This window comes from Trichormus sp. NMC-1 (assembly GCF_001858025.1).
Lineage (GTDB): Bacteria > Cyanobacteriota > Cyanobacteriia > Cyanobacteriales > Nostocaceae > Anabaena.
Window position 1 is genome coordinate 173,134 of the sequence record NZ_LZQD01000004.1, and the last position, 115,343, is coordinate 288,476.

Here is a 115,343-nt window from a genome sequence, read left to right on the forward strand (position 1 = left end):
CCCCCAGCCACACCCATTCCTGTAGATTTATCAGAATGGTTATTTGCAGGGCTATATGGCGGTTCTGGAGTCAACTTAGCCAAGTGTAAAACCGTAGATTTGGAAGTTCCCGCAGATTCAGAATTTGTCTTAGAAGGGACAATTACACCAGGGGAAGTTTTACCAGATGGCCCCTTTGGTGATCATATGGGTTATTACGGTGGTGTGGAAGATTCGCCGTTGGTGCGGTTTCAGTGTATGACACACCGCAAAGATCCAATTTATTTAACCACATTTAGCGGTCGTCCACCCAAAGAAGAAGCGATGATGGCGATCGCACTCAACCGCATCTATACCCCTATTTTACGACAACAAGTATCCGAAATAGTCGATTTCTTCCTACCAATGGAAGCATTGAGTTATAAAGCGGCGATTATTTCCATAGATAAAGCTTATCCCGGACAAGCAAGAAGAGCAGCCTTAGCTTTTTGGAGTGCATTACCCCAATTCACATATACCAAATTTGTCATCGTTGTTGATAAAGATATCAACATTCGTGATCCCCGTCAAGTCGTCTGGGCAATTAGTTCTAAAGTAGACCCTTCACGGGATGTATTCATATTACCAAATACCCCCTTTGACACCTTAGATTTTGCTAGTGAAAAACTCGGTTTAGGTGGTAGGATGGGAATTGATGCAACCACAAAAATTCCCCCAGAAACAGAACATGAATGGGGTGAACCATTAGAATCAGACGCTGATGTTTCCGCAATGGTAGAAAGACGTTGGGCTGAATATGGTTTAGGAGATTTAAAACTAGGAGAAGTTGATCCCAATTTGTTTGGTTATGATATGAAGTAATATCAATACTTACCCCTTCCTGAAAGGCCACGATGTACACATCTCTTTACCCAGAGGGAGTTTTCAGCCATAAGAAAGAACATAAGATGGAAAATCCAGGTCCCCTCTTCGCTTGCGGGGAGGGGCTAGGGGTGGGGTGTTATAGCTGGAGGAAAACGCTTTAATCTCAAATTAAGCCTAAAGAGTAAATCAAAGAAGGCAATGTCATATTAACATTAAAAAACTGGGGAACATAAACGGATATAAATTTCCCGATTTTTATCGGTAAACGCCCTTCTTCGTTAAAACTTACTGCTATTGACAACTACAAGCCATAGCAAAAACTTATAGACAATTTTATCATAGAGTTTCATTTACAAGTATCTACAATAAGTCTTACATGAAACAGATCAAGCTACCAAATCAGGGAGATAGGGTGCTATCTATTTACGCAAACCACATATTTTCATACAATAAGTCAAACAAAAGAACGCAGAACTATAATAAATGGATTGGATTACCCTGCTGCGATCGCTACAGTCTGACTTTCTGAAAAGGTTAAAATCTGGTTGTCTCCTTCACTGTGAAACCCCAGGTGAACATAGTGAATTAACTATTATATCTGGAGAAAGATTAAAAGCATTAAGAGATTTTTGTTGGTTGATGGCGGAAAAATATAAGCGGACTTCTCCAGTTCGTGACGTTTTTATTAACAACCTTAAAGGTAAATTAGGTGAAGAAGTAGTCAAAGAGCGTTTAGCAAATTTTATTACTGAAGTCGATTATGAAAAACGCTTCGGTGGTGATGGTAAAAGTGATTTTACACTCACTTCAGACTCTTCCATTGGTGTTGAAGTTAAATCTCGTCATGGTACTATTGATAAAGTAAGATGGTCAGTTGGTTCAGCAGAAGTAGAAAAAAATGCCGTTATCGTCTGCATTTTGATTCAAGAAGAGGTGAACGAAGCCCAATCTAAATATCACCTTTTTTTAGCTGGGTTTCTCCCTACCAAAATGATTAAATTGAAAACTGGAAAAATTTCCTTTGGCATCAATCAATTGTTATATGCTGGAGGTTTATGGTGCTATCTAGAACAATTGCAAGCTTCTACAAACCATAAAAATCAAATTCTTAAACCAACACCTCCGCTATCCCATCAGCAATTATTAGTTCCCAAAGTTTATCCAGAAATAGATAAACACTCTACACCAGATTTAACTATTTTTTATATCAAAACAGGTGATAATTTTTTAAAAAAAGGCGATTATGCAGCAGCAATTAATAACTACAATCAAGCCTTAAAAATCAAACCTCATGATGCTGATATTTATTACAAATTAGGATTAGTGTATTATCAATTAGGTGATTATCAAACAGCAATTATAGATTATACTCAGGCAATTAATATTAATATTAGTGAGGGCAAAGCTTACAATAAAAGAGGTTTAACATATTATCAAATCGGTAATTATCAAGCAGCAATTGAAGATTACACCCAAGCAATTAGAATTAACCCTGATATTGCCATTAATTACAAAAACCGTGCTGATGCTCGTTCTCAAATCGGTGATAATCAAGGAGCAATTGAAGATTACACCCAGGCAATTACAATTAATCCTCATTATGCCACTACTCACAAAAATAGAGGAATTGCTCGCTACCTTCTAGATAATCAGCAGAAATTAATTCATAATAAAATTGCTCCCGATGATGCCGTTGCTTATAAAAATAGAGGCAATACTCGTTCTGATTTAGGAGACTTTGAAGGGGCAATTGCAGATTACACTCAAGCAATCCAAATTAATTCTCATTATGTTGATGCTTATTATAACAGAGGTAATGCCCATTCAGATTTAGGAAACTATGAAGCGGCAATAGATGATTTTAGTCTAGTAATTAAAATTAATTATAATTATCCAGATGCTTATTATAATCGTGGTAATGCGCGATTGGGAATAGGAGAAAAGCAAGGTGCAATTGAGGATTTTCAGAAAGCAGCAGACTTATATTGGAAAGAAGGAAAGTTAGAAGAACATAAAGATACCCGTGCCAGAATTTTAGATTTAGAAATAGAAAAATCTTTAGATATTTTAAATTTCTGAAAAATAGTCACACTCTTAAGAAACACAGGTGACAGGTGACAGGTGATAGAAAGAAGGAAAGAGGTAATAGTTAGTTGTGTTTCTTTCTTATGTCGTGGGAGCGCAAACCGCGCCCCTCGGAGACTCATATCTTGCACCATCATCTTTGCCGCAAAATTAAAGTCGATAACCTCAGCTTGCCATTATTTCTTGCACTAGTACATAAGGTTCGACGATGAGGGCATTAAATCGCTTGCTGCGGTTGTAATTCCACTCTCCCACCTGATCTACTGTGGGTTTGGCAATCAATTGCTCACTTATCCATTGTTGCACAGAAGGAATATCATCACCTGCGATCGCAACTCCCACATCTAGTAAATCTAACCCATCTGCTACAACAATCACCGTATCCTTTTGTACATGGGGAATGAGCCAATCCCATTCTGCTTCATCCAGGTTTTGCTCTAATTCTGATCTTAAATCCGACATAATTCCCGACTTGTGCTAACTAATCTTAATTCTACATGATTTGTTAATTTGAGCAAAATAATTTGGTAGCGAACTGCAAAAATGGTATTTGCTATTTGATTCAAAAATGAAATTAACAAATAACAAATAACCGCTAAATTAGCTGTGTTACCTGCTTACAAAAAAACGGCTTTCATTTCCTTCCTAAAAGCGAGAATATGAAAGCCGATTAATATCAATTCACTTAATTAAAGCTACAAATGAATCTTTCCTTCTCCGCGTCTCCCCGTCTGTCCATTTGTATGAACTTTAAAGTAAAACAGTATTATGCCATCACCATACCGCCATCAACATTAAAGACTTGCCCAGTAATGTAGGCTGCGGCTGGATCGGCTGCTAGAAACCGCACCATGCCAGCAATTTCTTCTGGTTGACCAAAACGCCCTAGAGGGATGTATTGCAGGATGCCTTCGGCTTTGATATCGCTAGTCATATCGGTGGTGATGAACCCAGGGGCAACTGCGTTGACTGTGATTCCACGGGAAGCTAGTTCTTTAGCAACAGTTTTGGTAAAACCGATGACACCTGCTTTGGCTGCGCTGTAGTTCGCTTGTCCAGGATTGCCCATTTGTCCGGCAACGGAGGCAATGTTGATAATTCTGCCTGAACGTTGCTTCAGCATGATTTTACTGACAGCTTTGGTACATAAGAAAACACCAGTTAGATTTAGGTCTATGACTGCTTGCCAATCTTCTAGTTTCATCCGCAATAGTAGTGTATCGCGGGTAATGCCTGCATTATTGACCAAGATATCTACTCGGTTAAACTTATCTATAGTGCTATTCACTAGTGCATCTACTTGTTCTGCTTGAGAAACATCGGCTTGCAGGGCGATAGCTTCTCCTCCATCTGCTGTAATTTCGGCTACTAGGCTTTCAGCAGCAGCGCTAGAATTGGCATAGTTGACAACGACTTTTGCATTTTGGGATGCTAGTTGTAAAGCGATCGCTCTACCAATTCCTCTCGATGCTCCGGTAACAATTGCCACTTTATCTTTTAATAAAGTCATTTAATGCTCCTCAATCTTTTAAATACCGCGCTAATTATCTTATGGTGATTTGGGGAATATGTGATACCGTTTTACTTTAAGGTTGATACAAATGGATAGATGCGGAGATTCATTTGTAGTTTTAATTAAGTCTTGAGTTATTTAATATTTTCTGGGGCAAATTAGCGAATTTTGTCCAAATTAACAATTTTGCTAAAAAACCATTAAATTACACCGATCCTATATCGTAAGAATTACCATTAAAACAAACAATTAAAAATTGGTGTATGTCATGACAACGAAAAAGCAATTTAACAGCTTTGAAGAAATGCTATCTGGTTCTGATGTACCTGTGTTAGTAGATTTTTATGCTGACTGGTGTGGGCCCTGTCAGATGATGGTGCCAATTTTAGAACAAGTCAATGCTCAACTAAAAGACCGTTTGCGTATTGTCAAGATTGACACAGAAAAGTACACAGATTTGGCCACCCAGTATCGAATTGAGGCTTTACCAACCCTGGTATTGTTTAAGCAGGGTCAGCCAGTGCATCGGATTGAGGGTGTAGTGCAAGCACCACAGTTAGTCCAACATCTTAAAACCTTGATTTAACACTTTTCAGTTATCAGTGAACAGTAAATATACTGCTAACTGATAACTGGTTTAAGAGCGTCTTGCATTCAAGCAACACCATTCTTTTCTTTTCCACAGAGTAGCAACAATCCAGCCATTTTGCTCTAAGGCATCGGCAACGGCTTTAGATTGCTCCAGTAAAATCCCACTGAAAATACCCCAAGTAGTAGCTTTAGTGATAGCTTTCATTTCGGGTAGTAACTCAATAATCACATCAGCTAAAATATTGCAGACAATACCATCAACTGGTTGACTAATCAGTTTTGTCAAAATGTCTACACTCCCCAGGGCTGGGATCAAGCATTCTGGATTAATATCATTGAGGGCGCGATTGCTGATGGTTGATTGTACTGCTAAAGGATCATTATCGACTGCATAAGCTTTTTCTACTCCTAGTAGTAGTGCGCCAATAGAAAGAATACCGGAACCACAACCGATATCCGCAATTACTAGGGGTTCTTTTTGGTCAACCTTAGCAATAAAAGCTTCAGGAACTTCACTAAGACGCATTTCTAGCGATTCTAAACATAACTGGGTTGTGGCATGATTTCCTGTACCAAATGCCACACCTGGATCAAGACGAATTACCAAACGTTCTAATGAATCAGGTAGTGGTAGCCATGCGGGATTAATCAGGAAGCGATCGCCTATTTCCTGTGGTTGCCAATATTGTTTCCAGCTACTAGCCCAATCTTCCTCATCAATCAAATTCCAGTGCAGTAGCGGAGATGGTAATCCTATACATAAAGCATCTTGGCGCAACCATAGTGACAGTGCCGACAAATCCAGTAGCTGTGCTTGAAAGTGTGGCAAATAAGCCTTGACTAGTGAGGAATTGCCTTTGCTTTCACAAGCTGTACCACGACAGCCAAAAATATCCAGTCGCCAAAAGATAGAATCTTCTAGATCTGGATCACATAAAATTTTTAATTCCCACCACGTGTTTGCCATAGAATTTTAGATTTTAGATTTTAGATTTTAGATTGGTAATGGCTAATGGCTAATGGGTAATTGGAAAAAACAATTACTTGTTACCTGTTTTCAATCCAAAATCCAAAATCCAAAATCCAATATTAAAGTGTTACTGTATACGCATCTCGAATCCCAGGTACTTTGGTAATTTCATCCAAAATCCCATCGGGTAAGGGATCATCAATACTCAAAGCCATTACAGCATCACCACGGACAATTTTTCGCCCTACCTGCATACTGGCAATATTGACATTAAAGCTGCCAAGCAGGGAACCAAGTTTCCCGATAATTCCTGGCATATCGCGGTGTAGGGTAAACAGCATATATTTAGTAGGTGGAACGTTAATGGGGAAACCGTCAACGTCAGTCAGGTGGATTTCTTTATCACCTAACAAAGCACCAGTGACTGAATGAGTACCTAAAGTCCCTGTAGCTTCCAGATGTAGCGAACCAGCATAATCTCGCGCCGAGGCATCACGGGTTTCAATGACTCTAATGCCACGTTCTTTGGCTTCTATGCTGGCATTGACATAGTTTACCCGTTCCCGTAGGGCTTGATAAAGTAGTCCTTTTAGGGCTGCTACCACCAAAGGCTGACTCTTATTTGTTGCCAGTTCTCCTTGCAAGGTAACATTAAGTGTTTCCACCCGTCCACCAACTAGTTGTCCTACCAAGTTACCCAAGGTTTCGGCCAACTGCATATAGGGCTTGAGTTCTTCCAAGATATCGGGGCTGAGTCCGGGAATGTTAACGGCCGAACGGGCTGGTAGTCCTAAAAGCACATCCCGAATTTGTTCAGCTACATCTATGGCTACGTTTACTTGGGCTTCGCTGGTGGATGCACCTAAGTGGGGAGTGAGGATCAGGTCTTTTCCGAGCGATCGCAATTCTGATTCCCCTAGAGGTTCAGACTCGAACACATCTAAAGCTGCACCACCAATTTTACCCTCTTTAATTGCTGCTGCCAAAGCCGCTTCATCAATGATGCCACCACGAGCGCAATTGATAATTCTCGCAGTCGGTTTCATCTTCGCCAAAGTTGTGGCGTTGATTAAATGGGTAGTTTCTGGGGTTTTGGGGATGTGTAGTGTGATATAGTCCGCTTGCTGAAACAGCAAATCTAAATCCACCAACTGACAGCCAAGTTGTTCAGCCCGTTCTGTAGAAATAAAGGGATCATAAGCTAACAGTTTCATTCCCATAGCTCTAGCTACAGACGCAACATGAGAGCCAATTTTACCTAAGCCGACAACGCCGAGAGTTTTTTTGTATACTTCTGCACCTACAAAAGTTTTACGATCCCACTCACCGCGTTTGACTGAAGCATTTGCATCTGGGATATGACGAGATAAAGATAACATCATCGCCAGGGCGTGTTCAGCCGCAGCAATGGTGTTTCCTTCAGGAGAGTTAACAACTACAATACCTTTGCGGGTTGCAGCAGGAACATCGACATTATCTACACCCACACCAGCACGGCCAATAATTTTTAATTGTGTGCCAGCTTCAATAATTTCTTGAGTGACGCGGGTTCCAGAACGGATCATCAGCGCGTCATACTCACCAATAATTTCTATCAATTCTGCTGGTTTAAGACCTGTCTTGACATCAACCGTAGCAACTTGGGAAAGAATGTCAATACCAGCCTGGTCAATAGGATCGGAGACAAGAACCTTGGACATGATTACTTCATTTAAATTTACAGGTTTTGCGGCACAAGACTTTTAAGTTTAGTCTTTATCTGTGACAATTCTGCAAAAAAATTATGCGTGCCTATATCAAATGAGCTTTTATCGAAAAAATGCTCTTACACGGAAACGGGTAGCTTCCCAGGGTCTGAGTCCCCCACCCGCAATCCCCCTGTCTCTTCTTCAATCAGATCTGATCTTGATAGTATCAGAGCTTTTATCGAGTCAGCAGGGACTGTCAATACTGTTTTGGTTAGGTTTAAGTGTCGCTTAAACAGACATACAATTCTATAATTGTTGTGAGTGTTGGGGAAAGTAGTTATGTTAAATTTCAACCTGCCAAGGTACTTACCCTCTGCTGAAGAATTACCCGACTCTGATGAAACACCTGTGGATAACGAACTGCAAGAATTAATTCCAGGATTGCTGAAAGCGATACTGCTGACACTTTGGGCAGAACGCATGGACTGGTTTTTTGGAGTAAATATGGGTATTTATTATCACCCAGATGAACTACCGATTGTACCAGATGGGTTTCTTAGCTTGGGGGTAGAACGCTGTTACGATGAGGAACTACGCCCTAGTTATGTGTTGTGGGATGAAAACGTTGTCCCAATTTTGGTGCTAGAAGTAGTTTCCCCAAATTACCGTAAGGAATATAGCATTAAATTGGATGAATATGCCGCTTTAGGAGTGCTGTACTATGTGATTTATTCTTCCCGTCGTCGTCGCCAACCGAGGTTGGAAGTGCATAAATTAGTCAATGGTAAGTATGAGTTACAGGAAAGCAGTCCTGTTTGGCTACCAGAAATCGGTTTAGGAATTGGTTGTGAACGAGGCAATTATGGCGGGATAACGAGGGAATGGTTGTATTGGTATGACGAATCAGGAAGACGTTATCTGACACCCCAAGAACAGATTCACGAAGTACAAAACCACGTCATCAAGCTGGAGGATAAATTGCGTGAGTTAGGAATAGATCCAGAAAGTTTAAGGTGACACTCTTACGCTCCAGATGGGGACGCGGGGACACGGAGATGGGGAGATGGGGAGACGCGGAGAAATAATTATCTACTGCCTCCTGCCCCCTGCACCCTGCTTCCTACCCCCTGCTAGATTATGGAAATTGCCGATCGCGCACTTCCACAGCGTAGTCCTGGACGGCTTTGGTAATTGTTTCTCGTAGATTTGTATAAACTTTGGCAAAGGGTGGCTGCTTTTCTGAAAGTCCTAAAATATCAGCAGTCACTAAAACTTGCCCATCACAATCTGAACCTGCGCCAATGCCAATAGTGGGAATACGGAGTTTTTGAGTGATTTGTAATGCTAGATGGGCGGGGATATGTTCTAATACTATTGAAAATACACCAGCTTGTTCGAGAGCGATCGCTTGATTTAAAATTCTCTCCCCTGCTTCTGGGGTTTTTCCCTGTTGTCGCAAACCCAGTTGATGTACCGATTGGGGTGTCAAACCCACATGACCCATCACGGGAATACCAGCTTGTACCAACCGCTCTATAGTCTCGACCATTGCGGGATAACCACCCTCTAATTTTACAGCCTGCGCTCCAGTTTCTTTCAGCACCCGTCCGGCTGATTGCATTGCTTGTTGAATACTTTCTTGATAAGTCAAAAATGGTAAATCTACAACGACTAAAGCATTTTTCACACCACGACGCACAGCTTTAGCATGGTGTATCATTTCTTCTAAAGTAACTGGCAGAGTGGTTTCATAACCAAGCACGACTGCCAAAGAATCACCTACAAGGATTAAGTCTACACCAGTTGCGTCGAGGAGTTGAGCGATCGCATAATCCCAGGCAGTCAAAGCGACAATTGAACGTCCCTGCTGTTTCCATTGAATTAATTGCTGGGTAGTAACTGCCATAAATAATTTTAAATTTTAGATTTTAGATTTTAGATTGGGTAATGGGTAATGGGTAAGAGTTTTTTACCAATCACCAATTACCAACCCCTACTTTACAAACCGACCAAAACCGAAATGAGGTCGCGCCAGATCCATTGTAGGCATTAACCAAGCCAGTCCCTCGCTGGTTCCCACCCACAATTTATTGCCGATATCAGGTGCAAGGGTCAAAACCCGGCTAGAAGGAAGTCCAGCAACTCGATCTAACAAAGCTCCTGTATTTGGATTTAATCTTAACAACCCATTGGTAGTCCCAACCCAAACGCTACCATCTTGAGCAAAGCGAATTGAAGTCACATTTCTTCCCCGCAAAGGAGTTACAGACCTCAGCACAATCCCATTTTTAGGGTTAATTACTAACAAATTATTCGGCATTCCCGCCCAGATTAACCCTTCAGGACTGATAGCTAAAGTTTGCACAGTTGATCCTGGTAAACTGCCGATTCGCTTCATAATCAAACCACTAGCAGTATTTACCCGCACTAATCCATCCAAAGTCCCTACCCAAAGTTGACCCTCAGCATCTAGAGTCATAGCGTTGGCGCTAACACCAGGTAAATTTTTAACTGTTGTCATCACCAAACCTTGGTCAGGACTAATTAGAACTAAACCACTATCAGTTCCCGTCCACAAATAACCGCGTTTATCAATTAATAGCGATAATACCCGCTTAGAAGGTAGTAATAAATTTTGGGCTGTAATTTCATTAGTGCGGGGATCAACTCGTGTTAAACCTTCATAATTTCCCACCCACAAACGACCGACTTTATCTTGAGCTAAAGAACCAATAGCAATATTTGGTAAACTAATGCGAGCAATAATATTACCCGTATTCGGGTCAATGCGCGATAAACCTCGCCAAGAACCTACCCAAAGATTACCAGCAAAATCTCCTAGTAAGTTAGTAATACGATAATCAGTTTCTACTTCCCTTTCTAGCACTTCTCGCTCATTGGGTAAGGGATCTATTCGCTTTGGGGGTGGTGCGGCTGGATAAGTGGAGGTAGAATTGGGTTGATTGAGACTGGGATTTGTGTCTGTATTACTACTATTCTCAACCTTTTGGGCTGTAGCTGGTGTTACCATGCTTGGTAAAGCTATTAATCCCAGCAAGGCGGACATTATCAATAAATTAGTATGCTTGTGAGATAAAGTCACGGTGATATTCCTTTTGATAGAAGTATCCAATTAATAACTTAAAGTAACCTGAAAAGTCTTTGGTGTAGATAGGAAAAATAATAGACATCTCCAGAAAAGTAGAGACGTTCCATGGAACGTCTCTACAAGGGTTCTAGGAAACGCATATTTAATTTTCACTCCTATGTCTAATGGCTTAGGGATTTACACAGAAATATAATACCAGCTATTGTAAATTTGTACGCATACGGTTAAGTATGTCAGAAAGATACGTAGGGTGCGTTAGAGATAGTAAGTTGTAAATTTTCAGGATACAGCGGCTAGATGGGTTCTCTCTTAAGCTACCTTGAGTTGTGTCACTTGAACATCCTCCCACATATTAAATAAATCCCCTTGTCAATAGGGTTTGAGATGCGATAACCCTGGTAATTAATGGTTGATGGCGTTTTTATAAATTGAATTCGAGTTGTTGAAAATTAATTTTATCTTGATGTTGATTAATAGATTGAATAATGATACTTTCAATAAGTTGTAAATTTCCTTCACCAGAAACTTAACTAATTCCATAACCTTGTGGATCTATAATTATTAAGGTAGACCAAGCGCGAACAGTATACTCATCCCAAACTCGAAAACCAATATCCACTAAAACTGGATGTTCAATGTCATAGTGCAGAACGGCTTGACAAATATTTTCGATTTATTTTTCGTTGGCAAATTTAGCAGAGTGAACACCGATAATTGTCAGGCTATCTTGATATTTACATTCTAAATATTTCAGGTCTGGTAATATGTGTAAACAGTTGATACAACAGTATGTCCAAAAGTCTAAAATTATGACTCTACCTTTGAGTGATTTTAGCGATAAAGGTTTATCTGTATTCAGCCAAGGATAATTTTGTGGTAATTCTGGTGATCTAACACGGGGAATCATAGTATTTTAAGATTGTAGATTTTAGGTCAAAATCGGTTTTGATAGAACTGGAAAAAATCAATATAAATAATTTATCTCTTTGGGTACAACAAGCTAAAAACCAAGCTGTACAGGGACGAGTTATTGAACGTATTCCACCTTTAGCTATAGCTAACCCTAGCTGGTTTGCTGTTAATATCTGCTGTGAATCAGGTGCAAGTTACAGTTTAGGAGATACCGCTTGTGTATTTCCTTTAATGAGTCTAATTAAGCCATTCTCCCTATTATATCTGCTGGAATATTTCGGAGCAAAAAAGGTGTCAGAATGGGTTGGGTTTGAACCCTCAGCAGCACCTTTCAATTCTTTAGAACAGTTAATTGCTGATAATGGGTATCCACGCAATCCGATGATTAATAGTGGTGCTATTACCTTAGCTGATAAGTTACCAGGAAAGGATGGGAATACTCGCACGCAGTTATTCTGTCAATGGTTAAATCAATTAGCAGGGTGTCAATTGGAGTTAGATAAAGAGTTGCTGAGTTCAGTTCGCGCTACTCGTTCACCAGCAAATTTAGCGATCGCTCACCATCTTATCAAAACTGGACATATCCAAAATCTGGAAATTGCTCTTGACACTTACGAACAAATATGCTGTATTTCTGGAAATGTACAGGACTTAGCCTTATTAGGAAATTCATTAGCTTGTAATAGCAGTTCTATAAACTCAGAAAACCGCAACATCGTCAACACTGTGATGTTAACTTGTGGATTATATGAGGCTTCTGCTCGGTATGCCATTAAGATTGGTTTACCCATGAAATCGGGTATTGGTGGGGGTTTATTAGCAATAGTACCAAATCAGGGAGCTATCGCTTGCTACAGTCCTGCCTTGGATAGTATAGGCAATCCTGTGGCAGGACTGACATTTATTGAAGCTTTATCCTCAGAGTTGAAACTAAATATGAATCATTAACCGCAGACAAAAATTCAACGTTCAAAAGATTTTCAGACTCTTCTTACACAGCTATGGGAGGGTTTAGCTGTTTTTTGGAAGGTGTTGGTATGAATTTCGGCTGTAGTTCTGGTGCTGCAAATTTAATAGCAGGAGGTGTGGGTGTAATTTCAGGTTGAGGTTCCGGTATTTTGTCAACTTTGGGAATTGGTGTCGTTTGGATTTCGGGAACTAGTTGCGTTTCTATCTCCGGTTGAGGTTCCGGTATTTTGTCAACTTTGGGAATTGGTGTCGTTTGGATTTCGGGAACTAGTTGCGTTTCTATCTCCGGTTGAGGTTCCGGTATTTTGTCAACTTTGGGAATTGGTGTCGTTTGGATTTCGGGAACTAGTTGCGTTTCTATCTCCGGTTGAGGTTCCGGTATTTTGTCAACTTTGGGAATTGGTGTCGTTTGGATTTCGGGAACTAGTTGCGTTTCTATCTCCGGTTGAGGTTCCGGTATTTTGTCAACTTTGGGAATTGGTGTCGTTTGGATTTCGGGAACTAGTTGCGTTTCTATCTCCGGTTGAGGTTCCGGTATTTTGTCAACTTTGGGAATTGGTGTCGTTTGGATTTCGGGAACTAGTTGCGTTTCTATCTCCGGTTGAGGTTCCGGTATTTTGTCAACTTTGGGAATTGGTGTCGTTTGGATTTCGGGAACTAGTTGCGTTTCTATCTCCGGTTGAGGTTCCGGTATTTTGTCAACTTTGGGAATTGGTGTCGTTTGGATTTCGGGAACTAGTTGCGTTTCTATCTCCGGTTGAGGTTCCGGTATTTTGTCAACTTTGGGAATTGGTGTCGTTTGGATTTCGGGAACTAGTTGCGTTTCTATCTCCGGTTGAGGTTCCGGTATTTTGTCAACTTTGGGAATTGGTGTCGTTTGGATTTCGGGAATTTTAGGCGTATAATTCTGGTCTACGATACCCCGTACTTCATCAGCGGTTAGTTCTCCTCTGACAATTCTCGAAAGCGTGTCTTGACCGTTGGGTTGGTAGTTAATTAATCTGACTGTACTGTTAAAGGCATTTTTGACTGGGTTTCCCTGATTATCGAGAAATTCTAGTTTTACCCAAGATTTACCTGGCTTAAAGCCTTTAAGATATACTGTTTGCCAACGGTCAAGAACGAAATTTTCACCGTTAATCGTGCAGCGAATGCGCCAATTACTCATTGTGTCTTCCACATTATCTTCAGAAGCAATGTGTAAAGGCGCGTTAGTAAGATAAAAATCCAGCATAATCGGTTCTGCACCGTAACTGGCATTGGGACGACTGTAAGTTAATACCGGTAAATTAGGTTCAGGGTTGTTATCGTCAGTTTTAGTAAAAATGTGAAATGTTGTTTGGGCGTAAGCGCCCTCATTTTTAAAGCTTTCATACCAAGGACGAGAAGCAAATACACGTAAGGTATGACTACCTGGGGACAAGTTTGGCAAAATAAGAGGCTGACTGAGGTCGTAAACAGCTATATCAGGCTCATTATCAAGAATTAGGTTTAAATGAGGGCCTAATTGCCATTGTGGATCTTTGAATATTGGTAGATCCTTAACCTGTAAGCTGACTCTAACCGTATCGTCTTGTAAAACTTCATCCCCTTGCGGACTGAGAATTGTCACTTGTGGCTGATAACCTTCCAAGCTGGGGCGCAGTTCTTGGATAACATCTGGTGGGGTAGTTTCTGCAAATTGCCCAGAAATTGGGGATACTGGTGGCGCTTTTGTCCGATTGTCAATAGAGACTTCTTGACTTCCTGCCTTCTCAACACAACTGCATAAACTTAAGACCAACACCAATGTTATTAGCCATTTGAGGATCGGGAAACTCCTAGAGACGAGTTTCTCTAAAGCTATTTTACGCCTAGAGTTCATTTCTTTCGCCCTGTGATAGTCTTCAACGGTTAACAAATTATTGTGGCGCAAACTGTGCCTAGGGAACTATAGCCTAAAAGATCAAATTTGCTACCCTCAGTAGTACCTATAAGTTTTAAGAATTGTTATTCTTTGTAAATTAAATGGATAAGCTATTGACATTTTAACAATTTGTTTTACGTTAAAAGCCAGATAAGACAAGAAATCTGGCTATTTTTAATTATTGTTAAAATGTCTCTAACAAAGTACAAGTAGAGACTCTATAATTCAACAGAAACAACTATCCACACAGCGGGGTCATCGCGACTCCAGAAAACCTCTGGAATTGCGAGTAAACCTAACTATGTGGTATTCCTGAGTCCTCATTCCTTATTTAGAGAGGAGGTCGAATGACGATTAGTCCTCCGGAGCGAGAGGAAAAGAAAGCAAGAGTCATCGTTGACAATGATCCGGTACCTACCTCATTTCAAAAATGGGCGCAACCTGGACATTTCGACAGATCCTTAGCTAAAGGTCCAAAAACCACCACTTGGATTTGGAACCTGCACGCCCTCGCCCACGATTTTGACACTCATACAAGCGATCTAGAAGACATATCCCGCAAGATATTCGCCGCTCACTTTGGCCACCTGGCTGTAGTGACAATCTGGTTGAGCGGGATGTTATTCCATGGCGCTAAGTTCTCCAATTACGAAGCTTGGTTGAGCGATCCATTAGGCGTTAAGCCTAGCGCTCAAGTAGTGTGGCCTATTGTTGGACAAGACATTTTAAACGGTGATGTAGGCGGTGGCTTCCACGGCATTCAAATCACCTCTGGCTTGTTCCAAGTATGGCGAGGCTGGGGTATCACTAGCTCCTTCCAGTTATACGTAACTGCGATTGGTGGCTTGGTACTAGCAGGCTTGTTCCTATTTGCAGGTTGGTTCCATTACCACAAACGCGCTCCCAAACTGGAATGGTTCCAGAATGTGGAGTCAATGCTGAATCACCACTTATCAGTATTGCTAGGTTGTGGCTCCTTGGGATGGGCTGGTCACTTAATTCACGTCTCGGCACCAATCAACAAGCTATTGGATGCAGGCGTTGCCATTAAGGACATCCCCTTGCCCCATGAGTTCATTTTGAACAAAGATTTGTTGACAGAGTTGTATCCCAGCTTTGCCAGCGGTTTAACACCTTTCTTCACTTTGAACTGGGGAACTTATGCTGACATTCTGACCTTTAAAGGCGGTTTGAACCCCGTAACAGGCGGTTTGTGGATGACTGATATTTCTCATCACCACTTAGCGATCGCTGTACTGTTCATTATCGCTGGTCATATGTACCGCACCAACTGGGGTATCGGTCACAGCATCAAAGATATCCTAGAAAACCACAAAGGTCCTTTTACTGGCGAAGGTCACAAAGGTCTTTACGAAAACCTCACCACTTCTTGGCACGCTCAGTTGGCTACTAACCTAGCTTTCTTGGGTTCCTTGACAATCATCATCGCGCATCATATGTACGCGATGCCTCCCTATCCATACTTGGCAACTGATTACGCTACACAGTTGTGCATTTTCACTCACCATATTTGGATCGGTGGCTTCTTGATTGTGGGTGGTGCTGCTCACGCAGCGATATTCATGGTACGGGATTACGATCCCGTAGTTAACCAAAACAACGTGCTAGATCGGGTGATTCGTCACCGTGACGCTATCATCTCTCACCTGAACTGGGTATGTATTTTCCTTGGCTTCCACAGCTTTGGACTGTACATCCACAACGACACAATGCGTGCGTTGGGTCGTCCTCAAGATATGTTCTCCGACGCAGCAATTCAGTTGCAACCTGTGTTTGCTCAGTGGGTACAAAACCTGCACACACTAGCACCAGGCGGCACAGCACCCAATGCGTTAGCACCAGTTAGCTATGCTTTTGGTGGTGGTGTGTTGGCAGTAGGTGGAAAAGTCGCAATGATGCCCATAGCTTTGGGTACAGCAGACTTCTTGATTCACCACATTCACGCCTTCACCATTCACGTCACCGTTCTGATTCTGCTCAAAGGTGTACTGTACGCCCGCAGTTCTCGTCTGATTCCAGACAAGGCAAACTTGGGTTTCCGCTTCCCTTGCGACGGTCCTGGTCGTGGCGGTACCTGTCAAGTGTCTGGTTGGGATCACGTGTTCCTGGGACTGTTCTGGATGTACAACTCCCTGTCAATTGTGATTTTCCACTTCAGCTGGAAGATGCAATCTGATGTTTGGGGAACTGTAGACTCAGATGGTGTGGTAAATCACATCACTGGTGGCAACTTTGCTGAAAGTGCCATCACTATTAACGGCTGGTTGCGTGACTTCCTGTGGGCGCAAGCTACACAGGTAATCAACTCCTACGGAAGTGAATTTTCTGCTTATGGACTGATGTTCCTAGGCGCTCACTTTGTTTGGGCATTCAGCTTAATGTTCCTGTTCAGTGGTCGTGGCTACTGGCAAGAACTAATTGAGTCCATTGTTTGGGCGCACAATAAACTGAAAGTAGCACCAACAATTCAACCTCGCGCTTTGAGCATCACTCAAGGTCGGGCTGTAGGTGTAGCTCACTATCTATTAGGAGGAATTGCCACCACCTGGGCATTCTTCCACGCACACATCCTTTCAGTAGGGTAGTAATCAGTTGAATTTTGGATTTTGGATTTTAGATTTTAGATTTAGTCCAAAATCCAAAATCTAGAATCTAAAATTTTACTGATACCTGATGGCTAAAGGTCAGAGGACATATCAAAACCTATGGCAACAAAATTTCCAAAATTTAGCCAGGATCTCGCACAGGATCCGACTACTCGTCGGATTTGGTATGCGATCGCTACAGGCAACGACTTTGAAAGCCACGATGGCATGACGGAAGAAAATCTTTACCAAAAGATTTTCGCTACGCACTTCGGTCACTTGGCAATCATCTTCCTGTGGGCATCCAGCCTCCTGTTTCACGTAGCCTGGCAAGGTAACTTTGAACAGTGGATTAAAGATCCCCTTCACGTCCGTCCTATCGCTCACGCGATTTGGGACCCCCACTTCGGCTCGCCTGCGATTGAGGCTTTCACTCAAGCTGGCGCAAGCAACCCCGTAAACATTGCCTACTCTGGTGTTTACCACTGGTGGTACACAATCGGGATGCGGACAAACACAGAACTGTATACCGGTTCAGTTGGTCTTCTCCTATTGTCAGCAGTATTCTTGTTTGCAGGTTGGTTGCATTTGCAACCCAAGTTCCGTCCTAGTCTTTCTTGGTTCAAGAGTGCTGAACCCCGCCTGAACCACCACTTAGCTGGTTTGTTCGGTGTTAGCTCCTTGGCTTGGACTGGTCACTTGGTTCACGTTGCTATTCCTGAATCTCGTGGTATTCATGTAGGTTGGGATAACTTCTTAACTGTAGCTCCCCATCCAGAAGGTTTAACTCCCTTCTTCACTGGTAACTGGGGTGTTTACGCTCAGAACCCTGACACAGCCGGTCATCTGTTTGGTACTTCCACTGGTGCTGGTACAGCGATTCTCACCTTCTTGGGCGGTTTCCACCCCCAAACAGAATCCTTGTGGTTGACCGACATGGCTCACCACCACTTGGCGATCGCTGTAATCTTCATCATCGCCGGTCATATGTACCGCACTAACTTCGGAATTGGTCACAGCATCAAAGAAATGCTGAACTCCAAATCCGGTTTAGTTCCCGGTAGCAAGAGTGAAGGTCAGTTCAACCTGCCTCACCAAGGTCTGTACGACACCATCAATAACTCCCTGCACTTCCAACTGTCTTTGGCATTGGCAGCACTGGGAACTATTACTTCCTTGGTGGCGCAGCATATGTACGCCCTGCCTCCCTACGCATTCATTGCTAGGGACTACACAACACAGGCAGCATTGTACACACATCACCAGTACATCGCTGGTTTCTTGATGGTTGGTGCTTTTGCCCACGCTGCCATCTTCTGGGTACGTGATTACGACCCCGAACAAAACAAAGGCAACGTATTAGACCGGATTTTGCAGCACAAAGAAGCGATTATCTCCCACCTCAGCTGGGTATCTCTCTTCTTAGGCTTCCACACCTTGGGCTTGTACGTTCACAACGACGTAGTAGTTGCTTTCGGTACTCCTGAAAAGCAAATCTTGATTGAGCCAGTATTTGCTCAGTTCATTCAAGCTGCTCACGGTAAAGTACTATACGGTTTAGATACATTGCTATCTAACCCCGATAGCATCGCTTACACAGCCTACCCCAACTACGGTAACGTTTGGTTGTCTGGCTGGTTAGATGCCATTAACTCTGGTACTAACTCTCTCTTCTTAACAATCGGCCCTGGCGACTTCTTGGTACACCACGCGTTCGCTTTGGCTATTCACACCACCACCCTAGTACTTGTTAAAGGTGCTTTGGATGCTCGTGGTTCTAAGCTGATGCCCGATAAAAAGGACTTCGGCTATGCGTTCCCCTGCGACGGTCCCGGCCGTGGCGGTACTTGCGATATCTCCGCATGGGACGCTTTCTACCTGTCCATGTTCTGGATGTTGAATACCATTGGTTGGGTAACCTTCTACTGGCACTGGAAACATCTAGGTATTTGGCAAGGTAACGTTGCTCAGTTCAACGAAAACTCTACCTACTTGATGGGCTGGTTCCGTGACTACCTCTGGGCTAACTCTGCTCAGTTGATTAACGGTTACAACGCCTACGGCATGAACAACTTGTCTGTTTGGGCTTGGATGTTCCTCTTCGGACACCTGGTTTGGGCAACTGGTTTCATGTTCCTCATCTCTTGGAGAGGTTACTGGCAAGAGTTAATTGAAACCTTGGTTTGGGCGCATGAGCGTACTCCTCTAGCTAACTTGGTTCGCTGGAAAGATAAGCCCGTTGCTCTCTCCATTGTTCAAGCTCGTGTGGTTGGTTTAGCTCACTTCACCGTTGGCTACATCGTCACTTACGCGGCGTTCCTCATTGCCTCTACTGCTGGTAAGTTCGGTTGATCCTAACTACTAGTTTTAGGTAAGTTAAAAATCCCCTGCTGCAAGGTGGGGGATTTTTTTGTGGGTGGGATGCAGTATAGTTATAAACTTGTGATTTACCTCAATTAAAAAAATAATTGAGGTAATTTTTGTTGTGTTTATTGTTTACACAAATAATATAGCAATCCTATTTTTTATCTAAATTCCAGCGTATTGCAGGTAAATGATGTACAACATTGAAGAACAAAGCCTTATGCTAAGAGACTTTTAATCCTATTGCCTATTCCCTGTTGTATAAGTCACAGTCAAAATGTCCAATCAAGTTTGGTTATCACAGTTGCAGCAAAATCGAGCGATCGCAGTTATTCGCGCTCCTAAAATGGTATGGGGTGAAAAAATGGCTTCTTCTGTGGCTGCTGGAGGTATGCGTCTGATAGAAATTACCTGGAATAGCGATCGCGCTGCTGACTTAATCTTTCAACTCCGTACACAGTTACCGCACTGTCTGATTGGTACAGGAACGCTGTTTAATGTCCAACAGTTACAAGATGCGATCGCCGCTGGGGCGCAATTTCTCTTCACTCCCCACACTGACCCAGAAATGATCAAAGTTGCAGTCGCTAAAGATGTACCGATTATTCCTGGCGCACTCACACCTACGGAAATTGTTACCGCTTGGACTCAGGGCGCAAGTTGTGTCAAAGTCTTCCCTGTGCAATCAGTGGGTGGAACTAACTATATTCAAAGTTTACAAGCTCCCCTTGGTCATATTCCTCTAATTCCTACTGGGGGTGTAACGTTACAAAATGCTCAAGATTTTTTACAAGTTGGAGCAGTAGCTGTGGGTTTAAGTGGGGAATTATTCCCGAAAAAATGGGTATTAGAGGAAAATTGGCGGGCGATATCGGAGCAAGCTAAAAATCTCATGGCGACGTTAAATAGGTGTTAAATTTTCTTAAAGGCAACTGTAATAACTTGTAAGTGAGGCTAGACAATAGTAAAATAAGCTACTGAATAGCTGAAAAAAATCTTCAGGTTTAACTATGCTGCACGGATATAAAATTATTGATGCTGATTCCCATGTGATTGAGCCTCCGCAGATATGGGCTAAGTATCTAGCTCCTGAATTTAAGTACTTTGCACCCTCAGCAGACATGAAAATTCAAGGGGAAGACATTGCGAACAAGATATCTCCACAAATGCGAGACGCTGGCAATCAACAGATGAGGGAGGCTCACCCCCAGGCATATTTTCATCGCTACAATCCAGAATCTCACCTCCAAGCAATGGTGCAGATGGGGGTTGATATAGCCTTTATTTATCCAACTTACGGACAGTGGCTTTTTGCTATAGATAGTATGCCAGCAGAAGTCATGGGAGCTTTCACCCATGCCTACAACACATGGTTATACGAAGAATTTTGTAGCTATGCTCCAGACAGATTGAAAGGAGTGGGAGCAATTAATCTTCATGCACCAGAGCAAATGGTGTCAGAATTACATCGCATAGCCGATTTTGGCTGGAAATCAGTATTTTTACGCCCTAACCCCGTTAAAGGGAGACTCTTAAGTGATCCTGCCTATGAGCAATTTTGGACAAACTGCGAGGAGTTAGACATAGCAGTAGGAATTCATGAAGGCACTCATAGTCGCTTACCAACTACAGGCGCAGATAGATTTAATACTCGTTTTGCCCTACACGCTTGTTCCCATCCGATGGAACAGATGATGGCATTGTTAGCCTTAATTGAAGGAGGGGTGCTAGAGCGTCATCCTCAGCTAAGGGTAGGTTTTCTAGAGTCTGGTTGTGGCTGGCTTCCTTATTGGCTCTGGCGCATGGATGAAGAATATAAAAATTTACATTGGGAGGTTAGAAACCATGTAAGAATACCGCCATCGGAGTATTTTCGTCGTCAGTGTTTTGCTTCCGTTGACCCTTCCGAACCTTATTTCTCGCAAATTATCGAGTATATCGGTTCTGATAACTTAATCTTCGGCTCTGATTATCCTCAGATAAATCACAAACCGAACATCATGCAAACGCTTGTAGACCTTGAAGCACAGTTATCTCAAGAAACGTTGCAAAAGATTGTTTGGGATAATCCCAGACGTTTTTACGGTTTGGCTTAGAATCCTGAAAAAGCCCAGCCCTGGAAGATACAGCACTTTCCGTTTTTATGAGGTACAGTACCAGAAATTAACAAACCAATGCTTAAATATGGAGGATTAATTAAGTGTACCGCATTACATCGGGAAGTGCTGTAATAGTGGTTGTAGCAATTCCCATACCGACTATCCTTGTTAGCAGCGGTACAATAACACTACACTTAGTTTAATCAGCTTTAAGTAAGTTGTTTAAAGTAGGAGTGTGTTTATCATGACAAATCTTATTTATTCTCACTGGATGCGTCCTTTAAAAATGTTACTGGCAGGTGCAGTAGTTTCTGCTAGTATTTTGAGTCCTGTATCGAGTCAAGTTTGGGCAAATTCCGACAATAATAAAATTGCTACAGCTATTCAAACACTCAAACAATCGGATCAACGCTGGATTCAAATTAACCTGTCAAAGCAAAATTTAATTGCTTGGGAAGGTAGTAATCCTGTTTATGCAATCACCATTTCTTCCGGTAAGAAATCTACACCCACTCGCGTTGGAACTTTTCAGATTCAAACTAAGTTGAAAAAAACTCGGATGCGCGGTAGAGATTATGATGTTCCCAATGTTCCCCATACTATGTATTATCAAGGTGGTTATGCCATTCATGGAGCCTACTGGCATAAAAGATTTGGTACTCCTGTCAGTCATGGCTGTGTAAATCTTGCACCTAATCATGCTAAATGGGTATTTGATTGGGCTGATATAGGCACACCAGTAGTAATTCAGAAATAGGTAATTGGTAATAGGTAATTGGTAATAATCTCTTCCCTGTTACCTTCCCCCAGTCCCCAAATCACAAGAAACCAAAACAATTAAACACAATTAAACAGTTCGCTGTTCTCTAGGACAAGTAAGATAGAGAGAGGGTATTGAAAATCTCTGTCGTCTAGAATTTGGCGTAAATCCTGATGAATCCTGAGCGAACTGATAATTGCAAATCTTCAATCTAGAAAAGTTCGCCTGTACTAATTAGATAATTAAAAGGTAATTGGATTATGCCAAGCTGGATTCGCAGTGCTTTAATGCGTTCCTCTGGAACTTTTTGTACAAGTATAGTGTTGATGCTGTTGACTTTGCTCACTTGGTCATCACCAACTAATAACCCCAAAACTACTACAGCTAATGCTTATACAGTAAATAAAAGCATGACTGTATCTAAAAATCAGCAAATCTCTCTATCTCGCTGGATTGAAATTGATTTATCTGAGCAGAGATTACGGGCTTTTGAAGGTAAAAGAGTGGTGTATTCCTACCGAATTTCTACGGGAAAGAAACGAACTCCTACACCCGTTGGTAGATTTGCGATTAATTCCAAGTATCGCACTCACCGGATGCGTGGTAGCGGTTACGACATTCCTGATGTTCCTTACGCCATGTATTTTCATGGAGGTTATGCCATTCATGGTGCTTACTGGCATAATCGTTTTGGTACTCCAGTTAGTCATGGTTGCGTTAATTTGCCAGTTAGTCAAGCACGTAAGTTATACAATTGGGCTGGAACAGGAACAGTTGTAGTTGTGCGTCGGTAGATGATTTAATTTCCGTCACTTAGAAGAGGAGCAGCTTTTGATGCTTTGTTATAGTTCAATCACATACCATTTATTTGTGAGGCTGCGCCCAATTTTTTGACCCTTTGTTTTCTGTCTCCGTGTCGCCCCAGTTGCTGCCTCTTTCAGAGGAGCTATACGCTAACAAGTCGGGAAATTCCCCCAACGCACTGGCTTCTCTGTGTTTGGAGTGGTATGGCTATAGCTTGCGTGACGACGTAGGAGTCATACGCCTCCCGTCAGGGATAGGTTTATCTTTAAATCTCCAATATATTTAATTTGGTGCATCTTCATACAAAATTGTTATTAGATTTTGTGTTCATGAGTGGTATCTCCTGTTTTTTTTATGCTTTTTTACGCATCACAAGTAGATAGATGATATTACCTAAGTATTGCAGCAGAAGCTGAAAATGAGAACCTATCACACTAATAAAATCCTGTTAATCCAAAAGCAGCCTGCATTCTAAGTCACTTAATCCTTCAAATCGTTCAGCCATATTGTGATAGGCTCTTCTGATTTGAAAAGCAGATTATCAGATTTTTGCTATTGGTGGCATAGGTTTTAACGAGAATTTGCATGAATATACTGCTGTTTTAGGTCTGTGTACCTACATATATTCAAGGATGGCAGATTTGAAAAATTTCAGCTTTTTCACGCTTTCCCCAACCAAAATAACTTTGTATCTTTAGATCATGAAAGCAACGAAGAGGACACATAAAAACTCCTACTTAATATTGCGTCAGACAAATTACTCTCAAGCTCCGAAATACTCCAATCGGGAAGAACTGGGTTTTTCTTTTCCTGATATCAACCTCTGAAAAGTTGCAATTGAGTAACGTCAATTTCACGCGACCATATTAAAAAGTTGGTGAGTTTTACAACTCTAGTCTTGCTATCAAAACTAAAATTTTATTTTTTGGGAGAAGTTTACTATGTTACGTCGTTTTTCCTTAGCTTCTGCATTACTTGTTGCTGGTTCTATTGTTGCTTCCGTTGCTCCCGCAATTGCTGCTACTGCAAGTGCTGACCTTGATGTTTCAGGCACAGTTGTTGCTAACTGCACCATCTCTACAACTGCTATCGCCTTCGCAGGTTATGACCCAGTAACTGCTAATAAGACCAGTCCTTTGGATGTAACCGGAGCTGTAAAAACAACTTGTACTAAAGATGCTCCAGTTTCTATCACTTTAAATGATGGTCTAAATTATGATAGTGGTACTCGTCGCTTGAAAACTACAGTTGCAGGTAGCGACGCATTTTTGTCATACTCACTTTACCAAGATAGTGGTTATAGTACTGCTTGGGGTAGCACTACATCAACAGATTTAGACCTGACTGGAACAGGTTTAGAAGTTAATAGTACTGTTTATGGTAGATCTCCAGGTGGTCAAAACGCTTCCGTTGCTAATAATTACAGTGATACAGTAATAGCAACTGTTAATTTCTAACCATAAATGTTTCTAGTGCTGTTAGGATGATAGATGCAGAAAACTTTTCCTAATTTTAGCACTACCAAGCCTTACTTATGATGGTCAATTGTTTATGTTGGGCGGGTAATTCCGCCCGCATTTTCAATTAATCAACTAATTAGCAAAATTCGCTTTCTGCCAAAATAAAATTATGTTTTATTTCCACCAAAAAATAACTAGGTTCGTATTTTTGAGTTTACTAACTGGTCTAGGGCTAACTCAAGTGCAAAAAGCTTGGGGGAGTAACTTCCAAGTGAATCCTGTAAGAGTTTCTTTATCAGGAAAGGTTTCTAATCAAGTTCTGACTGTGCGTAATGATAGCAATGAAACTTTACGCTTTCAGCTAAAAACCTATACTTGGAGTCAAGACGCTAAAGGTGAAATGCAACTTACTGCTACAGAAGACATAGTTGCGTTTCCTGGGTTATTTTCCTTAAATCCTGGGGAAAAACGCAGCGTGCGTGTGGGAACTTTAGTTCCTGTAGGTGCAGTGGAAAAAACTTACCGTATTTTTGTTGAAGAACTGACACCACCAACAACACCTAAGAATAAAAATGAAATTCGCATTCTCACAAAATTAGGTATTCCGGTTTTTCTGCAACCTAGTCAACCAGTTGTAGATAGCAAGATTGAGAATGTAAATATCAACAATAGTCATCTATATTTTAACCTTAAAAATACTGGTAATACTCACTTTGTTGCTCAGAAAGTAAGAGTTCAAGGTTTAGATGGGACTGGTAAGAGTGTATTTGATCGCCAACGGGATGGTTGGTATATACTAGCTGGTGTATCTCAACCTTATGATCTGAAAATTCCTGCACAGGAATGTAGCAAAACTCAAACTTTAGTGCTGGAAGTAAAAACAAATAATAAATTCTTTGCAGAAAGACGTGAAATGCCTAAAAATGCTTGCACTGCATCAAAATAAACATCCAATTAACTAATTTGTAAAGTGAGTTAAATCTCATGGAGGTTAGACATTTATTAAATTTTCTCTGTATATTTTTTTTTAGTGCTACTCTTATATTTAGCCCCGCACTAGCAGTACAAGACCAAAAGGCAATATTAGAACTAACTGTTAACCAGATTGCCCAAGGAGAAGTTTTTGTTATCCTACGGGAAAAAGACATTCTAATTCGCCGTTTGGATCTAGAAAAAGTAGGCTTGAAAGGCTTTTCTGGAGTCCAGGAAACTATTAACAATGAACTTTATGTCTCTCTGGCTTCACTAACTTCTGGTGTTAACTATGATTTTGATGAGAAAGCGTTAACTCTGCGAATAACAGCCCAACCTGATTTACTAGGTACTACTTCTTTTAACTTAGGAAATAAGCCACCAACAAATATTGTTTATAGTAAAGACACTAGTGCTTTTCTCAATTATGCTTTCAATGTCCCTCTAGATGGGGAAAAGTTAAATAACTATACATTTTTTGGTGAATCTGGCTTAAGTGTGAATGGCAACTTACTCTACAGTAGCTTTTCACGGAAGACAGACGGTGATGTTGTGCGGGGCTTGACGAATTTTACTTTAGATCATCCCAATAACTTGAGTCGCTGGGTATTTGGAGATTCCTTTGCTAATACTGGTAATTTGGGAGGTTCACTCTTTCTCGGCGGCGTGAGTATATCTAGAGAATTTGGACTTAATCCCTATTTTATTCGGCAACCAACTTTTGGTTTATCTGGCGCGGTTATCACCCCTTCTACAGTCGAAGTTTTAGTTAATGGACAACGAGTAAGTCGGCAAGATTTACCTCCTGGTAAGTTTGAATTGAATAATTTAGTTTTGCCAGTTGGTAACGGGGCAACAAGGGTTGTAATTCGGGATGCTTTTGGTAAAGAACAAGTTATCAACTCACCATTTTATTTTTCGTCAGGGCTTCTCAAACCTGGGCTATCTGACTATAGTTTTAATTTTGGTTTTCGCAGAGATAATTTAGATTCTGATAGCTTTGATTACGGTTCTGCTGCTTTCTTGGGTCGATATACTCAAGGTATAACCGATTCCTTGACACTAGGCGGACGTTTGGAAGCATCTTCTAACTTAATTAGTGGTGGTTCTAGTCTCACAACTGCGCTTCCTTTTGGTGCTTTAGAACTATCTTTAGCTGCTAGTAACGAATCAGGAAATACAGGTACAGCAGCATCATTAACCTATAGTTATTCCGGTCGCAGAATCGGATTTGGTGGTGCTGTACGTCTATTCAGTGACCACTATGCTAACTTGAGTTTGAAAGCATCAAACGACAGGCCAAATTTAGAATACAACGCTTTTGTTTCTTCTACTCTCAGCCGTGATTTAAGTCTTGGTTTACAATACACTGCTGCTGATTATCGTGATAAAGGACATAGCGATCGCGTCTCTCTCTACAGTACAGTTAGATTGAGTAATCGGGCAAATTTATCTCTCAATGTTAGCCGTAGTTCTCAAGATTTACAGTCAACCAACGACGAAATATTTATTGGATTTAACTATAATCTGGGTAACACTAATGCCAGTTTAACTGAACAAATTAATAATCAAGGGCAACCTGTAACCACTGTATCTGTGCAAAAATCTCCTCCTATTGGGGAAGGTTTCGGCTACCGTCTTCAGTTAACTCCTAGTGAATCACAAATTCCAGGTAATGCCCGCCTCACTTATCGCGCTCCTGTTGGCATATATGAATTAAATTATGACCGCAACAATCAGGGAGAAAATGCTTTCAACTTGAATGCTACTGGTAGTATTGTCGCTATTGGAGACAGTATTTTCTTTGCCCGTCCTGTGACACAAAGCTTTGCTCTACTGCAAGTCCCTGGAGTTAGAGGAGTGCGTGGATATGTTAGTAATCAGGAAATGGGGCGGACTGATAAAAATGGGAATTTGTTAATACCAGACTTACTCCCTTACTATGGCAATAATGTCAAAATGCAAGATGAAGATATTCCTCTGAATTACAAAATTGGTGATAACAATCAAGTAATTGCTCCTCCCTTACGAGGTGGGGCAATTGTTCGTTTTCCGGTAGAACGTATTCAGAGTATAATCGGCACTATTTCTATAGAAGTAGCGGGGAAAAATGAACTTCCGGTTTACGGTCAATTAACTGTTAATGTGAATGGTAAAACATTAATCTCACCTCTTGGCAGTGAGGGCAATTTTTATTTAGAAAATATTTCTACTGGCAGCTATAAAGCCGTTGTGGAATATGAAAAAGGTATTTGTAATTTTGATTTAAATATTCCCCAGTCTGACCAACAAGTTGTTAATTTGGGCAGATTAAAATGTATATCTACTGAAAAATAAGAGGCAAGCCATGATGAATATGCAAAAATTATTATTAACATTAAAAATAACTTTAATTAGCACAATATTTAGTAATCCTGCTTTATGCCAATGTTCTATTAATGTTTCTAGCGTTAACTTTGGTGCTTATGATGTTTTTAATAATATATCTACAACTTCTACAGGTAGCATAAATTATGATTGCTCGTCAGCAAGTCCTGTGCCAACTTCAATTACCATTGACTTGAGCAAAGGTAATTCTTCTTCTTATAATCCACGCCAATTAAAAAGTATAGATGATTCACTTAATTATAATCTGTATCTAGATGCAGCAGGACAATTTATTTGGGGAGACGGTACAAATAGTCAAAACTACATCAATTCTGCTCTCACTGGTACTGTAACAATTTATGGCATTATTCCAGCTAGACAAAATGCGAAAGTAGGAACTTATACAGATTCAATTACAACTACAATTAATTTTTAGCAAGTATTTTTTGTAAGAGAAAGGCTGAAATTTCCGGAATCAAAGCCTAAATCCCAAAAAAATTTTCGGGTTTAATCTCTTTTAAGCCAGGTATGTATGCTCTAAACATCATGCCCGGCTAATTACTGGTAATCACTCTTTTCCTATTATTTATTGCCCATTTCCTACTTCAATCTTAATGCTTAACTCAATTTGGCTACTAGTTGATTTTCTAGCAGGGTATCATTCGTCAATAAATCTTCAACAGTAATTCTTAAAAAACGTTGTTCGTCTACTTGAAACTGGATTTTAATGCGATCGCTCCCTGGAAAGCCTGGGGGTGTGAGTTGGGCTATATTTCTCGCCCCTTCTTTATCGTTGAGGGGTTTAACTGTGGTTGTCAGACACTTAATATTGCGAGTAATTAAGCGATCACCATCAAAATAAACTTCTGTACTGCCGGTGTCTGCTCCCAATTCCCCCACAATTAACTCTATACTGGGTTGATTTTCCACGGAAGCGCCCAAAACTAATTCTACTGGTTGGGTCATCGGATAAGCTTGTCCTGCTTTGACAATTGGTTGCCAGCTGTGACGCTGGTTGCGACGATCCCAGTAACGTACACCATAACTGTGATAGAGATAGTCTTTGATTTCCATTCCTTGGGTGATTTGCAGCGCACCTTGAGCGATCGCTTCAAAGGGACGTTCAAACCGGATTTTTTCTGGCTCAAAATATTGGTTCACCCATGTTTGCACTGCGTGTAATTGCACAGAACCCCCAACTAACAACACTGCATTAATATGATCAAGTTCTATTCCTTGTCGTCTGGCTTGCTGCAACAGCGTCATCATTGCCTCATGTAATCTGTCAAAAAATCCGTTTTCTTTGAGGAGTTCTTCTAGTCCCTTGCGGTTAAGTTCCATTTCATAGCTTTCAAAAGTCTCATTATCAAAAAAGAATTCACTAGCTCTTTCTTGGGTAGATAGCTGAATCTTTAACCGTTCTGCCAGTCGAGTTGTTAGGGAATTAATCGGCAATCTTTGGGTTTTGGCAAAGTAATCAACTATCCAATTATCAATATCAGTTCCACCTAAATTTTGTCCAGCTTTTGCTAAGACACGGGCAGTTTTTACCTTTTGCTGAGAATCTTCAGCCAGAGATTTATTACCCCATTTGAGGAGAAATCCTACTGGTTTAATATTAGCTTGGGGATTTTTATCTAAACACACTAAAGATAAATCTAAAGTACCACCACCAAAATCAATTACTAACAAATTTTCTTGTTCTGCCAAACCATAACCTAAAGCTGCGGCTGTGGGTTCATCTAACATTCTCACTTGTTCAACAGGCAGTGCTTGACAAACCTTGCCTAACCAGTAACGATAAGCTTCAAAGCTATCTACAGGAACTGTTAAAACTAAAGAATCTAAACCACCTTCTGTGGGAGCTAATTCTGAAATTACCTTAGTTAAAAACCATGTTCCTACTTGTTCAAAAGTGATATTTTGTCCATCTAATTCGGGTAAGAAGCCTTGGATATTTGCCCCAATTCCCCGTTTGAAGCTGCGGAAAAATCTACTATCACTTTTGATATCTAAACCGCGATCGCGCACTTGTTGCCCAACTAAAATTTTAGCAGAAGTAGCATCTTCTACATAGACTAAGCTGGGAATCAGTGGGGGATTGAGATTTTGCTGAATTGATAAACCGGGTAAATTTATGGTTTCTGGCTGCTGGGTGACGGGATTCCAGCGGGCAATGACAGTGTTACTAGTTCCAAAATCGATAGCGATCGCCATATTTTATTTATTATTTCTTACCACCATGAACATACCTAAGTTCCGAAAGCGCACTTGCTGATCAGAAGTAATGCAAACCAGACCTAAATAAGGCACAGTGTTGGGTTGCTGCTGTGTAGGGACTTCTTGTAAATGGATATTGGTCATTAAATTTAACAATCTCTTCCTAGTATTTTTGCAGAAACTTTTGTGAGATTACATCTGTCAAGATGCTTACAGCTTACAGCTAAATCGGCGGTTAGAAACCGCATCTACACAGGCAAAACCCACCTGCGTGGGTTTAAAACCCTTGGTTTTTAATTAGTACGCGCAGGCGGACTTCCCTCCGGGAAGCCACTTCGTGTCCTGTTTGTATAGTAGCGACTTCCAGTCGTCAGGGCTGAAGTTGATGTAAATTCTCTAAAAATCCCAATATCTGCCCATGTCTACTTCTGCTCAAGGCATTCCCGGATTGCCAGATTTAACACATCCCCATGAGTTAGTACAATTTGGCACTCAATTACTCCAAGGTTCACTGCTGTTTGTATTTTTGATTGTAGCTTTAGGAGTAGCGATCGCACTAATAAGTTTTTCCCTCAGACGAAATACCAGCGAACAAGCGGTTTTCTTTGGGGAATGGGCGATTCGCTATTCTCAATTATTGCGGGGACTACAGCATTTAGCCCTAATTTTAGTTCTCTTAGTCACGGGATTTTTCCTCACTTCAACTTTAAGCAACCGTTACCACCACTGGGAACAAGCCAAAGTCTCACAAGTTGCCGAAACTGTTGTAGGTGATAAATTAGAACAAACCGCACCTCAAATCCGTTACATTGCTGAAGAACCATACACCTATACCACCCAAGTTGACGGCAAAATAGTCAAAGTCAATGATAAACAAAAAGTCACTCGTTATCTAACATTATCTAGCTCACAAATTCAAGTTAAAATTGACCAAAGTGTCAACGTTCAAAATCGTAGTTCTATTTATCTCACCGACTATACTGCTGATTACAAAGTTGTTAACCAACTGAGTGATATCAATAGTTTTTTCTTCGAAGCACCACCACCTTACGGTTCCTCACTTTTAACTAATTACAAAGTAGAACGGAACGGAACAAGATTAAAACAAACTAATCCCGGTGATTATGGTTTTCCCTTTCGTTTAGAACCAGGAAAAGAAACAACATTTAGAGTTAGTTATCAGGCACGAGGTGGCCCACGTTGGGTTTATAATGCAGCCAATCAAATACTTTCTAAATTCCGGCTCACAGCAACAGCCAATTTTAGTAATGCCGACTTTGCAAGTGGTATTGAACCTACTAATCAGAAAAAAATCGATGGTGACGGCACTCAATTTACTTGGATTTTTGATGATAATGTTTCTGTAAAAAATCCATTTGGTGTCTTTAGCAGTACCAAAGTGATTAAAAATACTGGCATTATTCCTAGATTATTAGTATTAGCGCCGACATTATTTTTGTGGTGGATATTACTACTGTACTTATCTCTACCAATGAGTTTAAAAAATGTTGCTATAGCCGGAGGTATTTTCTTTGCGTGTTTACTAACTTTAACTTACATGGCGCGGTTAATCAATGCCGAATTAGCTTGGATCATGATTTCATTTATATTACTAATTTTGACCTATGGTTTAGGTTCAAATCGTCATGCTTCCTTAGCTGCTATTATCTGTACTATTGCTGGAGCAATTTTACCTGTATTTGGATTATTGATACCCTGGAGTGGTTTAACTCTGAGCCTTGCCGGTTTACTTTCAGTTGCATGGTTAGCAGTACGTCATTGGTATGGTTGGGATAATAACCGACATCTTCCAATTTATAATTCAGAAATCTAATTCTTTTATATAAAATCTATGTCAAATTCAACTGTGAGATGGAAATTTTGGTGGCGGTGGGTATTAGCTACCACCATTGGCTTTTTTATTGGCTTTTTTTTAGGCTTGTTTTCAAGCTTACTCGCAATAAACTCTTCTTTATCTGGAATTTCAGGTTTTTGGGGTGGTGCATTGGGTGGTTTGTGTGTGGGTATTGCCCAAAAGTTAGTTTTACGCAAGAAAGTTTCTGCTAAATGGATATTAGCTACAACGTTCGGTTTCAGCATGGGTTGTGGGATAGGAGGGTTAATACTTGTGATTACTTCTAATGCCATTATGAGTCCAATTTTGGGCATAGCCAGTGGCATTATTTCTCTTAGTTTTGCCCAAGCGCTAGTTATGAAATGGCCGAGAGAAAAGACTCTTAACTGGCTTATTGCCACTACTATAGGTGTCATAGTAGGCGCTGGTATAGGTGCATTGGCCTGTATTCTGGCGGCTGTTACTGCTGAGAAGATATTTATAGGCGGTTTAGAGACACTGATTCCAATTTTGCTTTCGGCTACTGTGGCAGGTAGTATGGTGAGTGGATTCATCTACGGTGGCATTACTGGTTTATTTCTGATTAAATTATTGCCAAATCCTCAGACTATGGGTGTAGATACTGAAAGTTTGTAAGTTTTAAACAGGGTAATTCCAGATAATTCAGAATTATCTAAAATATGGTGGGATGCGATCGCTTTCTACCTGCTGATAAAAACCCCCAATGTATGTGGGGGTTTGAGAAGTGCTGAATTTTATTGAGGTGCTATTATGTTCCTGGACGAGAGCGAATATGATCGGGTATATGATAGCGATCGCCTAATATTTCCAACAAAGGCCCATTAACATCAAACTTCAGCATACTTATCGAGGCAACTAAAATATTTACCCGATGACGATAGCATCCTAAATCAATCCCTAGTAAACTACAAAGCATAATCCGAATGGTGGCTTTATGGGAAACTACTAAAACATTACCTTCCGGGTGTGTGTCTATAATTTCAGTCATCACAGGCATAGAACGGTTAGCAATTTCTACCGCAGTTTCTCCACCTAGTGGTGCATTCCAAGCCGGTTCTGACAACCATTTTATATAGTTTTCTGTGTAATTCTCTTGAACAAAAGATTTACTCTTGGTTTCCCATTCACCGTAACTACCTTCTCTGAGTCCTTCCCGCACCTGCATATCCATACCAATAGCATCGCAAAATGGCTTGGCAGTCGCAATTGTACGCTTCATCGGACTAACATAAACAGCTTCCCAGTTCAATTTTTTATAAACATCGGCAAAACTCTCTGCCATCTGCATTCCTTCTTTTGTCAACTCCGCATCAGTTGCACCGCAAAAATTACCACTTTGACTAAAAGTAGTTTCTCCATGTCGCAGTAAATATAAATTGAGTGTCATAGCTTGTATTGCAATGGGGATAAAAGAGTTTGTGCAAAAATAAAATATCTCAATCTCACAATCGAGTATGTGATACCAGGACAAAATAATTAACCAACAAAGTCAATTAATCACAAAATTTTCTCTCTGCGTCTGAAGCGTGAGAAAAAAAACGGGGTACTTCCAGAAAACCCAGAAATACCCCAACCTTAAAAACTGATTAACTACTATGCAAAAGCAGCAGTTCTCACATCATTATTGCCGAGAATTTCTTGCAATTCATCAGCATCTACGGTTTCTTTCTCAATCAGCATTTGGGCGATTTCATCCAAAATGTGGCGGTTATTCACCAACACTTCTTTAGCGCGAATATAAGCTGTATCGACTAATTTCCGAACTTCTTCATCAATTGCGGCTGCGGTTTCTTCTGAGAAGTCACGTTCAGACATGATATCTCGACCGAGGAACATATTACCTTGTTGACGACCTAAAGCCACAGGACCCAAGCGATCGCTCATCCCAAACCGAGTTATCATCTGTTTAGCAACTCGTGCTACCTGTTGCAAATCATTAGAAGCACCTGTGGTAACTTCATCTTCACCAAAGATAATCTCTTCAGCTAAACGACCACCTAAAGCCACAGCCATCTGATTTTCCAGATAAGCACGGCTATATAAACCAGTGTCCATGCGGTCTTCGCTAGGAGTAAACCAAGTCAAACCACCAGCACGACCACGGGGAATAATGCTAATCTTTTGTACAGGGTCATAGTCAGGCATCAAAGCCCCAACTAAAGCGTGACCGGCTTCGTGATATGCAACCAAGGTTTTGCGCTTTTCGCTCATTACCCGGTCTTTCTTCTCTGGTCCTGCTAACACCCGATCAATAGCATCATTAATTTCATCCATCGCAATTTCAGTTAAGTTGCGACGTGCTGCTAAAATTGCGGCTTCGTTTAACAAGTTCGATAAATCTGCACCTGTAAAACCAGGAGTACGACGAGCGATTTTATCCAAGTCCACATCTTTAGATAAGGTTTTACCCCGTGCGTGAACTTTGAGGATTTCGCTGCGTCCACCGTAGTCGGGACGGTCTACGACAACTTGACGGTCAAAACGACCGGGACGCAATAAAGCAGCATCCAGAACGTCAGGACGGTTGGTAGCAGCAATGATGATGATACCTGTGTTACCTTCAAAACCATCCATTTCGGTCAGTAACTGGTTGAGGGTTTGTTCCCGTTCATCGTTACCACCACCTAAACCAGCACCCCGTTGACGACCTACTGCGTCAATTTCATCAATGAAGACGATACAGGGAGCGTTGGTTTTAGCTTGTTCAAATAAATCGCGGACGCGGGAAGCACCCACACCAACGAACATTTCCACAAATTCGGACCCAGAGATTGAGAAGAAAGGTACACCAGCTTCCCCAGCTACAGCACGAGCGAGGAGGGTTTTACCTGTACCCGGAGGTCCAACTAAGAGTACACCTTTAGGAATTTTGGCACCAATGGCGGTAAAGCGGTCGGCGTTTTTCAGAAAGTCTACAACTTCGTTTAATTCCAATTTGGCTTGGTCAATACCAGCAACGTCACCAAATGTAACTTGGGTTTGTGGCTCCATTTGCACTCTGGCTTTAGATTTACCAAAGTTCATCGCTTGGCTACCGGGGCCACTTTGAGCGCGACGTAACAAGAAAAATAAACCAACTAAAAGCAATACAGGGAAAAATAAACTGCTGAGTGCCTTAAACAAAAATCCTTCGTCGGTTTGGGGTAATACCGCAATATCAACACCTTTAGCTGTCAGAGTATTGATTAAGTCTGGGTCGTTAACTAAGGTGACTCGCTTTTTATTAGGGTCGTATTTAGGCGTAACCATTGCTGTAGAACGGTCTGAACTAAGACTGACCTTTTCTACTTTGCCGCTTTCAACTTCTTGAATAAACTGACTGTAGCGCCATGTTTCTACTTGAGGGGGTTGGTTGTCAAAGAACGCAGTCCCTAAAGCAATTACAACTATAAAAAGTAGCGCATACAGCCCAGCATTTCTCCATTTTTTATTCACCGAGGTCTTTCCTCCTGATTTTTTTGTGCTTGCGCGTAACTTCTTCTAAAGAAGAGAGGGCATTATTAGAATTATGTTAACTTATCTTAACGTATACCAAAATGGTGTTCGTGTCATGGTAAAAATAATTCTTTGAGTTTTGAGAAACAATTGTGGTAAGGATTATATTGTAGCGACCCTGTCGGCTGTTGCACGGTATGGATGGGAATAATCTCTACAACACTATTAGTGTAGGCGATCGCTGCCAATCTTTTGACTAGCTGAGGTGTCCAAGGTTCCTGCTGTACAATGATTTGACGGTTTTTTAGTTCTTTGAGCAAATGCGATCGCTCTATTCCTGGTAAAATTCCCGCTTCTAAAGGTGGTGTCCACCAACAGCCTTCTCCCCACCCCCAAAGATTGCCAGTGCTGGTTTCTAGCCAATTTCCTTGAGAATTTACTAAAATCGCTTCTTCGGCTGTTACGGTTTGAACAATATTTTTTGCTAACCAAGCGCTCAAGTAATTGCCAGTTTTATGATCAGGAAGAGAACGAGCTAATTCTGGTTCAGCAAGGGCGCATAAAATACCATGATTTTGCTTTTCTGTCAAGTTAATGGGTAATAATCTGCCCATGATCCATTCTCTCCCATCGGGAAAGATAGTGATTCTGAGAACTGGAAAATGTTTCAACAGGATTTCTGCGCCTTTACGAACAAAATTCCAGTCTGGTTCTGTCCACCCAAAAGCGTGTAAACTAAATTTCAAGCGATCGTAGTGTGCTTGCCAATTAGTTAAACTACTATCAAGGCAATCACCATAAACCCGCAGTGTCGTAAAAACCGTTGCCCCATAAAGCAAACCTGGATCATTAATATCCAATTCCAACTTTTGGGATTCAATTAATTTTCCACAATACCAATACATAAATAGGGAACGGGGAAGAGGGGCAGGGGAGACGGAGACGCGGGGAAAATTAAGAATTCCCTGTTTACGAATTACGAATTACGAATTACGAATTACGAATTACGAATTACGAATTACGAATTACGAATTACGAATTACGAATTACGAATTACGAATTACGAATTACGAATTACGAATTACGAATTACGAATTACGAATTACGAATTACGAATTACGAATTACGAATTACGAATTACGAATTACGAATTACGAATTACGAATTACGAATTACGAATTACGAATTACGAATTACGAATTACGAATTACGAATTACGAATTACGAATTACGAATTACGAATTACGAATTACGAATTACGAATTACGAATTACGAATTACGAATTACGAATTACGAATTACGAATTACGAATTACGAATTACGAATTACGAATTACGAATTACGAATTACGAATTACGAATTACGAATTACGAATTACGAATTACGAATTACGAATTACGAATTACGAATTACGAATTACGAATTACGAATTACGAATTACGAATTACGAATTACGAATTACGAATTACGAATTACGAATTACGAATTACGAATTACGAATTACGAATTACGAATTACGAATTACGAATTACGAATTACGAATTACGAATTACGAATTACGAATTACGAATTACGAATTACGAATTACGAATTACGATAATCTTTTTCAGGGAGATTAATAACAGGGAATCCCTCAGCATTAATCACTACCTTACCTCCTAGATTTTCAATTTCTCTAATTGCTCTTTTGCGAGTTTTCTCATCCACATTATTTTGTAAAACCATTGTCCAACCAGCAATGCGGGCAAATTTACTATCAGGATTCTTACTCAAAAATTCAGCAGTTTTTGCTGATAGAAAAGCCACATTTTTACTTTCTTGATCAGTTTGAACATTTGCCCAATTAGCAGCTTGTAAAAAAGATTCCTTTGCAGCTTGGGATTTACCTAAAAATAATAACTCATCTGTTCCTTTATACCGCCATACATAATAAGATTTATTCGGTACGGTAGGAGATAGAAATTTTAAACCATTCTCTATTAAACCAATAGTCTTCTCTGGCATACCAGCATATAGAGAAGTACTGATAGAAAGACCCAAATAAGCTGCTAAAAATCTTGGATCTCGTCCTAGTATAACTTCAAAATATTCTGGACTCAAGCTATAACCTGTTTTGTTTCTTACTTCATTATCCCCAAAATATTGCAAAAAATCGATATATGTCCAATCAGCAATCACGTTTTTATAACTAAAGCTAGGGAAGTTTTCGAGTAAATTAAGCCGTAAATTTTCTTTTTCTTGGTTTTTTTGTAAGCTTTCTAAAGATGTATTTTCTTTACTAATTAACAATTTTTGCAATCTAGGTAATTGACTTAAGCTAATTCCTAAGATACACAAACAGGCTACCAAAGGTGTAGTAATATCTTCACGAGATATAAACATACTCTTTCTGAGTTTTTCAGACAATTTACATCATTGTATATAATACACTTTCTGTTAAATTCCTAATTTTTGATTTTACATACAACAGATTTCAGGTTGCAGGAGGTACAAAATTTAAGGACAAAGCCTTATGCTAAGAGACTTTCAACCCTGTTCCCTATTCCCTATTCCCTGCTGTAATTGCCAACATTGTTGTGCTATAGCCCAATCTTCTTGAGTATGTATAACTAATACTCGCACAGCAGAATCTGATGTAGCAATATCAGCATCAATTGGCTGCTGCTGATTTTTGACAGCATCTATTTTCAATCCCAAAAATTCCCAAGCAGTACAAGCCTCTTGACGAATTCCTGGAGATTTTTCTCCCACCCCACCAGTGAAAACTAAAGCATCTAAACCTCCCAAACTAGCCAGCATAGAACCGATACCAGCCTGTAAGCGATGTACGTATATATCCCAGGCTAATTGGGCGCGTTCATTACCTTGCTGCCTTGCGGCTATTACTTCCCGTAAATCATTAGAAACCCCCGAAATTCCTCGTAATCCAGAAGCTTTATTTAAAACATAATCCAGCCTTTCTGCTGAGTAATCACATTGACGCAATAGATAAATTAGAATCCCTGGATCAATTGAGCCACAACGACTACCCATCATTAAGCCATCAAGAGGCGTAAAACCCATAGTTGTATCAATGCTGCGACCATTTTTAACCGCCGCTAAAGAGCAACCATTACCTAAATGACAGGTTATTAACCGCAGTTCGTTTAAATCTCGACCCAGGATTTGTGCTGCACGAGTAGAACAGTATTGGTGACTGATACCATGAAACCCGTAGCGTCGGATACCTTGTTCTACCCATTCATAGGGGCCAGGATAAATGGCGGCGGCATCAGGTAAAGTACTATGGAAGCTAGTATCAAATACTGCAACTTGGGTAACATCTCCTAAGCTTTGTTCAATGGCTTCTATGCCCTCCACAGCGGCTGGATTATGGGCTGGAGCAAGGGTAGAAAGACGAGCGATGGCGTTTTTCACATCTTCTGTAATTACCACACTTTGGCGGTAGTCTTTTCCACCATGTACTACCCGATGTCCAACTACATCGATTTCTGACAACTGACTTACCACCTTAGTCGCACCGTGAGTGAGAGTATGGAGTAGATAGGCAAAATGTGCGCTTTGGGAGTCACCCTCGATATATTCTTGTAGCACTGCACCCGTTGCTGTTTTTACCTCTATTTCTGCTCCACTTTTGTCTTGAATCCAGTTTATTTTCCCTTCCCAAAGAGGTTGTGGTGCTTGGTTGAGGACAGTCGCATCTGTAATTTTATACAGACAAACTTTTTGGCTACTTGATCCGGCATTTAGTACTAATATATTCATAATTGCTTACTTGGAAATGTTCGGTGCAAATTTCAGATAAGTTCCACCCAATCCTTCTACAATACTGCGTGTGTTAGCATCCATCATTTTTTGATATGTTTCTCCATCACTACCAGGTTCACCAAGTCCATCTATATAAAGTTGTCTGGGAAAAAGTTTCACATTAGCTTCTTTGGCTATAGGTTCAAGCAAATTGGAGTTGGTTTTTGTGTCTGCAAAAATTGTTATGACTTTAGATTTTTGAATATAGTTAGCCATATTTTTAACTTTGGTATTTGTTAAATTCTCTTCATCGCTAATATCTAGCCAACTTCCTTTATAGGGAAAACCATAAGCTTTGACATAATAGATTATTGCTTGATGGGTGGTCAGTATTTTGCGATTTTTTGGGGGAATACTGGCCAGTCTAGATTTAATCCAGCTATTTAGTTGGTTTAATTCTTTGGTAAGTTTTTTACTATTGCTGCTATAGGCTTTGGCATTTTTAGGGGAAATTTTACCTAAATTGCTATTAATTACCTCTACTATCTGGATAGTATTCTTTGTATTGTGCCAAATATGTGGTTCTGTGAATTCTTGACCATTATTTCGTAATTTTTGTGGCTGTGGTACAGCAAGTTGGGCAACAGCTATTTTTCGCGTTCGGTTTTGTTTTGCTGTAATGATTTTGATTAAACCTGGTTCAAAATTATAGCCATGATATAAAATCAGATTAGCCTGTTCAATGGCTTGTCTATCTTCTGGAGTGGGTTGATAAAAGCGGGGATCTAAACCAGGAGGAATCAAGCAGGTAAGGTTAATGCTTGTCCCGGCAATTTGTTTAGTTAAATCACAAATTACGCTAGTAGTCGCTACAACTTGGGGAAGATTTCTGTTAATGCTGTTGGTTTGATTAGTGCGGGTGTATACTGTATTTATAGTTTGATTTCCACACCCGGCAAATCCAAGTGCAAGAGTAAAAAAACCAGCATTTAATAATTTATTTAATAGTATGTTTTTCGACTTTTTCAACATCCTCTAATTATCCTGACAACTCACATATCTCAAATGAATAAAGGCACAGCATCACTGTGCCTTATAAATTTTCATAACTGCTAACTTTATTAAAAACTAGCAGAGGGCAACTTGCCTTGTAACATCTGAAATTTAGCCTGAACACAAGTAGAGCAACCGCAACCTAATTGATCAATAATTGGATTGGTTACTAAACCAAAATTTGGTGCTGTTAGTTCAATATTGTTGTGTGCAGATGGTGTAGCTAGAGTGATGACTCCGTTTCTACTCAATGCATGGGCTGGATTAGCTATCAGTAGCAGAGATGCCAGAAAGACTGGACAAGCAAGCAAAATCAGTTTGGCTATGTTCATAGTTCACACTTAGAGGCCGCTGCTGATACAGCATAGCCAATTATTAGTCATTAGTCAGTAGTTTTAGACCAAATAAGTAGTTCCCCTTGTTCCCCACCTGCGGCTAATAAGGGTGGGGAAACCCCACCCCTACTGGGATGCCAAGCTAGGGTAGAAAATCCTGCTCTGACACCTGCGATAATTTGGGATACTTCTGTGGCTTGGTTCCACAAACACAGCCAACCATCTGCTGCTGCGGAAGCGAGAAGAAAACTTTGGGGTGCGAATGCGATCGCATTAATTATATCCACATGATTAGTCAATATGCGCGATTCCCACCCCAATGACTCATCCTCTGATTTTTCCCAAACTACTACACCCTCAACACTGGAAGAAGCTAAAAGCGGCGCACCAGCGGCTGGAGTGGCTTCTGACCAAGCTAATTGGCGAATTTTACCCGGAAAGCCTCGCATTAGCCAAGGATCGGGATTTCCCCATTCCAACACGGTGACACTACGATCCATATTGCCAGAAGCTAAGTATTTGCCATCAGGCGACCAAGCCATTGCTACACTCACTGTAGTCGTAGCTAAAATATAAGGTTCTTCATCCCAATCTTGAGTATTCCAAATTTTTACTCCCTGATAGCCGCTAATGGCTAAATATTGCCCATCTTTACGCCAATCAATCCCTAAAATTGATGAGTTTTCAAAATTCAGCGTGACAACAATTTCTTCTGCGTCCGCATCCCATACTTGGACGCAGCGCCCTAAACTAAAAGCTAGTTGGTTATTTGTATGATTCCAAGCTAATTTATCAACCCAAGCAGGGGCGTTTTCTAAAGTGGTAATTAATTGATTTTCTCTCCAGATTTTTACTTTTCCATCTTGTCCACCGACGGCTAAATATTTGCTATCGGCAGAAAATGCCACGCAATCTACTGATTTACCTGTGGCAGTTTGTAAGGTTGTGATTTCGCTATTTTCCCAAATTACAACTTCTCCAGCAGCGGAAGTTGCAGCTAGTTTTTCTCCTTGGTTTGACCAAGTTAAAGATGTGACATAATCTGCAAGCTGACCTGAATAGTAGGCTGTAAATTCTTGATGTTTACTAGTTGTGAAGTTCATGTGTAAATATGATGGGCAATATTATTTTTTTACTAATCGCAGAGAAAAGAAAATGGCGTTGTTGATTTAGGATATGAGTTTCTCATTTTTATTCACCAACGCCTAGTTTTACGTTTTATTTCTCATACCTCGATTTGCACCTGAGAATATGATTTATTGAACCGCGTATCCCTTACGGGACCGTAAGGAAAGACGCGAAGATCGCGTTCGCGTTCGCGTTAGCGTTGCGTAGCAAAGGAAGAAGGAAGAAGAATATTTGGATTTACACCAGACAGGCTAGAAAATCTTGTTTTAGTTTAGCTTCATCAAGATTACGACCGATAAATACAAGTTCATTTTTTCGGGTTTCGCTGGCTTTCCAAGGTCTATCTGGTTTACCATCAAATATCATGTGTACTCCCTGGAAAACAAAGCGATCATCTTCTCCTGCAATGTTTAAAATGCCTTTCATGCGAAAGATATCTATTCCTTGAGTACGTAATAATTCACTTAACCATTCATTTAATTTTTGTCCGTCTATTGCGCCTTTTTCTACCAAAGCTACAGAATAAACGCTTTCATCATGTACGTGAGCATCTTCACCTAGGAAGTTGGGGTCAATTTCTAAAGCCCGGTCTAAATCAAAGGCTTTTACACCTAATAATGCATCCATTCCTAATTCTGAGTTTTGGGTGCGGTGGATTTTAGCGATCGCATTCATCGACCGAATTCGCTTTTCTAGTTCTTCTAAATTTTCTGGGGTGACTAAATCGGTTTTATTCAATAAAATTACATCAGCAAATGCAATTTGTTCTTGGGCTTCGTCTGCTTCCCAATGTTGCCAAATATGCTTGGCATCGACAACTGTAACTACTGCATCTAGTGACAATTGACTCTGCATATCTTCATCTACAAAAAATGTCTGAATTACAGGTGCAGGGTCGGCTAATCCTGTGGTTTCAATTACTAAATGGTCAAATTTATCCCGGCGTTTCATCAAATTGCCGATGATGCGAATTAAGTCACCGCGAACTGTACAACAAATACAGCCGTTGTTCATTTCAAAGATTTCTTCATCTGCATCAATAACTAGTTGATTATCAATGCCTACTTCCCCAAATTCATTGACGATGACAGCAACTTTTTTACCGTGTTCGTAAGTCAGAATGTGATTGAGTAGAGTAGTTTTACCTGCTCCTAAATAGCCAGTTAAAACGGTTACAGGTACGGTTGTGAATGTTTCTGAAGCCATCATAATCTTAAACCAAATTTGATGAGGTGTTGATAATCATTATCTATTTAACATATCTTTGTTAAAAATGGTAATATTGCCTCAAAAACCACTGCTGGGTATTCTTCATGCAGTCCCAAAGAACCAGGAACGATAACGCTGCTAACTCCTGGTAAAGCCGCCAATGCGTCCATTTCTTGCCGTGACTTGGGGGGGCTGGATTCGCCAATTACCGCCATTAGTGGGGCAGATAAGGACTGCACTAGGGACAGAAACTCTGTTTGACTATGAATAGTATCTATATTGCCGGTGACAAAGGCCGCAGAAGCAAATCTGGCGTTTGGTTGTTGAGTACTTTGCCATTTTTCGGTGATGAAACTGGGTGTAAGTTTCGCTGTATCGGTGAAGACATGGCGGCTGTACATCCAACTTAAGAAAGATGGGGTAGTGTTAAGTTTATAGAGTGCTTGACCGAGAATCGGCGATCGCACTAATCCCCTCACCATAGCAGCTATATTTGCATTTGCACCCATTGTCGGTAGAGGCCCACGCCAAGTTGGTGCTACCAAAACAATCCGCGAAAAAGCATTTGGCTGTTTAAAGGCTAGTTGCAGCACATAACCAGCAGCATGACCAGCCGCAACTACAATAATTGGGATATTAAACACAGATTTCACGAAATCTGCCAAAAATTGCTGATATATTGCCGGGTTGTAATCTAATTTTAGTCGGGAAGATTCCCCAAAACCTGGCCAGTCTAAAGCGGTAACTTGAAAATGGGAAGCGAGTAATTTAGCAAGTTCTCCCATTTCTCCCCTTGTAGAAACACTACTAAATGCGGGAAGTAATAAAAGCGGAGAACCTAGTCCAAGAGTTTCATAAATCACCTGCAATTGTTGATTTTCCCAATTCCAGAGAAATTCTTGAACTTGACCACCAAATACACCAGCAGGTTTTGTCAATAAATTGGTAGACATTTTGATTTAATTAGTCATTAGTCATTAGTCATTGGTCATTCCTCCGCATCTCCCCATCTCCGCGTCACCGTGTCCCCGCGTCCCTAATTTTCTAATTTACATTCCAAAGCTTTTTTTTGCATGGTTTTGAAAATGTTGTAAAAACCGTTAGCGCGGGAAGGTGTCAAGCTAACATTTAAACCAGTAGCTTGAATAAAATCAGGAGTTAATTGGACGATTTGTGTTGGTGCTAGTCCATTCAATCCTTCTATTAATAGCGCTACTAATCCCTTCGTTAGCTGGGAATCAGAATCTCCCTGAAAAACCACTTTCCCATCATCGAGTGATGCTGTCACATATACCTGTGAGACGCAACCAGGAACTTTGTTTTCGGGTAATTTATCAGCTTCGGGAAACTCTGGCAATTTCTGAGCATACCAAATTAACTGTTCATAACGTCGCTTCGGTTCAGCAGCACGTTGGAAGCGTTGGACGATTTTAGCTAAAGCAGGTGGCAAGGAATCAAGACTTGAGGACATAATAAATTCAGGAAATAATTCAGTCTCATCTTGAGTTTAAATTATCTGGAGAGCGATCGCTCGTATTGAGTTTAGCGGCTCATTGTATTCTCAATCAAAAAGAGATAATTCATTTGGTAATTGTATTGCTGATGACCAAATGGCATCCGTAGAGTGATTGTTTATATTAAGTATTGGCAACAACTGTTAAATATTGCTGCAAAAATCGGCTTTTTGTTGATTTTTACGATGAATTTTGAAGATTATATTCTCAATGATTCAATAATCTCAGGAGAAAACCAGATGTTGACCTTTAGCTTACTCGCTATTGTACCCACAACCCTAGAATGGACTCCCAACGTTGGTATCATCATGATTCTCGCCAACATTTTAGCGATCGCTATCGGCAAGTTTACAATCAAGTATCCTAACGCAGAACCTGCTTTACCTGCACCCAATTTCTTTGGTGGTTTTGGTTTACCTGCTGTATTAGCAACCACCTCCTTTGGTCATATCTTAGGTGCAGGCATCATCTTAGGACTCCACAACATCGGCAAAATCTAAGCTTGAGTCCCAACTTTGCTTGTATTAAATCGATTTATTGTTTATTTTTCCAGCTAAGAGCCAGAAAACCTAATTTCTGGCTTTTTCTCTTTGACCAGGAATTTTAGATTTTAGATTTTAGATTTTAGATTAAAAAAAATTTGGTATAGGTTCCCCGTCCTTGAGGACGGCAAAATCATAAATCCCAAATCCAAAATTTTCAAGCTCTACACTTGAGGGTGGAGTCAATCCAAAATCCAAAATCGTCAATCCAAAATCGAGTGACTCATGCCTCCTGTAAGACGGGAGCATCCCAACAACAGATATTCACAGTTACTTGCCTATCATCTGTATTTTTTGATGAAGTTCAATTATGCATAAATACGGTTTTTCAAACTACACGGCTAAAGGTGCCGTACCATGTAACTGACGCACAGCATTGAGACAAACTAGGCAATCACAGCCAAATAACTTAATTGCCTCATTACTTTCTGCATCAGTGAATTCTAGTTCATCTGCCTGATTTTGACCAGGTTGAACTTGCGCCAATTCCATATTTGGTTTAACCGTCGTAGGAGTAACATTATCCCCCTGTATACATACCTGACGCACACTTGCTGAACGGGGAGAACGGACACAAGAAAGATGAGTAGCAACAGGGGTAACTGTTTGATTAGCATGGGCTGGTCTAGCCATCATCACCATAGATAGCATAGACGTAAACAAGACAGGACTAGAAAGCAAGGCCAAGATAAATTTTCTGTTCATTTCTGGAAAAAAGTTTATGGCTAGAAAAACAAACCAACCATCTTTTCAGACCAGTTGATTGTCAATCAGTCTATCTTATCCAAATTAGCTAAAAATAGCTGAGTTAATTCAATATCATCCATACAGTATTTCTATCTTGGCTTCTGGCTGGGAAACAAAACCAAAAATTACCCAGCAGAAATTACCTTAGTTGAAACCTGAAAACCTTTCCCAACTCCGTAACGTACAGTCTTAAATTCTACAAAATTTGTCTCTGGATTATAAACAGTATAAATCGCTTCTCCTGGATTTCTGCCCACATTACCCACACCTATCACTTGACGCGGAGAAATTTCTACAGTTTCAGGAGTAGGGGAACTATCCAAAGTTGTCACACCTGTAGTAATAGAACCGGCTTCTAGCTGATATCTAAAAGCTAAACCAGAACGACCGCAGAATAAATTATTTGCTTGCATACGTCCCAAACGGTCAAGCATTTGGATAGGAGGCGTTTCTGGCGTTAGTGCTTCATCAATTGCTACCGTTGAACCGTGAATTAATAAACAATCAAGTTCAAAAAAACCAAAATCTAAATTTCGCAACCATTGCACAGTCGGACGAGAAACCGAATCCCAAAGTAACTTAACAGTATCTCCCCCATACTTAGCCATTAACTCTGTCGGTTCCCCAGTTCCAGCCACACCGTGGAGAATAAAACATTGTTCTTCCCACCAACCCTTACAAACTAAAGGTTCCAACTCCCCGCGCTTTGGGTTCCGTACTCTTGTCACCAACTTCTCAGAATCTTGATTTGGCCCCACCAAATCGCCCAAAATATATAAAGCCTCAACATCCCGCAGACGCTTAACATCAGCCATTACAGCCTCATAAGCCGCCAAATTACCCTCAATTCCACTCAAAATCGCCCATTTAGTCATTTTCTTATTTTTCTGCGCTCTCTGCGCCGCTGCGGTTGGAATAGACTTTTTCCATCATTCCAGATATCATCTGCCTTTATCTACGGTTAATGGCTTCTTATTTGAACTTTTGCAAACAGTCTCAATCTCTGACTTGAAAATAAGACCCCACCCCTAACCCCTCCCCGCTGTTTCGTGGAGGGGAATAAGAAGTTTTTTTTCATGTGTTCTGGTGTACGTAGTTCATGATGGCTACTTAGTACAAACATGAGTTGCATCATCAGCCCTTTCAGCATATTCCAAACCTTGAGACAAACGCCAAGCAAAAATAGCAGGTAAACCCTTCTCAATAATTGCGGCACAGGTTTTTTGATAATTGTAAGCAACTTCCCGCAGCTTCACATCTTGATTATCGGTGTCATAAATTACATAAGTTGCATTAGGTCTTCCATGTCGAGGTTCTCCCACAGAACCGACATTAATAATCCGTTTCAAGTTAGCTGTAAAATTGATTTCCCTTGCTTCTGTACCTTCACCTTGAACACGCACTTGCAAACTTCCTGCATCCAAATTACGGACATAAGGGACATGAGTATGTCCACAAAAAAGTACATCTGCATCTGTGGAAAGTACTCGCTCCAATGCTGCAAAAGCGTCAAGTTCTGGTAACAAGTATTCATGGTTGCTGTGAGGACTACCGTGAACAAAAGCTAAATTTTCCTCACGCAAACTATGGGGTAATTGGGCTAAAAATTCTCTATTTTCGGGTTTTATTTGTTGATTTGTCCATTCATGAGCTATTTTACCCCTGTTTTCAGCTAATAAAGAAGGATAACTGCAATCGCAAGCATTTAAACCTTCTACAATATCTTCATCCCAACAACCAGAACAAGTAGGAATATCCAGAGAACGAATTTGTGTCACTACCTCATTTGGATAGGGGCCATATCCGACTAAATCTCCCAGACAAAAGATTTTTTCCACTTTTTGGTAATCTATATCTGATAAAACTGCATCCAAAGCTTCAGAGTTGCCATGAATACAAGACATAATTGCTATTTTCACTGAGTTATCTCTCCTTCTGATAAAATCTCTTTGACCTGTTCTTGGTATTGTTTAATGCCAATGTCTGACAAATAACAATCTTGCAAAGTTTGTTTAATTGCTGACTCGTCTAAATTTTTACCCCATACTTCTATACCACTAAAGCGCTCTGGTCTGCCTTCTAAATGACGTGGAATATCCAATTCCAGAAAATCGGTTGTGGGGATACCCGCAACAAAATCACCGTAAATTGACCGACCATCGGCTACATCAAAGATGCCTTTAGCACGGGTAACTTGACCATAAGCATGATGAGTAATTTCATACCAAAAGTCATGTAAACTGTCTTCATCAATAACTTGACCACTGCTGGGAACGCGCCAAAGTTGACTTGGGGAAATACTGATATCAATATTTGCACCTTTGATAATTTTTTCTGCCCAATTATGATATTCAGAATCTTTGAGGTGTGGTGGTAAAATGGCTATAGCAATATAGGGTACATCGTTTAATATTTGCTGAATTGCAGTTAATTCCAAATAAAACCCCAGTTCAATATAGGCTAGTTTGGCGGTTTCTAGCTGGGTGTAAAATTCGATTTCTTGACCATCTCCAAAGACTTTTACTTCTGGGAATTCCGCAGCTAGGCGCGTTTGGTCTATGGGAACCTTGCCATTTCCAGGACTATAATAGATTACATTGTCCAGGGAAGCGGTATTTTGCAACTTTTGGCAAATCCAAGTAGTTTTCCCACAGCCAGCAGGTCCAGCAACCACTGTGATAATTGGTATATTCATATTTTAATGATAATCATTATTGTGTATTTTGCCAAGTTAAGTTGGGTACTCTAAAGTTTACTTCTATACGTTTACCAGAAATGCCAAGATAGATTTAGATAATTTATGATCAGCGTTCTTTAAAATAAAGACGATATAAATTACAAAGTGATTGCACCTCATTTCCTTTAAATTCAATTAAACCCAAACTACGTAATTTAAAGGCTTGTGCAGACTCTATTTTAATAGGAACATCACTGTTAATTACTTGTTGCATTGCTGTTTTTAACAACTTATCTTTTTCAAGTTCTAAAACATAGAAGCGTAAAAAGTCTCTATATAATCCTTGTTCAGTGGGAGCAATTTTCAGAAATTGTTCTAAACTTAAATTACCTTTAGCAATTTCATCAAGCGCAGTTGTTAATAAATAAGGATGGCCATCAATCATTTCTCTTAATTGGTTTATTTCTGTATCTGACCAATTTAAACTAAGTAGATGAACTAATTCTTTTACTTGTGTGGCATTAAATTCTTCTATTTCGACAGATAAACCGACATTAAAGGGAGATTGATTGACATTTAGAGCTACATAAACTTCTTGAGAATGAGCAATTACTAAACGTAATTTTTGCCAAATATCTTCTGTTTTTGCGTTTTCGTGCCAAGCTCGTAATAAAGCGGAAAATTGTTGAGTACTCTCCAGCTTTCACCGCTTGATATAAATCTTCATCAGCTTTGCGTGTGACGTAGGTGGGTGCATGAGGAGGAAGACTACCACCGAATTGATATTGATAATTCTGGGAATCTAAAAAGGATGTCATCTTATGCTATTTGGGGTTATTTTGTCAATCCTTAAGGGCTAATTATAATCTAGCTTCGCCAATAGAATCTTTTCAGAGAGAATTTTTAGATGTAATAATCAGTTAAAATTTACTATATGTAGTAAAACTTAATTTTTCAAAAAAAAATGTTGAAAAAATTATTACCTGCTCTATTCCTAGTGATTAAGAAAAGAGTTGGCAAATCCCTATGATCTTGTTTTTCAGTAAGATGTTCAGCCGTTGGGTGGCGGCTGGTGTCAAGCTCCGTACTTCCACCTATGAACTTACAAAAAACAATCTGCGGATTCAGGGAATCATACTGTTTGTTATCATCAACATCATTTGGGGAACAACCTTTCCACTTATTGAAAAAACAGTCAGCAGCCTTTCATCAAGTGTATTAATTGCTATGCGATTTGGTGTGGCAGCATTATTCTTCAGTGGCAACTTGCGTGGTCTAAACAGGCTGATATTACGCGATGGTTTACTACTGGGAATCGTATTCTTTGCCTATCTAGCAGTTGAAACAGTCGCTCTAGAGAGTATTCATGCCAACCGGGCAGCATTTATTGTCAGCCTGAGTGCAATCTTAGTACCTTTACTAGGTTTGTTTTTTGGTCGGCGCTTACCGTTGAAAACTTTCCTATCTGCTGGACTTGCCGTTATTGGAATCGGCGTGATGTTTTGGGGAGGGGGAGTATTAGGAATTGGCGATTTGTTAATGTTAGGTGATGCCTTTATTTATGCAGGTTATACTCTCCTACTAGAACAAATAGCACCCCGCTACCCATCGTTATCACTTACTAGCGTCCAATTGTGTGTCGTTGCAGTTATGGGCGCAATCTGGAGTAACACAAACTTAGTTAAAGAGTTTGAGGTTATCAATGAGAACTGGGGCGTGATTCTTTACCTGGGGTTGGTAGCAACTGCCATGATTATCTGGCTTCAGACATTAGCTCAACGATGGATTCGGGCTGAAGAAGCAGCTTTACTCTACACACTTGAACCAATATTCTCAGCGATATTCTCGTTTTGGATACTTGGCGAACAGCTGGGATTAAGCGGTTTCATTGGCGCGGCTTTTGTTTTATCTGCAATAGTTCTCAGCCAAAACTCTCAAGATTCCGAGCCGGATATGCCGGATATACAGATTGATGTCAGTGAATCAACATCTGCTTTGCTGGTTGTCGCGGAGGTTAATCGTATAAAATCAAACAGCTTGGAATCTGAAATTCTCTCATAGGACTAGTCCCGCCTTCTCAGAATTAAAAACGGAGACGGTTGTTGGGACTGGGGCAAGATGTAAAATGACTAAAAACCCATTTCTGGAAATATGACAAATCAATCTACTATCCCAGTCATTGTCAATGGTGCAGCTGGCAAAATGGGACGTGAAGTAATCAAAGCAGTGGCTCAAGCACCGGATCTGATTTTAATGGGCGCGCTCGATACCTCACCGGCACATCAGGGCAAGGATGCAGGGGAATTGGCAGGTTTAAGTGAACCTTTAGAAGTGCCAATTACCAATCAATTAGAGCCGATGTTAGGCTATGTGGCGGGTGAAAGACAGATGGCTCCTGGAGTGATGGTAGATTTTACCCATCCAGATTCAGTTTATAATAATATTCGCAGTGCGATCGCTTACGGTATTCGTCCGGTGGTCGGAACCACAGGTTTAAGTCCTGAACAAATTCAAGATTTGACAGATTTTGCGGAAAAAGCCAGTACAGGTTGCTTGCTGATTCCTAATTTCTCCATTGGCATGGTATTGCTACAACAAGCCGCAGTTACAGCTTCTAAATATTTTGATCATGTAGAAATTATTGAACTTCATCATAACCAAAAAGCAGATGCTCCTAGTGGTACAGCTATTCAAACAGCCCAACTTTTAGCCGAATTTGGTAAAACCTTTAACCCACCTCAAGTAGAAGAAACTGAGAAGATACCTGGAGCCAGAGGTTCTCTTGCTGATGAAGGGATTAGAATTCATAGTATCCGCTTACCAGGACTGATTGCCCATCAAGAAGTCATTTTTGGCGCTGCGGGTCAAATTTACAGCTTACGCCATGATACAAGCGATCGCGCCTGCTATATGCCCGGAGTCTTACTGGCAATTCGCAAAGTAAACGGGCTAAAGTCTTTAGTATATGGATTAGAAAAAATACTTTAAAGAAGGAGTCAGGAGAAATAAAGAACAAAGAAGTTGACTCATCACTCAGCACTCGGTACTCATCACTTGGTACTCATCACTCAGCACTCACTACTCATGCTTGTTCCCCTGACGCGCCAAAAATTTGAACAAATCATCCCCTTCATTGCCACTGGTTCCCAGTACAAATACTACTGGGGAAAGTTCAGCAATTTTTTGCAGCGGCTGTTAATTTCTGTAGTTACTGTAGTTGTAATTTTACTGGTTCAAATCCTTTTCAAGCTGGATTTTGGGTTGATTTTGGTATTCGGGGTATTTGGCGCTTTTTTTTGGCTGTGGTATCCAGTCCTTCAAGCTAGTCTACGCAATGCGAAATGCCGCCGTTTCAAGTACAGCGGCTTTTTTCGTGGACGAGTCATAGATTGGTGGATTACAGATAAGTTGACTGGTAAACAAGAAACCGTCAACAATAAAGGCGAGTTGGTAATAATTGAAAACCGCGAAAAACGAATTAACTTAGAATTGGGCGATGACACCGGATTTATTGTTGAATTTGATGCACCATTGCGTCCTGCCCACAAAGCGATCGCTCGTGGTCAAATAGCAGAAATGGTAGTCATGTCAAATAGCCCAGATTTAGGCAGCATCGAAGAATTTAGCAATATTTACATTCCCAATCGCAACTTATGGATCAGTGACTATCCATTAGTGCGACAGGATTTCTTCAATGAAGTCAGTCTCCGCTTACGTGAAGGACAACAAAAAAGACCACGCCGTCGCCCTCCACAAGGGCAAGGAGACAGAAGAGCAGAGAAACAGCGAGATCGAGAAGACGATGATAGATATTAATACTCTCCAGCAGCCCCTGCACCCTGCCTCCTGCCTTCAATTTCCCCCATTCCGATCTTGGCCATAGGCTTGCCATGCTAAATCAACCAAGCCATCAACAATTGCAGCTGCCACAACTGCATTACCTTTGCGACTGTCAATAGTAATATAAGGTACTAAAGATTCTTGTAAACGTTCTTTAACATCATCTACGTTGACAAATCCCACGGGGGTAGCAATTATCAACGCAGGTCGAATTTCTTCAGTTTCAATTAAATCTACAAGTGCAGTTAATGCGGTTTGCGCTTGACCAACCACAAAGATACCCTCTGGGTACCGCTTGGCAAGGGTTTCAATTCCCCAAGCAGCACGAGTCCTTTCTTTTTGTGGGCGTGTCAGAGCTTCCATGCTGCAATACACCGGATTAGCAAAAGTGTTTTGAATGTCGTAAGCAATACCGACCTGTACCATTGGCACATCTACTACAATAGTGGTGCGTGCTGCTAGTGCTGCTGCTCCTGATTGTAAAGCGTGTTCCGAAAACCGGATCAACGACTTGTACTCAAAATCAGACGTGGCGTATATTACTCGCCGGACTATCTCATACTCTGCTGGTGAAAAGACATGATCGCCAATTTCACTATCAATGATTGCCAAGCTTTGAGCATCAGTTACGTGCCATTCCATTGCTGTTAAGCTTCTCACATATCAGCTTTCAGCTTATCATCAGAAGGCAGGAAGAAGGTTATTCTCACCTGTCAAGAGTCAAGAGTCACCTGTTCCCTTCTTCTTAACTCAAGACTCGGTACTGGAAGAAGGACGACTAAAAACTGGAGATAAATAGGCAACTAAAACACCCATCAGAAAAGCGGTGATATTACGAACTAGAGGCAGCCAATCGCTTGTACGAGTAACTACTGGTCCAATACCGAAGGCAATAAATAAAATTCCCCATAATGGTGAGAAAATTAAAGCCCATTGCCAAGCAAAAACTTGTTTATCATTGCGAGGTTGAGCCGCAAAGCCACAAATCACCCCACCTATAGCGGAAGTAATGAGGGTAAGTATCCACTGTTCCCTTGGTAGACCAGGAACGACGTTACAACCACCTTTAAGTAAACAACCTTTAACTGAATCTAAGGCTTGTAGGATGGCTTGGTCTTCCCCTTGTTCGCGCACAAAGTACAAGTTGCCAAAACGGGTTTGCAGTTCAATCCAGAAAGTCCTGGGTAAAAATTCATAAACTGCGTCACCAACACTAAAACTGAGGATATTACCGCCACGAGAGTCAGCAACCAAGAGAATACTTTTGTCATCTAAACCCCAATATTTGATGACTGCTCTACCTGGAGTGCGGTCATACTGGGTTAATACTCGCAATTTCCAGCCCGTATCAGTTTCAAATTGTTCTAGTTCTCTGACCAATTTTTCTTCTTGGGGGTCAGGGAGCGATTTAGCTAAATCTACAACTGGGGTGAATATGGCAGGTAGTAGGTCAGGATTTTCGTAAGCTAGGGCTGATGGAGATTGCATTGCCCAAATTGACCCAGAAAAACAAAAGACTGCAATGAATACTAAAACTCGTCGCCAAAAACAAAGCTGCATGGAATTTTTTTATATAAGTATTAACGGGTGGGAATGAAAACGTTGTGTTAAAAAAGTACGGGAAAAGTGATACTTCTTTACACTTGTTTACTTTACTCTAATCTTAGTCATTAGTCATTAGTCATTAGTCATTGGTGATTGGGTTATTAATCTCCCCCCTGTTCCCTGTCACCTATTCGTCATCTAAATCGCTGTCCCAATTAGCAGTTTCACCATAACCATGATTGATGCGATAGGTTTCTGGTTGTGTGCGCTGATTTTGTAGCCTCGCTGCTTCTGGCTCTGGCAAAGTTAGCGGTGGTTTCTCATTTATGGGCAAGCGTTCGGCGTTTCGTCTCACAGGTTTTTTGCGCGTGAAAGTTTTCCACGCAGTTTTAACGCCAACTAAGACACTACGTGTAGTAACTTGAATATTCGCTGCTTGTTTTTTGGCGCTATCTAAGCTTTGATCTACTTGTTTAACGACTTGACTAGCACTTTTGACACCTTCACTAACATCGTCAGTTAAATCTGTTATTTCTAAACTAGTATTGCGGATGGCGTTGAGAGTGGGTGGTAACTCCCGTGAGAGAGTATCAAAGAATTTTTCAGCACTGCGAGCAGCGCGTGCTAATTCCTGCAAAGCCGGTATAGCCGCCACTAAAACAGTAGTTAGACTAGCAGCGACTAAGAGAATGGAAAGTCCCAGCCAAAACAGAGGATCAATCACAGTTATGCTATTTATGAGCTTTCTAGATGCTGGGTGAGAGAATCTGGATTTTCGGGATCAGCAGGTTTTTGCCGTTGTAGGGCTTGGTTTTCGCGCTGTGTAGCATCTACCCCAGCAGCGATCGCATCCCGCAGTCTCTCTAAAGTATCATCCCAGTTTCGCAAGGCGCTGGCAGAAAGACGATCTGCCTGGATTTGGACACTTGTTGATATATCTTCTGCCAATTCTGGTAAAGCATCAGCAGATTTTTTCAAAAGTTTACGTGTTTCGCGCCCTGTGCGTGGAGCAACAAGCAAGCTGGTTAAAGCACCGATAGTCGCTCCTAGCATCAAACCGCCAATAAATACTCCAGAACGGTTATTAGACATCTTAATTATTTTTCTCTTTAATACCCATTCTAGGTGGGTTTTCTCCTCTGGCAAGACCCTATATTCCAAAAAGATTGCTGCCAAATTTTTCTGCCCAGTAAAATGAGATTGAGAATTTGCCGCACTTGTTGGATTTGCAGTTCTAAGCTTTGATTGATTTGGCGCAGGTGATAAATCTGCTGTTGTCCTGTATATATACTTCGCGGTGCTGTATGTAAAGTTGCATGGATAGAGCGTTCATAGTCGATTAACTTATCAGTTACTTTTGCCAAGTTCTGTCTTATTTGCCATATTTGACGAGCTAGATACAGTAGGCTCACAGAGATAATGATATTAATCAGGACAACTACAATTACCATTTTTTACATTTATTTTCCGCTATGTGATTCATTCACCTGCAAATCGCTGTATTTTTGAATACATCTAAACCTTCTTCGCAACCTGAAAAGCTGAAATATATTTAATCTTAAGACTTCCCTCATAATGCTGCTCAATCTTTGACCGCAACCCAGTAAATAAAGCATTTCTCATTGGCGCTTCTAACTTTAAATATGGTGATAGTGTACCCAAAAGCAGTAAATAATGATCAACGCTATAAGTGACTTCACACACAACACGATCAGAAACTAAATCTTTAAATAAACCGGAATCAAGGACTTTTTGTCCGAAAGATGTGACTATTTTTTCTTGAGTTATTATATCTTCATATCTTGCTGAAGATGGAGCATAAATTTGATAAACATCATGCAAATTTTGGTATACATCATAATCAGGTTGAGGTGTCATATTCCACAACAAAATTAAATAACCATCATTCTGTAAAGCATCGGCGACTTTTGCATAAGCTGTTTCAGGACTAATCCAATGAAAAGATGTCGCTGCTAAAACAGCATTAAATTTTCCTGGTGCTAATTTCCATTCTTCAAAAGTTGTTTGTTGAATCTCTACATTTGGATATGCTGCACAGTTTTCTCTGGCCAATTTACAAGCTTCTTGACTTGGTTCTAAACAAATCATGGAAAACCCCAATTTAGCATAAGATACAGTTGCATTTCCTGGCCCACATCCTAATTCAAGAATCCTACCTTCAGGAGTAAGTTTAGCTACTTCTACAGTATTATTAATAATTTCTTGGGGATAACGTGGTCTTACCTTGTTGTAAGCATCTGCTACGGGAGAATACCAGTTTTTTTTCAGTTCTAAGTCTTGGGGATATAAATTTTGTAGTGGTTCTAATTCTTTCATGAATCTGCGTCTCCGACAGAAGAAGGAAAGTAAACAAGGAAGAAGATAGCTATACTAAAAACGGTTGGAAACTTTGCTTTTTAATGCTAACCTAATTATCCCTGATGGCAGATAATTCTTTTTTTAGCTTCTGCCTTCAGCAAGACTACCTTTCTTCGGTTAGTGATTTTCTGGAAGGCCAGTTTATTTTATAGTCAATAAAAATTTTCTCAACTCTTCTGGTGCTAGAGGCCGGCTAAAAAAATAGCCCTGAATGACATTACAATTATTTTGTCTAAGCCAACATAGTTCACCTTCTGTTTCTACTCCTTCAGCAATAATTTTTATGTTGAGACTATTTGCTATTTGAATAATAGATTTGACAATTACTTGTTTACTGTCTATTTTGTCGATATTAGTAATAAAATAACGATCTATTTTCAGGTGATTAAAAGAAAACTCTTGTAGATATTTTAAAGATGAGTATCCTGTGCCAAAATCATCAATAGATATTTGAATATTATAATCGTATAACTCATTTAGTTTGTGCTTTACTGCTTCAACATCTTCAATAAATACACTTTCAGTTAATTCTAATTCTAAAAACTTAGGTGCCAGGCTTGTTTCTGCAATAATATCAATAACTCTCTGGCTGAAATCTGGGTTGGCAAACTGACAAGCAGATATATTTACTGCTATATTAAAATCACCCAATTTCTCTGATTGGAATACAGCGAGTTGATGACAAGCTGTTTTTAATATCCAATCTCCCAAGGGGATAATAAGACCTGATTTTTCGGCAATGGGAATAAATTCTGCGGGAGAAATAAAGCCATGTTCTGGATGCTGCCAACGAATCAATGCTTCTACACAAACAACCTTACCAGTTGTGATATTGATCTGAGGTTGATAGTAAAGCTGAAATTCATTTCGTGCTAGAGCGTAGTTTAAATCAGTTGCTAAAATAATTTTTCTAAAAACGGTCTTTAATATCTCTGGACTGGAGAAATGATAAAAACTGGTATCTTGTTGTTTATAATGTTCTAAAGCAACTTCAGCATTAGTCAGTAATTCATTTAGTTGAAGACCATCATCAGGATAACAAGTAATCCCAATTTTAGTTGTCAGAGCAATTTCTTGATTATTAAAAAATAAAGGTTGTGATAGATTGTCTAAAATTTTTTGAGCAATATCAGCAGCAACCTTAATGTCTGGAGTTGACTTTAACAAAATCACTAATTGATCTGTTTGCAAATAGGCAATTAAGTCTATGGAATGATTTTGCAACTGCACATCATTTAATCTTGTAGCGACAGCTTTTAGTAATAATTGCCTTAAGCTAGATTCAAAAAATAATTTTGTCCGGTGAAGAATATTTATGTCAATAAGTAACAAAGGCAGAATTTGACGGTCATTGTAAGCTTGAAGACGAGTTTGATTGAAATGTTCTTCTAACAAAAATTGATTAGGTAAACCAGTTAAGCTGTCATGACGAGCTAAATGCATGAGTTTAGCTTCCATTTGCTGAACCTGATTTAGATAATATTCGCTAAATATTTCCCTTTTTTTGAGTTGTGTCGTAATCGCTTGGAGAAGTTCCTCGGCATTAAATGGCTTGGTTAAGTAATCATCAGCACCTAGACTCATTGCTTGACGCAGATCAGAATGCTCATCTTTAGCAGTTAGGAAAATAAAAGGAATGATTGCAGTGACTGGATCTTGACGTAAGATTTCAATCAAACGATAGCCATCTAAATAAGGCATCATGATATCACACATAATCAGCAGCGGATGATGCTCTTTAATCATGTTTAGTCCCACCAATCCATCTTCAGCCGTAATCGTGGAAAAACCAGCCAAATCGAGAATTTGCTGAATAAGCTCTCGCATGAGAGGATCATCTTCAATTATCAAAATGTTATTCATTAGGTTTAGGTAAAACTCTAGTAAAAACAAGAAATTAATCTTGATGTTTCAGTATAGGCAATATCTGAAGGTGATGCTACGTGATAAATAGCAACTAGATACATATATTTAATATCTTCATTTATACGGTATATACGGTTATTTTTACTATTAAAGTGCCGATATTATAAGCATTTTTACTTAAACATTCGCCTAACTGAGGTATGTAAGTATGAAACCTAACGGCAAGCTACACCAGCAACAGTCAACCAAAACCATGCAGAAACTAATTTCCTGGTTTTGAGATTAGAAAAGTTACACTCAGAACGATAGCGAGAAACAAACTTTATACAGCAGAATTCAGGAGTCAGTAGAGACGTTTCGACGAAACGTCTGTACAGGAGTCAGGAGTAAAACAGGCGAATGTGTCTAGGCTTCAATTTTGATTCTGTACCGTATGGCTACGCCACGCAAGCTATCGGCTGACGCTCACGGCGAAGCCTCATTGATCTGCAATCTGCTGTATCCTCATGACTAGTAGATAACAGCGGAAATAAACTAACTATTTCCTATCCTAGAAAAGCTTATGCGGTATTCATTTTGAATTGTGAATTCAAGGCAGTACTAGGATTAAAAATAAGGTAGATCCAAAATCCAAAATATTGATATGACATCAACATTACCCGAACCCCCTGCAAACGAATCAACCAAATGGGAAGAAGAACTTGACAGTGCTATTTTCACCTTTGAAGACATTCAAGCTGAACTCAATTATAAACAGGCCAAAACCGCACTGCGAAATTTAGTCAATAATCTTGACCTCACCTCCCAAGAAAAATCTGGCTTGGAAGCAGAAATTACAGATTTAGAAACCATGTTGGGCAAATTAGACAGCATGGTGGTGCAGATTGCGGCCTTTGGTATGGTGGGACGTGGAAAGTCTTCTTTACTCAATGCTTTAGTCGGACAATCAGTATTTGAAACAGGACCATTACACGGTGTCACCCGTACAGAACAAAAGGTTAATTGGACTATTACCGAAGAAATAATTGGTGAAACTGAACGGGCTTTACGAGTTACTTTACGTAGCAATAATCAATCCCAAGTAGAATTAATTGATACTCCGGGATTAGATGAAGTCGATGGTGAAACCCGCGCTGCGTTAGCTGAACAGATAGCAAAACAAGCAGATTTGATTCTTTTTGTTATTACTGCGGATATGACAAAAATGGAACATGAGGCACTTTCTCAGTTGCGGGAAGCTGGTAAACCCATAATTTTGGTATTTAATAAAGTTGATCAATATCCTGAAGCTGACAGAATGGCAATTTACCAAAAAATCCGGGACGACAGGGTGAGAGAGTTAGTTTCACCGGATGAAATTGTTATGTCTGCGGCTTCACCATTGCTAAAAACTGCGGTGCGTCGTGCCGATGGTAGCAGAGGTATACAGTTGCGTCAAGGTAATGCTCAAGTTGATGAACTAAAACTGAAAATTTTAGAGATTCTGCAACGGGAAGGAAAAGCTTTGGTGGCGCTGAATACGATGCTTTATGCTGATAATGTAAATGAGCAAGTGTTACAGCGCAAACTGATGATTCGGGAACAGAACGCGAATGAGTTGATTTGGAAAGCTGTGATGACTAAGGCTATTGCGATCGCTCTCAATCCTGTTACTGTAGTTGATATCCTCAGTGCTGTAATTATTGATATCTCCTTAATTTTAGGCTTATCTAAACTTTACGGTATCCCGATGACAGAAACTGGTGCTGTGAAATTACTCCAAAAAATCGCCCTGAGTATGGGTGGTATCGGTGCTAGTGAACTGTTAGCAAATTTAGGTTTAAGTGGCTTAAAAACTTTACTGGGTATTTCTGCAACCGCAACAGCAGGTGTAGCTTTCGCTCCTTATCTATCTGTAGCAATTACCCAAGCTGGAGTAGCTGGTGTTTCTTCTTATGGTATTGGACAAGTGACTAAAGCTTATTTAGCGAATGGCGCTACTTGGGGGCCTGAGGGTCCTAGAGCGGTAGTTAGCCAAATTTTATCAACTTTAGATGAAACTTCGATTTTGAACCGCATTAAAGATGAATTGCTGACTAAAGTTAAACTCAGAAAAAAACTATGAAATCTCCCCAAATTATCGAACAATCAATTCAAATTAAGGCTTCAGCCTCAATAGTAGAGCGCTGCTTCACCGATTTAACTCTTATGCACCGCTGGCTTAACCCTGTTCTCCGTTGCGAACCTGTGGGGGAAAAGTGGAGTACAGATATCGGTAGTCACAGCCGTTTTATTATTCAAATTCCTGGACTCAAACCGACTTTAAACACAGTAGTTATAGAACGAGAACCAGGTTTGGTAGTCTGGGGATTCGAGGGATTTTTCCAAGGAAGCGATCGCTGGGAATGTCAACCTGTCGCCAATGGTACAATCTTAATTAACCGCTTCCAGTTCCAGATTCCTAACCCGTTGGTAAGTTGGGGTTTCAATACCTTCGCAGCAACTTGGACAAAAGCAGATATGGAAGCCCAACTGCGTCGTCTTCAACGCATTGCAGAAGAACTGGGTAATTCGTAATTCGTAATTCGTAATTCGTAATTCGTAATTCGTAATTCGTAATTCGTAATTCGTAATTCGTAATTCGTAATTCGTAATTCGTAATTCGTAATTCGTAATTCGTAATTCGTAATTCGTAATTCGTAATTCGTAATTCGTAATTCGTAATTCGTAATTCGTAATTCGTAATTCGTAATTCGTAATTCGTAATTCGTAATTCGTAATTCGTAATTCGTAATTCGTAATTCGTAATTCGTAATTCGTAATTCGTAATTCGTAATTCGTAATTCGTAATTCGTAATTCGTAATTCGTAATTCGTAATTCGTAATTCGTAATTCGTAATTCGTAATTCGTAATTCGTAATTCGTAATTCGTAATTCGTAATTCGTAATTCGTAATTCGTAATTCGTAATTCGTAATTCGTAATTCGTAATTCGTAATTCGTAATTCGTAATTCGTAATTCGTAATTCGTAATTCGTAATTCGTAATTCGTAATTCGTAATTCGTAATTCGTAATTCGTAATTCGTAATTCGTAATTCGTAATTCGTAATTCGTAATTCGTAATTCGTAATTCGTAATTCGTAATTCGTAATTCGTAATTCGTAATTCGTAATTCGTAATTCGTAATTCGTAATTCGTAATTCGTAATTCGTAATTCGTAATTCGTAATTCATAATAGTGCCTACGGCAGGCTACCGCCAACGTAATTCGTAATTCGTAATTTGGAATTTATTTAACTGCTTTTTCCCAATTTACCCAGTAATTGACGAATTACAACTGCATCATCAGCTTCAGGAACCTTGGCTAAATAACTTTGTAAGTCTTCTATGGCTTGGGTAAATTGACCAAGTTGATAGTACAGCAAACCTCTGTCTCTTAATTCTAAAGTTACATCGGGAAACAACAATAAAATTCGCTCAACTGTGGCTAGAGTTCTGGGTAAATCTTGCTGTTTCAGGTAAATATATTTTAAATTTGTGAGTATTCTTGTCAATAACTGACGTTTGCTCACTGCTGCTAAAAATTCAGGTTTTAGCATCACCGATTGCTGATAAATTTGTGAAAGCCGCTCTTGGCAATCTTGTGCAAACATTATCTCACCCTGATTAAACGCATCCACAAAAATCTCTATATCTGGTATATCTGGACGGATGAGGAAATGTCCAGGCATTCCCACCCCCACCATTGGGAAATCAATGCGTTTTGCTACTTCCAGGTAAACCAATGCTAAAGTGATGGGAATCCCTGTTTTGCGTTCGATTACATCATTGAAAAAGCTATTACGAGGATCGTAGTAATCTATTTTATTACCACTAAAACCCAAATCTTCGTATAAATACTCATTAATACTTTGAATCATCCGCAGCGGATAGCGGGAAGATGGTAAGCGTTCCTCTAACTCAATCGCCATTGTATCAAGGGCGTTGAGATATTCTTCAGTATCAATATCTGGATATTCTTCTTGGGCAATATACAAAGCTGCCTTTGCCAAGTTGATACACTCGTCAGGTTGTTGAATCTCTTGGTAAAAATACTGACGTGCTGACGAGAAATTCATAAGTAATAAAGATGAAGCGGCTGGGGGAAATGTAAACGGCTTTTTGAACCTACTCCTATTTTAGGGTATTTAGAGGATTTAGAAATGTATATTCTCTTGTTCCTTCGTTCCCAGTTTCCAGACTGAGAAAGCTGTTCTGGAGATTCTACCTCCTTTCATCATAAAGGCAAAACCTCTGGATATGCGTTCCTACTCAGAACTAAAGAAGTTACTGATACTCCAGTGCATAAAAAATGGTATTTTTACCAATTTCGCAAAAACTTCATCAAAACTTTATATATCGGCATAAGTTAAATATACTACTTTATGTGTTGGAAAGGCTTACGGTATAAGTGTTTAACGCTACCCTCCCTCCCCGAAAATAGTCGCTTTATCTCTACGTAAATTTTCTGTAAAGTTACTGAAAACCGCTTTACAGGAATTAGAAAGCCCTATTATTATCAGTGGAATTGCAGGAAACAAATAATAAATCAGCCAAATACTTTAATTTTTATGTCAAAATCCCAAATTCTCTTTTAAGACACAAGGTTGGGTTGACAAGAAATATTAATTTAATATTTTTTCCCTCAAACTGATATGGGGGTTTAGCAATGCTAAATTACTTATATTTATTTTATGATGGTTCTTCCTTATCAATTTTATCATAACAAATCTAAAATCCGTTGTCAACCCACATATTCTCTTTTTGTTTTGTGCTTTTTTCTGGGAGTAATTTATTTTGCAGTTCCAGGATTTTCACAAAATTGGGGATCTGTTCTTAAGAATGAATTTAAGGCGAAGGTGGGGGCGTTCAGTGCTAACCTAAAAGATGACATTGCTTGATCTCAGGTCGTTTACGACCCACTCTCAAAAATAGCTTCAATCATTTAGGCGCAGCATGGTCACCACCGCAGAAAAAACAAACATCGGTTACATTACCCAAATCATCGGTCCAGTTGTAGACGTTAAATTTCCCGGTGGGAAATTGCCTCAAATCTACAACGCTTTGACCATCACAGGCACGAACGAAGCTGGACAACACATCAACCTCACCGTTGAAGTACAGCAATTGCTAGGCGACAACCAAGTACGGGCTGTGGCTATGAGTACCACAGACGGCTTAGTACGTGGTTTAGAAGCCGTTGATACCGGCGCTCCGATCACTGTACCCGTTGGTAAAGCCACTTTGGGACGGATTTTCAACGTTTTGGGCGAACCTGTAGACAACCAGGGTCCCGTAAATGCTGAAGCAACTCTACCTATCCACCGTCCTGCTCCCAAATTCACAGACTTGGAAACCAATCCTTCTGTGTTTGAAACAGGGATTAAAGTTGTTGACTTGCTGACTCCCTACAGACGCGGTGGTAAAATCGGTCTGTTCGGCGGTGCGGGTGTTGGTAAAACCGTAATCATGATGGAGTTGATCAACAACATCGCTACCCAGCACGGTGGCGTGTCTGTGTTTGCAGGTGTAGGTGAACGCACACGTGAAGGTAATGACCTCTACAACGAAATGATGGAATCTGGGGTTATCAACAAAGATAATCTTAACGAATCCAAGATTGCTCTAGTTTATGGTCAAATGAACGAGCCACCCGGAGCAAGAATGCGGGTTGGTTTGTCTGGTTTGACAATGGCTGAGTATTTCCGTGATGTCAATAAGCAAGACGTATTGCTGTTTGTTGACAACATCTTCCGGTTTGTACAAGCTGGTTCTGAAGTATCTGCACTATTGGGTCGGATGCCTTCTGCGGTAGGATATCAGCCTACTCTGGGTACAGACGTGGGTGCATTGCAAGAACGGATTACTTCTACAACCGAAGGTTCTATTACTTCTATTCAAGCTGTATATGTACCTGCGGATGACTTGACAGACCCCGCACCTGCAACTACATTTGCTCACTTGGATGGGACAACAGTATTGTCTCGTGGTTTAGCATCTAAGGGTATTTATCCAGCGGTTGATCCTCTGGGTTCTACTTCTACCATGCTTCAACCAGACATCGTTGGTGGTGATCACTACGATACTGCACGGGCTGTACAATCAACTCTGCAACGTTACAAAGAACTACAAGACATCATCGCCATTCTCGGTTTAGATGAATTGTCTGAAGAAGACCGTCTCATTGTGGCACGGGCGCGGAAAGTTGAGCGTTTCTTGTCTCAGCCTTTCTTCGTAGCTGAAGTATTTACCGGTTCTCCTGGTAAGTATGTGAAGTTGGAAGACACGATTAAAGGGTTCAAGCAAATTCTGTCTGGTGAATTGGATGCTTTACCTGAGCAAGCTTTCTACTTGGTAGGCGATATCAACGAAGCGATCGCTAAAGCAGAAAAGCTGAAAGGTTAATAGAGGGAACAGGGAACAGGGAACAGGGAACAGTAAATACTGTCACCTGTCACCTGAACCCTATTACTAAGTAGAAACTAAAGAATATGACCCTGACTGTTCGTGTAATTGCTCCAGATAAAACAGTTTGGGATGCCCAAGCTGAAGAAGTAGTTTTGCCTAGTACTACTGGTCAATTAGGTATTTTGAGTGGACACGCGCCGCTGTTATCTGCCTTAGATATAGGTGTAATGCGGGTTCGCGCTAACAAAAATCAAGATTGGCAAGCGATCGCACTTTTGGGCGGTTTTGCCGAAGTTGATGAAGACGAAGTGACTATCTTAGTCAACGGTGCTGAACGTGGTGACAAAATCAACCAGGAAGAAGCCCGTACCGCTTACAACCAAGCACAAACTCTTCTAAATCAAGTACCCGCAGGCGACCGTCAAGCACAAATCCAAGCAACTAAAGTCTTTAAACGCGCTCGCGCTCGTTTTCAAGCCGCTGGCGGTTTGCTATAAAACAAATCTCACACTTTCAAATTGTGAGTGTGGGCTTTTGTCCAGTCTGTAGGGGTAAACCGCAATGCTATTTACCCCTACTGTATTTAAAGAATATTTCTGGCTTGTATAGCAGGTGACAGGTGACCTTTTTTTAATTGGAGCGTTCGCGCAGCGTCTCGTAGAGAAGCGACTTGACAGTCTGAAGAGTCCTTTGGTATCTAGGTTTTATAATCAGTTGGTGTTCTAACCGCCCTGTCTGTTGCTCTATAACGTCTAAATTAACCGAAAACTGCTGTAATCGGAATTTCAATCATAAATTCTGAGCCTCCTTCAGGAACAGCTTGGTACATCAAACTACCTTTGTGAATTTCAGTGATAATTTGGTGGCTAGTAAATAAGCCTAATCCAACACCTTTAGCAACTAATTTAGTAGTAAAAAATGGCTCAAATAGACGATCTTTATCTTCTTCAGTAATTCCGATCCCATTGTCTTTAATACTGATGATTGCTTTATTTTTCTGGGTAATATGTGTATGAATCCAAATTATGGGTTTGAATGAACTATCAGTATCTGAATTTACTTTTAAATGCAGTGCATCAATAGCATTTAGGACAAGATTAGTTAACACTTGATTAAATAAATTTGTATAGCCCATAAATTCTGGTAAATCTTCATAGTTCTTGAAAATTTCCACGCTAACTAAACCATTTTTTAATTCCAGTTGATAGCGTAGAGTCATGAGAACGCTATCAATACTTTCATGAACATTAAAAGGTTGGATACCTGACTTATCAAGACGAGAGAAAATATGTAGAGCATGAACAACTGCACGAATTCGTTCTGCTCCAGTGCGAATAGAATTCATTACTTTTGTAAAATCTGGAGTCAGAAATTCTAGTTCAATTTCTTCGATAAAATTTTTAATTTCGGGATTTGGATCTGGAAATGCTTTTTGATAAAGTTGAATAAGGCTAATTAGCTTTTCACTATATTCAGATGCAGGATTAAGATTACAAAGAATAAAACTGAGGGGGTTGTTAATTTCATGAGAAATTCCGGCAGCAATGCGACTTGCATTAAGTAGCTTTTCTTTTTGGACAAGTTCAGATTGAGCATTTTGTAATGCTAGTAGGGTATTTTCTAATTTATCATTACGAGCTTCTAGCTCTTTCTGTAAGTGTTGAAGCTTTAACTGAGTTTGAACTCTCACTAAAACCTCCTCTAAGTGAAATGGTTTAGTAATATAGTCAATACCTCCAACTTGAAATGCTCGAATCTTATCAGTAATATCATTACCAGCGCTTAAAAAAATAATGGGAATTGATTTATTTTTTGGGTCATGTTTTAAAAATTCGCATACTTCATAACCCCCCATTTCTGGCATATTAATGTCTAAAAGTATCAAATCTGGCGGCAGTACCTGAACAGCCATTAATGCAGCTTGTCCATTGATTGCTTTGCGAACTTGATAATTATGTTTTGATAAAAAATCAGCTAAAAATCTAATATTCTCAAGTTTGTCATCAACAATCAGAATATCCGCTATAAATACATTTTTTTGTAAACACATATTGATTATTAAAAAAAACAGGTTGGAATTTTTAAGAAATGACGGACAAACCGGATTTCTATAATAAGGGCAAAACTTTTATTATTCAATTGCTTTTTGCAGTTCCTTTATCTGGGCTTTGAGAAAATCAATTGTTTTTTGAGCCGTGATAATAGTTAATTGATGTTTAACCCGTGCCAACACCTCCTCGATATACAATGGCTTGGTAATGTAGTCTGCACCACCAACTTGAAAAGCCTTTCCCTTATCGATCACATCTTCTGATGCACTTAAGAAAATGATGGGAATCTGGGCAGTTTTAGGGTTTGATTTCAGATATTCACAAACCTCATAGCCATTCATTTCTGGCATTCTGATATCTAATAAAATCAAACTGGGTGGAGATGCTTCAACTGCTGTCAGCGCCATTGAGCCACTGATTGCTTTGCGGGTTTGGTATCCATTTTGCTCTAAAATAGTAGAGAGGAGACGAATATTTTCAAAAAAATCATCAACAATCAAAATATTTATCGGGGTAGTTGGTAAGATAAATGTGTCTGGGTTACTTTGATTATTCATAAATTTACCTTACATATGTTCTTGTATTGGTTGAGTCAATATCATAATTTGCTTGAACTGATAAGTTGAAATCAATTTAGTTAAAGCTGCGATTAGTAACGTGTGTTCAGGAGGAATTTGAGTAATGAGCTTAAGACTATTAACATCATTACCTTGGGCAGATGCGAAGTATAATTGGTCAATCCATTCTCCTGGCATAATATCTAAAGCAGCCCGATCAAGAATAAAATTATCTGGCTTATTTAGTAAGTTAGGAGTAAATTTATTCACTGAATTAGGTGTATACAAATATTGTATTTGTAGATGCTGGGAAATAGTTTCCAGGATTTCTTCCCAGTGGAACGGTTTGCTGACAAAATCATCACAGCCAGCGGACAAACTTTCCTCTCGCTGTTCTGTAAAAGCACTGGCAGTGAGAGCAATAATTTTTGTAGGAGTTTGCATTTGGTTTAACTCTTGCTCCCTAATCCGAATTTGTCGAGTAGCTTCATAACCATCGAGGATAGGCATCTGCATATCCATAAAAATCAGGTGAGGTTGCCATTGCTGCCAGAGTGCGATCGCAATTTGCCCATTTTCAGCTTCTTGTACTTTAAAACCTAACCTGATCAAAATTTTGCCCAGTAGCAATCTGTTAGTAGAATTATCTTCAACAATCAGAATTCGATAGTTATGTCCAGGTTCAATACTAACTGTATGATCAACGGGGAAAGATTTGGAACTAGGCATTGGTTGAGCGAAACTAGCCTGAATGTGAAATGTGAAACAACTACCTTTACCCAACTCGCTACAAACAGTAATTTCACCACCCATTAATTGTACAAACTTCTGACTAATCCGCAACCCTAAACCTGTTCCTTCTTTAGATTTCTGTCCGGCTCGTGTTTGTTGAAAGGCCTGAAATAAATCACCAATTTCTTCTGGAGCAATACCAAGTCCTGTATCTTCAACAGCAAAAAAGAGGGAGTGCTGAGTAGTCAGTAATTCGGTATCACCCTCTGATAACTGCCGATTTCTAATTCGCAGAGTTACGCTTCCTTGCTCTGTAAACTTGATAGCATTACCTAACAAGTTAATTAGTACCTGACGGAGTTTGTTTTCATCAGCTTTGATATAATTAGGGACATCAACATCACAGTCAAAACTCAGTTCTAAACCTTTCGATTCTGCTTTTAGTTGCAACATAGCTTCCAAACTAGTCAGCAATTGGTACAGATCAAACTCTGTTTCATAAAGTGTGGTTCGTCCCGCTTCAATTTTTGACATTTCCAGGACATCATTAATTAATCCCAGCAAATGTTCACCACTGTTGTTAATTATTTCGATATACCGTTGATGATCAAAAGTTAAAGATTGGTCTTGTTGCATTAACTGAGTAAAACCGAGAATAGCATTAAGTGGAGTACGCAATTCATGGCTCATATTAGCTAGAAACTCACTTTTAGCCCGGTTAGCAGCGTCTGCGGCTTCTTTAGCTCGTTTGAGTTCTTCTGCTTGTTGTTGCGTTTGAGCAAATAGTTCTGCTTGTTGTACAGCCACTCCCAGTTGATTGCCAATTTGGGTAATAATTCCGATTTCTGATTCTTGCCACTGTCGGGGGTTGCCATTTTGATAAACTGCTAACAAACCCCAGAGTTTTTTACCGCAAAAAATGGGTGTGATGATGTAAGCTCGTGCTTGTAACTCTTCGAGAAGATGAAGATAACAGGGATTGAATCCGGCTGTGTAAATATCCGTGACACAGCAATAACTATTTTTTTGACGATAAATACCGCCTTCATTCTCCTGTAAATAAGTATCACGATTCAAAACCTCGGAACTGCTGAGTTGAGTTGTGATACAATTGCTATCTTCAACAGCAACTTGGGTGAGTTGGGGATCATTTGCCCGTAAGGGAAGCAATCTATTCCAAGACTCCGCGACAGACTCAGAAACGAATTCCCCACTCCAGTCTGGTTTAAAGCGGTAAATCAGAACGCGATCGCACTTAACAGTTTGGCGTAATTCAGTCGTGGTGACATTGAAAATCGATTCCAGGTTTAGGGTTTGACGCATTCGCAGAATTACGCCGTTAATTGCCTTTTCTCTTTCTGCCATTTCTCTCATGGCAGTTTCTGCTGTGCTTCTTTCCCTAACTTCGACTTCTAAGGCGTTATTGGCGGCCACAAGTTCAGCAGTGCGTTCTTGCACCCGGAATTCTAGTTCTTGATAAGCTTGGTGTTTCTCTTCCTCTGCCCATTTGCGTTGTAGTTCAGCAGAAGCCCGTGCTGCAAAAACCTTGAGAAGGTCTTTATGGCGATCGTTTGCTATAAAGGGTTTGACATCAACGATACACAGGTTGCCAATTACATTTTGATTGATATCGACTAATGGAACGCCTAGGTAGCTTTCGGCATTTAACCTTTCAATCAGTGCATTACCGGGGAATATCTCTTGCAAGCCACTAGGATAGGCACACAGCATATTTTTTTGAACTACATTCTTGCAAGGAGTGTTAATCAGTTCATATTCAAAATTTTCTGCTATATGATCTACATTCCAAACATTAATACTCCGCAGCTTTTGTAAGGAGTTATCAACTGTTTCAAACACTATGGCGTAGGCAACATCGATTGCTGTGGCTAGGTTTTCGACTAAAGCGGGAAAAAATTCCTCTCCAGTTACAGAAGCAGTACCGGATACAATCATTTGCAGAGTTTCTTCGGTGCGTTGCCGTTCTGTTATTTGCTTTTGTAACTCTCTATTGATAGCTTCTAGTTGTTCTGGTGTTCGCAATGCCAAAAATTCTGGTAGGAGTTCCACCAGTTGTAACGCTGTATAACAAGAAACTAAAGCAGTGAAGGCGCGTTCAATGGCAGAAATCCAGTAGTAGGGATACCAAAGTGTTAAAATATCCAAGAGATGCCCCGTCCCACAGAGGATAATAAATGCCCCAAATAAGATAAAGACTTTGGAAAAAGGCATATCACTTCGTTTGCGGACAAAGTAGATTAGCATTGCTGGAATAGAAAAATAAGCGATCGCAATTAGCGCGTCACTAACTACATACAAACCTACTAGGGGAGTTTGCCAGAGATAGCAATGCCCATGCGGCATATAGGCACGGGACAATAAAATATTTTCCAAGAATTCCAATATTGCTGACATAATTTAGCCTTGCTGTCCTAAACCTAAAAAGTCATGGTAAATAACAGAAATTAGGGAGGATAGGGGATGGGATTTTTTTTAGTAGCAAGAATGTTTAAATTTTTACTGTTTTAAATTGTTACAGAATCAAATCTAAAAAACCAGCACCGATGGAACTTTAAGCTGGTAATTTAATAATCGGCACAGGAATTTTATTTTTCAGAAAAGAAAGATTAATACAATCAGCTACTAATCTAGGTGGTCACTCGATTTTAGATTTTGGATTTATGATTTTGGATTGACTCCACCAAACAAGTGTAGAGCTTGAAAATTTTGGATTTGGGATTTACGTTAGCGAAGCGTACACAGCGCAGCGAGTATTTTTCCGTCAGTAGAGGACGGGGAACCTATACCAAATTTTTTTTAATCTAAAATCTAAAATCTAAAATCTAAAATTCCTGGTCAATTTCCCCCAATTTCTTGTGTTATTCAAAAATTGTCTTCTTCAAAGCAAACTCCTGAAAGTTTTTAACATCAGGTACAGCAATTAACAGATAAGTGATGGGATGTTAACATTGATGAATTAATTAGCACACTGTCAGGTCATTCCTGGTCGGTAGTGGCTGTAGCCTTTAGTCCTGATGGTGAAACGCTGATAAGTGGCAGTTAGGATAAAACAATCAAAATTTGGCTCCTTAGCACAAAAAAAGAAATTGCTAGTCTTGCAGGTCATACAGACTAAATATCCAGCGTTGCCATCAACCATGATGGAGTATTGATTGCCAGTGGCAGCAAAGACCAGACAATCAAATTGTGGCACAGGGGACTGGGGACTGGGGACTGGGGACTGGTGATTGGTGATAATTTTACTTAATTACCCATTACCAACCACCAATTACCCATTATCAACTTAAAATAATCAGGCGCTACCAGTGAAGGCAACTTCTGGAAATTTCAACTGCGCTTCTGCCATTGGACGGTTTCTGCCTTCCTCTTGCCAGTAGTTAATCACTTCTGTGGCTTTGTTTAGCAACTCCACGCGATCAACATCTGTAATCCAGTGTTTGGATTCTAACTCTTTTTTTAGCTCTTCCCAGGCATCATTTCTGGGCCAGAAAAAGTATTTGGTCAAAGGACTGGTTCCTTTACCAACAACCTGATCGACTGCTAGAGCGACGTTCTCATCTAACCAGAGAATTTTTAAAATGAACTTGGTCAATTACACCTCCCGGAAAAATCCGGCTATTACATTACTAAAGTTAGCGATACTTGCGGCGGGCTACACCGACGCTTATTTTAACGCAAACTCTGACCAATTGACCAATGAGAATTTATGATGAAGATTCCAGTTTGTAGTTGCTTCCATGACCAAACAAACAAACACAATAGTCGTTTTTGATATAGATGGGGTCATCCGCGATGTCGGAGGCTCATATCGTCGCGCTTTAGCAGACACCGTAGAGCATTTTACCGACCAGGCTTATCGTCCCACACCTGTAGACATCGATAACCTGAAATCAGAAGGGATTTGGAATAACGATTGGGAAGCCTCCCAAGAATTTATTTACCGTTACTTAGAAACCCAAGGACAAAACCGCGCTCAACTGCAATTAGATTATGAAATCATCGTTACCTATTTTCAAACTCGTTACCGAGGCACAGATTCAGAAAATTGGAACGGGTATATTTGTAACGAACCTTTATTAGCACAGCCTAGTTATTTTCAACAACTAACCCAATCTGGTATTTGTTGGGGATTTTTCAGTGGTGCTACGCGCGGTTCTGCTACCTATGTCTTAGAAAAACGCTTAGGTTTACAGTCTCCTGTCTTGATAGCAATGGAAGACGCACCTGGTAAACCTGATCCTACAGGACTTTTTGCCACCATTAGCGTATTAGAAAATGGACTTGATCAAAAACCAACTGTTGTCTATGTCGGTGATACGGTAGCAGATATGTACACCGTCGAAAAAGCGCGGAATTTAGATAATTCTCGCACTTGGCTGGCTGTGGGAGTTTTACCTCCTCATGTACAGGAAACTGCACCACGTCGTGATGCTTATGCGGAGACACTAATTCAAGCAGGGGCAAATATAGTATTGAGTAATGTACAGGAATTGACTTTCAAGCAGATTAAGGAATTGCAAAGAAAATAAATGTTCTAAGATTAATTTCTAAGATGAATCAAGTAACAGGTGCATACAGTAGAATTCAGGAGTTAGGAGAAAGAGAGGACACGGGGAAAGAGGAAAACTCACCACGGGTTAAAAGCCTTGCTACCGCTCTAATCACAGCCATAGACGCAGGGCTTTACACCACTTAGCACCAAAGCGGAGTTAGGAGTAAAATCCCCTTTATCTTTGATTTTTGGTTGAAATTGTCTACTTCGTGCAATCTGCTGTAAATCATTTGCTCTGAATTATTGGGAGAAGAATAAAATGTCTGCATTTAAATTGCCTCAAGGCCCTGAAACTCACCCTTGGATACAGACTTTCCAATGGTTAAAAAATCCTTTGGGATATATGGAAGAATGTGCTAAACAGTACGGTGATATTTTTACTTTAAGAATTGGCCCAGTTTTTAAGCCGCAAGTATTCATTAGCAATCCTCAAGCAATTCAACAAATTTTTACCACTGACCCAAAACACTTAGGCTCTGGTGCGCCAATAGGTATTGCATTGGTAGGAAAACAATCCCTACTGGGACTAGAAGGCAAGCCACACCAACGCCAACGCAAGTTATTGACTCCCCCTTTACATGGGGAAAAAATACTGGCTTACGGGCATCTAATACGGGAAATTACTGAAAAAGTTACAGATAAATGGCAAATTGGACAACCAATTTCAGTGTTGTCTTCCATGCAAGAAATTTCTTTTGAAGTGATTTTAAAAGCTGTATTTGGTTTACAGGAAGGTTCACGTTATGACCAACTTAAGGAATTACTGTTAAAAATCCTCAATCCTGAGCAACCTTTTATCAGAGGAATTATTTTATTATTCCCATTATTGCAAAGAGATTTAGGCGCGTGGAGTCCGTGGAGTAAATTCTTACGCTTAAAAGAGCAAATCGACGAACTCATTTATGCGGAAATAAAGGAACGTCAAGAGAAACCAGATCCATCTCGCACTGATATTTTGTCTTTAATGATGGCTACCAAGGATGAACAAGGTCAACCCATGACTGATGTTGAGTTACGGGATGAGTTGATTACTTTGTTAGTAGCTGGTCATGAAACTACCGCAAATTCTTTAACATGGGCGTTTTACTGGATTCATCATACGCCACAGGTGCGAGAAAAATTATTGCAAGAATTGGATAACTTGGGTGAACAGCCAGATGCTAATGAGATTTTCAAATTACCCTATTTAAATGCTATTTGTTCAGAAACATTGCGTTTGTACCCAGTGGTAATGTTGGTTTTAAATAGATTTCTTAAATCGCCGTTGGAGGTAATGGGTTATAATTTAGAACCTGGAACTGTGGTGATTCCTTGTATTTATTTAACCCATCATCGAGAAGATTTATATCCTGATTCTAAGCAGTTTAAACCCGAACGTTTTTTAGAACGTCAATTTAGCACTTCTGAATTTTTACCTTTTGGTGGTGGAAATCGTCGCTGTATTGGGATGGCTTTTGCTATGTTTGAGATGAAGTTGGTTTTAGCAACTGTCTTGTCTCAATGGCAGATGGAATTGGCTGATACTAAACCTTTACAACCAGTGCGAAAGAGTACTTTATTGGTTCCCGGTGAGGGTTTCAAGATGGTTGTAAGAGGGAAACGTCTGCAAAATCAGCCGGTTCTGCAAACCAGTGTTAGTTAAGGTTTTTAAGGTGCGTTAGCGTAGCTGACTGGATGCGCCTATAAAAGAAATCGCGATAGCTGCGCCATAGGTAATTAATTGCCTATGGCGGATCGCTTGCATTCCTACTTTCTCAACCGAAAGCGTACTGGCATTCTATCAGATGGATAAATCAAAAGGTTCTGCTGCAACTGTTCCACAGATGAACGACCATTAACCAATTCCCAATCAAAGTAGCGCAACAGTAGCGCCAGCATCACCGTTGCTTCCAGCATTGACAGATGCTCACCCAAGCAACGGTGAGAACCTGAGCCAAAGTCTATCATTGGCAGTTGACTAATTTCCTTGCTTTTGTCTAACCAACGCTCTGGTAGAAATTCATCAGGACGAGAATAGATTTCTGGATCTCTTCCAGCCGCAAGCATTGACCAGAATATTTTCGTACCACGAGGAATCACCTGACCCTCAATGACAACTTCTCGTTGAGCTTCCAATGAAGATGAGCCGGAAGCGATAGAATAAAGGCGCAAAGTTTCTTTGAAAATAGCGCTGATATAACTCAATTCCTTGAAGCTTTCTATATTAATAGTGCCTTGACTTTGCCAAACTTGATCAACTACGGCCCGTGCTTGTTGAAAAACCCTAGGATTTAAGGATAACTCTGCTACCGTAAAAGATAAAGAATGGGCTGTTGTATCAGTACCAGCTATTAATAATTCAATAGCTTCTCCTATCAGTGATTCTCGATTATAGTTTGGTTCTTTAGCAGCTATTTTTACCAACATTGATTCCTGGAACAAAGAACTTACCTGTTTTAAATCGGGTTTGTTTTGTTCTCTCATTTGCAAAGCTAAGTCTACACGAGGAGCCAGAAATTCTTCTAAATATCGTCTTGCTGCCCAATAATTTTGTGAATTTTTAGTTGGTAGATATTTCCTCCATCTCTGCTCGCCAGTAATAACTATCCTTAAAAACCGATAACCTAAAATAGACATCGCTTCGTACACCTTAGCAACATCAAGGGGTGGTCCTTCAGGACTAACGGTTTTTTTATCCACAGGAATACCCAGCACTAAAGAGGAAATCACCCTCATTGTCAATTCTACAAACAGAGGATCTACCTGCACTTCCTTTGATGGCGGGGCTTCCTGAATTTTCTCAATTACTTGTTCACAGGCTTGGCTAATAATATCAACATATTTGGAGAGACTACTAGAACTAAATTCAGGATTCCAAGCTTTGCGTCGCCACTGCCACTCGCTGCCATTTTGACCCAAAAGAATTGGTCCACCCATATCGTTCCAAGCTTTACTTAATTGCTTGGATCTAACTAAGCTACCATCTCTCATGCCATTGATAATGGTGTCTTCGATCACTTTTGGCTGACTCAAAACAACAACGGGTTGACCAGCCCAATAAACATACATCGGGCCTAGTTGCTGGCTCCAATCAAATAATAATTGGAAGAATTTCTTTTTTTTTACTGCTGCTAATACTTGAGGAATATTTCCTAACAGCCAATGTCTGGGAGGAGAAGGAAGAGACTCTAGATATTTGTAACTGTTCTTTCGTTTCCACCAGCGCCACCCAAGTATTCCCGCTGTGCTAGAAACGCCTAAAACTGTGACCAAATTTAGAGATGAGGAAGACAAAGCAATCTGAGCAGCAATTTCTTGGAACATAAATTTCCCTTGAATAAAAGCTTTATTGGAATTCTAAACCTGATGCTTGCGCCTTGGGTTGAGCATCAGGAACCCCAATTAAAGTAACACGATGTCCAGGCTGTTGTAATTCTTTCCCCAAGACCAACATTGTATTCTAATGTCCGGTAGCCATTAATGAGTCATAATCGGATTTTATGGTTAATTAGAATGATGTATACCAGAAAACAGCCTCATAAAGTGAAAACATAAATATTTCCGTTTCAAAGTGCTTGCTTCAATTTTAAAAACTTATGTTTAATTCTCAAAAACCTCACGATACTAAAGATAAGTACCACTTCTTCAAGAATAAGGATCTTGTCAATTATGCCTCTAATTAGTCTGATTGCAGCCATTTCCGAAAATCGGATTTTAGCCGACTCAACAAAGGAACATATTCATGTGGGTATTCCTTGGAATATTCCCAGTGATGAACGTCATTTTCAAAAAATTACCTGGCGACATCCTGTGATTATGGGACGCAAAACCTATACTACTTTCTATCAACCGCTGCCAAATCGCACAAATATCATTGTTACGAGAGATGCTAATTTTAAAGCTCCTGGATGTGTTGTTTTTCATTCACTGCAAGAGGCAATTGAATGGGCAAAAATGAGCGAAACAGAAGAGATCTTTATTGCTGGTGGCGGACAAATTTATACTGAGGCAATCAAATTTGCTGATAAGCTTTATTTGACAATTGTGGAAGGTAATTTTGTTGGAGATATTTACTTTCCTGAGTTTGCAAATTTTGGCAAAGTAACCAAAGAACAGCATTCGCAGGAAAATGGCTTTCAGTTTAAGTTTGTGGAAATTGAAAGGTGCGTTAATGAGGTAACGCCACCTACGATCATGGGATAATTTATTTTTGGGAATTCCCTTACTGTAATTTCAAGAACTTATCCAACGCTGCTACCATACTGGGAGGCCAACGGCGGATATTTTTCACCCAGTTTATATCTTTGTAGCGGGTATCGAGTCCATAAGCTGCTACCCAGTTGCTTTCTGCTTCCCCTTTTTGTCCACTTACCCAATAAGCGCCTGTTAAAGCGGCACGCATATCGGCAAATCGGGGATATTTACGGACGATATTTCGCATTTCTCGGATGGCTTTGTCTGTTTGATTGGTTTCATATAAAGCCAGGGCATAATTAGCTCTAGCAAAGGCAAAATTAGGGGAGATGGCTGAGGCTTTTTGAAAATCTGCGATCGCATCTTCCCATTTTCCCAATCCTGTTTTGGCGTTACCTCGATTGTTGTAAGCCATGGCATCATTAGGATCTAGTTCTAAAACATGATTATAATCTGCGATCGCATCTTCCCATTTTCCCAAACCTTCCAAGGCTGTCCCCCGATTTAAATAAGGGTCTGTTACATTGGGCGCTAATTCTACAGCTTTGTTATAATCTGTCAATGCTGTTTCTAACTTATTTTGACTGACACGAGAATTACCGCGATTACTCCATGCTCCAGCATTAGTGGGAAATTTTTCAATAATTTCTGTCCAATAAGCTTCCGCAGTCACAAAATCACCTTTCTCAGTAGCTGCAAATGCCTTAGTTGCTAATTCATCTCCTGCTTGTAACTGTTCGTCGGTGATAGGTTGTGATTCTGCAAATACAGGTGTACTCCAGCCGAACACCAGTAACAAACTCAGAAAAATACTAATTAATTTAATCATCTAACTCTCTGTGATGTGCAACAGAATTAATGATAAAGCAATCTTCAATTATTAGTGAATAACAAAATACCCAACTTCTCTAAAAAGGTGCAAGTTCTGTGAGAACTAATTGTTGAAAGCACATCCGTTGCTTGGTTCAATGCAGCACAGTAAAAATTGAATATTTTTGTAGTAATTGTAAATATCTAAAAATTGGGGCATCTACAGCAAAAATAATCTGTAAAGTTTACGAGTGAAAACCAAAGTAATCTGGAAGAAGAAGAAACTAAACTTCTAAAATGTAAAGACATTTCCTGAAAAATCTTTACATTTTAGATTTGGTGAATTTTGAATTATTTACACGCCTTCTACCAAAGCACTATACTCATCTGCCGTCAAAGAATCTTCAAAAACTTCTCCTGGGTCATTAACACGCAGTTTCAGGAACCAGCCTTCACCATAGGGGTCATCTGCTACTTGTTCAGGAGAGTCAATCAATTCCTGATTGCGTTCTATTACTGTACCAGAAATTGGTGAATTCAGTGTTTCAACGGCTTTTACTGACTCAATAGTACCAAAGGTATCTCCCTTAGAAACAGCATCACCAATTTCTAGTAGGTCTAAAAATACAATATCACCCAATTGTTCTACAGCAAACTCAGTAATACCAATGGTGGCGATTTCGCCATCTAACCGTGCATATTCATGAGAATCTAGATATCGCAAATCCTGCGGATATTCCAAAGACATAATACTTCCTCTTCCACATTAAAAAATTAGTGTTACCACAGTAACCTAAAATACATTATTCCTCAAAAACAGCAAAGGTTATCAGTTAGTGAGACGATTTTTTGAGCGATAAAATGGACGTTTCACAACTACTATAGGATAAGCTTTACCGCGAATTTCCACTTCTAGTTGCTGTTTGACAGTTGCTAACTGGGTGGGAACGTAAGCTAAGGCTATGGGATAGCCTAGTGTGGGTGAGAGAGTACCACTAGATACTTCTCCTACTACTTGCCCTGATGATAATACTGGGTAGCCGTGACGGGCGATGTTGCGGGCTTGGGTTTGTAAACCTACAAGTTTACGCTGCACTCCCTCAGTTTTTTGCTGTTCTAAAACAGTACGCCCAATAAAATTGCCTTTGGTATCTAAATGGACTAACCATCCCAAACCAGCTTCTAAGGGTGTGGTGGTATCGTCGATATCTTGCCCATAAAGCGCCATTGCTGCTTCGAGACGGAGGGTATCTCGACAACCAAGCCCACAGGGTACGATACCAATATTATATAGACTTTGCCACAATTTTATCCCTACTTCAGGATCGACCATGACTTCAAAGCCATCTTCACCTGTGTAGCCTGTGCGGGCTAGGAATGCAGGTTCTCCAAAGATGGTTGTTTCTAAATGCCCAAAGGCTTTAATTGGAGATAAGTCCGCTGTCACTAAAGATTGAAGTTGCTTAGTAGCTGTTGGCCCCTGAACTGCAATTAAGACTTTATCCCGTGAGAGGTCTTGAAATTCAATTGTATCAGTATCCAGATGTTTCAAGATCCAGCTTTTGTCTTTATCAGTAGTTGAGGCATTGACGATAATTACTAACTTTTCAATACCAGTGTTATCTATACCTTGGTAGTAAATAATGATATCGTCAATAATTCCGCCTTGGGGATTTAACAATACTGTGTATTGTGCTTGGCCTGATTGCAGACGACTCAAATCTGAGGGAACTAAATTTTGCAGCTGAGAGATCAGGTTTTTCCCTTGGAGGGTAAATTTGCCCATGTGGGAAATATCGAACATCCCAGCGGTGTTTCTGACAGCTTGGTGTTCTTGGGTAATACCGCTATATTGTACGGGCATTTCCCAGCCACCAAAGCTAGTAAAGCGGGCTTTGAGTTCTACACCCGTTGAATATAAAGGGGTTCGCGCTAGAGATTGGGTGATACTTTCTTGATTAGTCACAGGTAGTTAGTTCTGCGTGCGATTGCACCTCAACATCTATCTATCCTACGAGATGGTTTCTAATTTAGCAGACTTTCTCCACTCCTTCCTTAGTACTGTTTAATAATTAATAGTGCAATTGTTGAGATTTATTAAGTAAAGATGATGAAGTATTGGCAAATATTCGCCGGTTTTGTTTTAGCTGTGGTGCTGTTTGTGTTTCCCCTCTCAGCACAAGCCGCAAGTTCTTCTAGTGTTACTGGTTCTCTGATTAACAAGGGAGACGCTGGAAAGGACTATTCTGGTCAAAGTTTAGTCGGGACTGAGTTTACTAGTGTGAAGTTAGAGAATACTAACTTTAGCAATGCTGATTTACGGGGTGCGGTGTTTAACGGTGCGTTGTTAGAGGGTGTAAATCTGCATGGAGTCGATTTTAGTCAAGGTATTGCTTATCTATCAAGGTTCAAAAACTCTAATTTTAGTGATGCGGTATTTACAGATGCGATGATGCTACGTTCAACTTTTGATGATATTGATATCACTGGTGCTGATTTCAGCAATGCCATTTTAGACATGACACAGGTGAAAAAACTCTGTACAAAAGCCAGTGGTGTCAACTCTAAAACTGGTGTAGACACTCGTGAGTCTTTAGGATGTAAATAGAATTCCATGCTTTTAAGTTTCCCCTCCGCGAACAGTGGGGAGGGGAAATATTGGATACACTAATTAATTGTTTCTCTAAGAGGATGTTTTAAAAGTATTAGGCGAATATAATTCGCTACTACACAAACGAAGTCCACCTATTCCTTCGGAACGCTACGCTAACGTGGACTAACCAAAAATTAGGGGTTTCAAACCCACGTAGGTGGGTTTTGTCTGTGTAGCCGCGTTCGCGTAGCGTGCCGGAGGCATCTTTCTAATCGCTGAGGCTAGTATTAATTTAGACTTTGCAAACATCCTCTAATGGAGCTAAGGGGAATCGAACCCCTGACCTCTTGAATGCCATTCAAGCGCTCTACCAACTGAGCTATAACCCCGTTAATTGCACTCTTTATAATGCCTTAATGATTAGTATTTTGTCAAGTCTTTATTGATTAAATGTGAAATTTTATTTATCATCCTCAGCACTGGTTAAGAAACTTGCAGCAAATAGCTCATACAATGCCCCATGAGAAAATACACTACTAACATAGCCGCAGCCGCTACGGCAACTAATGTACCAGCCAACATTAAAGAAAATTCTTTGTGTTCAACAGCCTTTTCCATGAGGTGTAGCGACCAGGCTACCAGCGCTACATCAAAAATTAAAATAGGAATCAACATATTTCTTAATATTACTTCATACTTGTAAATTTATATTAACACTCTTTTGGTAAACTGTGTCTAACCTGGGGTAGATGTGGTTGATTCCTATTAGTTTTCTGATTAAGATAATCTTACGGAAACAGAGCGATCGCGTAAATAATGTTTGATTTGGGCGACGCTTAATTGGCCAAAATGTAACAGAGATGCCAATAATGCTGCTTCGGCTTGACCTGCTGTCAAAGCCTCATGGATGTGTTCACAATTGCCAGCACCACCAGAAGCAATAACGGGAACTTCTACAGCTTGAGCGATCGCTCGCGTTAAGTCCAGGTCATAACCGGCTTGAGTGCCATCGGCATCCATACTCGTAACCAACAATTCACCTGCCCCCCGTTTTACAACTTCCTGCGCCCACAGTAAGGCATCTTTACCCGTATTTTCTCGGCCACCACGAACGTACACATCCCAACCAGGATTAGTGGGGTCAACTCTGCGCCTAGCATCAATAGCAACAACTATGCATTGATTACCAAAGCGATCGCTGGCACGATTGATCAAATCTGGGTTGCGGACTGCCGCAGAATTAATACTAACCTTGTCAGCACCTGCTCGTAACAAACCTTTAACATTTTCTAAGGTTTGGATACCACCACCCACAGTTAAGGGAATAAAGACCTGTTCAGCAGTTCGGTAAACTACATCAATAATCGTATCCCGGTCTTCATGAGTCGCCGTAATATCCAGAAACACTAACTCATCAGCACCAGCTTCGTTATAAACCTTGGCCAGTTCTACGGGATCACCGGCATCCTTAAGATCAATAAAGTTAACTCCTTTAACAACCCGTCCCGCCTTGACATCCAAGCAAGGTAAAATTCTTTTAGATAACATAATGACTTTCGTTCTCCAGGTAATTGCCGGAATTTAAATTCTAAATTGCCTTGCGTATTTCTAACCGAAAATTTTTGAGCCGATACGATATGAGGAAGTAATGGTTCCCATCTCCTATCGAAAATCCAAAATCTCAAATCCCCAATAGCTGAATTATGGCGATCATCTCCTCGAAAAAAAGCGGACAAGAACCCAACGGACAACCAAAGCAGCAGCGGGAGTCAGCAAAAGCACGTTCTGGGCAAAATCAGGCCCCTTCAGAAGAGAATCTTTTGCTCTCAGAAGCAGCTATTGATGAAGAAGGGAAGCAAGAAGAGAGTATTCGACCCCAGCGATTTGCTGATTACATTGGCCAAAAAGACTTAAAAGATGTTTTAGATATTGCCATTAAAGCTGCTAAGTCTAGGGCTGAAGTACTGGATCACCTATTGCTATATGGTCCGCCAGGATTGGGTAAAACCACAATGGCGATGATTTTAGCATCAGAAATGGGGGTAAATTGCAAAATTACCAGCGCCCCTGCTTTAGAACGTCCACGGGATATAGTCGGGTTACTGGTGAATCTTAAAGCCGGAGATGTGCTGTTTATCGATGAAATTCATCGGCTTTCGCGGATGACAGAAGAAATTCTCTATCCAGCAATGGAAGATTATCGCTTAGATATTACTGTCGGCAAGGGTTCTGGCGCTAGGATTAGAAGTATACCTCTGGTTAAGTTTACTTTGGTGGGAGCAACAACCCGTGTCGGTGCGCTAACATCACCTTTGCGCGATCGCTTTGGCTTAATTCAAAAACTGCGATTTTATGAAGTTGACGAACTCAGTCAAATTGTCCTCCGCACTGCTGAGTTATTACAAACTCCGGTCAATTTAGATGGTGCTAACGAAATTGCCAAACGTTCACGAGGAACTCCCAGAATCGCGAATAGATTACTGAAACGAGTACGTGATTATGCTGAAGTTAAATTATCAGGAGAAATTACAGAAACCGTTGCATCTGAAGCATTGCAACTATTTCAAGTAGACCCTTGTGGTTTAGATTGGACAGATAGAAAAATGTTAACTGTAATCATTGAAAACTTTAATGGTGGTCCAGTAGGATTAGAAACCATTGCTGCTGCGACTGGAGAAGACACCCAAACTATTGAAGAAGTTTATGAACCATATTTAATGCAAATTGGCTATTTAAGCCGTACTCCTCGCGGTAGAGTCGCCACAACAGCAGCATATAAGCACATGGGATTTAAACCGCCTAATGAGCAATTATCACTACTGTGAGCGGAGACGGGGAGATGCGGGGACAGGGGGACGCGGGGAGGTTTGTCAGCACAAGAAAACCCTTTTTTCCCCCTCATCCCTGCAAGATCGCATTCCTATCAAAAATTAAAAAGGTGTTGGTATCAAACTAACATTCTTTACTGGATTGAGTTCAGCAATGGGAGCATCAGCGAATTCTTCTAAACCAAACAGGGATAGAAGTTGATTCCAATCTTGCTTATGAACAGAGCGCTGTTCAGCCAGTTGAGTGACTGTTTCATGCCAGATTTTATTTTCAGCGTAGGGAACATACTGGTCTTTGGCTGGAACTTGCTTTAGTTGCGCCACTAGTTTAGAGTCTGCTTCAACTCGTTTGATCCAACCATCAACAGAGACTCTGCTTTGTGTACCCTTCTCACTCACACAAGTAACGTTGAAGTACCAACGATATCTTTGCCCAACTAGCAAAGGTTTTTCAGTTGCTGGTAGACTAAAACGGACAATACCTTTCTTTTCAGGTAGGGTGAGCTTGATCGGTTTTTTTAACACAGACTTTTTCTGTTCATCAAGCAATCTAAATGTGGCTGTAGAAGACTGGGAACTACTACCAAAAGGTATATACAACAACAAGTCAGGATATTCTTTGGTAGTTGTACCCTCGTTGCTTTCTGGGACTAAAGCCATCAAGGGTGGACTATATTGCTGGGAGCATTTTGAGTCATTCCCCCCAGATCGTGTTGCTCCAGCGCGTGAGCGTCCAGAAGCAGCACCTCCAGGTCTTTTATTATTAAACAAAGCGCCAAAGCGGTCAAGAAGTGACTCTGCTTGCACCTGTGGAGTAAAAATAGGAGTCAGCAAAGTTCCAGAAAATACAGATGTCAATGTGCAGATTAAAAGAGTCTGCCGTAAAAGAGATAATTTTTTGTGTTTCATAGTTAATAACCTTTGGATTTGTTTAAGCATGACGTAGGCGATAAGTTAAATAAACTACGCCAGCACCAGTAGCAATTAATGTTAGGGCTGGCGGAATTAGGGGAATCCAGCCGCTTTGATAGAGAAAAATAACATAGCAAACTGTATAAATACAGGCAACGGAACCGACTACAGCTATGGCTATATGTGACGTGCGGTTAAGTCGCCAACAGACGACACCACCTACAACAGCCCAGCTAAACATCCACAGTGTTTCGTAGCCTGTAGACCACCACCAAATCAGTGGGCGATTATCTAAGGTGGCACTGAGAATTTGACTAATCATCTGCCCATGTAAGGTTATACCTGCTACATCTCCATAGGGTGTATTCCAGTAATCAGCTTGTCGAGCTTGCCTATCTGTAAAACCAATGAGGATAATCCGATTTTTGATTTTTTCAGCCAAAACTTTGTTTTCGAGGACATCTAAAATATTGACTCTGGGAGCAAAATTATTAGGGTCACTCTGATGGACACGATATTTGAGCATCGTTTGATAGCCGTGTAACTGCTCACCCGTACTCTGATAACCGCTACCTTTGCCTAGAAGTTGGGGAATTAAAGTTTTACCAAACTGCATATCCTGCACATATTCTTTAGTCTTGATATCTTGGGGAGAAAGATACTGCTGACCCTGTGCTTCTAGATAACGGCGGGTAATTACTAAGCTGAATGCTTCCTGTGAGTTGCAATATTTAGGATCTGGCTCTTGCATCAGGTAGTGACGACGGACGAAACGACCACCTTTAGCATCATCATCTACTAAATCACCGTATCCAACTCTGGCTAATGGCACTTCTGGAGGACTCTTAAAACCAGGAATTTCTTCATTGCGCTCATTTTTATAACTATTTTTACAAAGGGCGATAAAGTTATTAGTTTGCTGTAATCGTTGCTTGAGGCTACCTTCGGCAGGATAATTGCGAATAAAATCTAAGCCAATCACACCAGCTTGGGATTTGGATAGAACTTGGAGCAAATCGTCCAAAACTGGATCAGCGATGGAACCACTACCACCTCGATATTTAGGGATTTCGTTTAATTTGTCCAGGCTTGCGGGGTCAACATCGACCATGAGAAACCGCTCGTCTTGGGGTTCATTGGGACGTAATCGCATTAATTGGTCATAGGTTGCCAATTCTAATGATTGGGTGAGTCCCAGAAACCGAGCGATGAAGATGAAAATGGTGGCAGCAAAACTAGTCAATAAGACACTGCGGAGTTTAATTTTGCGATAGGGAAGAGCGCGACTAGCAGCCAGATATTCTAATTGGAGGTTGGTGGGGGAAGGTTCTTTCTGTTGAGATTGCTTTAGCCATGCTTCTGAGGCTGCCAAATCTTTACCCCGCAGCAAAAAGCTATCGTCACGTTTCTGCTGTTCCCATTCCTTGGCTCTTAATAAAAGCCGGGTGTGCGATCGCACATAATCTGGGTCTGTGTCTAAGGTTCTGGTGAGTTCTCCAAAGTTAGTCAGAAAGTCTCCACCATGCTTACGGAAATCAATCCACTGCACTTTGGCTAATCCAGGATGAAGAGTCGCAGAATCAACTTCTCGATGCAAAACGGTAACAATCCGTTTATTCAAGTTCATTGCATATTCCACCTCCGTAGCACAGTAAGATGAGTTGAGTGAGTTGGGGGAAATAATGAATAGGTAATTATTAGCACTTTCAATTCCTTGGTAAATTTCTTGCTCAAAGTTAGTACCAGAGGCGATGCTTTCCTGGTCAAACCAAGTCGTTTTGTTTTGAATTTGCAGTGTATCGTTAAGCTTGCGGGCAAATTCTGAATCAGCACGGGAGTAGGAAATAAATACATCTAAAACCGCATTTGGTGGCAGCTTGAGACTTTCAGCAATATATTCTTCTTGGATAGGTAGAGAGGGATGTTGGGTTTTTTGTTTAGCTACCTTTAACCATGCTTCTGCATTACGAAGATTGTGTCCTCGTAACAGAACGTTGGGATTACGCTTTTGCCGTTCCCACTTAAGTGCTTTTGCCAATAAAGTTTTATGCTGTTCGTAGTAAGCAGCATCCTGATGCAGGACATTAATTAGCTTATCAGTACAGGCAGATCCTTTCCCAGTTTGGTCTGTAAAGTCGATAAACTGTAAGGTACGTAGTTCAACAGGAATCTGCTCTGGGTCTACTGTTTCAATCAACAGGGGAATAATTCGCTTTTTTACAGATAAAGCATGGGAAATCTCCATCTGGCAATATGCTGATTGCAAAGATGCCGCAGACATAAGAAAAACCACATTATCTGCTTCCTCAATGCCTCGATAAATTGCTTCTTCAAAATCTGTACCTGATTGAATGTCTGTTTTATTTGTCCAGACGGTGAAGCTGTCTCGCATTAAGATTTGGGCAATCTTCTCCATGAACTCCCGTTCTTTTTCTGAGTAGGAGAGAAACACCTGAGTCATCAAGTTGTTGGCATTCTTGGTACTCTGACAAATGAACGCACAATGTAAATCTGTTGGTTCACAGGGCGGTTGTTCATTTTTGAACTTAATTTTCAGCCAGTTTTCTGCTTTGGCGCGTTCATCGCCAATTAACAGGTAAGGTGACTGTTGTTGCTCCCGTTCCCACTCTAAGGCTTTGGCTAAAAGGTAGGTGTGTTGACGCACATATTCTTGATGACGAGCAAGTAAATCTACGAGTCCCGCAAAGGATTGCTCAAAGTCATCTATACCTTCACGGAAATATACCCAGTTAATTTTGCCAATAGCTGGGTGCATATTGGGGAAACTGGAATGCAATCCCTTGGCTTTGTAAGTTTCCCACTCGCTGGCTTCTTTGCCAGGATGACGTTGCTGCCAAATTTCTTCCGTAATTTCCTCTACGTGCAGTATGGGAATAATACGTTTATTGCGCTTGATTGCTAAGTCGATTTCCTTACCACAGTAGGGTGAGTTAATCGAGTGCGGGGCAATGATAAAGAGAAAATTATCTGAAGTTTCTATCCCATCATCGATTTGCTTCTGGAAATCAACACCCAGAGGAATATCATTTTGGTCAAACCAAATTTCTAGTTTTTGTTCTCTGAGTCTATTATGGAGTTTAGTAGCAAAGGCTTTGCTATCTGCTCTGCCATAGGAAATAAATGCATCCTGAAAGCCTTTCATTTAACGTCTGAGTGGTAAAAATACTGATTATGTTATATCTATTGTCTAATATAGAGCGTATAGACACTTAAGTCAAAGAAAAGATGGACTACACACAATATGTTCTGGAGTCTATGAGTATCATTTACTACGCAAGTTTTTAATATAGCCATTCCCACATTGGGGAGATACATCTGCATATTGAAAATCCCTCTAGTATTTTACACTGGGGGGATTTCGTTGTTAGCCGAGTTAATAGGGTTGTAGATACATTACAAAGTAATTGTGCAAATCTGGTGGAGTGATTAGAGAAAACCACTACAAAATACAAGCCGATTTAACCCAATCGGTGGGGGTTGGTTTCAAAAACCCCTCAAGGAGGACTCCACACGCATTTCTAATCATGACGAGGCATACATCTACTTTCTTCCCTATTCCCTATTCCCTGTTCTCTGCCTAAATAAGTAGATTTACAAATCAAATCGGATTGCTATATTTTACTTATGTTAACAATTTATCGATTCTTAGAGGTTTTATGAAATACTACGTAATTTATGATGGACAGTGTAATCTTTGTGTTAATTCAGTGCGTTTATTAGAAACTATTGACCAGGGAAAACTATTTAATTATGTTCCCATGCAAGATGAGCAAACATTAGCTAAATGGGGAATTACTGCCCAAGATTGTGAGCAAGGAATGATTTTAATTGATGATAATCTTTCACAACGTTGGCAGGGTAGCAACGCAATTGAAGAAATTGGACGTTTGTTACCTACTGCGGGTTTTGTAGATATTTATCGTGGTTTACCTGGTATGAAATGGCTGGGGGATAAATTCTATGAACAAATCCGCGATAATCGTTATACTCTATTCGGTAAACGTGATACTTATGAATCTGTTTATTGTGTTGATGGTAGTTGTAACGCGGGAAATAAACAACAGCAACTTTAATAGGTAGAATCAAAGGGATATTGCCTACCCATTGATCAATTCATCTGATGCTCCCGTGTTAATTTGCCATTTGCCTGTTCTTTCATCCATTGAAAAGAAACCAAATTGAGTAAAAGACCAATCATAAATAAAAAAATCATCAAAGCGATTTGATACCAAGCGATAGGTTTTACCAACAAATCAGCAACTAGATGGAAAAAATTCATCACTGAATAGAAAACTGTAACGCCAAACTGAAGCTTTCGATAACGGTTTGAGTCGCTGAAGAGAGTAGCAATCATCATCATCATAGGCACAGCAAAAAATCCCAGCATTAACCACATAATCCAGGCAATACTTGCTGTTCCATGAGTGTCAGAAGTAGCAATGTTTTGGTTGTGAAACAGTGGCATTAAACCAAGCTGGGTATGAAACAGAATGCCTAGCAAAAAGACTGTCCACAGTATGATGATTTTCTGGCGATGATTCACAGCCATAGTTATCCTGCTCTTATGTTCAGAGGCTTTTGCTTTTCTCCATCATAGAGAAACAAGTTGAGGTAGTTGATTTAATCACCGCTTTTACCAAACTGCTGCAACAATTCTTGACATATAAATTCTTTGACCAGGAATTTTAGATTAAAAAAAATTTGGTACAAGCCCCCACTGATTGCAATTTTTAATTAATAATTTTTAATTTTTAATTTTTAATTGGAGCGTTCGCGCAGCGTCTCGTAGAGAAGTGACTTGACACTCTCAGGGTTAAAGCCAACTACCTACGAGGACGTAGGGGCCCCAATAACGAGGATGTTCGTAGTTTTGATTTTTTAGTAAAGCCATCTGTGCCAAACGAAGTGCTTCGGCTCTGTTGACGTTGAATTTTCCTAAGTACTGATAAAATTCTTTGGTGAATTCCATACCTGCTTCATCGTCTAAATCCCATAAACTAGCGATCGCACTACTAGCTCCTGCTTGTACTGTGGTTCCGGCAATACCCATCACTTCTTGGTCATTGCCTGTAGCAGTTTGACAAGCACTCAGAAATAACAGTTCAATGCTATGAATGGGGCTTTGCCTTTGAGTACGGAATAATTTATCAAAATCATCTATCTTCAACTTACCATCGGCAGTTACCACAAAGGTATTCTCTCGGTCAGCACCAAAATAACCGTGAGTGGCTAAATGTACAATATCAAATTGAGCAGCATTGAGTTCTTTGTTGAAGTTTTGAGTAGTAAATTCTCCTTCAGAAATTGTGGAGATGGCTATACCTGTCTTTTTAATTTCTTCTACTTCTTTGGCAACATTTTCTAATCGAGAAAAGCCAGGAACGCTCTGGGGTGGCTCAGTCAAACTAGCTGCTAAGACCTTGATTTCTGAACGTTTTAACGGAATTGGGTCACGCACTTGTAAACCTAAAGCTAAGGAGACAGCATATTTCTCTACGAGGTATTTCTCTCCATCGTAGAGGGTGGCCATAGGGATTTTTCGTAAAGAACCATCTAAGACAAAAATCAGAGTTTTGATCTGGCTTTGCTCTAACAGTTTTTGCACTGGTTGAATTAGCCAATTGTAGACCTTTTGACCATCCTGTTTTACTTCCTCATAAGTACCAGTGTCTTGGAGATTGCTATAAAATTGGTTCAAAGTATCCTCAATTTCTGTTTTGGATAACTCAATGGGAGGATAGTGATACAAGTCTTGATTATTGGGCTGCTTGAGGATTACTTCTAAGCGATCGTCCAAAATAATGGAATAGATAACTGCGGCTGTTTGGTCTTTAGAGTCGATTACTTTGTCTAGTTGTAACTTGTTGTCTTGACAAGCTTGTTGCAAAAAGTTCTGCAATTGTGCTACTTGTAGTGTTTCTAATACCTGACGGGCTTGTTGGAGGTTATTTTGACTTGGTTGGGGGAACTGTAGCAGTAAATCTACTAAGCGACGATATACAGGCTCGACACTTTCCCGAAATGAATACTGCACATCTGCACTACTAGCAATTAAATCTCCCCGAAGACTTTGCAGAGTCTTGAATGCTTCAGTATATGTAGCGATCGCACCATTAATATCTCCTTGTTGATAGCATTTGCTTTTACCTTGACAAAGAATACGTCCTATTTGCCATTGCCAACGGTAGGTGATATCTTGGGCTTGAATCGACTGTGATAAATTCAGGGCTTTTTGAGTTAGGTCTTGAGCGATTGCCCACTGTTGTGTTAATTCATAGATATGTCCTAGATTACCCAAAACAAAAGATTGCGATCGCACATCTTGAATTTGTTCTGCTTGCTGACGAGCTACAGCTAATATCTGAGCAATCGTTTGTAAATTTCCGGGTATTTGCCTTTTTTCATTTAATTTTATCAAACTTTGAGCAAAGTTAACTTGAGCATATATCCCCGCACGACCAAGAGATAATTGAGAAATTAGATTTTTGATTTGGGGATAAAGTAATTCAGCTTCTGTGAATTTTTCTATTTCTATCAACAGTCGCAACCGATTAATTTTTGCTCTAATTTGAATTTGGATTGGAGTTTGATTAACTTCTACTTTCTGGTAAAAATCAATTGCTGCTAATTTTTTTTCTGTTGCTTCTTGAATATTTCTTTGGGCAGTTTTTACATTTGCTTCAGCACTGGCAATATTACCTAAACTCAGATAAGCCGTAGCAATAGTTTCTGGTGATTGTAGTTTTTGGGCTATTTTGAGACTTTCTTCTAATTTTAATTTTGCTTCTTTCAAATTACCTAATACACGGAGAGCGCCGCCTAAATTACGAAGATTAATAGCTTTAGTCAGTGAATCTGGTTGATTTTGCAAGGTTGCTGCTAACTTTTGGAAAGTAGAATTTGCCCTTCGATATAATCCTAAATTCTGTAATGCTTGACCCTGGTTAATGCCCATCAGAATTGCTTGATTATTATCTCCTAATTTTTGATAAACAGATTCGGCTTGTTGCCAAGATAACACTGCATCTTCTGCCTTACCCTGTGCCAATTGCAGACTACCTTTAACATCCCAAGCTTGCGCCCAAGTAGGTAAATATTGTGAGGAATCGGGAGTTTTTTGGAGAATATTTATAGCTTGGTCAATGGTTTTATTAGCCTGTTCAATTTCTCCAGTTTGCTGATAATTCAGAGATAAATTAATTAAAACGACTGCTTTTCCTACTTGATCTCCATTATTTTGATAAATTTCTAAAGCTTGTTTTAACAGAGTTGTTGATTCTACAAATCTGCCTTCTGTATATAGAATTTTTGCCTGGCTTTCCTGGCTATTAATGACTTGCTCAGGAGTATTTTTAGCGATTACTGGTGAAGTAAATATACAAATTATAACTATGATTAAAGCTAAAATTCCATAGCGGAAGAGACGTGGCAATGGTAATAAAAAACGGAAGATGAATAAGTTCATTTTTAATTTATGGATTATAGGTAATAGAAAAATATAAACCGTTTTCTTGCCATGTTTCCTTTTGGGAATTATTTGATGTTAAAGGAATACCCCAATCTAAACGGGCATTAAATTTACTACCCTGTCGCCATATTAGCCCCATACCTGTACCTAATAAAGTGTTAGGATTAGGATTTACGCCACCATTATTCCAGCCAGTTCCTACATCAAAAAAAGGTGCTATTTGTAAAAGTCCTTGTACTTGAGGAATTCGCAAAATTGGTAATCTTATTTCTGTAGATGCGAAGAAACCATTATCTGTTAATAAACTATCTTGACGATATCCACGCAAAGTTTTTTGTCCACCAAGACCAAATTGTTCTAGTCCCAAAAGCTGCTTATTTGCTAATTGCAAATCTGTTTGCATTAAAAATATGGTATCTGGGGCTAATTGACGCAGCCATTGTCCTTGTCCTCTCCAGCTAAAAAAGCGACTATCTGGTTCATTATTATTAATAGTGGCATCGAAAATACCCAATCCTAAACTAAATTGAGAACGGGCTGTTAAAACTTGTTGACTACTACGTTGACTCCATTCTTTAAAAAATCGTAGTGCAGAAATCTTCGTTTTACCATTGTTATCTGCACCAATTCCTAGGGGAAATCCGCCGATGTTGTCAATTCCCAAAAATGTTTGACTCATTTGCCGGCTGGCTGTTAGTCCTAAAGCCAATTCTTGGTTAGGAGTTTGCACCAGTGGTTGACGAAAAGTTAACTCATAAAAGCGGGACTGAGAGGTAATATCTAAGGTATTAAAAGGGCGTTCTATGACACTATTTCCAGTTGCACCATAGTTAAAAATTACTTTACCGTTGCGGGCATTGACTGGCAAACTATAACTAATATCTATGCCGTTACTACCATCTGTATTGGTATAACCGATATTGAAACCGTCTCCCATTCCTAACAAGTTGGCTTCATTGATATTAATGCGCCGTCGGAAACTCCCGACACTAGGACTGCGTTCATTATCTAGGGAAAGTTGAGTATGCAGAGAATCGGCTTCAGTAACTTTAACTTCTAAAATATTTGTGCCTGGACGGATGCCAGCTTGTAAATCCGCAGATATATTTTTAATTAGCGGGTCGAGTTGTAATAGTTGCAATCCTACCAAGAGGCGATTGAGTGAAAATGGTTTACCAGCAGCTAGGGAAAGGCGATCGCTAATATAGCTCTGATTGAGGCGACTTGTACCTGTAACATTAATCTTCTCTAAACTCCCTTCTACCAACTGCACCACCACTACTCCAGCTTTGATAGTTTGAGGGGGAATAATTGCCCCAGAGGTGATATAGCCTTTATTTTCATATAGTTTCGTGATCTCTGAACGGACTTGCAGCAGTTCCGTAAAGGTAATTTGACGTTGCGTAAAGGCAGCAGTTATTTTCGTCAGTTCTTCAGCACTAAAGACCGTATTTCCCATAAACTCAAACCGTTCTACTACCAATGTTGTAGATAGTGTATCTGGAGTAATTCCGGGCTGAGTGGGCGTTAGAAATGGAATTGGCAACAATTGGTCTGGATGTGGTAATACTGGCAGCGGTTGGGCTTCTGGCAGAGTTTGTCTCGAAGGTGGTTTAGCTTCTGGAGGTATTTGGGCTAATAAAGGTTCTGGATGGAAACCAGGAATAATTATCGTCAGTAGTGCGAACATCTCGCGCCAATAGACAAATACACGAGGTTTTTTTGTTATTTCTAGAGTTTTTTGCCTAGATGCTACACGGCGACAATTCATAATTTATTTTCCTTTTCAGCAACCCCACATAATTTGCTAGACAACCCAGACTGAAAATCAGTAGAAATTACAGGTTGAGCAATTAAATCTATATCACCATTAGCATTACGTACCATACCCTGAGCTTCTACTAAAGGAGCCGTAGCGGGTTTTATCTGTATGGGTAATATCCCCCTATCACCTTTTTGTCTTGTTACCCACTTTGCTGGTAATGCCCCAACAGTCAAAGCATCATCGGGACTGGGTGGTATTCCTCCGCGTCCAGTCACGACAAATTCATTTTGACTCTGAGCAACATTACTGTGATTAGAATTACAACCTTGAGCAATTAATCTCGATGGGTCTATTAAGTTTATCGGTATTGCTACGAGTCCTTGACTAGGATCAATACTTAAAGTTTGAATGACTACATTACCATCTGTACCAACATCGGAACTAGCACTAATATCATTAGTCCCATTACTACGAATTCCTTGCAATTGGTCTGTATTCAATCTTCCTCTTGTTTCCAATCCTAGCACCCGAATGGCACTAATATTAATCTTGCCACCATTACCACTAAAGGCATTGGCAATAATATCGCTGTTTTCTGTGGGGACGGCAATTACATAACCATTTTTAGCATTTATACTGATTTTGCCACCATTACCGATATTATTTTCTGACCCTGCTGTGCTGGAAATTTGACTATTTCGACGCAGAAGTAAATTCTGTGTAGTGATCTCTATGTCACCACCATTACCACTGGCATTTTTGGCGGTGATAGATGCGTTGTCTAGTTTGAGGAAATTAGTTTCCAGAGTCATAGTCCCCGCAGAACTACTTTGATCGGTGTTTTGGTTATTAACTTCTATGAGCGCCCTGCTACTTAAATTAATGTTGGGGCTAGTGATGTGAATCTCGCCTGCCTTTCCTTTGCCATTTTGTCTCACCGAACTGGAAATGCGCCCTAGTGTTTGTAATGTCAGAGCATCTTTCGCTTTAATTGTGATATTACCGGCATTACCTATACTCAGGCTACTTGCAGATACCCGTCCTTCATTTATAGCCGTAAGATTATCAGTCTTAACTGTGATATTTCCCCCATTTCCTTGGCCATTTTCCCTGACAACACTGATAATTCGTCCCCCCTTACTTAACTCAATTTGTTTTGCATCAACTATGACATCACCTGCATTGCCTTCTCCATAGGTATCCACAGACAAGACAGCATTATCCTTAATTATTAGCTTATCTGTTTTCAGAGTAATACTTCCTGACTCTTTTGGGGAACTCAATTTGCCCCCTTGCTGAATTACAGTAAAAATGCCTGTATTATTGCTGATGTCTTGATTGGGAAGACCCTGTAGTAGAATGTTATCTGCTTGAATAAAAATGTCACCTACGTCGTTGCCTGTTCCTGCCATACTCGCATCAATACGAGCGCCATCAATAAGAGAAAGGCTACCAGTTTTGATGTTTATGCTACCACCATCCCCTTTGCCGCCAGCGATGACAGCATTAGAAATCAATCCTTGACTTTTCAGGGAAATATCGGTAGCTGTAATGTCTATGATACCGCCATTACCCACTGCTTTTTCCGCTACTGCATTGAGTAAAAAGCCAGTATCAAAGGAGGCTGTATCACTGGCTTTTATGATAATATTCCCTGCATTTCCTTGACCAGAGGTACTAGCGCTGATTTGAGCATAATTAGTGACAAAGAGGTTGCGGGTTTTGATGTTTACATTTCCGCCCTTACCCACTGCTCCTTCTCGCACTTCATTTAATAGACCAAATTCATCATTGATGCTAAGACCCTTAAAGGAGACTGTATCATTGGCTTCTATAAGAATATCTCCTGCATTTCCTTTTCCATAAGTGCTGCTATTAATTACAGCGCCGTTGGTGACAGAGAGATTATGGGTTGTGATTTTCACATTTCCGCCGTTACCCACTGCTTTTTCTGCTACTGTATTGAACAGTCCGCTTGGTTTTAATTCTCCATTTTGTATACCAGCACCATCAAATGAAATCGTATCACTGGCTTCTATAAGAATATCTCCTGCATTTCCTTTTCCATAAGTGGTGTTATTAATATAACCACCATTAGTGACAGAGAGATTGCGGGTTGTAATTTTGATAGTTCCCACGTTGCCAATCTTTCCAGCAATCCTTGTTTCGACAATACCCCCATTTAAAGAAATCATATCCTTTGCTTCTAAGGTTAAATCTCCACGTGCTTTTAATTTTCCCTGTAACTTGAGATTTCTAGCACTGAGAGTTAAATCTTTTCCTACTGATAAATTCCCTTCACTGCTAATATTTCCCGGTTGCGAACCAAACTGCACCCCGGAAGGTACACTCATTGTCAATAATGGCATTTGGGGATTAGTGGCACTAAACTTACTCCCATCAGAAAATGTAAAACTATTAGCTGTAGTTGTGAAAAATGCACCTTGGATATCTAACTGGGCATTTTTACCAAAAATAATTCCTTTGGGATTGAGTAAATACAGATTTGCAGTTCCATTTACTCCCAAGGTTCCCAAAATATTAGAAACGTTATTACCAGTGACGCGACTGAAGATGTTAGCTATACCTGTGGGGTTGGAAAAATATACTCGTTGCCCATTGTTGACGTTAAATTCTGAAAAGCTGTGAAAGAGGCTGCTTCCCCGTTGTGCGCCACCTGTTATTAAATCCGCAGAACTGCCTTTAATGTTTCCTGTAGTCTGACGGGAGTTTTCAGTTCCCAAGCTGGCATCAGGTATAATTTGTGCCAAAGCAGCATAACTACTAAGCGTATTTGCTATAACTATTGAGGTTATTGTTCCCTTTGCTATGAATAACCCAGATGGAAGCTGAGTAAATTTCTTGGTTGGATTCACGGTGAAACCTGAGTGAAGTTATATACTAGTTTGTTAATTTAGATTGAATCTGCGAAAAATAATACAGTTACTACGGTACAGTACTCACAGAAAAAGTCCTAAATTACTGTATATTTTCGTAATACTTCTAAAGATAGAGGAGATAATCCAAGTTAACTATACAAAGGGTTGACTAGCGGCGCAAAAACTAGTACAGAAGTCATTTTTACTTAATCTTCCCCGCTGTACTCATTGTATAGGAATTTAATTAAATTTATCGAGTAATTACTTAAATAGTAGTTAAAATACTATAAAATATATGTGAAGTAATTAGAGTGAAGATTTGAGAGTATACTTATTTTGCTATGAGTAATATCGCTGGTAACTTTCTAAATATAAATTCCGATAGATGGAAGATTCTTTAAGGCTAACTTTCAATGAAGGGCAAACAGCAGCGTTAGTTAGGGTATCTGATTTAGAAGAACTAGCGATCGCACTTCAGCAAATAGGGCTAAGTGGTTCCCATCCCATTTTGGTGGTAGTCGGAGGTGCAAGCCAGATTAGTGAAGCTGATTTTCTGCGTATTCAAAGCCTGTTTGTCAAAGTATTAGCTCCAATTGCCCAAGCTTTAGGAGCCTATGTGGTAGATGGGGGTACAGATGCGGGCGTGATGCGTCTGATGGGTTATGCCCGTAGCCAAATCAATGGTGAGTTTCCGTTGATTGGTGTAGCTCCCATTGGTAAAGTCGTACTACCCGCTCAAACCACTACCTCAGATGAAGATGCTTCACCTCTAGAACCCCATCATACTCATTTTGTGTTGATTCCAGGCAACAATTGGGGTGATGAATCACCTTGGCTTATGGAGGTAGCAACTGTTTTAGGTGGGGGCGCACCTTCGGTGACAGTGCTGATTAACGGAGGAGAAATTACCTTTGTTGATGCTGTGAATAGCGTCACTGCTGGCCGGTTAGTGATGGCGATTGATGGTAGCGGCAGAACTGCAAATAAGCTGGCTTCAGCATTGCGCGGAGAGCCTACTGATGAACGAGCCAAAGACTTAGCCGCATCTGGGAAGTTGCAAACTATTGATTTAGACGCGGGTTGGCAAGAGCTAACTAATATAATTACTAATTTACTTTCTAATTGAGGAGTGAATCATGGCAAAAAAAGACCCATATCGTGAATTTTTAAAACAAGACTTTGCCAATATATTTGAAGCATTACAACTGCAAGATTTACAAAAACGCTTTTTATCTTCCCGCTGGTTAGATCAAGTATTGTGGATGGAAGCACAAGCAGGTAAAGCCCGGAACCGATATTACTGCTTGCGGTTAATGACAATTGTTGGCGGTGTAGTTCTTCCAGCTTTGGTAAGTCTGAATATTAACAATTCTAAAGTTAGAGATACTCTTGTTTGGTCAACTTTTGGACTCAGTCAAGTTGTCGCAATTAGCGCTGCTATTGAGGAGTTCTTCCATTACGGAGAACGCTGGCGACACTATCGCCGCACCGTAGAATCTTTGAAAACCCAAGGTTGGCAATTCTTTCAATTGACAGGCGTTTATGGGAATTATCCCACTCATGATCAAGCATTTACTGTTTTTGCTACACAAATAGAAGAGATTATTCAGCGAGATGTAGAAGTGTATGCAACCCAAGTAGTACAAGAGAAAAAGCAGGAAGAAAATAGCCCAAATAGCAATGGCAAGGTAGAATCGGCGGTATCAACTCCAGCCGCAACTGGACTAAAAACCTCTGCTGTTGAAAGTGACTAAAGAAAGAAAGTTGCAATGTTTATTTTTTTATCATAAAAGGGGCTGAAAACCCCAAAGAGAAATTATCAAAACCCAAAAATTAAAATGCGAATCGCAATAATTTTCCAAGATGTCTATTATTGATGAGATTTGATACTAATCGTCAAAAAATAGATTTTCTGATTAATGTAAAGTTAGAAGGGAGTTTTATAGCGGTATGCACTTGAATGAAATACATCATAGTCCCCTCATCGCTTGCTCTTAGGGGGTTGGGGGTGGGGTTATTGTACCTCATAACACCGGGAAGTGATGTAATTGCTGATCACCGCGTCCCCCCTGCGGTTCCCTATAAATATTTAGGGCTTGCTGAAAAAGTCTTTCCGTTAGGGTTAGGAGTCAGGAGTCAGGAGTCAGGAGTCAGGAGTCAGGAGGAAGAATTAGAAGCAGCTTTTGAATAGTTGCTTTGGCGGAAAAGTGATAAGTTTTTGATGGGTAAAATGTCTATTCCTTGCACCAACTTAACTTTTTTACCCCTGAATCCCTTGAGCTATCTAGGTTTTACATTTATATGCCTAACGCCACGCTGCGCTATCAGCAAGCCCTATTTAAGAATTGGACATTTCTGCAAAGTTTCTAGAGGAAATTTCTGATTCTTGATGACTTAATTGTTGTAACTTATTTGTTAAATCTGCTGTGAGACGTTTAGCACCTTTTTTTAAACTTCCATTCATGTAATCTGTAACTTGAATGGGTTCACCGATATGCAGGTTCACATCTGCCTTAATCATTGCTTCAACCTGCTGCGGAGTAATCATCGCCATTTTAACCGGACTTCATATTACCTGTATAGCCAAGCCACAGGCTAATCATTACAATATATTAATATAGAAGTCTTTGGAGAGCAATTTGTGGTATATAATCCCCCTCGTACTCAACCTAGTGATAACAAGATTTTGGCTACAAATAGTCAGAAATTGAGTAACTTTACACAAAGACATATCGGCATTAACACTGATGATATTCAGCAAATGCTAGAACTATTAGGGTTTTCTAGCCTAGATGCCCTAATTGATCAAACAGTACCACAAGCAATTCGTTTTCATCAAACTCTACAATTACCAGCAGCGCAAAGCGAATATGCTGCACTAGCCAAATTAAAACAAATAGCCGATAAAAATCAAGTTTATCGCTCATTTATCGGCATGGGCTATTATGACTGTATTACCCCCGCAGTCATTCAACGCAACATCTTAGAAAATCCCGGTTGGTATACAGCTTACACCCCTTATCAGCCAGAAATTGCCCAAGGACGTTTGGAAGCATTGCTAAATTTCCAAACCATGATTATTGATTTAACAGGTTTAGAAATTGCTAACGCTTCTTTGCTTGATGAAGCGACAGCAGCAGCAGAAGCTATGAGCATGAGTTATGGAGTCTGCAAAAATAAATCCCATAACTATTTTGTGTCTAGTGAATGTCATCCCCAAACCATTGATGTATTGCAAACTAGAGCCAAACCTCTGGGGATAAATATCATTATCGCAGATCATCAAACATTTGATTTTGCAGAACCGATTTTTGGGGCAATTCTTCAGTATCCCGCTAGTGATGGTACGATTTACGACTACCGTAATTTTATAGAAAAGTCCCATGCTCAGGGTGCATTGGTGACTGTAGCCGCAGATCCTTTAAGTTTAACATTACTTACACCCCCCGGCGAATTAGGGGCTGATATAGCAGTAGGTAGCACACAGCGGTTCGGTATTCCCTTGGGCTTTGGGGGACCACACGCTGCTTATTTTGCCACGAAAGAAGAGTATAAACGGCTCGTTCCAGGGCGAATTGTGGGGGTATCAAAAGATATTCATGGTAAACCTGCATACCGTTTAGCTTTGCAAACCCGTGAACAGCACATCCGCAGAGATAAAGCCACCAGTAATATTTGTACAGCGCAGGTTTTATTGGCAGTAATGGCGAGTATGTATGCAGTGTATCATGGACCAGATGGACTGAGAGGAATAGCCCAAAATATCCATCAATTAACCGCAACTTTAGCAAGTGGACTGAAAAAGCTAGGTTACAAAATCGGTTCAGAAAACTTCTTTGATACCTTGCGGGTAGAATTAGGAAATACCAAATTAGAAGCAATTCTCGACGCTGCAAATGAGAGAAATATCAATTTGAGAATTTTTGATAATTCAACTGTAGGTATTTCTTTAGACGAAACAACCACACCAGAAGATTTAATCGAACTTTGGCAAATTTTCGCATTGAAAGATCAATTACCTTTTACTGTAGAAGAATTACCAATTTCTAATTCTCAATTATCACGTCAAAGTAAATATCTCACCCATCCAGTTTTTAATCGTTATCATTCAGAAACTGAGTTATTACGTTATTTACATCAACTAGAAAGCAAGGATTTATCATTAACAACTTCAATGATTCCTTTGGGTTCTTGCACAATGAAGTTAAACGCAACTTCAGAAATGATTCCGGTAACTTGGGCAGAATTTGGCAAAATCCATCCTTTTGCGCCAATTTCCCAAACTAGAGGTTATCAAATCCTCTTCCAACAACTAGAAGCATGGTTAGGAGAAATTACAGGTTTTGCAGGAATTTCTTTACAACCAAATGCAGGTTCGCAAGGTGAATATGCGGGACTTTTGGTAATTCATGAATATCATCAAAGTCGCGGAGAAGGACACAGAAATATTTGTTTAATTCCACAATCTGCACATGGTACAAATCCCGCAAGTGCGGTAATGTGTGGGATGAAAGTTGTGGGAGTTGCTTGTGATGATCAAGGTAATATTGATGTTGATGATTTAAAAGCCAAAGCTGAAAAACATAGTCATGAATTAGCAGCTTTAATGGTGACATATCCATCAACTCATGGGGTATTTGAAGAAGCAATTCAAGAAATTTGTGCGGTGATTCATAGTCACGGTGGACAAGTTTACATGGACGGGGCTAATATGAATGCCCAAGTAGGTATTTGTCGTCCTGGTGATATTGGTGCAGATGTCTGTCATTTGAACTTACACAAAACTTTCTGTATTCCTCATGGTGGTGGTGGTCCCGGTATGGGTCCCATTGGTGTCGCTTCCCACCTTGTCCCCTTTTTACCAGGACATTCTGTTGTGAGAATGGGTGGTGATTTGGGTGCGGTTTCGGCTGCACCTTGGGGTAGTGCAAGTATCCTAGTGATTTCTTGGATGTATATTATCATGATGGGTGCAGATGGGTTGACGGAAGCAACCAAAATCGCCATTTTGAATGCTAATTACATCGCTAAGAAATTAGAGTCATATTATCCGGTTTTGTATCAGGGAAAAAATGGTTTAGTGGCACATGAATGTATTTTAGATTTGCGAAGTTTGAAGAAATCAGCGCAGATTGAAATTGATGATGTTGCGAAGCGGTTAATGGATTATGGTTTTCATGCACCTACTGTTTCTTGGCCTGTTGCTGGGACAATTATGGTAGAACCAACGGAAAGTGAATCTAAACAGGAATTAGATCGTTTTTGTGATGCTTTGATTGCGATTCGTGAGGAAGTTGCCGCAATTGAATCTGGTAAAATGGACATTGAAGATAATCTTTTGAAAAATGCGCCTCACACTGCGGAAAGTTTGATTATTGGTGAGTGGAATCATCCCTATTCTCGTGAACAAGCTGCTTATCCTGCACTTTGGAATAAGGAATATAAGTTCTGGCCAAGTGTGGGGAGGATAGACGCTGCTTTTGGGGATAGGAATTTCGTTTGTTCTTGTTTACCGATGGAGGCTTATAGTTAATTAATGGTAGGGTGCGTTAATGAAATGTAACGCACCGTTTTCATTGTGGGATAAGGTGCGTTACGCTGGCGCTAACGCACCCTACTAACTCTAAATTACAAAGCGAGTATGATTTAGTCAAAATTATGAATTAATAATATCATTCTGCCAATCTCGTTGTATCTCAATCCCGTCAAGCAAAGAAAGAATTGATGTACCACGAGCATAAGATTTTCCTTCTTGCTCAAATATTTCGATTACAATCCCTACAACACCTCCTCCTTGTCCAAAGAGAGGACCTCCAGAGTGACCCTGTTCAATATCAGAAGGGAATATAATTATCTCTTCCTCAGAATTTATTCGAGAACGATGCTCAATCTCCCAAGTTTCAACACAATTGACAACAATTTGGAATAATCTCTCATCTTTTTGACTACATGAAGGCTTATAACCAGCGGAAATAAGCCCTTGTTGTCCAGTAAAACGAATGTATGCTGGAAATAAAGGTATTTTACATAGACCTGGATCAAGTAGTCGAAGAATCGCTATGTCAATTTCAGGATGCCAAGCGTAGACTTCAGCACTACGAGAAAGACCATCTGTAAATACAACTTTCAGATTTCGCCTTGGTACTCCATCCACTAAAACAACGTGTTTTGCAGTTGCTATCCAATCAGGACGAAGAAAGCAGAATCCAGTACCAATGGGATGCTCTACATTAGAATCTCGAATTAATTGAATAGCATATTGATTAATATCAAATGATAAATGAGACATTTTTTCCTAAATAATTACATAGTTTAACAAATTCTATTTACTCCAATGCAGCCAAATACTACATTGGAGAAATAGATAAATACTATTCTTTACCGCCGCCAAAAAGTTTGTAGATTCCGTATCCAATAGCACCAGCAACAGCAACAGGCGCAGCAGCAACTATAGCAGTACCAGCAATTGCACCTCCACCAACAAGACCACCGATACCTGCAAGGGTACTCATAATTGCAGCACCAGAAGCACCAGCCGCTACTGTTACAGCACCAGCACCAGCTACACCAGCAACAGCCCCAATATTTGTAGCGGTTCTTGCAGCAGAACGAGCATCACGTTCTTCTTGACACAAATCTGGTTGATCTTTAAACAGAGTTTCATTCATAATTTTTGCACCAGCATAAGCAGGACCAGCAGCTAATACCGCAGGAGCGGCGGCCATTACCAGTTTCCGCAACAGCTTTTACTGTTTTAAAATCTTTAACACCCAAACCCTCTTCTACACCTTTTTCAATAACCTTGTCTACGACTTTATCTGTAACATCTTCCCAACTCATAAACTTATTGCTCCTAATAGAAATCCAATATTATTAATATTAAAACATCATTGTCACTACTTTGTGTATCAGTATCACTACTGATTTAATTTTGCTAGGTTTTAATTATATATGCAGGATTATCCGTATAAAAACGGATGCTGACATTATAGGTTGTTTGTTGAATGATTAAATTTTAATTGTCTGAATCAGGATATCCAGGATTTTAGGATTTACAGGATTGTGATTTGTAAGTTGTTGGTGGGATGCTGAAATTGTAATTGTCTGTGAATATTTGAATATTATAAAATACAGTTACACCAACACTCAACAAATAAGTTCAATTTCACGTACACTTTCCTACCAACACTACCAGCCGCAGCTAAACCTGAAGTGATTCCTGCGCCTGAAGTTGCAGCAACAGTTAACCCTGTAGCCGCACTGACAGCAGCACCAGCAGCCATACCAGTTTCCGCAACAGCTTTTACTGTTTTAAAATCTTTAACACCCAAACCCTCTTCTACACCTTTTTCAATAACCTTGTCTACGACTTTATCTGTAACATCTTCCCAACTCATAAACTTATTGCTCCTAATAGAAATCCAATATTATTAATATTAAAACATCATTGTCACTACTTTGTGTATCAGTATCACTACTGATTTAATTTTGCTAGGTTTTAATTATATATGCAGGATTATCCGTATAAAAACGGATGCTGACATTATAGGTTGTTTGTTGAATGATTAAATTTTAATTGTCTGAATCAGGATATCCAGGATTTTAGGATTTACAGGATTGTGATTTGTAAGTTGTTGGTGGGATGCTGAAATTGTAATTGTCTGAATCAGGATGTCCAGGATTTTAGGATGTACAGGATTGTTATTGATGAATTGTCTGTGAATATTGAAAGATGATAAAATACATTTACACCAACAGTCAAGAAGTAACAGCAGATAATTCAATAATTTAACAGATAATTTATCTTATCAATCATCCCAAAATCTGTACTTCTCATAGACAATAAAACAACTACATCCTGTAAATCCTAAAATCCTGGTTATCCTGATTCAGACAAAAAAATATTACAAATCCCCACATCAAATAAACAACAAAATCCTGAAAATCCTTAAATCCTGGACATCCTGATTCAGACAACTTAAACCTGATATCTAGGATTAAAAACCTTCTTATATTCCAACTTTAACGCCCCAAAATTAATCAATAAGCCCACAGAAAAATTATAAGCCACCAAATAATTTTTCGCTTGCGCTAAATGGACATCTTCTAAATTAATTATCGCTTTCAACTCCACTACAACCTGATTTTCAACTATAAAATCCGCTCTGCGTGTTCCTACTTCAATCCCTTCATAATAAATTACTTGTTCTACCTCCCTTCCAAAACCTAAACCTGATTTTTGCAATTCAATTTCCATACATCTTTGATAAATAACCTCCTGAAAACCATTTCCCAAAGTTCGGTGTATTTTCATTGCACACCCATTAATGATATATGTAATTTCGTCTAATTTCAGATTTTGGGTATTAGGTGTGTTCATAGATTCACATGATTGTTATTTGTAAATTGTTGGTGAGATGCTGAAATTGTAATTGTCTGAATCAGGATGTCCAGGATTTTAGGATTTACAGGATTGTTATTGATGAATTGTCTGTGAAGATTTGAAGATTATAAAATACAGTTACAGTAATAGTAAAGAATTAACAGCGGATAATTTAACTGATAACTTATCTATCATCCCCAAATCTGTATATTTTATAGACAATCAAACAACCACATCCTGAAAATCCTTATTAAAATCAAGAATTTTTTGACTTTTGACTTTTGACTTTTGACTTCCCGAAGGGTGTCCTGATTCAGACAAAAAACATCTTAATCAAAAATATAAATAACTTTAATACCAACTACTTTGTGCATCGGTTTTGTTTTCTTCTCAGTAGTAATTAACTCCTCAGCACCAACAGAAAAAGCAGCAGCTACATGAAGTGCATCCATAGCAGCTAATCCATACCGAGAAGCAATTTTATAAGATTCTTGTACAATATAAGTTAAATCATTTGCCCAGTAAATAACATCATTAAAAAACTCTTCATAAAATTGATATTCTTCCGTTTGCTGATGATAAACTGCTTTAGGACTTACCTCCAACCTAACAAACTCACTAGCAGCAAATACCCGGTGTGAGTCTGATAGTATTTCTAATGCTTTTTCTGCAATTAAACCAGTACCATTGGTTGCACTCAGTAACACACCCGAATCAATATAAGTTATAATCATTCTTCTCTACCTTGTATTCCACCTCTACGATCAGCTAATTCTTTTTCTATTTCATCTGCATTTAATAAAGGTTTACCAGATGCAACAATTTTAGAGCGAATTTCTCGCAAACGTTCCCCCAAAGGCGGTTTTTTGGTAGTGGTTTTCAATTGCATAAATTCCACAAATTTTAAGACTTCCTGTTGTTTATCCTGGGGTAATGATCGCCACTTTGTTAATAATTCTTGTTCTGGAATCATTGATTTTTACCTAGTTCCGTTAATTGTCTTAAACCTTATTTTTAATAATAGCAAATCTCACATCCAATTAAACCATGATTTTATACATTTTGAGACAGGTATATTTTGGTGAAAGTTTATCAATATTATAACATCTTGTACATCCTTTTTATCCTGATTCAGACAAAATAATGTATAATACACATATTCATACACATAATCCACCTAAATATCATGCGAACCAATATTGAACTTGACGACGGGTTAGTAGAAGAAGCATTTCGTTTAACTAACGTGCGAACCAAAAAAGAATTAATTCATCTAGCATTACAAGAACTAATTCGCGTTCGTAAAAAACGGAATTTACTTGATTTAAGTGGACAAATTCAATTTACTCCTGACTACGACTATAAAGCATTGCGAGAAAATCGAAATGTTTCTGATTGATACTTCCGTTTGGATAAATGTTTTACGCGATAAAACAGGAGTTGCACGTCAAAATCTCCAGACACTTATCAAAGATGAAAATTTTAAGACAAGTTTCTGAACATATAAAATCTCAATTAAGTTAGTGCGATAGCAAAGCTATCCGTAGGAATCGCTCATCTTCTAGCTTAGATTAAGGAACGCAACCCAATATAATGAAAATATCTGATTCATATTTTTTGTTAGAATCAAGATATCCAGGATTACGGGATTTACAGGATTGTGATTTGTAGGTTGTTGGTGGGATGCTGAAATTGTAATTGTCTGTGAATATTTGAATATTATAAAATACAGTTACACCAACACTCAACAAATAAGTTCAATTTCACGTACACTTTCCTACGAATTCATTACTTCTTGGAAAGATACCCATCCTGAAGATACAATAACTTACCGCGATTTAGGTCGGAATCCTGTTCCCCATGTAGACGAGTCATGGATTGCTGCTGCTTTTACACCACCCAACTTTTAAAAAAAGTTTCTCAAAAATTTAATCTCCATTTAGAAGATATTACTTTTGTTCATGAGTGCTTGTTTGTAGTTACAAGAGATGAAGGACGTGAGATTGATTTTATTGAAACTTGGAAGCGTATGGCTGTCTATTGTGAATTAAACAAATTGTATCGCGGAGAAGGAAATTCAATAGGTTTAGCTGCTGCTAAATCTGGATTAGAAATTAGAACTGACTCTATGGAATATATTTCTTTTTTTAAGGATAAATTAGAATGGCTTAAAATTAGCAAGGGTGAAGCTAATATGCAAGAAAAATCTGTTTATTTTAATAGACAAAAAGAGTTAGAATATCCCCAAATATCTTTTTTTGAGAGGGTAAGAAATAAAATCATCAAAACTATTATGTATTTATATCTTTTAGTTAAATTAAAAATTTATTCTCTCACAGATATTAGATTTTTTTACGGATAATCTTTGCTGATGGCAGATTTAATAATTTTTATTTGTTAGAGGTATTGGATTTTGATAAAACATCTAATTCCTCTCTTACAGATAATGGTTGATAACCTAAAGCAAAGGCTTTTGAACTATCCAAGGAAACATCTTTTGGCCTTGGTGCTGCCATTTTTACATCTGCTTGCAAACATGATTTTAATTTATCACTAGGAAGTTGCAAGACTTCCACTAATATTTTACCAAAGTCATAACGGGAAATTCTTTCTTTCCCACCTAAATGAATTATGCCGTTAACTTTTGCTAATGCTAACAATAACCCTTTTGCGGCTGTGTTTGCACTAACTGGTGTCCGAAATTCATCTATAAATAAACTCAGTTCTTTTCCATCTTGCAATATTTGCATAAATTGCTGAATAAAGCTTTTCGCTGTTGGTGTTTCTCTCCCAAACATTAATGGCATTCTGCAAATTGCTGATTGGGGATATAATTTTAATATACCGACTTCTGCTTTAACTTTTTGTTCACCATAAATATTGACAGGTGAGACTTTATCTATTTCTGTATAAGGTGCTTTTAAACCATCAAAAACTAAGTCAGTGGAGGTAAAAGCTAAAGGTAAAGAATTGTCAGCACAAAGTCCCGCAATATGACAAGATGTTGTCACGTTTATTGTATAAGATTCCTGGGGATGAAGTTGACAGTAATTCGGTTGAGATTGTGCGGCTGTGTGAATTACTGCATCTGGTTTGATATCATTAAATATACCCTTTAATTCCTGAAAGTCGGTTAAATCAACTTTGACGATTTTGATATCAGGTATTGCTAAAAAATGGGTATGATATGTGCCGTAAACTTCCCATTCTTGTTGTGCTAATTGGCAAAGATGCCACCCAAGAAAACCACTAACACCAGTAATTAGGAGTTTTTGCATATTTCCTCACCAAACTGATCATCTAGTTTTTGGTTATGCAGATGCTTTTGATAACCAATCATAATCTATTGGATTAATTCCTGAAAGCGTTTGTCATTCCGTACTTTATCAAAATCAGCATCGGTTTTCGCTAGGTTTTGATATTTCTCTGGTACTAGTTGAATGGCTTTTTCTAGGTTTTCCAGTGCTAATTCGACATTATCTTGTAAGGCATAATTACAAGCTTTGTTATAATATGCTTGATGGGAATTTGGCTTAATACTAATTGCTTGATTGTAAGAAGCTAAAGCTTCCTTGTAGCGTTGCAATTTTGTGAGGGCAATTCCTCGATTAATCCAAGCTTCAGATTTGTCAGCGTGAATAGCGATCGCTTCATTATAAGCTGTAACTGCTTCTTCGTAACGGCGCAAAGCTGTTAAAGCATTTCCCCGATTATACCAAGCTTCATCTTTATTTGGTCGGAGAGCGATCGCTTTATCATAAGATTCTATAGCTTCTTCATAACGATGCAAAGCTGTTAACGCATTTCCCCTGTTAACCCATGTTTCTTCGCTGTCGGTTTTCAGAGCGATCGCTTGATTATAGAACGTCAAAGCCTCTTTGTAGCGATTAGTATCTAAAAAACTATTGCCTTGTTTTAACAAATTCTCTGCTTTTTGGCTATCCTGTACTTCTGTTAACAATTGATTGACATTTCTTTCTTGTACAAATTGCTTGGTATTTTCTGCTGATGAAATTGCCAAATCACCACAACCAATTGTCAAAAAACTCATAAATCCACAGGCAATTAAGCCTCGCCAAACAACCATGTTGCACCTACACAACTCATAATATGATGTTAAGACTTTTTGAGATTCAATAATCGTATCAAAATCAACGAAACTATTATCAATTATCTTTTGTTTTATTGAGGAAAAAATGAAGATTTAGACAAGCTTTGTTTAAAGCACACACATCATACCATGCTGAACTAAAATTAACCAATCAATTTACACAGAGACCTCATTAATTATCACTGTTCCCCTTCCCTGTTGTCGGCCTCTGGTTATAGGTAATCATATCTGCTAGTACAATACGGCGTAAATAAGCCACCATTTTTCAAGTCTACAACCCTTACGGAATAGTAATTACGTATCCCTAGCGGGACTGTAAGCATTGCATTATTACGAATTACGAATTCCGCAAAGCGGTACTAGTGATCATGGTGTGAGATCATATAGAAACTCAACTACAGTCAACGCAGTCTGAACAGAATGGAACAACATCGGAAGTCTACCGTCGTAATTACGGGCGCATCCTCAGGTGTCGGTTTGCAAGCCGCTAAAGCTCTTGCTCAAACTGGTCAATGGCACGTAGTAATGGCCTGTCGGGATTTATCAAAAACCGAAACAGCTGCCCAAACAGTGGGAATACCAAAGGACAGCTATACAATTATACATCTCGATTTAGCCTCTTTAGATAGTGTGCGACAGTTTGTCAAAGACTTTAGGAACAGTGGTAGGTCGTTAGATGCTTTAGTTTGCAACGCGGCAATATATATGCCCTTAATCAAGGAACCGTTGTGGAGTGTAGATGGATACGAGTTAAGTGTGGCTACAAATCACCTCGGCCATTTCCTCTTGTGTAACTTGATGTTAGAGGATTTACAGAAATCATCTGCTTCAGAACCTAGACTCGTAATCTTGGGAACTGTGACACACAACCCGAAAGAATTAGGAGGAAAAATTCCACCTCGTCCAGATTTGGGAAATTTACAAGGCTTTGAAGCAGGATTTAAAGCACCTCACACCATGATTGATGGTAAGAAATTTGAACCTGTCAAGGCTTATAAAGATAGCAAAGTTTGCAATGTTCTGACCATGAAGGAACTGCATCGACGTTATCATGAGTCAACTGGTATCACTTTCAGTTCTCTCTATCCTGGGTGTGTGGCAACCACAGCCCTATTCCGTGATCATTATCCCCTATTTCAGAAACTCTTCCCCCTATTTCAGAAATACATCACTGGGGGGTATGTATCAGAAGAGGATGCTGGTAAGAGGGTAGCAGAAGTGGTTGCTGATCCTGCATACAATGAATCTGGTATGTATTGGAGTTGGGGGAATAGACAGAAAAAAGACCGCAAGTCCTTTGTGCAAGAAGTTTCCAACGAAGCCAGCGATGATGACAAAGCCAAGCGTCTGTGGGAACTGAGCGAAAAATTAGTGGGACTAGCTTAAAAAATTCTTTTTTTGGTTTTCTCAAAATCAATTGATACCGCAAAACCTCAATCCCAAGAACCTCTCCCTAACCTTCTCCTAAAAGGAGAGGGAAAAGGAAAAACGAAAATCAAAGTCTCTTTCTTTGTAGGAGAGAGATTTAGAGAGAGGTTGTTTAGATACAGCAGAATTCAGGAGTCAGGAGTCAGGAGTCAGGAGTAAAACTGCCTTGGTGTCTAGGTTTCAATTTTGATTCTGTACCTCATTGATCTGCAATCTGCTGTAAGTTGAAAAGTAAGTAAAACACACACATTACCCATAGCACCCTGAGATTTAAGATAATTTCAGGGTGCTACGCTGTTATAGCGGTATGCATTTGAATGAAATACATCATAGCCCCCTCATCGCAAGCGGGGAGGGGGTTGGGGGTGGGGTTAAAAGTATCTCACTCAACCGAGAACCGCTGTAAAATTGCTCAAAATTTTTTTTTAAAAGAGTAGATTTGTTAACCTTGGTTAGAAAAAAGTATGAGAAAATAGAAAGCATGACGATTGAATCTAATTCCTTTCATCCACCTCAGCCCGAATCCAAACCAGACCAAGACTTGCAACCAGATGACTTTGACGTTGATACAAGCGAAAACGGACTAACCGCAGAAGGGTTGGCTGCACAACAAGCTTTATCAGCAATTTCTTCTTTACAGTCTTCCGAAAATACAAATGCCCTAAAACGAGCTTCGTCTCATTTCAAAGACGAGTCTAGTCATAACATTATAGTTAAACCAAGGGCATTAATTTTTACTTTACTAGCGATCGCTCTAACTTTTATTGGTATTGCTATTAATAACTGGTTTCTGGGCATCTTGGGAACTTTGGGAACTTTGGTGTTATCGGTAGCAATGCTTTTCCCTTGGCTAAAAGATGTCATGCAAGAATGGTTTTCTCCCGAAGATAGAACCATATTTGTAGCCTTTATGGGTTTATTAGTAGGCATTACTGGCTTATTTAGATTTGCTGGTGTGGGTGATAACCTGCTGCGTTGGGGACGTAAAATTAACTGGGAAGCTTCAGGAACTTTAGCCGAATGGTTTGGTGCTTTAGGGCAAATTTCTATAGCCATTATCGCTGTTTACGTGGCTTGGCGACAATATGTGATTTCTAAAGACTTAACTATTCAACAAAACCTGCTGACAGTACAGCAAAATATTATTACTCAACAGCAAACAATTGATTCTTACTTCCAAGGTGTTTCCGACTTGGTACTTGACGAAGAAGGATTATTAGAAGATTGGCCGCAAGAAAGAGCGATCGCAGAAGGACGAACGGCCGCTATTTTTAGTAGTGTAGATGGTAGTGGTAAAGCCAAAATTCTCCGCTTTCTCTCCCGTTCTAAATTGCTGACACCATTAAAACGCGATCGTCGTTTAGGTAGAGCCATTCTCGACGGTATCGGTGGCTACGCTGAAGACCGATTAGAAGGTGTGCGCGTCATCGACTTAGGAGTAATGTTAGCAGGTTCAGACCTTGCTGGTAATGATTTACGTTGGACTGATTTAAGTGAAGCTAATCTGGTTCGTGCTAATCTCATCGGTTGCGACTTAGTAAAAGCTAACCTATCCCGTACCATTTTATATGGTGCCAATCTCAGCAATGCTGATTTAAACGGTGTACGTTTCTTCTATGGTTCAGTGGAAAAAGCCTCACCCCGCAGTCGTACCCACCCACCTGACTATGATACAGGAGAACACACCGGTGCAGTCGTGGAAAATGCTGATTTCAGCAACGTCCAAAGAATGTCTGAATCAGCCCGTTGTTACTGCTGTGCTTGGGGTGGAGAAAAATCCAGAGGCACAATTCCCGGTGGTTGTGAAGGAATTCCTAATAAATTAGGACGTTAAAATAATTCGTAATTCGTAATTCGTAATTCGTAATTAAAATAATTTATAGCAGTCCGATTTGATTTATGTAGGGGTTTAGCAGTGCTAAACCCTTACCCATTAAGGCTTTTAGTGTGCGGAATTTGTATGACTATCAAAAATCAAATATTATTCCTATAGTAGTCCTATATATGATGTGATCAACCGGATTAACCTGAATAGGAAATATTGCTAAGGTGTTTTTCCGCACCTGCACCTAAAACCCAGCGATAAGTTGTGAAGAAACGAAGCCAATTATCTGTACCATCACCAAAATATTCGGCTGCAACTTTCTCTTCCAAAACATTTATATCAATCATCTCATCATCAAGCTCTTTATTGATGAAATCAATTACAACTAATCTTTGATCCTTCAATCGTGGAACATTGAGTCCAAGTTTATCAATAGTAAACAGAACGTTTTCAACAGGAATACCAGCCTTTAAACAAGCGATTTCATCAGGTTTAATTTCACCATCTTCACTACTGAATTTGAATAAACGTAATGTTGGTAAATTGAGAGGGTTTAACAATTTACTATCAGGGATGTCACCATCCTTTTTTTTTCCACAACATGGTGAATCTTTCAGCAGTTGTAAATTTTGCAAATCATCATCTTTCATTCCACCTGGAGGAAGACAGATACCAAGCATATTTTGCCAATCAAGATCATGATTATTTTCTTTTGTTGATTGGTTACGAGGAATAAAGTGTTCAACAGAACGATTGTTTTCATGAAGAGACATTTCGCAATAAGCACAAAGTCCTTTTTGATCAGATGCTAAAGTATCACGAATTGCATTAAATGTTATTCGATTACTTTTTACATCACTCCATCGCTTAACCTGTAAAGAAAATCGCGTTTTATATTTTTGAAGTTCCTCTGGTTCTGGGGATTTACAAACATTTTTCACACTGCATTCCTCCGTTCCAATCGACGGATTTGCATATCTGCTCTAGTCATATCTGGATCATAAGCTTCCCAATCTTGTAATTCTTGTTTGAGGCGTTTTGCTTCTTCTAATTGACCATTATCAATTGCTTCAAAAAGCCGTGTCAGTGTTCTTGATTCTTCTGTATCTGGTCTTAACTCACTCAACCCTAAAACATTTCTCACAATATCTGAACTTTTTCTTCCCTTAGTAGGTTCAGGACATGGTTTTATTTGATAATCTTCTAATATCCACACTTGATTTTGTTTTACAGTGGTCACAACTTCAGGACTGTAAGTGGTAGCAATAATTTGAGTGTTAGGAAATACTTTCTTTAAATCAGGAATAATTCTTTGTTGCCAGGTTGGATGTAAATGCAAATCTAGCTCATCAATCATTAAAATTGCTTCTGCTGCTAATGGGTTTTCCATATCTGGGTTTGCTTGTGCTAAACGCCGAGCAAAGTCCATCACCAATGCCAACATATTGCGATAACCTGTACTCAATTGACTCAGTAAAAGTTCTCTTCTCTCTCCTGTTTCCATCGTCCAATCAACCATCAAATTGGCAGATATTATCTGTGAGAAATAAACATTAGTCTTTAATGCAAGAATGCTAGAAATAGCATTTCGCACTTGCTTCAAATCAGGAAGCTCAAGATTAATATCTCCCTTCTTTTTAGCCTCTCTTAATTCTTGAAATTCACGTACAAAAAACCAGTTAGCCATATCTGTAAAACTATGTGTTGCATCAAAAGCATGATTCAGCGAATTAAATCTATCAAAAAATTGAGGTGAAACATTTTTAACATAGGCAATATTGGTTAAATGGCGATTGACTTTATAATAAGCTATGACAGAAAGTTCAGAGTTCGATAAAGTATAATAATTCTTCCATTTATTTCGCATTTCAGAGTAAAGTTTTTTTGTTCCTTCTTGTGAAGTAAATGAGGATGAAATGCGTATCTTTATCCTTTCATTATCATTATCATCAAACGGTTTTTCGTAAACTATTGTCCAATCTGGAAACTCCGTAGCTGATACAGTGAACTCTGCCTTAGTCTTTCGTTCACTGCCTTTCTGCTTGACTGGCAAATCTCGTTGAAAAACAGGTGAATTTTCTCGATTTCTTTTTCCTGCGATTTGCTGAATTTGAACCACATACGGAAACATTGCCGCAGCGATCGCATCCAACAACGCACTTTTACCAGATCCATTATTGCCAACAAAAATATTGATATCGGGATCTAAATTAACTTCCAGATGCTCAAAGCAACGGAAGTCTTTGATAATAACTCGTTGAATGTGCATGGATTTATTTCACCTAGTTAATCTGCTATAAAACAATTTAGGAGTCAGGGAACAGTGATGACTAACAGTCTATACAGATGTTTCCGCTCTTATGAAGTACATCTTAGCCCCCTCATCGCTTGCGGGGAGGGGGTTGGGGGTGGGGTTCTTGTACCTCATAACACCGGGAAGTGCTATAACTGATAACTGACCCATAACACCTATAAATAGCAGCTTATTCCAGTAAAGTTAAAATCTCCACACCATCTTCAGTTACTGCTAATGTATGCTCAAATTGAGCCGATAGTTTGCGATCGCGCGTTACCGCAGTCCAACCATCATTCAACATCTCTACTTCATAGGTTCCTTCATTAATCATCGGCTCAATGGTAAACACCATACCAGGTCTCAGCCGCTTGCCTCTACCCCTGATGCCATAATGGGGAATATCAGGTGCAGTGTGGAAAATATTACTAATTCCATGTCCAACAAAATCTCGCACCACAGAAAAGCCTTGAGCCTCAGCATACTCTTGAATAGCTGCGCCAATATCCCCAATCTTCGCATCTGGTTTCACTTCTGCAATACCTAAGCGAAGACACTCTTCTGTTACTTCTACCAACTTTTGTATTTTGGGAGAAGATACACCGACAATAAATGTCTTGGAAGTATCACCGTGATAACCATCGACAATTGGTGTGACATCAATATTGATAATGTCACCTTCCTTGAGAATCTGTTTAGGATTAGGAATACCGTGACAGATCACCTCATTCACACTGGTACAAATTGACTTAGGAAAGCCCCTATAGCCCAGAGGAGCGCTTTTGCCTCCGTGGGCTTTTGTCCAACGTTCCGCTTCATCATTGAGTTGGAGAGTACTAACCCCTGGTTTTACCAAAGGTTCTAAATGTTGTAACAGTTGGGCAGCCAAACGCCCAGCCCGACGCATTTTTTCTATTTCTCGCTGGGATAAAATAACTATTGGTTCAGTTTTGGTTTTCATTTATGACTCTTTTGTTAAAAATATAGTTAAACCTGTTTCCGCAGCCCTCCGTGCAGCATCTGCCACCTTGAGGGTATACAAACTTTGTTCCGGGGTGACATATAAGGGAGTGCCATGAAACAGATGGTCTAATACCATATTCGTATCTTGAGCAAACAAACCCCGACGCGTACCCAAATCAATCAACGTTGTTTCCTCAGCTTGCACCAACATTCCTGTATCCCCATCCAGAATTAACCCCCCTTTTTCGCCGTTAATTTCAAATTTTCGTTCTGACTGCCACAGTGACTCACCTTTGCCATAAATCACTTGAGCTAACAACCCACTGGTAAAGCACAATTGAACCACGCATAAACAGGATTGATAATAATCTGTCTGCGTTTCCCAATATCGCTGGTGGCAATTCACAGTAAAAACTTCACC

105 protein-coding genes, 1 tRNA gene and 4 pseudogenes (1 of these 110 running past the window's edge) are annotated in these 115,343 nt (G+C 39.8%); 43 read left to right on the forward strand and 67 right to left on the reverse strand.

Going from position 1 to position 115,343, the window contains the following annotated elements; all coding sequences use genetic code 11:
* Both A9Y75_RS14565 and A9Y75_RS14570 read left to right on the forward strand, forming a co-directional pair.
* Positions 1-840, forward strand: an 840-nt coding sequence (locus tag A9Y75_RS14565; RefSeq protein ID WP_143046432.1) for a UbiD family decarboxylase, incomplete at its 5' end; no start/stop codon positions are given.
* Positions 841-1,326: 486 nt separating this feature from the next.
* Positions 1,327-2,922 carry a tetratricopeptide repeat protein gene (locus A9Y75_RS14570; protein ID WP_071190276.1) on the forward strand — a complete coding sequence of 532 codons (1,596 nt, stop codon included), beginning with the start codon at positions 1,327-1,329 and terminating at the stop codon, positions 2,920-2,922.
* A gap of 171 nt (positions 2,923-3,093) precedes the next feature.
* On the opposite strand, the gene A9Y75_RS14575 is transcribed toward A9Y75_RS14570, so the two are convergent.
* Together A9Y75_RS14575 and fabG are read right to left on the reverse strand one after the other, a co-directional pair.
* A complete protein-coding gene (locus A9Y75_RS14575) occupies positions 3,094-3,390 on the reverse strand; it encodes a DUF2288 domain-containing protein (RefSeq protein WP_071190278.1) in 297 nt (98 codons plus the stop codon).
* 304 nt (positions 3,391-3,694) lie between these two features.
* Positions 3,695-4,438: a 3-oxoacyl-[acyl-carrier-protein] reductase gene (gene fabG / locus A9Y75_RS14580; RefSeq protein ID WP_071190279.1), complete on the reverse strand. Its 744-nt coding sequence runs from the start codon at positions 4,436-4,438 to the stop codon at positions 3,695-3,697.
* Positions 4,439-4,709: 271 nt separating this feature from the next.
* Here fabG and trxA point away from each other — a divergent pair, with 271 nt between their 5' ends.
* Positions 4,710-5,027, forward strand: a complete 318-nt coding sequence (trxA, locus tag A9Y75_RS14585; RefSeq protein ID WP_071190281.1) for a thioredoxin — start codon at positions 4,710-4,712, stop codon at positions 5,025-5,027.
* 51 nt (positions 5,028-5,078) lie between these two features.
* Here the strand turns inward: trxA and prmA are convergent, their stop codons facing one another.
* Both prmA and serA read right to left on the reverse strand, forming a co-directional pair.
* Complete coding sequence (prmA, locus tag A9Y75_RS14590; RefSeq protein ID WP_071190283.1) at positions 5,079-5,999, reverse strand: 50S ribosomal protein L11 methyltransferase; 921 nt, start codon at positions 5,997-5,999, stop codon at positions 5,079-5,081.
* 122 nt (positions 6,000-6,121) lie between these two features.
* Positions 6,122-7,702, reverse strand: a complete 1,581-nt coding sequence (gene serA, locus A9Y75_RS14595) for a phosphoglycerate dehydrogenase (protein WP_071190284.1) — start codon at positions 7,700-7,702, stop codon at positions 6,122-6,124.
* A gap of 327 nt (positions 7,703-8,029) precedes the next feature.
* Between serA and A9Y75_RS14600 the strand changes: the two genes are divergently transcribed.
* Entirely contained in the window at positions 8,030-8,707 is a 678-nt protein-coding gene (locus A9Y75_RS14600; protein WP_071190285.1) for a Uma2 family endonuclease, read from the forward strand.
* Positions 8,708-8,825: 118 nt separating this feature from the next.
* On the opposite strand, the gene panB is transcribed toward A9Y75_RS14600, so the two are convergent.
* From panB to A9Y75_RS26550, 3 genes and pseudogenes are all read right to left on the reverse strand, one after another.
* Positions 8,826-9,596, reverse strand: a complete 771-nt coding sequence (gene panB / locus A9Y75_RS14605; protein ID WP_071190286.1) for a 3-methyl-2-oxobutanoate hydroxymethyltransferase — start codon at positions 9,594-9,596, stop codon at positions 8,826-8,828.
* An 87-nt stretch (positions 9,597-9,683) separates the two neighbouring features.
* Positions 9,684-10,757, reverse strand: a complete 1,074-nt coding sequence (locus A9Y75_RS14610) for a two-component regulator propeller domain-containing protein (RefSeq protein ID WP_143046433.1) — start codon at positions 10,755-10,757, stop codon at positions 9,684-9,686.
* Between the two features lie 466 nt (positions 10,758-11,223).
* Positions 11,224-11,706: pseudogene (locus A9Y75_RS26550) on the reverse strand (thioredoxin-like domain-containing protein); the annotation flags it as partial.
* Positions 11,707-11,744: 38 nt separating this feature from the next.
* Between A9Y75_RS26550 and A9Y75_RS14620 the strand changes: the two are divergent.
* The gene (locus tag A9Y75_RS14620) at positions 11,745-12,659 is read left to right on the forward strand and encodes a glutaminase (protein WP_071190289.1); all 915 of its coding nucleotides are present in this window, start codon (positions 11,745-11,747) and stop codon (positions 12,657-12,659) included.
* Positions 12,660-12,702: 43 nt separating this feature from the next.
* Here A9Y75_RS14620 and A9Y75_RS14625 read toward each other — a convergent pair whose 3' ends face one another.
* Positions 12,703-14,544: a hypothetical protein gene (locus A9Y75_RS14625; RefSeq protein ID WP_343232431.1), complete on the reverse strand. Its 1,842-nt coding sequence runs from the start codon at positions 14,542-14,544 to the stop codon at positions 12,703-12,705.
* Between the two features lie 389 nt (positions 14,545-14,933).
* On the opposite strand from A9Y75_RS14625, the gene psaA reads away from it, so the two are divergent.
* From psaA to A9Y75_RS14675, 10 genes are all read left to right on the forward strand, one after another.
* Positions 14,934-17,192, forward strand: a complete 2,259-nt coding sequence (gene psaA / locus A9Y75_RS14630; RefSeq protein WP_071190290.1) for a photosystem I core protein PsaA — start codon at positions 14,934-14,936, stop codon at positions 17,190-17,192.
* Between the two features lie 120 nt (positions 17,193-17,312).
* On the forward strand, positions 17,313-19,544 hold the full coding sequence (psaB, locus tag A9Y75_RS14635; RefSeq protein WP_016952351.1) for a photosystem I core protein PsaB: 2,232 nt from the start codon (positions 17,313-17,315) through the stop codon (positions 19,542-19,544).
* Positions 19,545-19,833: 289 nt separating this feature from the next.
* Complete coding sequence (locus A9Y75_RS14640; protein WP_071190291.1) at positions 19,834-20,472, forward strand: bifunctional 4-hydroxy-2-oxoglutarate aldolase/2-dehydro-3-deoxy-phosphogluconate aldolase; 639 nt, start codon at positions 19,834-19,836, stop codon at positions 20,470-20,472.
* Between the two features lie 94 nt (positions 20,473-20,566).
* Positions 20,567-21,652, forward strand: coding sequence for an amidohydrolase family protein (locus tag A9Y75_RS14645; RefSeq protein WP_071190292.1), 1,086 nt, complete (start codon positions 20,567-20,569; stop codon positions 21,650-21,652).
* 247 nt (positions 21,653-21,899) lie between these two features.
* Positions 21,900-22,412: a L,D-transpeptidase gene (locus A9Y75_RS14650; protein WP_071190293.1), complete on the forward strand. Its 513-nt coding sequence runs from the start codon at positions 21,900-21,902 to the stop codon at positions 22,410-22,412.
* Positions 22,413-22,675: 263 nt separating this feature from the next.
* Positions 22,676-23,209 carry a L,D-transpeptidase gene (locus A9Y75_RS14655; protein ID WP_071190294.1) on the forward strand — a complete coding sequence of 178 codons (534 nt, stop codon included), beginning with the start codon at positions 22,676-22,678 and terminating at the stop codon, positions 23,207-23,209.
* Between the two features lie 951 nt (positions 23,210-24,160).
* Positions 24,161-24,676 (forward strand): spore coat U domain-containing protein, encoded by a 516-nt coding sequence (locus tag A9Y75_RS14660; protein ID WP_071190295.1) that lies wholly within the window; start codon positions 24,161-24,163, stop codon positions 24,674-24,676.
* Between the two features lie 211 nt (positions 24,677-24,887).
* Positions 24,888-25,625 (forward strand): fimbria/pilus periplasmic chaperone, encoded by a 738-nt coding sequence (locus A9Y75_RS14665; protein ID WP_177176196.1) that lies wholly within the window; start codon positions 24,888-24,890, stop codon positions 25,623-25,625.
* Between the two features lie 38 nt (positions 25,626-25,663).
* A complete protein-coding gene (locus A9Y75_RS14670) occupies positions 25,664-27,988 on the forward strand; it encodes a fimbria/pilus outer membrane usher protein (RefSeq protein ID WP_071190296.1) in 2,325 nt (774 codons plus the stop codon).
* Positions 27,989-28,001: 13 nt separating this feature from the next.
* Positions 28,002-28,454, forward strand: a complete 453-nt coding sequence (locus A9Y75_RS14675) for a spore coat U domain-containing protein (protein ID WP_071190297.1) — start codon at positions 28,002-28,004, stop codon at positions 28,452-28,454.
* A 182-nt stretch (positions 28,455-28,636) separates the two neighbouring features.
* Here A9Y75_RS14675 and A9Y75_RS14680 read toward each other — a convergent pair whose 3' ends face one another.
* Positions 28,637-30,235: an Hsp70 family protein gene (locus A9Y75_RS14680; RefSeq protein ID WP_071190298.1), complete on the reverse strand. Its 1,599-nt coding sequence runs from the start codon at positions 30,233-30,235 to the stop codon at positions 28,637-28,639.
* A gap of 3 nt (positions 30,236-30,238) precedes the next feature.
* Entirely contained in the window at positions 30,239-30,382 is a 144-nt protein-coding gene (locus tag A9Y75_RS27650) for a hypothetical protein (RefSeq protein ID WP_177176197.1), read from the reverse strand.
* A gap of 274 nt (positions 30,383-30,656) precedes the next feature.
* On the opposite strand from A9Y75_RS27650, the gene A9Y75_RS14685 reads away from it, so the two are divergent.
* Together A9Y75_RS14685 and A9Y75_RS14690 are read left to right on the forward strand one after the other, a co-directional pair.
* Entirely contained in the window at positions 30,657-32,072 is a 1,416-nt protein-coding gene (locus A9Y75_RS14685; RefSeq protein ID WP_071190299.1) for a hypothetical protein, read from the forward strand.
* A gap of 18 nt (positions 32,073-32,090) precedes the next feature.
* The gene (locus tag A9Y75_RS14690) at positions 32,091-32,729 is read left to right on the forward strand and encodes a hypothetical protein (RefSeq protein WP_071190300.1); all 639 of its coding nucleotides are present in this window, start codon (positions 32,091-32,093) and stop codon (positions 32,727-32,729) included.
* A gap of 133 nt (positions 32,730-32,862) precedes the next feature.
* Here A9Y75_RS14690 and A9Y75_RS14695 read toward each other — a convergent pair whose 3' ends face one another.
* From A9Y75_RS14695 to A9Y75_RS14745, 11 genes are all read right to left on the reverse strand, one after another.
* Positions 32,863-33,501: a histidine phosphatase family protein gene (locus A9Y75_RS14695; RefSeq protein WP_071190301.1), complete on the reverse strand. Its 639-nt coding sequence runs from the start codon at positions 33,499-33,501 to the stop codon at positions 32,863-32,865.
* 206 nt (positions 33,502-33,707) lie between these two features.
* The gene (gene ftsH3 / locus A9Y75_RS14700; protein ID WP_071190302.1) at positions 33,708-35,549 is read right to left on the reverse strand and encodes an ATP-dependent zinc metalloprotease FtsH3; all 1,842 of its coding nucleotides are present in this window, start codon (positions 35,547-35,549) and stop codon (positions 33,708-33,710) included.
* A 113-nt stretch (positions 35,550-35,662) separates the two neighbouring features.
* The gene (locus A9Y75_RS14705) at positions 35,663-36,454 is read right to left on the reverse strand and encodes an aminotransferase class IV (RefSeq protein WP_071190303.1); all 792 of its coding nucleotides are present in this window, start codon (positions 36,452-36,454) and stop codon (positions 35,663-35,665) included.
* A 680-nt stretch (positions 36,455-37,134) separates the two neighbouring features.
* Positions 37,135-37,932 carry a hypothetical protein gene (locus A9Y75_RS14710; RefSeq protein ID WP_071190304.1) on the reverse strand — a complete coding sequence of 266 codons (798 nt, stop codon included), beginning with the start codon at positions 37,930-37,932 and terminating at the stop codon, positions 37,135-37,137.
* A gap of 144 nt (positions 37,933-38,076) precedes the next feature.
* Complete coding sequence (locus A9Y75_RS14715; RefSeq protein ID WP_071190305.1) at positions 38,077-39,315, reverse strand: acetate kinase; 1,239 nt, start codon at positions 39,313-39,315, stop codon at positions 38,077-38,079.
* Between the two features lie 6 nt (positions 39,316-39,321).
* Positions 39,322-40,329, reverse strand: coding sequence for a zinc ABC transporter substrate-binding protein (locus A9Y75_RS14720; RefSeq protein WP_071190306.1), 1,008 nt, complete (start codon positions 40,327-40,329; stop codon positions 39,322-39,324).
* 89 nt (positions 40,330-40,418) lie between these two features.
* Positions 40,419-40,682 (reverse strand): hypothetical protein, encoded by a 264-nt coding sequence (locus A9Y75_RS14725; protein ID WP_071190307.1) that lies wholly within the window; start codon positions 40,680-40,682, stop codon positions 40,419-40,421.
* Positions 40,683-40,732: 50 nt separating this feature from the next.
* The gene (locus tag A9Y75_RS14730; RefSeq protein ID WP_071190308.1) at positions 40,733-41,788 is read right to left on the reverse strand and encodes a hypothetical protein; all 1,056 of its coding nucleotides are present in this window, start codon (positions 41,786-41,788) and stop codon (positions 40,733-40,735) included.
* A gap of 262 nt (positions 41,789-42,050) precedes the next feature.
* Positions 42,051-43,022: a GTP-binding protein gene (locus tag A9Y75_RS14735; RefSeq protein WP_071190309.1), complete on the reverse strand. Its 972-nt coding sequence runs from the start codon at positions 43,020-43,022 to the stop codon at positions 42,051-42,053.
* A 44-nt stretch (positions 43,023-43,066) separates the two neighbouring features.
* Positions 43,067-43,975 (reverse strand): alpha/beta hydrolase, encoded by a 909-nt coding sequence (locus A9Y75_RS14740; protein ID WP_071190310.1) that lies wholly within the window; start codon positions 43,973-43,975, stop codon positions 43,067-43,069.
* Between the two features lie 83 nt (positions 43,976-44,058).
* Positions 44,059-44,493, reverse strand: a complete 435-nt coding sequence (locus A9Y75_RS14745; RefSeq protein WP_071190311.1) for a SufE family protein — start codon at positions 44,491-44,493, stop codon at positions 44,059-44,061.
* A 282-nt stretch (positions 44,494-44,775) separates the two neighbouring features.
* Between A9Y75_RS14745 and psaK the strand changes: the two genes are divergently transcribed.
* On the forward strand, positions 44,776-45,036 hold the full coding sequence (psaK, locus tag A9Y75_RS14750) for a photosystem I reaction center subunit PsaK (protein WP_071190576.1): 261 nt from the start codon (positions 44,776-44,778) through the stop codon (positions 45,034-45,036).
* A gap of 375 nt (positions 45,037-45,411) precedes the next feature.
* Here psaK and A9Y75_RS14755 read toward each other — a convergent pair whose 3' ends face one another.
* The 6 genes from A9Y75_RS14755 to A9Y75_RS29660 form a co-directional block, all read right to left on the reverse strand.
* On the reverse strand, positions 45,412-45,783 hold the full coding sequence (locus A9Y75_RS14755; protein WP_083389617.1) for a hypothetical protein: 372 nt from the start codon (positions 45,781-45,783) through the stop codon (positions 45,412-45,414).
* A gap of 167 nt (positions 45,784-45,950) precedes the next feature.
* On the reverse strand, positions 45,951-46,700 hold the full coding sequence (locus A9Y75_RS14760; protein ID WP_071190313.1) for a metallophosphatase: 750 nt from the start codon (positions 46,698-46,700) through the stop codon (positions 45,951-45,953).
* 231 nt (positions 46,701-46,931) lie between these two features.
* Positions 46,932-47,744: a metallophosphoesterase family protein gene (locus A9Y75_RS14765; protein WP_071190314.1), complete on the reverse strand. Its 813-nt coding sequence runs from the start codon at positions 47,742-47,744 to the stop codon at positions 46,932-46,934.
* Entirely contained in the window at positions 47,741-48,520 is a 780-nt protein-coding gene (locus A9Y75_RS14770; RefSeq protein WP_071190315.1) for a GTP-binding protein, read from the reverse strand. The genes A9Y75_RS14765 and A9Y75_RS14770 overlap by 4 nt, the downstream gene beginning before the upstream one ends.
* A gap of 109 nt (positions 48,521-48,629) precedes the next feature.
* Positions 48,630-49,136, reverse strand: coding sequence for an AAA-like domain-containing protein (locus A9Y75_RS14775; protein ID WP_236721433.1), 507 nt, complete (start codon positions 49,134-49,136; stop codon positions 48,630-48,632).
* Positions 49,057-49,320, reverse strand: a complete 264-nt coding sequence (locus A9Y75_RS29660; protein WP_236721417.1) for a hypothetical protein — start codon at positions 49,318-49,320, stop codon at positions 49,057-49,059. The genes A9Y75_RS14775 and A9Y75_RS29660 overlap by 80 nt, the downstream gene beginning before the upstream one ends.
* A gap of 229 nt (positions 49,321-49,549) precedes the next feature.
* Between A9Y75_RS29660 and A9Y75_RS14780 the strand changes: the two genes are divergently transcribed.
* The 3 genes from A9Y75_RS14780 to A9Y75_RS14790 all read left to right on the forward strand — a co-directional run bounded on the left by A9Y75_RS14780 (position 49,550) and on the right by A9Y75_RS14790 (position 52,318).
* Positions 49,550-50,563: a DMT family transporter gene (locus tag A9Y75_RS14780; protein ID WP_236721418.1), complete on the forward strand. Its 1,014-nt coding sequence runs from the start codon at positions 49,550-49,552 to the stop codon at positions 50,561-50,563.
* Between the two features lie 90 nt (positions 50,564-50,653).
* The gene (gene dapB / locus A9Y75_RS14785) at positions 50,654-51,490 is read left to right on the forward strand and encodes a 4-hydroxy-tetrahydrodipicolinate reductase (protein WP_071190316.1); all 837 of its coding nucleotides are present in this window, start codon (positions 50,654-50,656) and stop codon (positions 51,488-51,490) included.
* 96 nt (positions 51,491-51,586) lie between these two features.
* The gene (locus A9Y75_RS14790) at positions 51,587-52,318 is read left to right on the forward strand and encodes a phosphate ABC transporter permease (protein WP_071190317.1); all 732 of its coding nucleotides are present in this window, start codon (positions 51,587-51,589) and stop codon (positions 52,316-52,318) included.
* Positions 52,319-52,354: 36 nt separating this feature from the next.
* Here the strand turns inward: A9Y75_RS14790 and A9Y75_RS14795 are convergent, their stop codons facing one another.
* The 7 genes from A9Y75_RS14795 to A9Y75_RS14825 all read right to left on the reverse strand — a co-directional run bounded on the left by A9Y75_RS14795 (position 52,355) and on the right by A9Y75_RS14825 (position 58,129).
* Positions 52,355-52,984, reverse strand: coding sequence for a precorrin-8X methylmutase (locus A9Y75_RS14795; RefSeq protein WP_071190318.1), 630 nt, complete (start codon positions 52,982-52,984; stop codon positions 52,355-52,357).
* A gap of 108 nt (positions 52,985-53,092) precedes the next feature.
* On the reverse strand, positions 53,093-53,902 hold the full coding sequence (locus A9Y75_RS14800) for a TPM domain-containing protein (protein ID WP_071190319.1): 810 nt from the start codon (positions 53,900-53,902) through the stop codon (positions 53,093-53,095).
* A 172-nt stretch (positions 53,903-54,074) separates the two neighbouring features.
* Positions 54,075-54,611, reverse strand: a complete 537-nt coding sequence (locus A9Y75_RS14805; RefSeq protein WP_071190320.1) for a hypothetical protein — start codon at positions 54,609-54,611, stop codon at positions 54,075-54,077.
* Between the two features lie 11 nt (positions 54,612-54,622).
* Complete coding sequence (locus A9Y75_RS14810; protein WP_071190321.1) at positions 54,623-54,979, reverse strand: YtxH domain-containing protein; 357 nt, start codon at positions 54,977-54,979, stop codon at positions 54,623-54,625.
* Between the two features lie 29 nt (positions 54,980-55,008).
* Positions 55,009-55,338: a hypothetical protein gene (locus A9Y75_RS14815; RefSeq protein ID WP_071190322.1), complete on the reverse strand. Its 330-nt coding sequence runs from the start codon at positions 55,336-55,338 to the stop codon at positions 55,009-55,011.
* A 64-nt stretch (positions 55,339-55,402) separates the two neighbouring features.
* Complete coding sequence (locus tag A9Y75_RS14820) at positions 55,403-56,224, reverse strand: class I SAM-dependent methyltransferase (RefSeq protein ID WP_071190323.1); 822 nt, start codon at positions 56,222-56,224, stop codon at positions 55,403-55,405.
* A 183-nt stretch (positions 56,225-56,407) separates the two neighbouring features.
* A complete protein-coding gene (locus A9Y75_RS14825) occupies positions 56,408-58,129 on the reverse strand; it encodes an EAL domain-containing protein (protein WP_071190324.1) in 1,722 nt (573 codons plus the stop codon).
* 646 nt (positions 58,130-58,775) lie between these two features.
* On the opposite strand from A9Y75_RS14825, the gene A9Y75_RS14830 reads away from it, so the two are divergent.
* Both A9Y75_RS14830 and A9Y75_RS14835 read left to right on the forward strand, forming a co-directional pair.
* The gene (locus tag A9Y75_RS14830) at positions 58,776-60,236 is read left to right on the forward strand and encodes a GTP-binding protein (RefSeq protein ID WP_071190325.1); all 1,461 of its coding nucleotides are present in this window, start codon (positions 58,776-58,778) and stop codon (positions 60,234-60,236) included.
* Positions 60,233-60,688 carry an SRPBCC family protein gene (locus tag A9Y75_RS14835; protein ID WP_071190326.1) on the forward strand — a complete coding sequence of 152 codons (456 nt, stop codon included), beginning with the start codon at positions 60,233-60,235 and terminating at the stop codon, positions 60,686-60,688. Before A9Y75_RS14830 ends, A9Y75_RS14835 begins: the two co-directional genes overlap by 4 nt.
* On the opposite strand, the gene A9Y75_RS28530 is transcribed toward A9Y75_RS14835, so the two are convergent.
* Positions 60,655-61,344 (reverse strand): hypothetical protein, encoded by a 690-nt coding sequence (locus A9Y75_RS28530; RefSeq protein ID WP_177176198.1) that lies wholly within the window; start codon positions 61,342-61,344, stop codon positions 60,655-60,657. The genes A9Y75_RS14835 and A9Y75_RS28530 overlap by 34 nt on opposite strands.
* A gap of 59 nt (positions 61,345-61,403) precedes the next feature.
* A complete protein-coding gene (locus A9Y75_RS14840) occupies positions 61,404-62,228 on the reverse strand; it encodes a SirB1 family protein (protein ID WP_071190327.1) in 825 nt (274 codons plus the stop codon).
* Between the two features lie 877 nt (positions 62,229-63,105).
* On the opposite strand from A9Y75_RS14840, the gene atpD reads away from it, so the two are divergent.
* Both atpD and atpC read left to right on the forward strand, forming a co-directional pair.
* Positions 63,106-64,554: a F0F1 ATP synthase subunit beta gene (gene atpD, locus A9Y75_RS14850; RefSeq protein WP_071190329.1), complete on the forward strand. Its 1,449-nt coding sequence runs from the start codon at positions 63,106-63,108 to the stop codon at positions 64,552-64,554.
* An 86-nt stretch (positions 64,555-64,640) separates the two neighbouring features.
* Positions 64,641-65,054, forward strand: a complete 414-nt coding sequence (gene atpC, locus A9Y75_RS14855) for an ATP synthase F1 subunit epsilon (protein WP_071190330.1) — start codon at positions 64,641-64,643, stop codon at positions 65,052-65,054.
* A gap of 260 nt (positions 65,055-65,314) precedes the next feature.
* Here atpC and A9Y75_RS14860 read toward each other — a convergent pair whose 3' ends face one another.
* The 3 genes from A9Y75_RS14860 to A9Y75_RS14870 all read right to left on the reverse strand — a co-directional run bounded on the left by A9Y75_RS14860 (position 65,315) and on the right by A9Y75_RS14870 (position 70,312).
* A complete protein-coding gene (locus tag A9Y75_RS14860) occupies positions 65,315-66,607 on the reverse strand; it encodes a response regulator (protein ID WP_071190331.1) in 1,293 nt (430 codons plus the stop codon).
* An 81-nt stretch (positions 66,608-66,688) separates the two neighbouring features.
* A complete protein-coding gene (locus tag A9Y75_RS14865) occupies positions 66,689-67,165 on the reverse strand; it encodes a response regulator (RefSeq protein WP_071190332.1) in 477 nt (158 codons plus the stop codon).
* A gap of 9 nt (positions 67,166-67,174) precedes the next feature.
* On the reverse strand, positions 67,175-70,312 hold the full coding sequence (locus A9Y75_RS14870) for a GAF domain-containing protein (protein ID WP_071190333.1): 3,138 nt from the start codon (positions 70,310-70,312) through the stop codon (positions 67,175-67,177).
* 565 nt (positions 70,313-70,877) lie between these two features.
* On the opposite strand from A9Y75_RS14870, the pseudogene A9Y75_RS29665 reads away from it, so the two are divergent.
* A pseudogene (locus tag A9Y75_RS29665) lies at positions 70,878-71,165 on the forward strand (hypothetical protein).
* 45 nt (positions 71,166-71,210) lie between these two features.
* On the opposite strand, the gene A9Y75_RS14875 reads toward A9Y75_RS29665, so the two are convergent.
* The gene (locus tag A9Y75_RS14875; protein WP_013190996.1) at positions 71,211-71,510 is read right to left on the reverse strand and encodes a 30S ribosomal protein PSRP-3; all 300 of its coding nucleotides are present in this window, start codon (positions 71,508-71,510) and stop codon (positions 71,211-71,213) included.
* 145 nt (positions 71,511-71,655) lie between these two features.
* Here A9Y75_RS14875 and A9Y75_RS14880 point away from each other — a divergent pair, with 145 nt between their 5' ends.
* The 3 genes from A9Y75_RS14880 (at position 71,656) to A9Y75_RS14885 (ending at position 74,112) form a co-directional block, all read left to right on the forward strand.
* Positions 71,656-72,447: a TIGR01548 family HAD-type hydrolase gene (locus tag A9Y75_RS14880; RefSeq protein WP_071190334.1), complete on the forward strand. Its 792-nt coding sequence runs from the start codon at positions 71,656-71,658 to the stop codon at positions 72,445-72,447.
* 23 nt (positions 72,448-72,470) lie between these two features.
* On the forward strand, positions 72,471-72,614 hold the full coding sequence (locus A9Y75_RS28535; protein WP_177176199.1) for a hypothetical protein: 144 nt from the start codon (positions 72,471-72,473) through the stop codon (positions 72,612-72,614).
* Between the two features lie 115 nt (positions 72,615-72,729).
* On the forward strand, positions 72,730-74,112 hold the full coding sequence (locus A9Y75_RS14885; RefSeq protein WP_071190335.1) for a cytochrome P450: 1,383 nt from the start codon (positions 72,730-72,732) through the stop codon (positions 74,110-74,112).
* Positions 74,113-74,216: 104 nt separating this feature from the next.
* On the opposite strand, the gene A9Y75_RS14890 is transcribed toward A9Y75_RS14885, so the two are convergent.
* A complete protein-coding gene (locus A9Y75_RS14890) occupies positions 74,217-75,773 on the reverse strand; it encodes a cytochrome P450 (protein WP_071190336.1) in 1,557 nt (518 codons plus the stop codon).
* Between the two features lie 345 nt (positions 75,774-76,118).
* Here A9Y75_RS14890 and A9Y75_RS14895 point away from each other — a divergent pair, with 345 nt between their 5' ends.
* Positions 76,119-76,652 carry a dihydrofolate reductase gene (locus A9Y75_RS14895; protein ID WP_071190337.1) on the forward strand — a complete coding sequence of 178 codons (534 nt, stop codon included), beginning with the start codon at positions 76,119-76,121 and terminating at the stop codon, positions 76,650-76,652.
* Between the two features lie 19 nt (positions 76,653-76,671).
* On the opposite strand, the gene A9Y75_RS14900 is transcribed toward A9Y75_RS14895, so the two are convergent.
* From A9Y75_RS14900 to gcvT, 3 genes are all read right to left on the reverse strand, one after another.
* Positions 76,672-77,472, reverse strand: coding sequence for a tetratricopeptide repeat protein (locus A9Y75_RS14900; RefSeq protein ID WP_071190338.1), 801 nt, complete (start codon positions 77,470-77,472; stop codon positions 76,672-76,674).
* Positions 77,473-77,808: 336 nt separating this feature from the next.
* Positions 77,809-78,204, reverse strand: coding sequence for a glycine cleavage system protein GcvH (gcvH, locus tag A9Y75_RS14905; protein WP_177176215.1), 396 nt, complete (start codon positions 78,202-78,204; stop codon positions 77,809-77,811).
* A gap of 78 nt (positions 78,205-78,282) precedes the next feature.
* Positions 78,283-79,419, reverse strand: coding sequence for a glycine cleavage system aminomethyltransferase GcvT (gene gcvT, locus A9Y75_RS14910; RefSeq protein ID WP_071190340.1), 1,137 nt, complete (start codon positions 79,417-79,419; stop codon positions 78,283-78,285).
* Between the two features lie 144 nt (positions 79,420-79,563).
* Between gcvT and A9Y75_RS14915 the strand changes: the two genes are divergently transcribed.
* Positions 79,564-80,061 (forward strand): pentapeptide repeat-containing protein, encoded by a 498-nt coding sequence (locus A9Y75_RS14915; RefSeq protein WP_071190341.1) that lies wholly within the window; start codon positions 79,564-79,566, stop codon positions 80,059-80,061.
* A 301-nt stretch (positions 80,062-80,362) separates the two neighbouring features.
* Here A9Y75_RS14915 and A9Y75_RS14920 read toward each other — a convergent pair.
* The 3 genes from A9Y75_RS14920 to hisF form a co-directional block, all read right to left on the reverse strand.
* A tRNA-Ala gene (locus A9Y75_RS14920) sits at positions 80,363-80,435 on the reverse strand.
* A gap of 94 nt (positions 80,436-80,529) precedes the next feature.
* Positions 80,530-80,721: a hypothetical protein gene (locus A9Y75_RS14925; protein ID WP_071190342.1), complete on the reverse strand. Its 192-nt coding sequence runs from the start codon at positions 80,719-80,721 to the stop codon at positions 80,530-80,532.
* 102 nt (positions 80,722-80,823) lie between these two features.
* Positions 80,824-81,594 carry an imidazole glycerol phosphate synthase subunit HisF gene (hisF, locus tag A9Y75_RS14930; protein WP_071190343.1) on the reverse strand — a complete coding sequence of 257 codons (771 nt, stop codon included), beginning with the start codon at positions 81,592-81,594 and terminating at the stop codon, positions 80,824-80,826.
* Between the two features lie 155 nt (positions 81,595-81,749).
* Between hisF and ruvB the strand changes: the two genes are divergently transcribed.
* Positions 81,750-82,871, forward strand: coding sequence for a Holliday junction branch migration DNA helicase RuvB (gene ruvB, locus A9Y75_RS14935; RefSeq protein WP_071190344.1), 1,122 nt, complete (start codon positions 81,750-81,752; stop codon positions 82,869-82,871).
* Between the two features lie 105 nt (positions 82,872-82,976).
* Here ruvB and A9Y75_RS14940 read toward each other — a convergent pair whose 3' ends face one another.
* Complete coding sequence (locus A9Y75_RS14940; protein WP_071190577.1) at positions 82,977-83,783, reverse strand: DUF928 domain-containing protein; 807 nt, start codon at positions 83,781-83,783, stop codon at positions 82,977-82,979.
* A 22-nt stretch (positions 83,784-83,805) separates the two neighbouring features.
* Positions 83,806-86,949: a TIR domain-containing protein gene (locus A9Y75_RS14945; RefSeq protein WP_071190345.1), complete on the reverse strand. Its 3,144-nt coding sequence runs from the start codon at positions 86,947-86,949 to the stop codon at positions 83,806-83,808.
* A 514-nt stretch (positions 86,950-87,463) separates the two neighbouring features.
* On the opposite strand from A9Y75_RS14945, the gene A9Y75_RS14950 reads away from it, so the two are divergent.
* Positions 87,464-87,880, forward strand: coding sequence for a DCC1-like thiol-disulfide oxidoreductase family protein (locus A9Y75_RS14950; RefSeq protein WP_071190346.1), 417 nt, complete (start codon positions 87,464-87,466; stop codon positions 87,878-87,880).
* 35 nt (positions 87,881-87,915) lie between these two features.
* Here A9Y75_RS14950 and A9Y75_RS14955 read toward each other — a convergent pair whose 3' ends face one another.
* The 4 genes from A9Y75_RS14955 to A9Y75_RS14970 all read right to left on the reverse strand — a co-directional run bounded on the left by A9Y75_RS14955 (position 87,916) and on the right by A9Y75_RS14970 (position 95,916).
* On the reverse strand, positions 87,916-88,356 hold the full coding sequence (locus A9Y75_RS14955) for a hypothetical protein (RefSeq protein ID WP_071190347.1): 441 nt from the start codon (positions 88,354-88,356) through the stop codon (positions 87,916-87,918).
* Between the two features lie 264 nt (positions 88,357-88,620).
* Complete coding sequence (locus A9Y75_RS14960; protein ID WP_083389622.1) at positions 88,621-91,272, reverse strand: CHAT domain-containing protein; 2,652 nt, start codon at positions 91,270-91,272, stop codon at positions 88,621-88,623.
* A 7-nt stretch (positions 91,273-91,279) separates the two neighbouring features.
* Entirely contained in the window at positions 91,280-93,046 is a 1,767-nt protein-coding gene (locus A9Y75_RS14965; RefSeq protein WP_071190348.1) for a ShlB/FhaC/HecB family hemolysin secretion/activation protein, read from the reverse strand.
* The gene (locus tag A9Y75_RS14970) at positions 93,043-95,916 is read right to left on the reverse strand and encodes a filamentous hemagglutinin N-terminal domain-containing protein (protein ID WP_071190349.1); all 2,874 of its coding nucleotides are present in this window, start codon (positions 95,914-95,916) and stop codon (positions 93,043-93,045) included. The genes A9Y75_RS14965 and A9Y75_RS14970 overlap by 4 nt, the downstream gene beginning before the upstream one ends.
* A 388-nt stretch (positions 95,917-96,304) precedes the next feature.
* On the opposite strand from A9Y75_RS14970, the gene A9Y75_RS14975 reads away from it, so the two are divergent.
* The 3 genes from A9Y75_RS14975 to A9Y75_RS14985 all read left to right on the forward strand — a co-directional run bounded on the left by A9Y75_RS14975 (position 96,305) and on the right by A9Y75_RS14985 (position 98,110).
* A complete protein-coding gene (locus A9Y75_RS14975; RefSeq protein WP_071190350.1) occupies positions 96,305-97,045 on the forward strand; it encodes a hypothetical protein in 741 nt (246 codons plus the stop codon).
* Between the two features lie 10 nt (positions 97,046-97,055).
* The gene (locus A9Y75_RS14980) at positions 97,056-97,673 is read left to right on the forward strand and encodes a DUF4231 domain-containing protein (protein WP_071190351.1); all 618 of its coding nucleotides are present in this window, start codon (positions 97,056-97,058) and stop codon (positions 97,671-97,673) included.
* 263 nt (positions 97,674-97,936) lie between these two features.
* Complete coding sequence (locus tag A9Y75_RS14985; RefSeq protein WP_236721419.1) at positions 97,937-98,110, forward strand: hypothetical protein; 174 nt, start codon at positions 97,937-97,939, stop codon at positions 98,108-98,110.
* A 147-nt stretch (positions 98,111-98,257) separates the two neighbouring features.
* On the opposite strand, the pseudogene A9Y75_RS14990 reads toward A9Y75_RS14985, so the two are convergent.
* Positions 98,258-98,428, reverse strand: a pseudogene (locus A9Y75_RS14990) (1-acyl-sn-glycerol-3-phosphate acyltransferase); the annotation flags it as partial.
* A 132-nt stretch (positions 98,429-98,560) separates the two neighbouring features.
* Between A9Y75_RS14990 and gcvP the strand changes: the two are divergent.
* The gene (gene gcvP / locus A9Y75_RS14995) at positions 98,561-101,452 is read left to right on the forward strand and encodes an aminomethyl-transferring glycine dehydrogenase (protein WP_071190354.1); all 2,892 of its coding nucleotides are present in this window, start codon (positions 98,561-98,563) and stop codon (positions 101,450-101,452) included.
* A 123-nt stretch (positions 101,453-101,575) separates the two neighbouring features.
* Here gcvP and A9Y75_RS15000 read toward each other — a convergent pair whose 3' ends face one another.
* The 7 genes from A9Y75_RS15000 to A9Y75_RS15025 form a co-directional block, all read right to left on the reverse strand.
* Complete coding sequence (locus tag A9Y75_RS15000; RefSeq protein ID WP_071190355.1) at positions 101,576-102,208, reverse strand: serine protease; 633 nt, start codon at positions 102,206-102,208, stop codon at positions 101,576-101,578.
* Between the two features lie 82 nt (positions 102,209-102,290).
* Complete coding sequence (locus tag A9Y75_RS29110; protein ID WP_201788418.1) at positions 102,291-102,587, reverse strand: hypothetical protein; 297 nt, start codon at positions 102,585-102,587, stop codon at positions 102,291-102,293.
* Positions 102,580-102,759 carry a hypothetical protein gene (locus A9Y75_RS29115; protein WP_143046424.1) on the reverse strand — a complete coding sequence of 60 codons (180 nt, stop codon included), beginning with the start codon at positions 102,757-102,759 and terminating at the stop codon, positions 102,580-102,582. Before A9Y75_RS29115 ends, A9Y75_RS29110 begins: the two co-directional genes overlap by 8 nt.
* 281 nt (positions 102,760-103,040) lie before the next feature.
* A complete protein-coding gene (locus tag A9Y75_RS15010; RefSeq protein ID WP_071190356.1) occupies positions 103,041-103,316 on the reverse strand; it encodes a hypothetical protein in 276 nt (91 codons plus the stop codon).
* Between the two features lie 581 nt (positions 103,317-103,897).
* On the reverse strand, positions 103,898-104,299 hold the full coding sequence (locus A9Y75_RS15015; RefSeq protein ID WP_201788419.1) for a GxxExxY protein: 402 nt from the start codon (positions 104,297-104,299) through the stop codon (positions 103,898-103,900).
* Between the two features lie 332 nt (positions 104,300-104,631).
* Positions 104,632-105,036 carry a PIN domain-containing protein gene (locus tag A9Y75_RS15020; RefSeq protein WP_071190357.1) on the reverse strand — a complete coding sequence of 135 codons (405 nt, stop codon included), beginning with the start codon at positions 105,034-105,036 and terminating at the stop codon, positions 104,632-104,634.
* The gene (locus A9Y75_RS15025) at positions 105,033-105,275 is read right to left on the reverse strand and encodes a hypothetical protein (RefSeq protein ID WP_071190358.1); all 243 of its coding nucleotides are present in this window, start codon (positions 105,273-105,275) and stop codon (positions 105,033-105,035) included. The genes A9Y75_RS15020 and A9Y75_RS15025 overlap by 4 nt, the downstream gene beginning before the upstream one ends.
* Before the next feature lie 213 nt (positions 105,276-105,488).
* On the opposite strand from A9Y75_RS15025, the gene A9Y75_RS15030 reads away from it, so the two are divergent.
* The 3 genes and pseudogenes from A9Y75_RS15030 to A9Y75_RS15035 all read left to right on the forward strand — a co-directional run bounded on the left by A9Y75_RS15030 (position 105,489) and on the right by A9Y75_RS15035 (position 106,664).
* Positions 105,489-105,701: a type II toxin-antitoxin system VapB family antitoxin gene (locus A9Y75_RS15030; protein ID WP_071190359.1), complete on the forward strand. Its 213-nt coding sequence runs from the start codon at positions 105,489-105,491 to the stop codon at positions 105,699-105,701.
* A 313-nt stretch (positions 105,702-106,014) separates the two neighbouring features.
* Positions 106,015-106,206: pseudogene (locus A9Y75_RS26585) on the forward strand (NAD(P)H-dependent oxidoreductase); the annotation flags it as partial.
* Positions 106,207-106,271: 65 nt separating this feature from the next.
* Positions 106,272-106,664: a hypothetical protein gene (locus A9Y75_RS15035; RefSeq protein WP_143046425.1), complete on the forward strand. Its 393-nt coding sequence runs from the start codon at positions 106,272-106,274 to the stop codon at positions 106,662-106,664.
* Positions 106,665-106,692: 28 nt separating this feature from the next.
* On the opposite strand, the gene A9Y75_RS15040 is transcribed toward A9Y75_RS15035, so the two are convergent.
* Together A9Y75_RS15040 and A9Y75_RS15045 are read right to left on the reverse strand one after the other, a co-directional pair.
* The gene (locus A9Y75_RS15040; RefSeq protein WP_071190361.1) at positions 106,693-107,580 is read right to left on the reverse strand and encodes an NAD(P)-dependent oxidoreductase; all 888 of its coding nucleotides are present in this window, start codon (positions 107,578-107,580) and stop codon (positions 106,693-106,695) included.
* A gap of 65 nt (positions 107,581-107,645) precedes the next feature.
* A complete protein-coding gene (locus A9Y75_RS15045; protein ID WP_071190362.1) occupies positions 107,646-108,389 on the reverse strand; it encodes a tetratricopeptide repeat protein in 744 nt (247 codons plus the stop codon).
* Between the two features lie 444 nt (positions 108,390-108,833).
* Here A9Y75_RS15045 and A9Y75_RS15050 point away from each other — a divergent pair, with 444 nt between their 5' ends.
* The 3 genes from A9Y75_RS15050 to A9Y75_RS15055 all read left to right on the forward strand — a co-directional run bounded on the left by A9Y75_RS15050 (position 108,834) and on the right by A9Y75_RS15055 (position 111,675).
* On the forward strand, positions 108,834-109,799 hold the full coding sequence (locus A9Y75_RS15050; protein WP_071190363.1) for a protochlorophyllide reductase: 966 nt from the start codon (positions 108,834-108,836) through the stop codon (positions 109,797-109,799).
* Positions 109,800-109,811: 12 nt separating this feature from the next.
* Entirely contained in the window at positions 109,812-110,000 is a 189-nt protein-coding gene (locus A9Y75_RS29670) for a hypothetical protein (RefSeq protein ID WP_236721420.1), read from the forward strand.
* A 322-nt stretch (positions 110,001-110,322) separates the two neighbouring features.
* Positions 110,323-111,675, forward strand: a complete 1,353-nt coding sequence (locus A9Y75_RS15055; RefSeq protein ID WP_071190364.1) for a pentapeptide repeat-containing protein — start codon at positions 110,323-110,325, stop codon at positions 111,673-111,675.
* A 188-nt stretch (positions 111,676-111,863) separates the two neighbouring features.
* Here A9Y75_RS15055 and A9Y75_RS15060 read toward each other — a convergent pair whose 3' ends face one another.
* The 4 genes from A9Y75_RS15060 to A9Y75_RS15075 all read right to left on the reverse strand — a co-directional run.
* Positions 111,864-112,607 (reverse strand): retron system putative HNH endonuclease, encoded by a 744-nt coding sequence (locus tag A9Y75_RS15060; protein WP_071190365.1) that lies wholly within the window; start codon positions 112,605-112,607, stop codon positions 111,864-111,866.
* Positions 112,604-113,935 carry an AAA family ATPase gene (locus A9Y75_RS15065; protein WP_071190366.1) on the reverse strand — a complete coding sequence of 444 codons (1,332 nt, stop codon included), beginning with the start codon at positions 113,933-113,935 and terminating at the stop codon, positions 112,604-112,606. The genes A9Y75_RS15060 and A9Y75_RS15065 overlap by 4 nt, the downstream gene beginning before the upstream one ends.
* Before the next feature lie 214 nt (positions 113,936-114,149).
* Positions 114,150-114,920, reverse strand: a complete 771-nt coding sequence (gene map / locus A9Y75_RS15070; RefSeq protein WP_071190367.1) for a type I methionyl aminopeptidase — start codon at positions 114,918-114,920, stop codon at positions 114,150-114,152.
* Positions 114,921-115,343 carry the 3' end of a Gfo/Idh/MocA family oxidoreductase gene (locus tag A9Y75_RS15075; protein WP_071190368.1) on the reverse strand. It continues 585 nt past the right edge of the window, so only the last 423 of its 1,008 coding nucleotides appear in the window; its start codon lies beyond the right edge, outside the window — the gene reads right to left on this strand; the stop codon is at positions 114,921-114,923.

Excerpts from the sequence above, each read along its gene's own strand:
- A9Y75_RS14570 (WP_071190276.1), top strand. The coding sequence starts at position 1,327 with ATGGATTGGATTACCCTGCTGCGATCGCTACAGTCTGACTTTCTGAAA.
- A9Y75_RS14575 (WP_071190278.1), bottom strand. The coding sequence starts at position 3,390 with ATGTCGGATTTAAGATCAGAATTAGAGCAAAACCTGGATGAAGCAGAA.
- fabG (WP_071190279.1), bottom strand. The coding sequence starts at position 4,438 with ATGACTTTATTAAAAGATAAAGTGGCAATTGTTACCGGAGCATCGAGA.
- trxA (WP_071190281.1), top strand. The coding sequence starts at position 4,710 with ATGACAACGAAAAAGCAATTTAACAGCTTTGAAGAAATGCTATCTGGT.
- prmA (WP_071190283.1), bottom strand. The coding sequence starts at position 5,999 with ATGGCAAACACGTGGTGGGAATTAAAAATTTTATGTGATCCAGATCTA.
- serA (WP_071190284.1), bottom strand. The coding sequence starts at position 7,702 with ATGTCCAAGGTTCTTGTCTCCGATCCTATTGACCAGGCTGGTATTGAC.
- A9Y75_RS14600 (WP_071190285.1), top strand. The coding sequence starts at position 8,030 with ATGTTAAATTTCAACCTGCCAAGGTACTTACCCTCTGCTGAAGAATTA.
- panB (WP_071190286.1), bottom strand. The coding sequence starts at position 9,596 with ATGGCAGTTACTACCCAGCAATTAATTCAATGGAAACAGCAGGGACGT.
- A9Y75_RS14610 (WP_143046433.1), bottom strand. The coding sequence starts at position 10,757 with ATGTCCGCCTTGCTGGGATTAATAGCTTTACCAAGCATGGTAACACCA.
- A9Y75_RS14625 (WP_343232431.1), bottom strand. The coding sequence starts at position 14,544 with ATGAACTCTAGGCGTAAAATAGCTTTAGAGAAACTCGTCTCTAGGAGT.
- psaA (WP_071190290.1), top strand. The coding sequence starts at position 14,934 with ATGACGATTAGTCCTCCGGAGCGAGAGGAAAAGAAAGCAAGAGTCATC.
- psaB (WP_016952351.1), top strand. The coding sequence starts at position 17,313 with ATGGCAACAAAATTTCCAAAATTTAGCCAGGATCTCGCACAGGATCCG.
- A9Y75_RS14640 (WP_071190291.1), top strand. The coding sequence starts at position 19,834 with ATGTCCAATCAAGTTTGGTTATCACAGTTGCAGCAAAATCGAGCGATC.
- A9Y75_RS14645 (WP_071190292.1), top strand. The coding sequence starts at position 20,567 with ATGCTGCACGGATATAAAATTATTGATGCTGATTCCCATGTGATTGAG.
- A9Y75_RS14650 (WP_071190293.1), top strand. The coding sequence starts at position 21,900 with ATGACAAATCTTATTTATTCTCACTGGATGCGTCCTTTAAAAATGTTA.
- A9Y75_RS14655 (WP_071190294.1), top strand. The coding sequence starts at position 22,676 with ATGCCAAGCTGGATTCGCAGTGCTTTAATGCGTTCCTCTGGAACTTTT.
- A9Y75_RS14660 (WP_071190295.1), top strand. The coding sequence starts at position 24,161 with ATGTTACGTCGTTTTTCCTTAGCTTCTGCATTACTTGTTGCTGGTTCT.
- A9Y75_RS14670 (WP_071190296.1), top strand. The coding sequence starts at position 25,664 with ATGGAGGTTAGACATTTATTAAATTTTCTCTGTATATTTTTTTTTAGT.
- A9Y75_RS14675 (WP_071190297.1), top strand. The coding sequence starts at position 28,002 with ATGAATATGCAAAAATTATTATTAACATTAAAAATAACTTTAATTAGC.
- A9Y75_RS14680 (WP_071190298.1), bottom strand. The coding sequence starts at position 30,235 with ATGGCGATCGCTATCGATTTTGGAACTAGTAACACTGTCATTGCCCGC.
- A9Y75_RS27650 (WP_177176197.1), bottom strand. The coding sequence starts at position 30,382 with ATGACCAATATCCATTTACAAGAAGTCCCTACACAGCAGCAACCCAAC.
- A9Y75_RS14685 (WP_071190299.1), top strand. The coding sequence starts at position 30,657 with ATGTCTACTTCTGCTCAAGGCATTCCCGGATTGCCAGATTTAACACAT.
- A9Y75_RS14690 (WP_071190300.1), top strand. The coding sequence starts at position 32,091 with ATGTCAAATTCAACTGTGAGATGGAAATTTTGGTGGCGGTGGGTATTA.
- A9Y75_RS14695 (WP_071190301.1), bottom strand. The coding sequence starts at position 33,501 with ATGACACTCAATTTATATTTACTGCGACATGGAGAAACTACTTTTAGT.
- A9Y75_RS14705 (WP_071190303.1), bottom strand. The coding sequence starts at position 36,454 with ATGTATTGGTATTGTGGAAAATTAATTGAATCCCAAAAGTTGGAATTG.
- A9Y75_RS14710 (WP_071190304.1), bottom strand. The coding sequence starts at position 37,932 with ATGTTTATATCTCGTGAAGATATTACTACACCTTTGGTAGCCTGTTTG.
- A9Y75_RS14715 (WP_071190305.1), bottom strand. The coding sequence starts at position 39,315 with ATGAATATATTAGTACTAAATGCCGGATCAAGTAGCCAAAAAGTTTGT.
- A9Y75_RS14720 (WP_071190306.1), bottom strand. The coding sequence starts at position 40,329 with ATGTTGAAAAAGTCGAAAAACATACTATTAAATAAATTATTAAATGCT.
- A9Y75_RS14725 (WP_071190307.1), bottom strand. The coding sequence starts at position 40,682 with ATGAACATAGCCAAACTGATTTTGCTTGCTTGTCCAGTCTTTCTGGCA.
- A9Y75_RS14730 (WP_071190308.1), bottom strand. The coding sequence starts at position 41,788 with ATGAACTTCACAACTAGTAAACATCAAGAATTTACAGCCTACTATTCA.
- A9Y75_RS14735 (WP_071190309.1), bottom strand. The coding sequence starts at position 43,022 with ATGATGGCTTCAGAAACATTCACAACCGTACCTGTAACCGTTTTAACT.
- A9Y75_RS14740 (WP_071190310.1), bottom strand. The coding sequence starts at position 43,975 with ATGTCTACCAATTTATTGACAAAACCTGCTGGTGTATTTGGTGGTCAA.
- A9Y75_RS14745 (WP_071190311.1), bottom strand. The coding sequence starts at position 44,493 with ATGTCCTCAAGTCTTGATTCCTTGCCACCTGCTTTAGCTAAAATCGTC.
- psaK (WP_071190576.1), top strand. The coding sequence starts at position 44,776 with ATGTTGACCTTTAGCTTACTCGCTATTGTACCCACAACCCTAGAATGG.
- A9Y75_RS14755 (WP_083389617.1), bottom strand. The coding sequence starts at position 45,783 with ATGAACAGAAAATTTATCTTGGCCTTGCTTTCTAGTCCTGTCTTGTTT.
- A9Y75_RS14760 (WP_071190313.1), bottom strand. The coding sequence starts at position 46,700 with ATGACTAAATGGGCGATTTTGAGTGGAATTGAGGGTAATTTGGCGGCT.
- A9Y75_RS14770 (WP_071190315.1), bottom strand. The coding sequence starts at position 48,520 with ATGAATATACCAATTATCACAGTGGTTGCTGGACCTGCTGGCTGTGGG.
- A9Y75_RS29660 (WP_236721417.1), bottom strand. The coding sequence starts at position 49,320 with ATGACATCCTTTTTAGATTCCCAGAATTATCAATATCAATTCGGTGGT.
- A9Y75_RS14780 (WP_236721418.1), top strand. The coding sequence starts at position 49,550 with ATGTTCAGCCGTTGGGTGGCGGCTGGTGTCAAGCTCCGTACTTCCACC.
- dapB (WP_071190316.1), top strand. The coding sequence starts at position 50,654 with ATGACAAATCAATCTACTATCCCAGTCATTGTCAATGGTGCAGCTGGC.
- A9Y75_RS14790 (WP_071190317.1), top strand. The coding sequence starts at position 51,587 with ATGCTTGTTCCCCTGACGCGCCAAAAATTTGAACAAATCATCCCCTTC.
- A9Y75_RS14795 (WP_071190318.1), bottom strand. The coding sequence starts at position 52,984 with ATGGAATGGCACGTAACTGATGCTCAAAGCTTGGCAATCATTGATAGT.
- A9Y75_RS14800 (WP_071190319.1), bottom strand. The coding sequence starts at position 53,902 with ATGCAGCTTTGTTTTTGGCGACGAGTTTTAGTATTCATTGCAGTCTTT.
- A9Y75_RS14810 (WP_071190321.1), bottom strand. The coding sequence starts at position 54,979 with ATGTCTAATAACCGTTCTGGAGTATTTATTGGCGGTTTGATGCTAGGA.
- A9Y75_RS14815 (WP_071190322.1), bottom strand. The coding sequence starts at position 55,338 with ATGGTAATTGTAGTTGTCCTGATTAATATCATTATCTCTGTGAGCCTA.
- A9Y75_RS14820 (WP_071190323.1), bottom strand. The coding sequence starts at position 56,224 with ATGAAAGAATTAGAACCACTACAAAATTTATATCCCCAAGACTTAGAA.
- A9Y75_RS14825 (WP_071190324.1), bottom strand. The coding sequence starts at position 58,129 with ATGAATAACATTTTGATAATTGAAGATGATCCTCTCATGCGAGAGCTT.
- A9Y75_RS14830 (WP_071190325.1), top strand. The coding sequence starts at position 58,776 with ATGACATCAACATTACCCGAACCCCCTGCAAACGAATCAACCAAATGG.
- A9Y75_RS14835 (WP_071190326.1), top strand. The coding sequence starts at position 60,233 with ATGAAATCTCCCCAAATTATCGAACAATCAATTCAAATTAAGGCTTCA.
- A9Y75_RS28530 (WP_177176198.1), bottom strand. The coding sequence starts at position 61,344 with ATGAATTACGAATTACGAATTACGAATTACGAATTACGAATTACGAAT.
- A9Y75_RS14840 (WP_071190327.1), bottom strand. The coding sequence starts at position 62,228 with ATGAATTTCTCGTCAGCACGTCAGTATTTTTACCAAGAGATTCAACAA.
- atpD (WP_071190329.1), top strand. The coding sequence starts at position 63,106 with ATGGTCACCACCGCAGAAAAAACAAACATCGGTTACATTACCCAAATC.
- atpC (WP_071190330.1), top strand. The coding sequence starts at position 64,641 with ATGACCCTGACTGTTCGTGTAATTGCTCCAGATAAAACAGTTTGGGAT.
- A9Y75_RS14860 (WP_071190331.1), bottom strand. The coding sequence starts at position 66,607 with ATGTGTTTACAAAAAAATGTATTTATAGCGGATATTCTGATTGTTGAT.
- A9Y75_RS14865 (WP_071190332.1), bottom strand. The coding sequence starts at position 67,165 with ATGAATAATCAAAGTAACCCAGACACATTTATCTTACCAACTACCCCG.
- A9Y75_RS14870 (WP_071190333.1), bottom strand. The coding sequence starts at position 70,312 with ATGTCAGCAATATTGGAATTCTTGGAAAATATTTTATTGTCCCGTGCC.
- A9Y75_RS14880 (WP_071190334.1), top strand. The coding sequence starts at position 71,656 with ATGACCAAACAAACAAACACAATAGTCGTTTTTGATATAGATGGGGTC.
- A9Y75_RS28535 (WP_177176199.1), top strand. The coding sequence starts at position 72,471 with ATGAATCAAGTAACAGGTGCATACAGTAGAATTCAGGAGTTAGGAGAA.
- A9Y75_RS14885 (WP_071190335.1), top strand. The coding sequence starts at position 72,730 with ATGTCTGCATTTAAATTGCCTCAAGGCCCTGAAACTCACCCTTGGATA.
- A9Y75_RS14890 (WP_071190336.1), bottom strand. The coding sequence starts at position 75,773 with ATGTTCCAAGAAATTGCTGCTCAGATTGCTTTGTCTTCCTCATCTCTA.
- A9Y75_RS14895 (WP_071190337.1), top strand. The coding sequence starts at position 76,119 with ATGCCTCTAATTAGTCTGATTGCAGCCATTTCCGAAAATCGGATTTTA.
- A9Y75_RS14900 (WP_071190338.1), bottom strand. The coding sequence starts at position 77,472 with ATGATTAAATTAATTAGTATTTTTCTGAGTTTGTTACTGGTGTTCGGC.
- A9Y75_RS14915 (WP_071190341.1), top strand. The coding sequence starts at position 79,564 with ATGAAGTATTGGCAAATATTCGCCGGTTTTGTTTTAGCTGTGGTGCTG.
- A9Y75_RS14925 (WP_071190342.1), bottom strand. The coding sequence starts at position 80,721 with ATGTTGATTCCTATTTTAATTTTTGATGTAGCGCTGGTAGCCTGGTCG.
- hisF (WP_071190343.1), bottom strand. The coding sequence starts at position 81,594 with ATGTTATCTAAAAGAATTTTACCTTGCTTGGATGTCAAGGCGGGACGG.
- ruvB (WP_071190344.1), top strand. The coding sequence starts at position 81,750 with ATGGCGATCATCTCCTCGAAAAAAAGCGGACAAGAACCCAACGGACAA.
- A9Y75_RS14940 (WP_071190577.1), bottom strand. The coding sequence starts at position 83,783 with ATGAAACACAAAAAATTATCTCTTTTACGGCAGACTCTTTTAATCTGC.
- A9Y75_RS14945 (WP_071190345.1), bottom strand. The coding sequence starts at position 86,949 with ATGAAAGGCTTTCAGGATGCATTTATTTCCTATGGCAGAGCAGATAGC.
- A9Y75_RS14950 (WP_071190346.1), top strand. The coding sequence starts at position 87,464 with ATGAAATACTACGTAATTTATGATGGACAGTGTAATCTTTGTGTTAAT.
- A9Y75_RS14955 (WP_071190347.1), bottom strand. The coding sequence starts at position 88,356 with ATGGCTGTGAATCATCGCCAGAAAATCATCATACTGTGGACAGTCTTT.
- A9Y75_RS14960 (WP_083389622.1), bottom strand. The coding sequence starts at position 91,272 with ATGAACTTATTCATCTTCCGTTTTTTATTACCATTGCCACGTCTCTTC.
- A9Y75_RS14965 (WP_071190348.1), bottom strand. The coding sequence starts at position 93,046 with ATGAATTGTCGCCGTGTAGCATCTAGGCAAAAAACTCTAGAAATAACA.
- A9Y75_RS14975 (WP_071190350.1), top strand. The coding sequence starts at position 96,305 with ATGGAAGATTCTTTAAGGCTAACTTTCAATGAAGGGCAAACAGCAGCG.
- A9Y75_RS14980 (WP_071190351.1), top strand. The coding sequence starts at position 97,056 with ATGGCAAAAAAAGACCCATATCGTGAATTTTTAAAACAAGACTTTGCC.
- A9Y75_RS15000 (WP_071190355.1), bottom strand. The coding sequence starts at position 102,208 with ATGTCTCATTTATCATTTGATATTAATCAATATGCTATTCAATTAATT.
- A9Y75_RS29110 (WP_201788418.1), bottom strand. The coding sequence starts at position 102,587 with ATGAATGAAACTCTGTTTAAAGATCAACCAGATTTGTGTCAAGAAGAA.
- A9Y75_RS29115 (WP_143046424.1), bottom strand. The coding sequence starts at position 102,759 with ATGAGTTGGGAAGATGTTACAGATAAAGTCGTAGACAAGGTTATTGAA.
- A9Y75_RS15010 (WP_071190356.1), bottom strand. The coding sequence starts at position 103,316 with ATGAGTTGGGAAGATGTTACAGATAAAGTCGTAGACAAGGTTATTGAA.
- A9Y75_RS15015 (WP_201788419.1), bottom strand. The coding sequence starts at position 104,299 with ATGAACACACCTAATACCCAAAATCTGAAATTAGACGAAATTACATAT.
- A9Y75_RS15020 (WP_071190357.1), bottom strand. The coding sequence starts at position 105,036 with ATGATTATAACTTATATTGATTCGGGTGTGTTACTGAGTGCAACCAAT.
- A9Y75_RS15025 (WP_071190358.1), bottom strand. The coding sequence starts at position 105,275 with ATGATTCCAGAACAAGAATTATTAACAAAGTGGCGATCATTACCCCAG.
- A9Y75_RS15030 (WP_071190359.1), top strand. The coding sequence starts at position 105,489 with ATGCGAACCAATATTGAACTTGACGACGGGTTAGTAGAAGAAGCATTT.
- A9Y75_RS15040 (WP_071190361.1), bottom strand. The coding sequence starts at position 107,580 with ATGCAAAAACTCCTAATTACTGGTGTTAGTGGTTTTCTTGGGTGGCAT.
- A9Y75_RS15045 (WP_071190362.1), bottom strand. The coding sequence starts at position 108,389 with ATGGTTGTTTGGCGAGGCTTAATTGCCTGTGGATTTATGAGTTTTTTG.
- A9Y75_RS15050 (WP_071190363.1), top strand. The coding sequence starts at position 108,834 with ATGGAACAACATCGGAAGTCTACCGTCGTAATTACGGGCGCATCCTCA.
- A9Y75_RS15055 (WP_071190364.1), top strand. The coding sequence starts at position 110,323 with ATGACGATTGAATCTAATTCCTTTCATCCACCTCAGCCCGAATCCAAA.
- A9Y75_RS15065 (WP_071190366.1), bottom strand. The coding sequence starts at position 113,935 with ATGCACATTCAACGAGTTATTATCAAAGACTTCCGTTGCTTTGAGCAT.
- map (WP_071190367.1), bottom strand. The coding sequence starts at position 114,920 with ATGAAAACCAAAACTGAACCAATAGTTATTTTATCCCAGCGAGAAATA.